Annotated in this window: 101 protein-coding genes, 4 tRNA genes, 1 other RNA gene, 2 pseudogenes and 1 riboswitch (2 of these 109 running past the window's edge); of the genes and pseudogenes, 55 read left to right on the plus strand and 53 right to left on the minus strand. The window is 38.4% G+C overall.

The window, feature by feature from the left end; translation table 11 throughout:
• Positions 1-452, minus strand: the beginning of a protein-coding gene (locus tag ACJVDH_RS10295) for a hypothetical protein (RefSeq protein WP_443947486.1). The gene continues 562 nt to the left of window position 1, outside the view; only the first 452 of its 1014 coding nucleotides appear in the window; the start codon lies at positions 450-452; its stop codon lies beyond the left edge, outside the window.
• Between the two features lie 211 nt (positions 453-663).
• A riboswitch (SAM riboswitch) is annotated at positions 664-774 on the plus strand.
• A 268-nt stretch (positions 775-1042) separates the two neighbouring features.
• Here ACJVDH_RS10295 and ACJVDH_RS10300 point away from each other — a divergent pair.
• The 6 genes from ACJVDH_RS10300 (at position 1043) to ACJVDH_RS10325 (ending at position 8654) form a co-directional block, all read left to right on the plus strand.
• Positions 1043-2347 (plus strand): O-acetylhomoserine aminocarboxypropyltransferase/cysteine synthase family protein, encoded by a 1305-nt coding sequence (locus ACJVDH_RS10300; protein ID WP_443947487.1) that lies wholly within the window; start codon positions 1043-1045, stop codon positions 2345-2347.
• A 58-nt stretch (positions 2348-2405) separates the two neighbouring features.
• Complete coding sequence (locus ACJVDH_RS10305; RefSeq protein ID WP_443947488.1) at positions 2406-3500, plus strand: homoserine O-acetyltransferase family protein; 1095 nt, start codon at positions 2406-2408, stop codon at positions 3498-3500.
• 80 nt (positions 3501-3580) lie between these two features.
• Positions 3581-4825, plus strand: a complete 1245-nt coding sequence (locus tag ACJVDH_RS10310) for a homoserine dehydrogenase (RefSeq protein WP_443947489.1) — start codon at positions 3581-3583, stop codon at positions 4823-4825.
• Positions 4826-5006: 181 nt separating this feature from the next.
• Positions 5007-6794, plus strand: coding sequence for a translation elongation factor 4 (lepA, locus tag ACJVDH_RS10315; protein ID WP_443947490.1), 1788 nt, complete (start codon positions 5007-5009; stop codon positions 6792-6794).
• Between the two features lie 9 nt (positions 6795-6803).
• Positions 6804-7730 carry an alpha-1,2-fucosyltransferase gene (locus ACJVDH_RS10320; protein WP_443947491.1) on the plus strand — a complete coding sequence of 309 codons (927 nt, stop codon included), beginning with the start codon at positions 6804-6806 and terminating at the stop codon, positions 7728-7730.
• 42 nt (positions 7731-7772) lie between these two features.
• On the plus strand, positions 7773-8654 hold the full coding sequence (locus tag ACJVDH_RS10325; RefSeq protein WP_443947492.1) for a bifunctional 5,10-methylenetetrahydrofolate dehydrogenase/5,10-methenyltetrahydrofolate cyclohydrolase: 882 nt from the start codon (positions 7773-7775) through the stop codon (positions 8652-8654).
• Between the two features lie 187 nt (positions 8655-8841).
• Here ACJVDH_RS10325 and ACJVDH_RS10330 read toward each other — a convergent pair whose 3' ends face one another.
• A complete protein-coding gene (locus ACJVDH_RS10330) occupies positions 8842-9195 on the minus strand; it encodes a Rieske (2Fe-2S) protein (RefSeq protein WP_443947493.1) in 354 nt (117 codons plus the stop codon).
• Positions 9196-9284: 89 nt separating this feature from the next.
• Between ACJVDH_RS10330 and ACJVDH_RS10335 the strand changes: the two genes are divergently transcribed.
• Positions 9285-9908 carry a 7-carboxy-7-deazaguanine synthase QueE gene (locus ACJVDH_RS10335; RefSeq protein ID WP_443947494.1) on the plus strand — a complete coding sequence of 208 codons (624 nt, stop codon included), beginning with the start codon at positions 9285-9287 and terminating at the stop codon, positions 9906-9908.
• Positions 9909-10054: 146 nt separating this feature from the next.
• On the plus strand, positions 10055-11833 hold the full coding sequence (locus ACJVDH_RS10340) for an OmpA family protein (RefSeq protein ID WP_443947495.1): 1779 nt from the start codon (positions 10055-10057) through the stop codon (positions 11831-11833).
• A 41-nt stretch (positions 11834-11874) separates the two neighbouring features.
• On the opposite strand, the gene cysM is transcribed toward ACJVDH_RS10340, so the two are convergent.
• From cysM to recQ, 5 genes are all read right to left on the minus strand, one after another.
• Positions 11875-12747: a cysteine synthase CysM gene (gene cysM / locus ACJVDH_RS10345; protein WP_443947496.1), complete on the minus strand. Its 873-nt coding sequence runs from the start codon at positions 12745-12747 to the stop codon at positions 11875-11877.
• Between the two features lies 1 nt (position 12748).
• Positions 12749-13564, minus strand: a complete 816-nt coding sequence (locus ACJVDH_RS10350; RefSeq protein WP_443947497.1) for a serine O-acetyltransferase — start codon at positions 13562-13564, stop codon at positions 12749-12751.
• A 241-nt stretch (positions 13565-13805) separates the two neighbouring features.
• Positions 13806-14435 (minus strand): carboxypeptidase-like regulatory domain-containing protein, encoded by a 630-nt coding sequence (locus ACJVDH_RS10355; protein WP_443947498.1) that lies wholly within the window; start codon positions 14433-14435, stop codon positions 13806-13808.
• 267 nt (positions 14436-14702) lie between these two features.
• Positions 14703-15515, minus strand: a complete 813-nt coding sequence (gene kdsA, locus ACJVDH_RS10360; RefSeq protein WP_443947499.1) for a 3-deoxy-8-phosphooctulonate synthase — start codon at positions 15513-15515, stop codon at positions 14703-14705.
• Between the two features lie 92 nt (positions 15516-15607).
• Entirely contained in the window at positions 15608-17797 is a 2190-nt protein-coding gene (recQ, locus tag ACJVDH_RS10365) for a DNA helicase RecQ (RefSeq protein ID WP_443947618.1), read from the minus strand.
• Positions 17798-17888: 91 nt separating this feature from the next.
• On the opposite strand from recQ, the gene ACJVDH_RS10370 reads away from it, so the two are divergent.
• Together ACJVDH_RS10370 and ACJVDH_RS10375 are read left to right on the plus strand one after the other, a co-directional pair.
• Entirely contained in the window at positions 17889-18857 is a 969-nt protein-coding gene (locus ACJVDH_RS10370; protein WP_443947500.1) for a KpsF/GutQ family sugar-phosphate isomerase, read from the plus strand.
• 14 nt (positions 18858-18871) lie between these two features.
• Positions 18872-19963, plus strand: a complete 1092-nt coding sequence (locus ACJVDH_RS10375) for a mannose-1-phosphate guanylyltransferase (protein WP_443947501.1) — start codon at positions 18872-18874, stop codon at positions 19961-19963.
• A gap of 89 nt (positions 19964-20052) precedes the next feature.
• On the opposite strand, the gene rlmB is transcribed toward ACJVDH_RS10375, so the two are convergent.
• Positions 20053-20820, minus strand: a complete 768-nt coding sequence (rlmB, locus tag ACJVDH_RS10380; RefSeq protein ID WP_443947502.1) for a 23S rRNA (guanosine(2251)-2'-O)-methyltransferase RlmB — start codon at positions 20818-20820, stop codon at positions 20053-20055.
• Positions 20821-21008: 188 nt separating this feature from the next.
• Here rlmB and dnaB point away from each other — a divergent pair, with 188 nt between their 5' ends.
• The gene (gene dnaB, locus ACJVDH_RS10385; protein ID WP_443947503.1) at positions 21009-22571 is read left to right on the plus strand and encodes a replicative DNA helicase; all 1563 of its coding nucleotides are present in this window, start codon (positions 21009-21011) and stop codon (positions 22569-22571) included.
• A gap of 81 nt (positions 22572-22652) precedes the next feature.
• On the opposite strand, the gene chrA is transcribed toward dnaB, so the two are convergent.
• Positions 22653-23882 carry a chromate efflux transporter gene (gene chrA / locus ACJVDH_RS10390; RefSeq protein ID WP_443947504.1) on the minus strand — a complete coding sequence of 410 codons (1230 nt, stop codon included), beginning with the start codon at positions 23880-23882 and terminating at the stop codon, positions 22653-22655.
• Positions 23883-23904: 22 nt separating this feature from the next.
• Positions 23905-24240 carry a tetratricopeptide repeat protein gene (locus tag ACJVDH_RS10395; protein ID WP_443947505.1) on the minus strand — a complete coding sequence of 112 codons (336 nt, stop codon included), beginning with the start codon at positions 24238-24240 and terminating at the stop codon, positions 23905-23907.
• 130 nt (positions 24241-24370) lie between these two features.
• Here ACJVDH_RS10395 and ACJVDH_RS10400 point away from each other — a divergent pair, with 130 nt between their 5' ends.
• The 5 genes from ACJVDH_RS10400 to ACJVDH_RS10420 all read left to right on the plus strand — a co-directional run bounded on the left by ACJVDH_RS10400 (position 24371) and on the right by ACJVDH_RS10420 (position 29561).
• Positions 24371-25108 carry an electron transfer flavoprotein subunit beta/FixA family protein gene (locus ACJVDH_RS10400; protein ID WP_443947506.1) on the plus strand — a complete coding sequence of 246 codons (738 nt, stop codon included), beginning with the start codon at positions 24371-24373 and terminating at the stop codon, positions 25106-25108.
• A 105-nt stretch (positions 25109-25213) separates the two neighbouring features.
• On the plus strand, positions 25214-26182 hold the full coding sequence (locus tag ACJVDH_RS10405) for an electron transfer flavoprotein subunit alpha/FixB family protein (RefSeq protein ID WP_443947507.1): 969 nt from the start codon (positions 25214-25216) through the stop codon (positions 26180-26182).
• 71 nt (positions 26183-26253) lie between these two features.
• Complete coding sequence (locus ACJVDH_RS10410; RefSeq protein ID WP_443947508.1) at positions 26254-26868, plus strand: bifunctional nuclease domain-containing protein; 615 nt, start codon at positions 26254-26256, stop codon at positions 26866-26868.
• A gap of 174 nt (positions 26869-27042) precedes the next feature.
• Positions 27043-28428 carry a nucleoside permease gene (locus ACJVDH_RS10415; protein WP_443947509.1) on the plus strand — a complete coding sequence of 462 codons (1386 nt, stop codon included), beginning with the start codon at positions 27043-27045 and terminating at the stop codon, positions 28426-28428.
• A gap of 20 nt (positions 28429-28448) precedes the next feature.
• Positions 28449-29561, plus strand: a complete 1113-nt coding sequence (locus ACJVDH_RS10420) for a DUF3667 domain-containing protein (protein WP_443947510.1) — start codon at positions 28449-28451, stop codon at positions 29559-29561.
• Positions 29562-29587: 26 nt separating this feature from the next.
• Here the strand turns inward: ACJVDH_RS10420 and ku are convergent, their stop codons facing one another.
• Complete coding sequence (gene ku, locus ACJVDH_RS10425; protein WP_443947511.1) at positions 29588-30358, minus strand: non-homologous end joining protein Ku; 771 nt, start codon at positions 30356-30358, stop codon at positions 29588-29590.
• A 131-nt stretch (positions 30359-30489) separates the two neighbouring features.
• Between ku and ACJVDH_RS10430 the strand changes: the two genes are divergently transcribed.
• Entirely contained in the window at positions 30490-32763 is a 2274-nt protein-coding gene (locus ACJVDH_RS10430) for a glycosyltransferase family 4 protein (RefSeq protein ID WP_443947512.1), read from the plus strand.
• 78 nt (positions 32764-32841) lie between these two features.
• On the opposite strand, the gene ACJVDH_RS10435 is transcribed toward ACJVDH_RS10430, so the two are convergent.
• Positions 32842-34317 carry a glycoside hydrolase family 130 protein gene (locus ACJVDH_RS10435; RefSeq protein WP_443947513.1) on the minus strand — a complete coding sequence of 492 codons (1476 nt, stop codon included), beginning with the start codon at positions 34315-34317 and terminating at the stop codon, positions 32842-32844.
• 232 nt (positions 34318-34549) lie between these two features.
• Between ACJVDH_RS10435 and ACJVDH_RS10440 the strand changes: the two genes are divergently transcribed.
• From ACJVDH_RS10440 to ACJVDH_RS10450, 3 genes and pseudogenes are all read left to right on the plus strand, one after another.
• On the plus strand, positions 34550-35896 hold the full coding sequence (locus ACJVDH_RS10440) for an alpha-L-fucosidase (RefSeq protein WP_443947514.1): 1347 nt from the start codon (positions 34550-34552) through the stop codon (positions 35894-35896).
• A gap of 44 nt (positions 35897-35940) precedes the next feature.
• Positions 35941-37035: a sensor histidine kinase gene (locus ACJVDH_RS10445; protein WP_443947515.1), complete on the plus strand. Its 1095-nt coding sequence runs from the start codon at positions 35941-35943 to the stop codon at positions 37033-37035.
• A 241-nt stretch (positions 37036-37276) separates the two neighbouring features.
• A pseudogene (locus ACJVDH_RS10450) lies at positions 37277-37993 on the plus strand (alpha/beta hydrolase fold domain-containing protein); the annotation flags it as partial.
• 710 nt (positions 37994-38703) lie between these two features.
• Here the strand turns inward: ACJVDH_RS10450 and ACJVDH_RS10455 are convergent.
• Positions 38704-39216, minus strand: coding sequence for a glutathione peroxidase (locus tag ACJVDH_RS10455; RefSeq protein WP_443947516.1), 513 nt, complete (start codon positions 39214-39216; stop codon positions 38704-38706).
• Positions 39217-39408: 192 nt separating this feature from the next.
• Here ACJVDH_RS10455 and topA point away from each other — a divergent pair, with 192 nt between their 5' ends.
• Both topA and ACJVDH_RS10465 read left to right on the plus strand, forming a co-directional pair.
• Entirely contained in the window at positions 39409-41970 is a 2562-nt protein-coding gene (gene topA, locus ACJVDH_RS10460; protein ID WP_443947517.1) for a type I DNA topoisomerase, read from the plus strand.
• Positions 41971-42035: 65 nt separating this feature from the next.
• A complete protein-coding gene (locus ACJVDH_RS10465; protein WP_443947518.1) occupies positions 42036-42440 on the plus strand; it encodes a hypothetical protein in 405 nt (134 codons plus the stop codon).
• Between the two features lie 140 nt (positions 42441-42580).
• On the opposite strand, the pseudogene ACJVDH_RS10470 reads toward ACJVDH_RS10465, so the two are convergent.
• Both ACJVDH_RS10470 and gltB read right to left on the minus strand, forming a co-directional pair.
• A pseudogene (locus ACJVDH_RS10470) lies at positions 42581-44047 on the minus strand (glutamate synthase subunit beta).
• Between the two features lie 3 nt (positions 44048-44050).
• On the minus strand, positions 44051-48550 hold the full coding sequence (gltB, locus tag ACJVDH_RS10475) for a glutamate synthase large subunit (RefSeq protein ID WP_443947519.1): 4500 nt from the start codon (positions 48548-48550) through the stop codon (positions 44051-44053).
• 351 nt (positions 48551-48901) lie between these two features.
• On the opposite strand from gltB, the gene ffs reads away from it, so the two are divergent.
• Positions 48902-49001, plus strand: an RNA gene (ffs, locus tag ACJVDH_RS10480) — signal recognition particle sRNA small type.
• A 92-nt stretch (positions 49002-49093) separates the two neighbouring features.
• Positions 49094-49753, plus strand: a complete 660-nt coding sequence (fsa, locus tag ACJVDH_RS10485) for a fructose-6-phosphate aldolase (RefSeq protein ID WP_443947520.1) — start codon at positions 49094-49096, stop codon at positions 49751-49753.
• A 206-nt stretch (positions 49754-49959) separates the two neighbouring features.
• Here fsa and ACJVDH_RS10490 read toward each other — a convergent pair whose 3' ends face one another.
• From ACJVDH_RS10490 to ACJVDH_RS10500, 3 genes are all read right to left on the minus strand, one after another.
• The gene (locus ACJVDH_RS10490; RefSeq protein ID WP_443947521.1) at positions 49960-50844 is read right to left on the minus strand and encodes a Ppx/GppA phosphatase family protein; all 885 of its coding nucleotides are present in this window, start codon (positions 50842-50844) and stop codon (positions 49960-49962) included.
• Between the two features lies 1 nt (position 50845).
• Positions 50846-52903: a polyphosphate kinase 1 gene (gene ppk1, locus ACJVDH_RS10495; protein WP_443947522.1), complete on the minus strand. Its 2058-nt coding sequence runs from the start codon at positions 52901-52903 to the stop codon at positions 50846-50848.
• Positions 52904-53001: 98 nt separating this feature from the next.
• Positions 53002-53727, minus strand: a complete 726-nt coding sequence (locus ACJVDH_RS10500; RefSeq protein WP_443947523.1) for a hypothetical protein — start codon at positions 53725-53727, stop codon at positions 53002-53004.
• A 75-nt stretch (positions 53728-53802) separates the two neighbouring features.
• Here ACJVDH_RS10500 and ACJVDH_RS10505 point away from each other — a divergent pair, with 75 nt between their 5' ends.
• The 4 genes from ACJVDH_RS10505 to ACJVDH_RS10520 all read left to right on the plus strand — a co-directional run bounded on the left by ACJVDH_RS10505 (position 53803) and on the right by ACJVDH_RS10520 (position 57168).
• Positions 53803-54294, plus strand: coding sequence for a YajQ family cyclic di-GMP-binding protein (locus ACJVDH_RS10505; protein ID WP_443947524.1), 492 nt, complete (start codon positions 53803-53805; stop codon positions 54292-54294).
• Between the two features lie 11 nt (positions 54295-54305).
• The gene (locus tag ACJVDH_RS10510; protein WP_443947525.1) at positions 54306-54755 is read left to right on the plus strand and encodes a GNAT family N-acetyltransferase; all 450 of its coding nucleotides are present in this window, start codon (positions 54306-54308) and stop codon (positions 54753-54755) included.
• Between the two features lie 55 nt (positions 54756-54810).
• Complete coding sequence (locus tag ACJVDH_RS10515) at positions 54811-55407, plus strand: DUF4142 domain-containing protein (protein ID WP_443947526.1); 597 nt, start codon at positions 54811-54813, stop codon at positions 55405-55407.
• A gap of 165 nt (positions 55408-55572) precedes the next feature.
• Positions 55573-57168: a S8 family peptidase gene (locus ACJVDH_RS10520; protein ID WP_443947527.1), complete on the plus strand. Its 1596-nt coding sequence runs from the start codon at positions 55573-55575 to the stop codon at positions 57166-57168.
• Positions 57169-57239: 71 nt separating this feature from the next.
• Here the strand turns inward: ACJVDH_RS10520 and ACJVDH_RS10525 are convergent, their stop codons facing one another.
• Positions 57240-58286, minus strand: a complete 1047-nt coding sequence (locus tag ACJVDH_RS10525; RefSeq protein WP_443947528.1) for an NAD(P)-dependent alcohol dehydrogenase — start codon at positions 58284-58286, stop codon at positions 57240-57242.
• A gap of 236 nt (positions 58287-58522) precedes the next feature.
• On the opposite strand from ACJVDH_RS10525, the gene ACJVDH_RS10530 reads away from it, so the two are divergent.
• The gene (locus ACJVDH_RS10530; protein WP_443947529.1) at positions 58523-59167 is read left to right on the plus strand and encodes a YceH family protein; all 645 of its coding nucleotides are present in this window, start codon (positions 58523-58525) and stop codon (positions 59165-59167) included.
• Here the strand turns inward: ACJVDH_RS10530 and fabF are convergent, their stop codons facing one another.
• From fabF to ACJVDH_RS10550, 4 genes are all read right to left on the minus strand, one after another.
• On the minus strand, positions 59168-60418 hold the full coding sequence (fabF, locus tag ACJVDH_RS10535) for a beta-ketoacyl-ACP synthase II (RefSeq protein ID WP_443947530.1): 1251 nt from the start codon (positions 60416-60418) through the stop codon (positions 59168-59170).
• A 142-nt stretch (positions 60419-60560) separates the two neighbouring features.
• The gene (locus ACJVDH_RS10540; protein WP_443947531.1) at positions 60561-61328 is read right to left on the minus strand and encodes an SDR family oxidoreductase; all 768 of its coding nucleotides are present in this window, start codon (positions 61326-61328) and stop codon (positions 60561-60563) included.
• A 7-nt stretch (positions 61329-61335) separates the two neighbouring features.
• On the minus strand, positions 61336-61821 hold the full coding sequence (locus ACJVDH_RS10545) for a PaaI family thioesterase (RefSeq protein ID WP_443947532.1): 486 nt from the start codon (positions 61819-61821) through the stop codon (positions 61336-61338).
• A 39-nt stretch (positions 61822-61860) separates the two neighbouring features.
• A complete protein-coding gene (locus ACJVDH_RS10550) occupies positions 61861-62451 on the minus strand; it encodes a TetR/AcrR family transcriptional regulator (RefSeq protein ID WP_443947533.1) in 591 nt (196 codons plus the stop codon).
• Between the two features lie 95 nt (positions 62452-62546).
• Between ACJVDH_RS10550 and ACJVDH_RS10555 the strand changes: the two genes are divergently transcribed.
• The 5 genes from ACJVDH_RS10555 to ACJVDH_RS10575 all read left to right on the plus strand — a co-directional run bounded on the left by ACJVDH_RS10555 (position 62547) and on the right by ACJVDH_RS10575 (position 69762).
• The gene (locus ACJVDH_RS10555) at positions 62547-63458 is read left to right on the plus strand and encodes a helix-turn-helix domain-containing protein (protein WP_443947534.1); all 912 of its coding nucleotides are present in this window, start codon (positions 62547-62549) and stop codon (positions 63456-63458) included.
• A gap of 82 nt (positions 63459-63540) precedes the next feature.
• A complete protein-coding gene (locus tag ACJVDH_RS10560; RefSeq protein WP_443947535.1) occupies positions 63541-64389 on the plus strand; it encodes an oxidoreductase in 849 nt (282 codons plus the stop codon).
• A gap of 29 nt (positions 64390-64418) precedes the next feature.
• Positions 64419-65261, plus strand: coding sequence for an SDR family NAD(P)-dependent oxidoreductase (locus tag ACJVDH_RS10565; protein ID WP_443947536.1), 843 nt, complete (start codon positions 64419-64421; stop codon positions 65259-65261).
• Positions 65262-65560: 299 nt separating this feature from the next.
• Complete coding sequence (gene purL, locus ACJVDH_RS10570; protein ID WP_443947537.1) at positions 65561-69253, plus strand: phosphoribosylformylglycinamidine synthase; 3693 nt, start codon at positions 65561-65563, stop codon at positions 69251-69253.
• Positions 69254-69366: 113 nt separating this feature from the next.
• Positions 69367-69762: a hypothetical protein gene (locus ACJVDH_RS10575; RefSeq protein WP_443947538.1), complete on the plus strand. Its 396-nt coding sequence runs from the start codon at positions 69367-69369 to the stop codon at positions 69760-69762.
• Between the two features lie 392 nt (positions 69763-70154).
• Here ACJVDH_RS10575 and ACJVDH_RS10580 read toward each other — a convergent pair whose 3' ends face one another.
• Positions 70155-71006 (minus strand): energy transducer TonB, encoded by an 852-nt coding sequence (locus ACJVDH_RS10580; RefSeq protein WP_443947539.1) that lies wholly within the window; start codon positions 71004-71006, stop codon positions 70155-70157.
• A gap of 203 nt (positions 71007-71209) precedes the next feature.
• On the opposite strand from ACJVDH_RS10580, the gene ACJVDH_RS10585 reads away from it, so the two are divergent.
• A complete protein-coding gene (locus tag ACJVDH_RS10585; RefSeq protein ID WP_443947540.1) occupies positions 71210-73384 on the plus strand; it encodes a glutamine synthetase III family protein in 2175 nt (724 codons plus the stop codon).
• Between the two features lie 307 nt (positions 73385-73691).
• Positions 73692-74873, plus strand: a complete 1182-nt coding sequence (locus ACJVDH_RS10590) for an AIR synthase related protein (protein ID WP_443947541.1) — start codon at positions 73692-73694, stop codon at positions 74871-74873.
• Positions 74874-74943: 70 nt separating this feature from the next.
• Here ACJVDH_RS10590 and ACJVDH_RS10595 read toward each other — a convergent pair whose 3' ends face one another.
• The gene (locus ACJVDH_RS10595) at positions 74944-76089 is read right to left on the minus strand and encodes a serine hydrolase domain-containing protein (protein ID WP_443947542.1); all 1146 of its coding nucleotides are present in this window, start codon (positions 76087-76089) and stop codon (positions 74944-74946) included.
• A 140-nt stretch (positions 76090-76229) separates the two neighbouring features.
• On the opposite strand from ACJVDH_RS10595, the gene ACJVDH_RS10600 reads away from it, so the two are divergent.
• Together ACJVDH_RS10600 and ACJVDH_RS10605 are read left to right on the plus strand one after the other, a co-directional pair.
• Positions 76230-76541: a DUF3817 domain-containing protein gene (locus tag ACJVDH_RS10600; RefSeq protein WP_443947543.1), complete on the plus strand. Its 312-nt coding sequence runs from the start codon at positions 76230-76232 to the stop codon at positions 76539-76541.
• Between the two features lie 90 nt (positions 76542-76631).
• Positions 76632-76711, plus strand: a tRNA-Leu gene (locus tag ACJVDH_RS10605).
• Between the two features lie 517 nt (positions 76712-77228).
• Here ACJVDH_RS10605 and ACJVDH_RS10610 read toward each other — a convergent pair.
• The gene (locus ACJVDH_RS10610) at positions 77229-77687 is read right to left on the minus strand and encodes a hypothetical protein (RefSeq protein ID WP_443947544.1); all 459 of its coding nucleotides are present in this window, start codon (positions 77685-77687) and stop codon (positions 77229-77231) included.
• 183 nt (positions 77688-77870) lie between these two features.
• Between ACJVDH_RS10610 and ACJVDH_RS10615 the strand changes: the two genes are divergently transcribed.
• Complete coding sequence (locus ACJVDH_RS10615; protein WP_443947545.1) at positions 77871-78323, plus strand: GNAT family N-acetyltransferase; 453 nt, start codon at positions 77871-77873, stop codon at positions 78321-78323.
• A gap of 84 nt (positions 78324-78407) precedes the next feature.
• Positions 78408-78761: a response regulator gene (locus ACJVDH_RS10620; RefSeq protein ID WP_443947546.1), complete on the plus strand. Its 354-nt coding sequence runs from the start codon at positions 78408-78410 to the stop codon at positions 78759-78761.
• A gap of 321 nt (positions 78762-79082) precedes the next feature.
• Here ACJVDH_RS10620 and ACJVDH_RS10625 read toward each other — a convergent pair whose 3' ends face one another.
• The 7 genes from ACJVDH_RS10625 to ACJVDH_RS10655 form a co-directional block, all read right to left on the minus strand.
• Positions 79083-79646: an RNA polymerase sigma factor gene (locus ACJVDH_RS10625; protein WP_443947547.1), complete on the minus strand. Its 564-nt coding sequence runs from the start codon at positions 79644-79646 to the stop codon at positions 79083-79085.
• 202 nt (positions 79647-79848) lie between these two features.
• Complete coding sequence (locus ACJVDH_RS10630) at positions 79849-80082, minus strand: hypothetical protein (RefSeq protein WP_443947548.1); 234 nt, start codon at positions 80080-80082, stop codon at positions 79849-79851.
• Positions 80083-80358: 276 nt separating this feature from the next.
• Positions 80359-80715, minus strand: coding sequence for a winged helix-turn-helix transcriptional regulator (locus ACJVDH_RS10635; protein ID WP_443947549.1), 357 nt, complete (start codon positions 80713-80715; stop codon positions 80359-80361).
• Positions 80716-80776: 61 nt separating this feature from the next.
• A complete protein-coding gene (locus ACJVDH_RS10640) occupies positions 80777-81883 on the minus strand; it encodes a PepSY-associated TM helix domain-containing protein (protein ID WP_443947550.1) in 1107 nt (368 codons plus the stop codon).
• 4 nt (positions 81884-81887) lie between these two features.
• Complete coding sequence (locus ACJVDH_RS10645) at positions 81888-84062, minus strand: TonB-dependent siderophore receptor (protein ID WP_443947551.1); 2175 nt, start codon at positions 84060-84062, stop codon at positions 81888-81890.
• Between the two features lie 51 nt (positions 84063-84113).
• Positions 84114-84527, minus strand: a complete 414-nt coding sequence (locus ACJVDH_RS10650) for a hypothetical protein (protein WP_443947552.1) — start codon at positions 84525-84527, stop codon at positions 84114-84116.
• Between the two features lie 125 nt (positions 84528-84652).
• Complete coding sequence (locus tag ACJVDH_RS10655; RefSeq protein WP_443947553.1) at positions 84653-85027, minus strand: hypothetical protein; 375 nt, start codon at positions 85025-85027, stop codon at positions 84653-84655.
• A 176-nt stretch (positions 85028-85203) separates the two neighbouring features.
• Here ACJVDH_RS10655 and ACJVDH_RS10660 point away from each other — a divergent pair, with 176 nt between their 5' ends.
• Complete coding sequence (locus ACJVDH_RS10660; protein ID WP_443947554.1) at positions 85204-85704, plus strand: 2'-5' RNA ligase family protein; 501 nt, start codon at positions 85204-85206, stop codon at positions 85702-85704.
• 2 nt (positions 85705-85706) lie between these two features.
• Here the strand turns inward: ACJVDH_RS10660 and ACJVDH_RS10665 are convergent, their stop codons facing one another.
• Positions 85707-85853, minus strand: a complete 147-nt coding sequence (locus ACJVDH_RS10665) for a DUF2256 domain-containing protein (protein ID WP_443947555.1) — start codon at positions 85851-85853, stop codon at positions 85707-85709.
• Between the two features lie 446 nt (positions 85854-86299).
• Between ACJVDH_RS10665 and ACJVDH_RS10670 the strand changes: the two genes are divergently transcribed.
• The 5 genes from ACJVDH_RS10670 (at position 86300) to ACJVDH_RS10690 (ending at position 90888) form a co-directional block, all read left to right on the plus strand.
• Positions 86300-87295, plus strand: a complete 996-nt coding sequence (locus ACJVDH_RS10670; RefSeq protein WP_443947556.1) for a hypothetical protein — start codon at positions 86300-86302, stop codon at positions 87293-87295.
• 166 nt (positions 87296-87461) lie between these two features.
• On the plus strand, positions 87462-88376 hold the full coding sequence (locus ACJVDH_RS10675; protein ID WP_443947557.1) for an EamA family transporter: 915 nt from the start codon (positions 87462-87464) through the stop codon (positions 88374-88376).
• 68 nt (positions 88377-88444) lie between these two features.
• Positions 88445-89881 carry an aminotransferase-like domain-containing protein gene (locus ACJVDH_RS10680; RefSeq protein ID WP_443947558.1) on the plus strand — a complete coding sequence of 479 codons (1437 nt, stop codon included), beginning with the start codon at positions 88445-88447 and terminating at the stop codon, positions 89879-89881.
• A 53-nt stretch (positions 89882-89934) separates the two neighbouring features.
• Complete coding sequence (locus ACJVDH_RS10685) at positions 89935-90411, plus strand: hypothetical protein (protein ID WP_443947559.1); 477 nt, start codon at positions 89935-89937, stop codon at positions 90409-90411.
• Between the two features lie 120 nt (positions 90412-90531).
• Positions 90532-90888 carry a hypothetical protein gene (locus ACJVDH_RS10690; RefSeq protein ID WP_443947560.1) on the plus strand — a complete coding sequence of 119 codons (357 nt, stop codon included), beginning with the start codon at positions 90532-90534 and terminating at the stop codon, positions 90886-90888.
• Positions 90889-90940: 52 nt separating this feature from the next.
• On the opposite strand, the gene ACJVDH_RS10695 is transcribed toward ACJVDH_RS10690, so the two are convergent.
• The 4 genes from ACJVDH_RS10695 to ACJVDH_RS10710 all read right to left on the minus strand — a co-directional run bounded on the left by ACJVDH_RS10695 (position 90941) and on the right by ACJVDH_RS10710 (position 94206).
• A complete protein-coding gene (locus ACJVDH_RS10695) occupies positions 90941-91195 on the minus strand; it encodes a hypothetical protein (RefSeq protein ID WP_443947561.1) in 255 nt (84 codons plus the stop codon).
• A 185-nt stretch (positions 91196-91380) separates the two neighbouring features.
• Positions 91381-91809 (minus strand): ribonuclease inhibitor, encoded by a 429-nt coding sequence (locus ACJVDH_RS10700; protein WP_443947562.1) that lies wholly within the window; start codon positions 91807-91809, stop codon positions 91381-91383.
• Between the two features lie 152 nt (positions 91810-91961).
• Positions 91962-92048: transfer RNA gene (locus ACJVDH_RS10705), tRNA-Ser, on the minus strand.
• A 79-nt stretch (positions 92049-92127) separates the two neighbouring features.
• Entirely contained in the window at positions 92128-94206 is a 2079-nt protein-coding gene (locus ACJVDH_RS10710; RefSeq protein WP_443947563.1) for an HD family phosphohydrolase, read from the minus strand.
• Positions 94207-94325: 119 nt separating this feature from the next.
• On the opposite strand from ACJVDH_RS10710, the gene ACJVDH_RS10715 reads away from it, so the two are divergent.
• Both ACJVDH_RS10715 and ACJVDH_RS10720 read left to right on the plus strand, forming a co-directional pair.
• Positions 94326-95183: an SPFH domain-containing protein gene (locus tag ACJVDH_RS10715; RefSeq protein WP_443947564.1), complete on the plus strand. Its 858-nt coding sequence runs from the start codon at positions 94326-94328 to the stop codon at positions 95181-95183.
• 91 nt (positions 95184-95274) lie between these two features.
• Complete coding sequence (locus ACJVDH_RS10720; protein WP_443947565.1) at positions 95275-95451, plus strand: Arc family DNA binding domain-containing protein; 177 nt, start codon at positions 95275-95277, stop codon at positions 95449-95451.
• A gap of 19 nt (positions 95452-95470) precedes the next feature.
• Here the strand turns inward: ACJVDH_RS10720 and ACJVDH_RS10725 are convergent, their stop codons facing one another.
• Positions 95471-96319 (minus strand): alpha/beta hydrolase, encoded by an 849-nt coding sequence (locus tag ACJVDH_RS10725; RefSeq protein ID WP_443947566.1) that lies wholly within the window; start codon positions 96317-96319, stop codon positions 95471-95473.
• Between the two features lie 93 nt (positions 96320-96412).
• Positions 96413-96877 (minus strand): Lrp/AsnC family transcriptional regulator, encoded by a 465-nt coding sequence (locus tag ACJVDH_RS10730; RefSeq protein WP_443947567.1) that lies wholly within the window; start codon positions 96875-96877, stop codon positions 96413-96415.
• Positions 96878-97046: 169 nt separating this feature from the next.
• On the opposite strand from ACJVDH_RS10730, the gene ACJVDH_RS10735 reads away from it, so the two are divergent.
• The 5 genes from ACJVDH_RS10735 (at position 97047) to ACJVDH_RS10755 (ending at position 101227) form a co-directional block, all read left to right on the plus strand.
• Positions 97047-98090, plus strand: a complete 1044-nt coding sequence (locus tag ACJVDH_RS10735) for a PLP-dependent cysteine synthase family protein (protein WP_443947619.1) — start codon at positions 97047-97049, stop codon at positions 98088-98090.
• 16 nt (positions 98091-98106) lie between these two features.
• A complete protein-coding gene (locus ACJVDH_RS10740; protein ID WP_443947568.1) occupies positions 98107-98553 on the plus strand; it encodes a protein-disulfide reductase DsbD domain-containing protein in 447 nt (148 codons plus the stop codon).
• Positions 98554-99003: 450 nt separating this feature from the next.
• Positions 99004-99077, plus strand: a tRNA-Pro gene (locus tag ACJVDH_RS10745).
• A 228-nt stretch (positions 99078-99305) separates the two neighbouring features.
• Positions 99306-100373 carry a DUF6588 family protein gene (locus ACJVDH_RS10750; RefSeq protein ID WP_443947569.1) on the plus strand — a complete coding sequence of 356 codons (1068 nt, stop codon included), beginning with the start codon at positions 99306-99308 and terminating at the stop codon, positions 100371-100373.
• 110 nt (positions 100374-100483) lie between these two features.
• The gene (locus tag ACJVDH_RS10755; RefSeq protein WP_443947570.1) at positions 100484-101227 is read left to right on the plus strand and encodes an SDR family oxidoreductase; all 744 of its coding nucleotides are present in this window, start codon (positions 100484-100486) and stop codon (positions 101225-101227) included.
• A gap of 69 nt (positions 101228-101296) precedes the next feature.
• Here the strand turns inward: ACJVDH_RS10755 and ACJVDH_RS10760 are convergent, their stop codons facing one another.
• From ACJVDH_RS10760 to kdpF, 7 genes are all read right to left on the minus strand, one after another.
• On the minus strand, positions 101297-103054 hold the full coding sequence (locus ACJVDH_RS10760; RefSeq protein WP_443947571.1) for an ATP-binding protein: 1758 nt from the start codon (positions 103052-103054) through the stop codon (positions 101297-101299).
• A gap of 26 nt (positions 103055-103080) precedes the next feature.
• A complete protein-coding gene (locus ACJVDH_RS10765; protein ID WP_443947572.1) occupies positions 103081-104211 on the minus strand; it encodes a sensor protein KdpD in 1131 nt (376 codons plus the stop codon).
• A 377-nt stretch (positions 104212-104588) separates the two neighbouring features.
• Entirely contained in the window at positions 104589-105659 is a 1071-nt protein-coding gene (locus ACJVDH_RS10770) for a porin (protein ID WP_443947573.1), read from the minus strand.
• Positions 105660-105800: 141 nt separating this feature from the next.
• Positions 105801-106361 carry a potassium-transporting ATPase subunit KdpC gene (kdpC, locus tag ACJVDH_RS10775; RefSeq protein WP_443947574.1) on the minus strand — a complete coding sequence of 187 codons (561 nt, stop codon included), beginning with the start codon at positions 106359-106361 and terminating at the stop codon, positions 105801-105803.
• An 18-nt stretch (positions 106362-106379) separates the two neighbouring features.
• Complete coding sequence (kdpB, locus tag ACJVDH_RS10780; RefSeq protein ID WP_443947575.1) at positions 106380-108407, minus strand: potassium-transporting ATPase subunit KdpB; 2028 nt, start codon at positions 108405-108407, stop codon at positions 106380-106382.
• 43 nt (positions 108408-108450) lie between these two features.
• Positions 108451-110169 carry a potassium-transporting ATPase subunit KdpA gene (kdpA, locus tag ACJVDH_RS10785; protein ID WP_443947576.1) on the minus strand — a complete coding sequence of 573 codons (1719 nt, stop codon included), beginning with the start codon at positions 110167-110169 and terminating at the stop codon, positions 108451-108453.
• Positions 110170-110204: 35 nt separating this feature from the next.
• Positions 110205-110282, minus strand: a complete 78-nt coding sequence (gene kdpF, locus ACJVDH_RS10790) for a K(+)-transporting ATPase subunit F (RefSeq protein WP_443947620.1) — start codon at positions 110280-110282, stop codon at positions 110205-110207.
• 406 nt (positions 110283-110688) lie between these two features.
• On the opposite strand from kdpF, the gene ACJVDH_RS10795 reads away from it, so the two are divergent.
• On the plus strand, positions 110689-111480 hold the full coding sequence (locus tag ACJVDH_RS10795; protein WP_443947577.1) for a murein L,D-transpeptidase catalytic domain family protein: 792 nt from the start codon (positions 110689-110691) through the stop codon (positions 111478-111480).
• Between the two features lie 8 nt (positions 111481-111488).
• On the opposite strand, the gene ACJVDH_RS10800 is transcribed toward ACJVDH_RS10795, so the two are convergent.
• Positions 111489-112787, minus strand: a complete 1299-nt coding sequence (locus ACJVDH_RS10800) for a L,D-transpeptidase family protein (RefSeq protein ID WP_443947578.1) — start codon at positions 112785-112787, stop codon at positions 111489-111491.
• Positions 112788-113181: 394 nt separating this feature from the next.
• Between ACJVDH_RS10800 and ACJVDH_RS10805 the strand changes: the two genes are divergently transcribed.
• On the plus strand, positions 113182-113763 hold the full coding sequence (locus tag ACJVDH_RS10805) for a hypothetical protein (RefSeq protein ID WP_443947579.1): 582 nt from the start codon (positions 113182-113184) through the stop codon (positions 113761-113763).
• A gap of 11 nt (positions 113764-113774) precedes the next feature.
• Here ACJVDH_RS10805 and ACJVDH_RS10810 read toward each other — a convergent pair whose 3' ends face one another.
• The 5 genes from ACJVDH_RS10810 to ACJVDH_RS10830 form a co-directional block, all read right to left on the minus strand.
• Positions 113775-114050, minus strand: a complete 276-nt coding sequence (locus ACJVDH_RS10810) for a hypothetical protein (protein ID WP_443947580.1) — start codon at positions 114048-114050, stop codon at positions 113775-113777.
• A 235-nt stretch (positions 114051-114285) separates the two neighbouring features.
• Positions 114286-114359 (minus strand) — tRNA-Pro (locus ACJVDH_RS10815).
• Between the two features lie 280 nt (positions 114360-114639).
• Entirely contained in the window at positions 114640-114828 is a 189-nt protein-coding gene (locus ACJVDH_RS10820) for a YdeI/OmpD-associated family protein (RefSeq protein ID WP_443947581.1), read from the minus strand.
• Positions 114829-114930: 102 nt separating this feature from the next.
• On the minus strand, positions 114931-115215 hold the full coding sequence (locus ACJVDH_RS10825; RefSeq protein WP_443947582.1) for a DUF1801 domain-containing protein: 285 nt from the start codon (positions 115213-115215) through the stop codon (positions 114931-114933).
• 48 nt (positions 115216-115263) lie between these two features.
• Positions 115264-115343, minus strand: the end of a protein-coding gene (locus tag ACJVDH_RS10830; RefSeq protein WP_443947583.1) for a lysoplasmalogenase. 598 nt of this gene lie beyond the right edge of the window; only the last 80 of its 678 coding nucleotides appear in the window; the start codon falls outside the window, past its right edge; it ends in the stop codon at positions 115264-115266.

A 115343-nucleotide genomic window follows, 5' to 3' on the forward strand; every position in this document is an offset into this window, starting at 1 on the left:
ATATGATGTTGCTCAACATCCTGGTGTTTTTCTGCACTCTTAATGATCGCCACAACAATATCTTCCTTTGATCCAAGTACCGGCGCATACATATAACCATCGCCTTTTGACGGGGCAAACGTTCCGGCTTTTAGACAATAACTTTTATTTTTCATTTCATACAATCCTTCACAAAGAATAAAACCGCCATCAGGATTTTTCGGAAGCTGATAAAGCGGCTGCACTTTCAAGGTGGATACAAAATCGGGCATCTTCTCGCCCACTCTGTTTACATCTTCAAAACTTGTACTGATTGCCGAAGGCTGTTTAAGAAATTTGTCTACGCCGAGTGCTTTTGCGCCCTGTGCAGTACCAACCTTTAATAATTTGTCTTTTAACCCGCCAAATTGTGCAAAGGCCGATTGCATAAAAATCAACAGAAAGACGGCGCTAAAAATAGATTTTGTTTTCATAGGAATGATTAGTATAAATTACACAAACATATATATTTAGTTCAGTAATAAACTAAATTCTGTTCCAGAATTTTCGACAGAATGAAATTATAACACTGAACAACAAATCATTACCTTATTTTCAAAATTTAATTTGGTCAATAAAAAATAAATTCAGACATTTGAAATATTATTTGGCGAAAGGCTAAATAAAAGTCAATCTAAACAGATTGATTTATAAAGAAGTGGCGAGAGACTGGCTCCGAGACCCACTGGCAACCCTCAGAAAGAGAAGGTGCCAATTCCTGACCAAATTACACGGTGTAATCTGGTGATATAAATTAAGACTGATGAATACATTAAATCTTCGATCGCAAAGCGAATCAATCCTTGAACAGAAATTTTTCTCTGAGACTTTATTGATGTGTTATAGCGCATCAATTACCCGCATGTGCTGTTGCATAGGGTAATTTGATAAATCTTCCTTTTTAGTTCTTCTTACAAAATTGGAAGGCTCTTTTGCAAAAGGGTACGCTTCATTGATTTGCACCCAAACGGTTTGGTTGCCTTCAAAACACAATATTCAATATTTTTTTTAAAACACGAAAATTATGTCTGCTTCATATAAATTTGAAACCTTACAATTGCACGCCGGTCAGGAAATTGATCCAACAACAGGCGCACGCGCAGTTCCTATATACCAAACCACATCATATGGATTTAACAATGCAGAACATGGCGCAAACCTTTTTGCGCTGAAAGAATTTGGGAATATATACACCCGAATTATGAATCCAACAAGTGATGTATTTGAAAAACGCATTGCTGCATTAGAGGGCGGAGTTGCTGCACTAGCAGTAGCTTCTGGCCAGGCTGCTCAGTTTATTGCATTAAATAACATATTGCAAGCAGGTGATCGTCTACTTTCTTCTTCTCACATTTACGGTGGAACTTACAACCAGTTTAAGGTTTCTTTTAAACGTTTAGGCATTTCAGTAGATTTTGCCAATCCGGATCAACCGGAAGAATTTGAGCAGAAAATAACCGATAACACAAAGGCCATTTACCTGGAAACGATCGGAAACCCGGCATTCAGCATTCCTGATTTTGAGAAAATTGCCGCCGTTGCTAAAAAATATAATCTTCCTTTAATTGTAGACAATACCTTCGGCGCTGCCGGATATCTGTTTCGCCCGTTAGAACATGGTGCAAACATCGTTGTAGAATCCGCAACAAAATGGATTGGCGGACATGGAACCACCATTGGCGGCGTAATTGTTGATGGCGGAAATTACAACTGGGGAAATGGAAAATTCCCACAGTTTTCTGAACCATCAGAAGGTTACCATGGATTGGTATTTAGCGAGGTTTTTGGTGAAAGTGGCCCTTTTGGCAATATCCAGTTTATCATCCGGGCACGCGTAGAAGGTTTGCGGGATTTAGGTCCTGCCCTTTCTCCATTCAATTCTTTTTTACTGCTTCAAGGGCTGGAAACTTTATCGCTTCGCGTACAAAGACATGTAGACAATACGCTTGAATTGGCCACATGGTTAGAAAATCATCCTTTAGTTAAACAAGTTGAGTATCCGGGATTGGCGAGCAGCAAATACAACAACCTGGCAAAAAAATATTTAAGCAATGGTTTTGGGGCGGTACTTTCTTTTGAACTTCAAGGCAAAAAAGTAGATGCTGCCAATCTGATCAATAATTTAAAACTGGTATCGCATCTGGCAAATGTTGGAGATGCCAAAACGCTGATCATTCAACCTTCGGCAACTACACATCAACAGTTAAGTGATGAAGAACAACTTGCTGCAGGTGTAAAACCAAATGCACTTCGGGTATCTGTTGGTATTGAGCACATCGACGATATTAAGGCCGATTTTGAACAAGCTTTCGCGGCTTTGCAATCCTAACCTTTGTTTAAAACACTCAACCTTTGCCCGAAAGGGGGCTAACAACAACGACAATAACATGCAACAAAATATAAATAACAATACAGAGAATACCAATGGGGAAACTTTAAGCTACAATTACCCAAAGGTTTTTAAACTGGAAAACGGCAAAAAATTAAGGAATCTTCAAATCGCTTATCAAACTTTTGGAAAGCTAAATACCAAGAAAGACAACGTAATTTGGGTTTGCCATGCTTTAACAGCAAATGCAGATGTGCTGGATTGGTGGGCAGGTTTGTTTGGCCAAAATTCACTATTCAATCCAAATGAGCATTTCATCATTTGCGCAAATGTATTGGGTTCACATTACGGCACAACAAATCCATTAAGTACAGATCCCGTAACTGGCAAACCGTATTATTTATCGTTTCCGCAATTTACCATCCGCGATTTTGTTTCTGCACATCAACTGTTGGCAGCACACCTGGGCATAGAACAAATTAAAGTTTTGATTGGCGGTTCTTTAGGTGGCCAACAATCTGTAGAATGGAGTATTATAGAACCAAACCGGATAGAAAACCTGATTTTAATTGCAACAAATGCGGTTCATTCGCCCTGGGGAATTGCTTTTAATGAAAGCCAGCGTTTGGCGATTACAACTGACAGAACTTTTTACGGAAACCAACCCAATGGTGGAAACAAAGGTTTGAAAGCAGCAAGGAGCATAGCCTTGCTCAGCTATAGAACTTATGAGGCTTACGGCCAAACTCAGGTAGAAAGTGTGAATGAAAAAACGGATAATTTCAGAGCTTCCTCTTACCAGAATTATCAGGGAGAAAAACTGACAAACCGTTTTAACGCATATAGTTATTATTATTTAACCAAAGCGATGGATAGCCACAACGTAGGCCGCAACCGAAAAAGTATTGCTGGCGCTTTACAAACCATTAAGGCGAACACTTTGGTTATTGGTATTGAAAATGATTTTCTTTTTCCGGTTTCAGAACAAAAATACCTTGCAGATCATATTCGCGATGCAGAATTTTCAATACTACATTCCAGCTATGGTCACGATGGTTTTTTAATTGAAACCAATGCATTAACCAATGTTATTGGCACTTTCCTTCGCGATAGCAACAACAAGAAAATTATTAAGCTTCAACATACAGCTTAAATTCCGGGCAATGGAAATTGCCGCAAACAACAAAAAAAAGGTAGCTGTAAAACGCTATCATAAAAGCATAAATTACAGTAATGAGCAAGAATTTAAAAATCGGTTTATTTGGTTTCGGAGTAGTTGGGCAAGGACTTTTAGACATTATACAAAGTCAGAACCTGAATCTTGAAATCATCAAAATCGCAATCAAAGACCCGAAGAAAAAAAGAACGTTAAATAGAGAACTGTTTACAACAGATCGAAATGAAATTTTACAAAATAGCGAAATCAATACCGTTGTAGAACTGATCAATGATGCCGATGCTGCATATGAAATTGTGACAACAGCGCTAAAAAATGGCAAAAACGTTGTGTCTGCCAATAAAAAAATGATTGCGACACATTTGAAAGAATTGGTAGAATTGCAACAACAACACGGCACATCTTTATTGTATGAAGGTGCGGTTTGTGGCAGTATTCCAATTATCAGAAACCTGGAAGAATATTATGATAACGAACTTTTCCATGCTTTAAGCGGTATATTTAATGGTTCATCTAATTATATACTTTCTAAAATTTTTAACGAAAACCAAAATTATGATGCGGCACTAAAAGAGGCGCAAGATTTAGGTTTCGCAGAAACCGACCCAATTTTGGACGTGGGCGGTTACGATCCGAAATATAAACTTGCCATTGCTACTGCCCATGCTTACGGATTATTTGTGAACCCGGATGCCATTTTAAATATCGGAATACAAAATCTATCTCAGCACGATATCCGTTACGCAAAAGAGAAAAATTTCAAAATCAAACTTGTTCCTACAGCCCGTAAGGTAGATACCAAACAAATTGTAACTTACGTATTGCCAAAGTTTGTAACAAAAGATGATTTCCTTTACAACGTAGAGAACGAATACAATGCCGTAACTGTACAAGCGGCATTTGCCGATAAACAGTTTTTTTTCGGAAAAGGCGCAGGCGGTCATCCAACTGGCGCAGCAGTACTTTCTGATATTGCCGCATTGCGATACGATTATCGATATGAATACAAAAAGTACCATCAGGAAAATGATGTAAAGCACACTGAAGATATTCTGTTGGAAGTTTACCTGCGTTATGCAGATGAAGATCTGGTAAAACTTTTAGACTTTGATCACATTAGTGAGCGATACGCTGCAAGTGAGTTTAAGTATGTTATCGGGACTTTAAAGCTCGAAAATCTAATTCAAAACCGAGATTTGCTACTCAATAAAGATGTATTTGTAGCTTATACCGGCCGCCAGATTTACAAAAAAGAAAGTACAGCCGAAGGCGTTTTTGCAGAAGCTGCCGCTGCCCTTTAGTTTTTAAAGGTTAAATTTTTATTTGTTTTGTTGTTAAGCATAAGGTTGGAGCGATTCCAGCCTTTTGTGTTTACACACTTTTATCCTAAAAATTTAAACGAAAATTGCCTCAGAAAACACTCGAAATGTACAAAAATTTCGCCCTGTTTTTTTACGCGAAAAAGCATATCTTTGCGCAAAGATGAAGCATATACGTAATTTTTGCATAATTGCACATATCGACCACGGGAAGAGCACCTTGGCGGATAGGCTATTGGAATACACTGCGACCATTTCGCAGCGTGAGGCGCAGGCTCAATTGCTCGATAACATGGATTTGGAACGCGAACGTGGCATTACCATTAAAAGTCACGCCATCCAAATGAATTATAAAGTTGGTGATCAAGAATATGTATTCAACTTAATTGATACCCCCGGACACGTAGATTTTTCTTACGAAGTTTCGCGTTCTATCGCTGCCTGTGAGGGCGCTTTACTAATTGTAGATGCTTCACAAGGTATTCAGGCGCAAACCATTTCCAATTTATACCTGGCTTTAGAGCACGATTTGGAAATCATCCCAATCTTAAACAAAATGGATTTGCCGGGTGCAATGCCAGAAGAAGTTAAAGATCAGATTATTGATTTAATTGGTTGCGATCGCGAAGATATTATCCCGGCTTCCGGTAAAACGGGAATGGGTATTCCAGAAATTCTTCAGGCAATAGTTGACCGCGTGCCGGCTCCGGAAGGAAACCCTGAAGGCGAGCTGCAGGCATTAATTTTCGATTCTGTATTCAACTCTTTCAGAGGTATTATTGCGTATTTCAAAGTAGTAAACGGCGAAATTAAAAAAGGCGATAAAGTTAAATTCATCAATACCGGCAAGCAATATCTGGCAGATGAAGTAGGGATTCTGAAATTGGACATGTCGCCAAGAAATGTGGTTAAAACAGGCGATGTTGGTTATATTATTTCCGGAATTAAAGAAGCCCGCGAAGTTAAAGTTGGTGATACAATCACCACAACTGACCGCCCTGCAAGTGGAGCGATTCAAGGTTTTGAAGAGGTAAAACCAATGGTTTTTGCCGGCATTTACCCTGTGGATACTGATGAATTTGAAGAGCTTCGCGAAGCCATGCATAAGTTGCAGTTAAATGATGCATCCATCGTTTTCGAACCAGAAAGTTCGGCAGCATTAGGCTTCGGTTTCCGTTGCGGTTTTCTTGGAATGCTCCATATGGAGATTATCCAGGAACGTTTGGAGCGCGAATTTGATATGACGGTAATTACAACCGTACCCAACGTATCGTATATTGCCCACACAACAAAAGGTGTAGAAATTACCGTAAATAATCCATCAGATTTACCAGATCCAAGTAAACTAGATTCGGTAGAAGAACCATTTATTAAAGCAAATATCATTACGAAGGCAGAATTTGTTGGCCCGGTAATGTCACTTTGTATTCAGAAACGTGGTATTATTATCAATCAGTCATACCTAACTTCTGATCGTGTTGAATTGGTTTTTGAAATGCCAATGGGCGAAATCGTATTCGATTTTTATGATAAACTGAAAACCATTTCTAAAGGCTATGCGTCTTTCGATTATCACCAGGTAGGTTACCGTAAATCAGATTTGGTTCGTTTAGATATGTTGATTAATGAAGAACCTGTTGATGCACTTTCTTCGTTGATTCACAGAAGCAATGCTTACGATTTTGGGAAGAAAATCTGCGAAAAACTGAAAGAACTTATCCCACGTCAGCAGTTCGAAATTAAAATACAAGCTTCAATTGGTGCAAAAGTTATTGCCCGCGAAACTTTAAGTGCTTTACGTAAAGATGTAACGGCCAAATGTTATGGTGGTGATATCTCCAGAAAACGTAAATTGTTGGAGAAACAGAAAAAAGGTAAAAAACGTATGCGCCAGGTTGGAAACGTAGAGATTCCGCAAACTGCTTTTATGGCCGTACTAAAATTAGACTAATATCGCTTAATGGTTATTATAAACAGCCAAAATGCACAGCTGGCAAATCGCTTATGGGGATTTGCCAGTTTCATTGCGAACAGCATAGAATATAATTACCCCTTAAAAAACCTAGGTTTTCATAAATACCGCCCGTATTTTCAGGCAACAAAAAGCGACGATTTCGGCGTATATCCAATCAGTGTTAAACGCAGTGGAATCGCTCAACTGGATTATTTATACAGTAATTTGTTTAAAAACTGGTCGTCTGTTACATTTCGAAAATTTGGCAAAACGCCAACACTTTTTAAATTTTACAGAACAACCTTTAACGAGGATAAAAGATCTATTCCTTTTAACCTGAATCGATCAGATTTTGTGCGAGATGCGCAATCCAAAACAGTTCTTGCAGAAGGCTGGATGTTTCGGGATCCGGAGAACATCAGAAAACACAGGAAACAGATTTGCCGTTTCTTTACACCTGTAGAACCTTATTTGTCGCAATCTGAACTGGCTGTTGCAAAGGCTAGAAAAAATGCAGATATATTGGTTGGTGTCCATATCCGCCGTGGCGATTATGCAACATTTGCTGATGGCAGATGGTTTTATACAGATGAACAATATGTTAGGATGATGCATGAAGTAGCAAATGCCTACCAGGCAATTGGAAAAACTTGCGCCTTCTTTTTATGTTCAAATGAAGCAATTGAAAAAGATAATTATCAAGGACTTATAATTGACAGTAGCGAAAGAAATTTTATCGTAGATTTATATGCTTTAGCAGGTTGCGACGCCATAATTGGTCCTCCAAGTACGTTTAGTCAGTGGGCTGCGTATTATGGTGACAAACCCCTGACGATGATTTTAAATGGAAACCAGAAATTGGGTATTCCAAAATACAACCCAAGTTTACTTGCCGATACTACTTTTCCGGAAGAGGAATTGTATCGGTTTTAAAATGGGATAGTTTAATATGTACACAATAACAATAAAATACGCATGCAACTTTTAGACGGAAAACACGTATCGGAGAAAGTAAAACTCCAGATTGCTGATGAAGCACAGAAGTTTTTGCAGGATACAGGCCGCAAACCGCACTTGGTTGCCATCTTGGTAGGCAATGATGGAGGTAGCGAGACTTATGTAGCCAGTAAAATGAAAAACTGTGAAAAAGTAGGATTCAAATCTTCACTTCACCGATATGACAACTCAGTTACTGAAGCAGAACTGCTCGCTAAAATTGAGGAAATTAACCAAGATGAGGATGTTGACGGCTTAATTGTTCAGCTACCGCTTCCAAAACATATTGATCCGGAAAAGGTAACCGAAAAAATTGACCATCGTAAAGATGTAGATGGTTTCCATCCAATTAATCTGGGCAGAATGATGCGCAATTTGCCATGTTTTATTCCGGCAACACCATACGGAATTATGTTGATGCTTGAAGAGTATAAGATTGACACTGCTGGCAAACATTGTGTGGTAATTGGCAGAAGTAATATTGTAGGTAGCCCAATGAGTATTTTGATGGCACGCAATGCAAATCCTGGCAATTGCACGGTTACTTTAACACACTCTCGCACTAAAGATCTTAAAGAGCAAGTATTGCAAGCAGATATTATTATCGCTGCAATTGGCAAAAAGAATTTTGTTACTGCAGATATGGTTAAACCAGGCGCAATTGTCATTGATGTGGGCATTAACCGCGAAACCTCTACAGAAACAAAATCCGGTTTCAAACTATTTGGGGATGTTGATTTTGAACATGTAGCGCCAGTATCATCATACATTACGCCTGTTCCCGGTGGTGTAGGATTGATGACAATTGTAGGTTTACTTAAAAATACGCTAGCATCGGCTAGAAAAGAAATCTACGGATAAATCTAGAACAGAGATTGATTAAACTAAATCAAATCGTTAAAATACCTAAAAGCGGTTCAAGTGATTGAATCGCTTTTTTCGTGAAAGAATAAATGCAATAGCCATTTATCGATGTAATCTCTTTCAATAATTGACGATTGAACCAATGTACAAGTGAGCAACAAATTATTTTTCTATCGCTTATACCTTAGCTCCACAATTTTGCCCACCAACTTTCTTCAAACCCGATATACAAACCGTCGTCACGTATTTCTGTTGCGTAAACGTTAATGTAATCCCCTTGACCTTCTGCGCCTCGCCCGGTTTTTAAATCGTATTCGTAACGATGTATCGGGCAAACCAACTGGCCATTTTTGCACCAACCACCACTAAAATGACCGCCAGCATGCGGGCACTGAGACTGTACAGCTACAATTTTGCCTTCATGATCGATAATACAAAGTTGTTTACCGCCAACTTCTGTAGTTTTAATATCACCATTGGCAGGGATTTGATTTTTATTAAGGGCTTTGATCCAACGCATGGCTACTAAATTAACCATTTAAATATCAGACTTATTTCATCTTTGAATAAATTTTCAAAAGTGGAACCCACAGACCATATTTTTTTAGGATATTTGCATCCTCAAAAATGAAGCAGGACATACCAGAAGACGGCACTTTACTTCCCTTGATGGAAGAATTTTACACGATACAAGGCGAAGGATTTAATACAGGCAAAGCAGCATATTTTATCCGTCTGGGCGGTTGCGATGTGGGTTGCCATTGGTGCGATGTTAAAGAAAGCTGGGATGCAGAAATGCATCCGCTAACACCGGCAGACGTGATTGTAAACAACGCAGATCAATTTCCGGGCAAAGCAGTTGTAATTACTGGTGGTGAACCGCTTATTTATAATCTGGATTACCTGACCAACAAACTTAAAGATCGCGGGATTTTAACTTTCATAGAAACCTCCGGTGCTTATCCCTTGTCAGGAAACTGGGACTGGATTTGCCTTTCTCCTAAAAAATTTAAAGCACCTCGCCCCGATATTACCCCTTTCGCAAATGAATTAAAGGTAATCGTTTTCAATAAAAGTGATTTTAAATGGGCAGAAGAATACGCAGCAATGGTGTCTCCTACCTGCAAATTGTATTTACAGCCAGAATGGTCTAAATCAAAAGAAATCACGCCAATGATTATAGAATATGTGATGGCAAATCCGAAATGGGAAATTTCGCTACAAACACATAAATTTTTAAATATTCCTTAAAAGCAATACATTAGCGTAAACCAATCGAAATCCCAATGCGGTTTAGCTTTTTAGTGTTGTATTGCTTCTTTTTATCCACGCTTTGCTATGGCCAAAATTCTCAAAATAGAAAAGCCCAAAGTTTATATGATAAAGCATCTGTTTTTGTGCAAAACAAAGATTACACAAGTGCAATTCCGCTGCTTGATAATGCTACACAACTAGATGCACAGTTTGCCAATGCAATTATATTAAGCGGCGACGTATATCGAATGCAGAAAAAATATGCAGAAGCCAGAACTAAATATGCTCAGGCATTAAAACTTCCGGGTTTAACCAATTCTTCACTTCTTTACTTCTTGGCAGAAACTGAATTTGCAACACAGGATTATGTAAATGCAAGAATGCATTTTGCAGATTTTGCTTTACAGGATAAAAATCCAGAGTTCTTAAAAAAAGCTAAAAAATATATTGCCAGTTGCGATTTTGCTTCATTTGCAATAAAACATCCCGTACAATTTGAGGCCAAAAATCTGGGTGAATCCATCAATACCAAATATTCTGAGTATTTCCCTGCATTAACAGCCGATAGTGAACAGCTCATTTTCACCAGACAGATTAATGAAAACGAAGATTTCTGGACCAGCAAGTTCCAAGACAATGGCTGGAAAACGGCTACTCCTCTATCCAATGCCATCAATACCAGCCTTTATAACGAAGGCGCACAAACCATTTCTCCTGATGGAAAATATCTGTTTTTTACGGGTTGTAACCGCCCGGACGGATTAGGCCGTTGCGATATTTATGTTTCGCATAAAGTTGGCGAAACCTGGGGAGAACCTTATAACGTCGGCGCACCAGTAAACTCAGAATACTGGGAATCACAGCCGGCGATCAGTCCGGATGGAAGAACGTTGTATTTTATAAGCAATAGGCCCGGCGGTTTTGGCGGATACGATATTTGGAAAAGCACCATTACTGATGATGGAAAATGGGGAGCGGCAAACAACCTCGGACCAGAAATCAATACCGCGAACGATGAAAACACACCATTTTTACATGTAGACGGTAAGACACTTTATTTTTCTTCTGACGGATGGCCGGGTTTTGGCGGAAAAGACATCTTCTTCAGCAAATTAGACACAAATGGTAAATGGCAAAAACCCACCAATATTGGTTACCCGATAAATACTTTTGAGGATGAGAATGGCTTAATTGTTAGTGCCGATGGAAATTTTGGCTTTTTCTCTTCCGATATGTCCGGAGGTTATGGCGGAAAAGATATTTATAGTTTTGGTATTCCAAACACAGCAAAGCCAGAAAAAATCAACTACGTAAAAGGAATTGTAAGGGATAAAGACAGTAAAAAAACTCTTGAAAGTAACATACAGGTAATTGATCTGAATACCAATCGAACGGTATTTGACGATTATACAGATCCCGAAACTGGCCAATTTTTAGCTGTAATGCCAGTCGGGAGCAATTATTTATTCAACGTAAATGCCGAAGGATATTTATTTTATTCTGAAAATTTCGAGCTTAAACAAGGGAATATCACTAAACCATACCAAATTGAAGTAGAAATTGAACGGATAAAAACTGGTGGAAATGTAACCTTAAAGAATATTTTCTTTGATACAAATAAATTTAATTTACTGCCTGCATCCATTCTGGAACTGGATATTCTGATTGATTTTTTAAGCCAAAACGCAACTGTCTCTATAGAAATTCAAGGCCACACAGATAATGTTGGCGACGCAAAACTGAATGAAAAATTATCGCTAAACCGTGCAACATCTGTTTACAATTATTTGGTTGCGAAAGGCATATCCGCTATGCGCCTTACCTTTAAAGGCTTTGGTGCTACAAAACCAATTGCAGACAATAAAACACAATCTGGCAGACAAACCAACCGCAGAACATCTTTCGTTATCACAAAAATCTAAATCTTTGCCTACCGATCAATTATTTTAACCGAATTTGGTTTTTAGCCGAACAAATTACTGCTAAGGTATCGGTCGCCGCGATCACAGGCAATAAAAACAATTGTTCCACGGTCAATTTCTTGTGCAAGTTTAATTGCCGCCGCACAGGCACCACCAGAACTCATTCCTGCAAAAATACCTTCACTTTTAGTTAATTTTCTGGCCATATCTACAGCTTCCTGCTCGTCTATATCCATAACACGATCTACGCGTTCTGCCTCAAAAATTTCGGGTAAATACGCTGCAGGCCAGCGTCTGATTCCAGGAATTGATGACCCTTCTGTTGGCTGGCAGCCAACAATCTGTATAGATTCGTTTTTTTCTTTTAAAAACCTTGAGCAACCCATTATCGTTCCCGTTGTTCCCATGGCACTAACAAAATGCGTAATCTCAGCGGCAGTATCTTTCCAGATTTCTGGTCCGGTTGTTTTGTAATGCGCCATGTAATTGTCTGGATTAGAAAACTGATTAAGTAAAAAATAACCAGAACGGTTGCCTTTTTCAACAGCGTAATCCCGGCAAACCTCAATACTTTCTAACAAAGTAACTTTTGCACCAAATGCTTCCATCGTGACTTTCCGTTCACGCGTAGAATTTTCTGGCATTACCAGTTCTATTTCCAGATCATAAAGGCTTGCAATCATAGCAAGTGCAATTCCGGTGTTTCCACTCGTTGCTTCAACCAGTTTTGTACCCGGTTTTATTTCTCCGCGTTCTAAAGCACTGCGAATCATATTTAATGATGCACGGTCTTTAACACTTCCTCCGGGATTATTGCCTTCCAATTTTGCAAAAATCCGGACATTAGGATTTGGATTGAGTTTTTTAAGTTCTGCCATTGGCGTATTGCCAATAAGATCTATAATTGCTGACATGTTATCCGTTTAGGTTTTCGTTAACGTTTCTAATGGTTATTGTTGGCGAATGGTATACTGTAGAAAAAGGTTGTACACTTTCCGTAATCCATACATTTCCCCCGATAATACTGTCGTGGCCGATTTGGGTCTCGCCGCCAAGTATAGTTGCTCCGGCATAAATCACTACACTATCTTCGACGGTCGGATGTCTTTTAATTCCAAGAAGCGTTTTCCTCACGCTTAGTGCGCCAAGCGTAACACCCTGATAAAGTTTCACGTACCTTCCAATTACAGATGTTTCGCCAATTACAATTCCGGTTCCGTGGTCGATATAGAAGTATTCGCCAATTATGGCACCTGGATGAATATCTATTCCAGTTCTGGAATGTGCATGCTCAGTCAAAATTCTCGGAATTAAAGGAATACCAAACTGATGCAACACATGAGCGATACGATAAAAACAAATGGCATAAAAACCCGGATACGTGCGGATAATTTCCAATTTAGAACTCGCCGCCGGATCGCCATCAAAAATTGCGGTAATATCTGTATTCAGTATTCTGTACAACTCTGGTAACTGATCAAAAAAACGATCGGCAAAAGAACAGCAATTGACCCGTTTATCACAGCTGGAACTTAACATTGCAGATAGCTCCTGATGCAATTCTTTAGCATGTGCAGTTAAATCGTTTGTTGTCAGAAATTCATTCTTTGAATTTTCCGGATAAAGTAAATGAATTACCTTTAACGCCCATTGCCAAATAATTTCATTTGGCGGCAATGCAGTATTTGTTTCCTGCTTTTCAAACAGGTATCTAAAAAAATTATCATCCATAGCTGATACGCTTATCAAACAGCCAATAAACCCGCTTTGCAACAAGTATAAGGCAGCGTGTAAAGGTATGTTTTTGTTTAAGAACCCAAAAAGGATGCATATTAAATGGCAAAAAAAATTGCTTAGATTATACAAAAAACGACATTAAGCAAAGTTCAAAATAAAAAAACTCTGCGGTAACATGCAGAGTTTTGATCAACAAGAGAACTAAAAATAATTTAGGTATATGCTTTTACAGAATTTATTTTAACTTAATATTGACTACTTCACCATCGCTTTTAACTTCAACAAATGTTTCTAGACGGTCTTCATGAGAAACTGAATATCCTTTCTGCTGGTAATAATCTGTTCTGCCGCCATAATTGTTGTAACCGCTTCCGGTGTATTCGTTATACGTACCGCTAGATGTCCACCCTAAAAAACCTTGTAAAAAATATTTTCCGGGTTTCATCTCGGGAAATGTAAACTTTCCATTACTATTTGTGATGGCTTCTAAACGATATTTAAAAGCCTGCGGTGTCATGTAGACAAATATTTTTTTTCGCTTATTTTCTTTATCGTCCCTCAGTTTATACCAGGCTTCAAAATATGGCGTAACCGGTAGCAATACAATTTTGATTTTATTGGCATAAATCCGAGATGCAAGGGGCGCTTTATAACCCAATTTTGTTTTGGGTTTGGTAAATGCGACACCAGAAATTGTGCCGGTGCCGCGCGCAAGCATTTTCTTTGCTCCGAGCGAATCAAAAGGTACTTCAGGAAATAAATTGGTTACTTTTTCTTTTTCTTCTGGTTCAACATACTGTGCTCGTACACTAGAAAAAGACAAGGCGAGAATTGCCGCGGTTAAAAAATAATAGGAGAATTTCATCGTTTTTATAGGTTTGATTTCAAATTAGACTGCCGCCAAAACGTACAAAAATGTAGAAAGGTTTCAGCTTATATCAGAAAATTGAAAAAATACCTGTTTACAGGTATACACCTGTTTTGAAATTCAAATTTCCATAAAAAATGTTAGTATACTGAAAGATAGTCAATTGATGATTCAACTTTTGCATTATAAAGCTGAAAGCATTTAAGACGGTCTTCTGTTTTAATCTACACAACGTGGTAAATTAAAACAGAAGACTTGGTTATTTTACAGAATGGCCTGGCGGATTCTGATCAACTTGGTTAATGTTTCTTCAAGTAAATCTAAATGAAGCATGTTCGCGCCATCAGACTTCGCATTTGCAGGATCTGGATGTGTTTCTATAAACAAACCATCTGCACCAACAGCAATTGCTGCTTTAGCAATGGTAGAAATCAATTCTGGTTTTCCACCGGTAACGCCGCTGCTTTGGTTGGGTTGTTGTAAAGAATGCGTACAATCCATCACTACAGGAACGCCGAAAGACTGCATTTCTGGCAAGCCGCGATAATCTACAATCAGATCCTGATAACCAAAAGTATTTCCGCGATCTGTTAACACAACTTTTTCATTGCCGGCTTCCTTAATTTTTTCTACCGCAAATTTCATAGAACCCGCAGAAAGGAATTGGCCTTTTTTTACATTAACAACTTTCCCAGTTTTTGCTGCCGCGATTAACAAATCGGTTTGACGGCATAAAAAAGCCGGTATTTGCAAAACGTCTACATATGCGGCTGCCATAGCAGCTTCTTCACTTTCGTGAATATCTGTAACGGTTGGCACGTTAAATTCTCGCCCAACTTTTTCTAAAATTTTTAAGGCTTTTTCATCACCTATACCGGTAAAAGAACTTCCTTTGCTCCTATTTGCTTTACGATAAGAACCTTTAAAAATGTATGGAATCTGCAATTTATCGGTTATTGAAACTATTTTTTCTGCAATACGCAAAGCGATATCTTCGCCTTCAATTGCACATGGACCAGCCATTAAAAAGAAATTTCCGGATTCTGTGTTCTGTAGTTTATCTAAGTAGTTTAACATAATTGAGATTTGAGACGTTAAATACGAAATTTGAGATGCGATCTATTTTCCGCACCAAATCTTATATTTCACGTCGTTTTTTTATTTCCGATTTAGTTTCCCAGTTCTGACATGAATTTAATTCGCATCAACTGAATTTCCTCGCGGGTATAATCACTTTCGCCAAGCTCATTTAATGCAGCGTCTATAGAATCTGTCTCCGCTGCACGGAAATAATCAAAAACTTCATCTTGCCTGTCGTCATCAATCACTTCATCGATAAAGTAATTCAGGTTTAGCTTTGTTCCGGAGTTTACGATAGATTCTACTTCTTTCAAAATCTCCTCATATGTAATTCCTTTAGAATCGGCAATATCTTCCAATCCAATCTGGCGATCGATATTCTGAATGATAGACACTTTCATCTGAGATTTATTGGCCTGCGTTTTAATAATCAGATCAATTGGTCTTTCGATATCGTTGTCTTCAACGTATTTTTTAATCAGTTCAAGAAAAGGTGAGCCAAATTTCATGGCTTTGCCAGAACCTACACCAGAAATCTGGCGCAATTCATCCATCGCGATTGGATAATGCGTACACATTTCTTCTAAAGAAGGATCTTGAAACACCACAAAAGGCGGAACATTTTTTTGCTTCGCGATTTTCTTCCGAAGATCTTTTAACAACTGTAACAAGTGCGTATCCAAAGCGCCTGTGCCTTGCTTTACCTCGTCGTCATCATCATCAACAGCAGATTCAATCGGCTCGTTTAGAATGAATTTTAAAGCGTATGGATTTTCAATAAAGTCTCTGCCTTGTTTGGTCAGCTTTAATAATCCGTAATTGTCTATGTCTTTGAATAAGAAATTGTTTAAAACGGCTTGTCTCATCATAGATTTCCAAAGCAGTTCTCCATCTTCCTTTCCAATACCAAATTCAATTACTTTACGGTGCTCATAAGCAATGGTTTGCGCAGTTTCCAATCCTAGAAAAACATTCAGCAAATGTGCATCGTCAAACTTTTCTTCTGTGCGTTCAATAAATTTCAGTAACGTGCCGAGCCTTTCTTCTGCATCAAATTGTTTTTTCGGCTTTTTACAATTGTCGCACATACAATTACAGCCGGTTTCATTGAAATTTTCGCCAAAATAATGAAGAATTTGTTTACGGCGACAAACACCAGATTCGGCGTAATCAATAACTTCTTTTAATATTTGTGTACCTATTTCGCGTTCAGAAACAGGTTTATCTTTCATGAATTTCGCCAGTTTATCCACGTCTTTTTGCGAATAAAAAGCGATGCAAATACCTTCTCCGCCATCGCGGCCTGCACGTCCGGTTTCCTGATAATAACCTTCCATACTTTTTGGCACATCGTGATGGATCACGAAACGAACATCTGGTTTATCAATTCCCATTCCGAAAGCAATCGTGGCAACGATTACTTCTGCATCTTCCATCAAAAACTTATCCTGCGTTTCTGCACGAACTTTGGCATCTAAACCTGCGTGATATGGAAGCGCGCTAATTCCGTTGAGATTTAGCGTTTCTGCAACTTCCTCAACTTTCTTGCGGCTTAAACAATAAATAATTCCGGATTTGCCCGGATTGGATTTAATAAACTTTATAACTTCCTTATTGATGTCTTTTTTAGGGCGGATTTCATAAAAAAGATTTGGCCTGTTAAATGACGATTTGAATAAGGTTGCATCGCTCATGCCCAGATTTTTCACAATATCTTGCTGAACTTTTGGGGTTGCCGTTGCGGTTAAAGCAATAATTGGAATGTTATTGCCGAGCCCGCCAATAACTTGGCGAATCTTCCGGTATTCCGGGCGGAAATCGTGCCCCCACTCCGAAATACAATGTGCTTCATCAACTGCAACAAAAGAAATTTTAATCAAGTTTAGAAACTCAATATTTTCCTGTTTCGCTAAAGATTCTGGTGCAACATAAAGAAGTTTGGTATGGCCATTTAGCAGATCTGTTTTAACCTGAGTGATTTCTGCCTTATTTAAAGATGAATTTAGAAAATGAGCAATGCTGTCATTTCCGCCAAATGCCCGTAGTTGATCTACCTGGTTTTTCATTAAAGCAATTAATGGCGATATCACAATGGCTGTGCCTTCACTCATTAAAGCTGGTAATTGATAGCATATAGACTTTCCTCCGCCCGTTGGCATAATCACAAACGTGTTATTGCCTTCTAAAATATTAGTGATGATCGACTCCTGATCACCCTTGAAATTATCAAACCCAAAAAAATTTTGAAGGTTATCAAATAACGATTTTTTCACGTCCATTTTGTGTAATAAAATATGCGATGCTATTTTTCTATCCAAAATAACATAATTTTACAAGAATTTCAATTATTCACAGACAATTATTTTCTCTTTGAAAAGTAAAAAATCAATAATCAATTCGGCAAAAAGCACCTTAGAACTAGAAGCGGCCGCCATTTTAAATGTTTCGAAAAATATTAATGATGATTTCGAAAAAGCAGTCAACTCGATCTTAAAATGCAGCGGACGGGTAATTGTTACCGGGATTGGAAAAAGCGCAATTATTGCACAAAAAATGGTGGCCACATTTAACTCTACGGGCACACCGGCTATCTTTATGCATGCGGCAGATGCCATACACGGCGATTTAGGCATGATACAGGTTAATGATGTTGTAATCTGCCTTTCTAAAAGCGGGAATACACCAGAAATAAAAATCCTTATTCCTTTACTTAAAGCAGCCGGAAATACCTTGATTGGGATGGTTGGCGAACTAAGTTCATATCTTGCCGAGCATGCAGATGTGATTTTAAACACCTCGGTAGAGAAAGAAGCTTGCCCCCACAACCTGGCCCCCACAACCAGTACAACCGCTCAACTGGCTATGGGAGATGCGCTTGCCATTTGTCTATTAGAATGCCGCGAATTTAATGAAGCGGATTTTGCCCGTTATCATCCTGGTGGCTCGCTGGGTAAAAAACTTTATCTTAAGGCCAGAGACCTCGCCTTGTCTAACGAAAAACCATCAATTTCTCCGCAGGCTTCTGTAAAAGATGTACTAATTGAAATTAGTAAAAACCGTTTGGGTGCTGTAGCTGTTGTAAATCCCGATAATGAAATTCTTGGCATAATAACAGACGGCGATATTCGTAGAATGCTGGAAAACAATTCAAACATTGATGCTTTAAAAGCAGAAGATATTATGGGCAAAACACCCAAAAGCATACAACGAGATGCTTTGGCTGTAGATGCTTTGGGCATTATCAAACAAAATAACATCACACAATTGTTAGTTTTGGAACAAAATACTTACTTTGGCATTATCCATTTGCACGACCTGTTAAATGAAGGTATCGTGTAATTTTAACCAATAAAATGAATAAAAACTATTATGCACTGATTATGGCTGGCGGCGTTGGAAGCCGTTTTTGGCCAGTGAGCAGAACCGAATATCCTAAACAGTTTATCGATTTTTTTGGCGTTGGAAAAACGCTGATTCAAAGTACTTACGAACGCTTTCTCACCATTTGTCCACCGGAAAATATTTTTATCGTTACCAACGAGATCTATTCCGATTTAATTAAAGAGCAACTGCCTCAAATGAGCGACAACCAGATTCTGGCTGAACCTTTGATGAGAAACACAGCGCCTTGTATTGCATACGGAAGTTTAAAAATTGCCGAACTAAATCCTGATGCAACCATCGTAGTTGCACCTTCTGATCATACCATTGCCGATCCGGCAGGTTTTGTAGATTCTATTCAGCAATCTTTAGAAGCGGCAGCTAAGAACGACTGCCTGATTACTTTAGGCATTAAACCCAATCGCCCGGATACAGGATATGGTTATATCCAGCATACGGATTACGTGTTGAATACCGATACGGATTTACATAAAGTTAAGACGTTTACTGAAAAACCAAATCTGGAGCTTGCAAAATCATTTCTTCAAAGTGGCGATTTCCTTTGGAACGCCGGTATTTTCATCTGGTCTGCAAAATCTATTCTTGCTGCTTTTGAGAAACATTTGCCAGATATGTATGACATCTTTAACGGCGGCAAATCTGAAATGAATAGCCCAGGCGAGAAAGCATTTATCAATAATGCTTATCTGCAATGCACCAACATCTCTATTGATTTTGGAATTATGGAAAAAGCCGACAACGTGTACGTGCTTCCTTCTGATTTTGGCTGGTCTGATCTTGGCACATGGGCATCCATTTATGAAATGGCAGAGAAAGATTATGTAGGCAATGCGGTCATCCCGTCAGAGCAGGTTATCATGTTCGACTCATCTAATTGTATGGTTAATGTACCAAAAGATAAGTTGGTCATTTTAAATGGATTACACGACTACATTGTAGTAGAAAACAACAACATGTTAATGGTTTGTCCACGTAATGAGGAACAGAAAGTTAAAGAGTTTGTAGCGGAAGTAAAATCCCGTTTCGGAAATAAATTTATCTAAAAAAAATGGAAACTGTATGCCGGTAATTGGTTTACAGTTTCCATTTTTGAATTCAAAAAATTGTTTAAAAGTTTCAGCAATTTCAGCTTTTAAACAGTTCTCTGCCGAACAGCTTCATATAAAATAACGCCTGCAGCAACCGATACGTTGAGCGATTCTATTTTGCCAGACATTGGAATTTTTGCCAGATGATCTGCAACACGCAACAATTCATTGGAAATACCTTCATCTTCAGATCCCATAACGATGGCAATTGGAACCGTATAATCCGGTACGTAAATTAAATCGTCGGTTTTTTCCGTACAAGCCACAATTTGCAAACCGCTTTCCTGTAAAAACAAACAGGTTTTATGCAGGTTAGAATGGCGACAAATTGGAATACTGAATAGTGCACCTGCAGAAGTTTTTATCGCATCCGCGTTAATTTGCGCAGCGTTTTTTAGCGGAACAACAATCGCATGCACACCCACGCAAGCAGCAGTTCTGGCAATTGCGCCCATATTGCGAACATCGGTTACACTATCCAACACTAAAATAAGCGGCACCTCTCCTTTTTCGAAAATAGCCGGAACAATATCTTCTATATTTTGATAAGTAATTGGCGAAATTACAGCAATTACGCCCTGATGATTCTTTTGCGACATCCGGTTCAATTTCTCAATTGGCACCGAATTCAAGGGAATTAATGTATCTTTAAGTAATGCTTTTAGCTCCAGAAAAAGCTCGCCGCCCAATCCTCTTTGCACATAAATGGTTTCAATGTCTCGGCCTGCTTTAATCGCTTCAATTACTGCGCGGATACCAAAAACAAATTCATTATTTTCTTTCGGGCGTTGCGGTCTTCTAAAATTATCCATATTAAAAATTTGTTACGCAAAAGTATTCAATTAAATGATTTACCCCTAATCAAATTATTGTGATCTGATTTTGCAGAACAAAACCCCTTTTAAGAGTAAAAATATTAAATGAATTATCTGTCAATTTGTTAACAAACAGCTAGTAACTTCTTAAATCATTCCGTAAAACTTTTGACTACTTTTGTAACATGAGTTTTGAAAATGAACAAGGAGGCAAAGGTAATCTAACAGCTCGGAAAGCACGTTTAAGCAACACAGTCAGTTCTTTAGGTAAAATTCCGCCACAGGCGTTGGATTTGGAAGAAGCTGTTTTAGGTGCGCTGATGCTGGAAAAAGATGCCCTATCTGCCGTTATCGATATTTTGAAGCCTGAGATTTTTTATCAGGAATCGCATCAAAAAATCTTTGAAGCTATTCACCTCTTGTTTCAAAAATCTAAACCTGTAGATATCCTGACTGTAACTTCAGAATTGCGCCAAATGGGCGCTTTAGAAATGGTTGGCGGCGCGTATTATGTAACCAATCTGACCAATCGTGTTGCTTCTGCGGCAAACATCGAATTTCATGCCCGTATCATTTCTCAGAAATACATTCAACGTGAATTGATTCGGATCTCGACTGATATTATCAGCAATGCCTACGAAGATACTACCGATATTTTTGATCTGTTAGACCATGCAGAAAAAGGTTTGTTTGATATTGCACAGAACAACTTGCGTCGGGATACGCAAAAAATGGACGACATCGTAAAACAGTCTTTAGCTACGCTAGAAGAATTGCGTACAAAAACGGACGGACTTACAGGTGTACCTACCGGATTTACCGGACTTGACCGCATTACGGGCGGATGGCAAAAACAAGATCTTGTAATTATTGCTGCCCGTCCGGCGATGGGAAAAACGGCTTTCGTACTTACCTGTGCGAGAAATGCAACCGTAGATTTTCAAAAACCTTGTGTTGTTTTCTCTTTGGAGATGTCTTCCGTACAACTTGTAAATCGTCTTATTGCCGGAGAAGCGGAAATTGAGCAGGAAAAAATCCGTAAAGGAAATCTTCAAGAATGGGAATGGCAACAATTGCACAGTAAAATCGGCCGATTAACGGAGGCGCCGCTTTTGATAGATGATACACCCGCACTGAATATTTTTGAATTTCGGGCGAAATGCAGAAGGTTGAAATCACAATACGACATACAGTTGGTTATTGTAGATTACCTTCAGCTGATGCATGGAAAAGGGGAAGGTAAAGGTGGCGGTAACCGCGAGCAAGAGATTGGTAGCATTTCCCGTGCTTTAAAGTCGGTTGCAAAAGAATTGGATGTTCCTGTTCTGGCACTTTCGCAATTAAGTCGTGCCGTTGAAAGTAGACCAGGTTTGCAGGGTAAACGCCCAATGCTTTCAGATTTGCGTGAATCTGGATCTATTGAGCAGGATGCCGATATGGTTCTTTTCTTGTATCGCCCAGAATATTATGGTATTACAGAAGATGAGCAAGGACGATCACAAGCCGGTATTGGCGAGGTCATTATTGCGAAACACCGTAACGGTGAAACCGGAATTGTACCTTTAAGATTTATCGGAAAGTTTGTGAAATTCGCCGATCTTGAAGAAGATTTTTCTGCTCCTGATTCCTTTTCAAATGATAGTCCGTCTTCTGGAATGTATCCATCTCAGGATTTTGAAAAACAAAGTAATGTGATTATTCGTCCATCAAAAATGGATGATTATTCAGATGACGATCCACCTTTTTAATTGATATACAGAATTTATGCAGGCAAATATCGTACAGATGTTTGCCTTTTTTGTTTTGTATATTTTTTGTGAAAAGGATACTCAGAAAAAATAACCCAACAACATACCTGCAAGTACAATTACAGGTGGACTCACTTTTGTGAAGTTAAGCAAGATAAATGTACAGAACATGATGACTAAAAAAAGCCAGTTTAAGCTCATTGGAATTAATAAAAGGATAAATGCGGCAATAATAAAACCTACGCTAACAGCATTAACACCAGATAAACTGTGTTTTATTCTGGAGATTTTTTTAAGATCATCCCAAAACGGAACGATGAATAAAACCAGAATTAATCCGGGTAAATTTATGCCGATTACGCCAACCAAGCCACCCAAAATCTGACCCCAAAAACCATAACCAAAATTGCGCATGCTTAAAGCGCCAAGATAACTGGTAAATGAAAATGTTGGCCCGGGTAAAGCTTGTTGCAATGCGAAGCCAGAGAGAAAGCCAGATGCGTGAAGATAATGTTTCATTTCAACAAACTCCGTGTACATTAACGGAACCAAAACCTGACCACCGCCGAAAACCAATATCCCGTTTCGGTAAAAATTTTCAAGCAAACGTATGGGAAGACTAAAAGGAGAAGTTCTATTGATGATTGCACCAATCGCAGCAAAAATAAGCAAGGCACCTAAAAAGTAAATCAGCTTTCTTGGATTGATATTCGAGAACAACCTCACTCTCAATTCCGTTTCCTCACGAGGCGTTTCAATTGCAGAAGAAATCATTCCCCCCACTAAAATTGCAAGTGGAAATACATAAGCATTTCTCAGTACAAAAGTTGCCACAACAGCGGCAATAGCCAGAAAAACGGCAACCTGGGTTTTCAAAACTTTTTTCCCCAATTTCCAGGCGCCGTAAGCAACAATGCCGAGGGCAATTGGCTGCATATACTCCAAAATATCGTTGAACTGTTGTTTCTGATCCAACATGGCGTAACTGATTGCAGCAAACGTCATGACTGATGCAGTTGGCAAAATCCAGATCAGAAAAGTAATTATGGCCAGTTTCAGCTTGCCAACCTTCCACGCTAAACCAACTAAAGTTTGTGTAGAAGCCGGCCCAGGCAGAACTTGTGCCAACGCATTTAACTCCAGCAATTCTTCTTCAGAAATAAACTTATTCGTATGTACAAAATATTTGAGCAACAAGGCCAAATGTGCCTGTGCACCTCCAAAAGAAGTGAATGTAAAAAACACAACATTTCGGAGAAAAAGCATTTGTCTTTTTCCAGAAATCGCTTTCTTTTCAATTTTGATAGCCATACGCCTTCAGATTGAGCTTGCTTTAATCGTCTTCGTAATCCAATCCAGAAGCGGTATTAAACGCGCCCTGTAATTCAGAAAAAGCATGCATATCGCGCTTACTTCTGGCAACAGTCATTCCTTTTTGATATACCTCAATAGCTTGGTCTTTTTGATCATTTTTTTCATACAATTTGCCCAAATGATAGTAAGTTCCAACGTAATCGGGGTGCTTTTCGGTTAACTGCAGGTAAAAAGAAAACGCTTTTTCGGGCTCATTGGAATTGTTATACTCTGTTGCTAAGGCATATAGTATAAAGGGATCATTAGGTTCGGCTTCTAAAAACTCTAATAACTTGATTAATCGGGTAGATGACATTTTTATTCCTTGCTTTTTTAATTAAATTTGCAGAAAGACCTTATATATTAAACATGTAATAGGAATCCAGAAAGAGCTTTTTCACACTTGCCGGCTCCTACTGGCTTCTCAATCACTTAAAACCATTTATATGAAAATATTAGTTTGTATCAGTAACGTGCCAGACACGACGACAAAAATAACTTTTACCAACGATAATACCGAATTCAATACTGCGGGTGTTCAATATATTGTAAATCCATACGATGAAATTGCGCTTTCAAGAGCAATTGAACTTAGCGAAGGTGGCAAGGGAACTGTTACGGTAATTAACGTAGGCGAAGCAGCAAATGATCCAACCATCCGTAAAGCTTTGGCTATTGGTGCCGATGATGCTGTACGTGTAAATGCCGCTCCGCGGGATGCTTACTTTGTTGCTAAGCAAATTGCAGAATATGCTAAAGACAAAGACTTCGATATCATTCTTGCTGGTCGTGAATCTATCGATTATAACGGAAACCAGGTTGCAGCAATGATTGGCGAATTTTTAGATATTCCATCAATTTCAATTATCAAAAAATTAGATTTTGACGGATCTACAGCAACTGTTGAACGTGAAATTGAAGGCGGAAAAGAAGTTGTTTCTGTTTCAGGAAAATTTGTAGCGAGCTGCGCTGAAGGTGTTGCCGAACCAAAAATTCCAAATATGCGTGGCATTATGAGCGCGCGGACTAAACCACTTAGCGTGGTAGATGCTGTTGCCATTGATGCTTTAAGCAAAGTTGTGAAATATGAAACACCTGCTCCGCGCAGTGCTGTTAAACTTGTTCCTGCAGATCAGGCAGAACAATTGATTGGTTTATTACACAGCGAAGCAAAAGTAATCTAATTGACATCCTAGAAAACAGGTCGATCCCCAAGCTAGGGCAAGTGATAATCAAATAATTTTTAACCGTTAAAAAATGAATCCTGAATAAGGGTTTACCATCAAGATATGTCAGTATTAGTTTATGTAGAACAAGCTGAGGGCAAATTTAAGAAATCCGTATTTGAAGCGGTTTCTTATGCCAAAGCCATTGCAGATCAACAGTCTACCAATTTAACCGCAATTTCTATTGGTGATGTTTCAGAAAGCGAACTTAAATCGCTTGGAACTTATGGTGCTTCTAAAGTATTAAATGTAAGCGCAGATCAGCTCAAAACTTTTGTTAACCAAGCATATGCAAGTGTAATTGCTGCAGCAGCAGAAAAAGAAGGTGCAAATGTTGTGGTTTTATCCAATTCGTTTTCGGGTAAGGGGTTGGCACCACGTATTGCTGTAAAACTTCAAGCAGGTTTGGCAGATGGCGCAGTAGAATTGCCAAGTACAGATGGTAAATTTGCTATCAAAAAAACTGCTTTTTCAGGTAAAGCATTTGCTGTCACCGAATTAACTTCAGAAAATAAAGTTATCGCTTTAAACCCTAATGCCTTTGGTGTCAAGGAAAATGCGACAGATGCAAGCATTGAAAACTTTGCTGCTGATGTAAAACAATCTGATCTTGGAACAGTTATTAAAGAAATTGTAAGAGCATCAGACAAAGTATCACTACCAGACGCAGAAGTTGTAGTTTCTGGCGGAAGAGGATTAAAAGGCCCGGAAAACTGGGGAATGGTAGAAGAACTGGCCGCTTTACTTGGTGCGGCAACCGCATGTTCTAAACCTGTATCTGATGCCGATTGGAGACCACATTCTGAACACGTTGGACAAACAGGAATTTCCATAAGCCCTAATTTGTACATTGCAATCGGAATTTCTGGCGCAATCCAACATCTTGCCGGCGTAAGTTCATCAAAAGTGATTGTCGTAATCAACAAAGATCCGGAAGCACCTTTCTTTAAAGTTGCAGATTATGGTATTGTTGGCGATGCGTTTGAAGTAGTACCAAAATTAATAGAAGCTTTAAAAGCACACAAAGGATAAATTTTGTCATCATGGGCTTGCCGAATCCATGTTTAATAGGTTTCGGCAAGTGCCACATGGCATTAATACATATGAAGAAAGTAAAGTTAGATATAGTTGGGTTATCATATAGCCAAACACAATCAGGCGCCTATGCTTTGGTGTTGGGCGAAGTAAACGGACGCAGGCGTTTGCCCATTATTATTGGCGCTTTTGAAGCTCAGGCTATTGCTATTGAAATTGAGAAAATGACGCCCAGTAGGCCGCTTACGCACGATCTTTTCAAATCACTTGCCGGCACCTTTAACATAAACATTCTGGAAGTAATCATTTACAACCTGGTTGATGGTGTATTTTACGCAAAGCTGATGTGTACCGATGGAAAAAACACGCATGAAATTGATGCAAGGACTTCTGATGCGATTGCATTAGCCGTGCGTTTTAATGCTATGATCTACACTTACGAATTTATTCTGGCTTCTGCCGGAATTGTAATTGAAGGGAACGATTTCCTTTTCCTGGAAAATATGGAAAGCATAACTAAAGAACCCGATGCAGACAGTATGGCGACTACAACACGCCAACAAGGTTTCGGCGATTTAACATTAGAAGAATTACAACAAAAATTGCAGGAAGCCATTGCTGAAGAAGCATATGAAAAAGCTGCAAGATTAAGAGATGAATTAAATAAAAGAAATGCTTCCTAGTTTTTTCATTAAAAATTGTTTCATGACTTCTCTAAGAAAGAAACTGAAGTATAAAATTTAATGACATTGAAAATGCCCGAATTATTTGAAATAATTTGGGCATTTTTTTTAATTATCTTTCAAATAGTCCTATCTTCATCGCTTACTTTCAAAAAACAAACTAAAGATATAGATATGAATGTTAAGTTTCGCTTAACTTTGATGAGTTTCATGCAATTCTTTGTATGGGGCGCCTGGCTGATCACAATTGCAAATTACTGGTTTGGAACAAAACAATGGGATGGAACACAATTTGGGGCAATTTTCGCAACAATGGGTTTTGCATCGCTTTTCATGCCAACCTTAACCGGCATAATTGCAGATAAATGGATAAATGCTGAAAAATTATACGGTATATTACATATTCTATATGCAGGCGTTTTGTTTTGCCTGCCAATGGTTGACAATCCAAGTACATTTTTTTGGGTGATGCTTGGCGCAATGTGTTTTTATATGCCAACCATTTCTCTGAGCAATTCAATCTCTTATACAACACTAAAATCTGGCAACTTAGATGTAGTCAAAGATTTCCCACCGATACGTGTATGGGGCACAATTGGCTTTATTGCTGCGATGTGGATTACCAATTTAACCGATAATAAAGCCAGTGCAAATCAATTTTACATTGCAGGTATTGCTGCATTATTGCTTGGTATATATGCATTTAGCTTGCCAAAATGCCCGCCTTCAAAACTAATTTCAGAAAAAAACTCATGGATGCAGACGCTGGGCTTAGAAGCATTCAAATTGTTTGCAGATTACAAAATGGCTTTGTTTTTCTTATTCTCTATGTGCTTGGGTGGCGCATTGCAACTTACCAATGCATATGGCGATGTATTTCTATCCGAGTTTAAGAACTTCCCACAATATGCAGATTCTTTCGTGGTACGGAGATCCACTATTATCATGTCTATCTCTCAAGTTTCAGAAACCTTATTTATCCTGGCCATTCCATTCTTCTTAAAACAATTCGGCATTAAAAAAGTAATGATTATTGCCATGTTGGCTTGGGTTTTCAGATTTGGTTTATTTGCCTACGGCGATCCGGTAAGTAATTTATGGATGATTGTATTGTCTTGCGTGGTATACGGAATGGCATTTGATTTTTTCAATATCTCAGGTTCACTTTTTGTGGAAACCTCTACTACAGCAAAAACACGTTCATCTGCACAAGGTATGTTTATGATGATGACAAATGGCTTTGGTGCTGTTTTCGGCAGTCTGGTTTCTGGTTGGATGATTGATAAGTATTTCACCAAATCGTTTATGGACGTACAATCTACAGCGAGCTTTGTAGGATCAACACCCGGCAATAACCACTTATTACAGTTTATTAAAAGTCAAGGAGTAAATGTGCTTCAAAATGGAACATTTGACAAAGCCATCCATATGAAAGACTGGCATCAAATCTGGCTTTCTTTTGCTATTTACGCACTAACAATAACGGTTTTGTTTGCACTCTTTTTTAAGCATAAACATACGCGCGCAGAAGCCGCAGCCATTGAAGCTATAAACCATTAAAATTTAGATACGCTCAAACCATGTCAGCAGGAAAATATCGGAAAGAACACAATTGTTTAAACTGCGGCGCTGAAGTAGAAAAACATTATTGCAGCGCATGCGGTCAGCCTAATTTAGAGCTGAAAGAAAGTTTATGGGCATTTTTAAGTCACAGCATTGCTCATTACTTCCATTTCGACAATAAGTTTTTCCAAACATTAAAACCTTTACTTACTAAACCCGGACTGGTTACACTGGATTATCTTGCTGGAAAACGCGCGCGATACATTAACCCGGTGAGCATGTACATTTTTGTATCTATTGTGTATTTTTTAGTAGCCTATTCGCCCGAACATAAATCAAGGGCAAGTGAGCATTCAAAGGTAAAAACTCATATAGAGCAAAAGGAAGCGCTGGATGAAGCAACTGCAGCTTTGGATAATGTTGGTATAAAAAATCAAAAAATTGTTAACCGAACTAAAAAGGAAATTATTGATGAGTTGGGTAAACAATCGTTCAGAGACTTAAGCTTTCCACAGCAAACCATTTTGCTTACAGATTTGAAAAAGCAAAATAAGGCTAATCAATCAGATTCCTTAACAGAAGTCATTCAAGATTACACACGCATTCATGACGACCGCAATGACAGCACATACGAAGCATATCTAAACAGGCAAAAAGGCTTGCCGCTTTTAAAAAAAGACAATTGGATTGAGCGAATCGTAAAAAAACGTTCAATAACAATTGGAGAAAAATCTGATGTTATTAACGAAACGCTGGAACACAACAGACCAAAGCAGTACTTTTTGCTCATGCCTTTGCTAGCGCTTTTCATTATGTGGAATTTCAGGAGAAACCATATCTATTATCTGGATCACCTGATCTTTACCATTCATGGAATGACTGCGTATTTTATCGTTCAGATTTTCACACAACCCATAATCAAATATCTTTTAGGAGACGTCGGATTTATAAAAACGTTAATTAATCTGGCCGTAATATTCTGGATATGTTGGTACATGTTTAATGCACTTAAAGTATTTTATCAGCGTAAAAAAGTGGTCGGAAAAATGATCACAATCTTTATTTTGTATTCGATTTCTCTCTTCCTAACAGAATGGTTGCTAATCAATATTATATACTACGCTGTGTAATTCTGGCGCAATTAGTTCAGACTGCTTTAAGCCTCTTTTTTTGAACCCAAACTTTGCATCAATTGATCATAAAGATCATCGCTTGAAGCTTTATGCGGTTTAATCTTTTTCACTGTTGCGCGTTTTCCTTTTGCCTTTGCTTTGATAATTTTCAGTAACTCATCAGAATAATCATCTTTAAAAGCACTAAGGTCAAATGAAGAACTGTATTGTTTAATTAATGCCAAACCTACGTCCATTTCTTTTTTAGTGATTTTAATGTCAGATGCATCATCAATTTCAGAAATATCGCGGATTTCCTGATCAAACCGAATTTTTGTAATCACAATAACATTCGTTTTGGGATGGATGACACATAGATTTTCAGTATTACGTAAAACAAAACGCGCTACTCCAGCTTTTCCCGATTTTTCTAAAGCCTTAAGCAACAGATTGTAGGCTTTTCTCCCCTGCTTTTCTGGTTCTGCATAGTAGGAAGTTTCGTAATACATGGGGTTAATATCCTTCAAATCTACAAAATTCTCCAGTTCGATAATTTTTGTTTTTTCTGGTGCAGCTTCTTCGAAATCATGTTTATCCAGAATTACATACCGATCTTTCAAAAAATAACCTTTAACTATCTTTTCATAAGGAACTTCTTTATGGGTATTGTCATTTACTCGAAGAAACCTGATTTTGGCGTGGTCACGTTCATCCAGCATATCCAGATCAAGCGAACTGTTCTGAACACCAGAATAAAGTTTAACCGGTATATTAACCAATCCAAATCCGATGGAACCTTTCCAAATTGATCGCATAATTTTTCCTTTTCATCTGGAAACACACTCCTGGTGTCGATTGTTTTGTCATAAAATACAAAAAACGCAAACAATCCCAAACATTTTAAATGTTTTTCTTGTTCAAACTGTATCAAAACCTTGAAAAACGTATGAAAATTGCTTATATATCTACTTATCCACCACGCGAATGTGGTTTAGCGACGTTCAATCAAAACCTTGTAAATGCCCTGTCCATCAATGAGCGATACGAATCGGCTCAAAGTTTTGTGGTTGCCATGAACGAATCTGACGATCTGGATGAGCACAAATATCCGGAAGAAGTTAAGTTTGTTGTTCGTCAGCAAAATCAACAAGATTATATTGATGCAGCAAAATTTATCAATAACAGCGATGTTGACGCCTGTATTATAGAACATGAATTTGGCATTTACGGCGGCAATAGTGGCGTATTTCTTTTGTCTTTAATAAACAATCTAAATAAACCTTTCTTAACGATTTTGCATACTGTTCTAAAAGAACCAAGTTTTATGCAACAAACCATCATCCGCGAACTGGCTTCAAAATCGGCAAAAATTGTGGTGATGAGCAAAAAAGCGGTAATGTTCTTAACCAGTATTTATCAGATCGCACCAAAAAAAATACAACGGATTGAACATGGCGTTCCGGATTTGGAACCACTTAAAAATAATCCATTATTAGAAAGCGATCTGTTTAAAAACCGAAAAGTACTCTTTACTTTTGGTTTAATTAGCAGAAACAAAGGTTTGGAAACGGTTATTAAAGCGCTTCCAAGTATTGTGGCTAAACACCCTGACGTATTGTATGTAATTCTGGGAAATACGCATCCTGGCGTTGTAAAACACAATGGCGAAGAATATCGCGACAGTTTAAAAGCGCTTGCTCAAGAGCTCGGCGTAGAAAAAAACATTGCTTTTGTTAACAAATTTGTTTCAGAAGAAGAATTGCACCAATATTTAACGGCGTGCCATATCTACATCACACCGTATCTTAACGAAGCACAAATAACCAGCGGAACTTTATCTTATGCAATTGGTGCTGGCGCAGCAGTTGTTTCTACTCCATATTGGCACGCAGAAGAGTTGTTGAGCGACAACCGCGGTAAACTTTTTGATTTTAAAGACGATAAAAATCTTGCTTTAATTGTGAATGAATTGCTTGGCGATGCCGAGAAGCATGGACAATTGAAACAAAAGGCCTATAATTATGGGTTGAAATTAAGATGGCCAGCAATTGGAAATGTATATCTACAGGTTTTGGAAGATGCGGTAACTTTGGGTGCACAACCTTCGCGCAACATTCCGCCAATTATTGATTTGGATAGCATGCCGGCACTCAATCTTTCACATATTTCTTTACTGACAGATGATACCGGAATTATTCAACACGCCAGATTTGGTATTCCAAACCTAAAAGAAGGATATTGTATTGATGACAATGCACGCGCATTAATTATGGCGCTACTCTCCCATCAACACGATAAAAATTCTACTGCTTTAAAGTTAATGCCAAGATATTTGAGTTTCATCCAATATATGCAACTCGAAGATGGAAACTTCAGAAACTTCTTAAGCTTCAATAGAAATTATCTGGATGAGGTAGGTTCAGAAGATTCTTTCGGTAGAACAATTTGGGCGTTAGGTTATTTAATTGCATCTGGGCCAAACAATTCATACCGTGAGTTTGGTCGGGAGCTATTTGGCCATTCTGTAAAACACTTTTCCGAATTAAAATACCTTCGCGGAATTGCCAATACCTGCATTGGAATTTCATATTATCTTACGGCACATGCCGGGGATGAGTTGTTAACTCAGGAAATGAACAGGTTAACTGCACAACTTAAAACTGCTTACCGCGAAAATAAAGATGGCGACTGGCATTGGTTTGAAGATATTTTAACATACGATAATGCTATCCTTCCATTGGCTTTGTTATGCCATTACCAGATTTCCGGCGATACTGAATCGTATGAAATTGCAATGGAAAGCATCAATTTCTTAAACAGTTTTTCTTTTGAAAACGGTTATCTTAACCCTGTAGGAAACGCTGGATGGATGAAAAAAGATGGAAAAAACCCGGTTTATGACCAGCAGGCAATTGAAACAATGGCTATGGTTTTATTATATTCTAAAGCTTTTGAGATCACCCGCGATAATGACAACTTAACGAAAATGCAAATCAGCTACGAGTGGTTTTTAGGCCGAAACAGCCTGCATATTCCATTATATGATTATGAAACCCACGGTTGTGCAGACGGACTTCAATTCAATAGCGTGAACAGAAATCAAGGTGCAGAAAGTACGTTGGCTTATTACATATCTCATTTAAGTGTGTTGAAAGCTGCAGAGATTGAATTTCAGTCGTTGTCTTCCCCCTTAATCGAGAGTGAAAAAGTAAACAAATAGAATATAAATCATTTTATGATACCAACAAAAAATCCCGATCAAAATCGGGATTTTTTGTTTTCAAACTATTTAAGTTTTTTACATTGCTGATCCATTTTCAAGCAACCTGTTTAACAATAATTCTAAATTTACAGTAGCGAAAGATGAACTATAGTCAGACAATCCGTAAGGAATAATTAATTCGCCATTGCTAATAATAGAGCCGCAAGAATATACAACGTTTGGTACATAACCTTCGCGTTCATCACCCGTCGGGATAATTAATGGTTCTTTTAAATGTCCTATTTCTTTACTTGGATCCTCCAAATCTAAAAGAACAACGCCAATGCAATATCTGCGCATTGGCCCAACGCCATGTGTCATCACCAACCAACCTTTTTCAGTTTCTATAGGTGAACCACAATTTCCAATCTGCACAAGTTCCCAATCATATTTAGGTTGTTTAAGTAAAATTGGATTTTCCCAGATATTCACCTTATCAGAAAACATCAGATAATTGTTCCAACCATCAATACGGCTCATCATTACATATTTCCCGTTTATTTTCCTTGGAAATAAAGCCAGGTTTTTGTTCTGTGCACCATCACCATAAAGGGGGATTACTTTAAACTCATAAAAGTCTTCAGTCTGCACCAGTTTCGGAATAATCAGTGATCCATCGAAAGCCGTATAAGTTGCGTAATACACCACTTTTCCATTTTCTTTGATAAATTTTACAAAGCGTGCATCTTCAATACCTTTTCTTTCAAACTCCGAAATCGGGAAAATCACGCGATCCGATATGTCAGTATCTTTAGAAAAACTGATGGTGTGGTAAGTATCAGAAAGCCAAAGCACTTTATCATATTCGATTAATCGCTGAGCATTATCTTTATGCAAGGTTTTAGAATCTTTAATAATATTGCTCAAACTGGTGTACTCAAACCTTTCGTCCAGTTTTTCTTCAATTTCCTGCAATACCGATGGATCTATAAGCGCATATGCTGCTTTTTTAAGGAAAAGCTTTTTGATATAAATTGCATTTTTAACAACTTCCGCTTCGTCTACATAATTTCCTACAGGCAAAACCTGAATATTATTTTTAGAATCGATGAGCGCACGTCTGAAAACGATTGACGAAATATGGCCTTCACCAACTGCTCTGAAACTAATGATTACGCGCTTTTCGCCATCAACCAAATCCGTTTGATCGGGATCATCAACAATACTTGGATTGAAAAAAGCAGCGGATTCAATAGAATATTCGTGTGTAAAATACGCGCCAATCAACAGTTTAGTGTAGGGTTCTATATCTTCAAAATCTACATTTAAAGTTGTAAACTGTTTTCTGAGTTTTTTGCAATGCCGATTTAAAATTTTTGTGATGTTTCTGTGTCTTTTTGAATACTCCTGAAGTATTGGAGAAACTAAAGCAAAAACCTTTTCCTCCGGAAACTCCAGAACTTTTTTAATTACGGCCAGTGCTCTTTCTTCTCCGTTAAAGAAAAAACGGGCAATAACGCGTTTTGTATCGGGAAAAACCTTTACCGATTTTCTTTCAATATATAGTCTCATGCTGTTTATGTACTGCGCTTAGGCAAATTGTTGAATATTTGATACCATTAGTAACTAAAATAGCTATAAAATGTTTGTTGCGCAAAACTGTAAATGCAAACATTAAAGAAGCTTTCAATCGAAAAATGATATTTATTTTGGCAATGGAAGTTAATTAAATGCAAATACCTCTTAGCATTAAACCAAGATTATTAAAGATTTTTAATCTGCCAACCCCAAGAAATAATCATATATGAAAAAATTACTCTTAAATCTGGTTTTAGTTGCATTAACAACGCTAAATGTTATCGCGCAGCAAAAAATTGGAAATGAAACGCTAGTTCAGAAAGAACAAAGAATGAAATGGTGGACAGATGATCGTTTTGGAATGTTCATACATTGGGGATTGTACGCAATGCCTGCTAGGCATGAATGGATCAAAAAACGGGAGAACATTTCTGATGAAAAATATAATCAATATTTCAACTACTTTAATCCAGATTTATTTGACCCGATAACCTGGGCCAAGCAAGCAAAAGCCGCCGGAATGAAATATGCTGTACTCACGGCAAAACACCATGAGGGCTTTGCATTGTTCAACAGCCGTTACACGGATTATAAGGCTACAAATACCCCAGCAAAACGAGATTTGGTTAAAGAATTCTTAGAAGCTTTCAGAGCTCAGGGAATTAAAGTTGGATTATATTATTCATTAATAGACTGGCATCATCCCGATTATACGATCGATAAAAACCATCCTCTACGCCCATCTGCAGACACAGATTCCGCCTATGCAGCAGTAAACAAAAACCGGGATATGTCCAAATACCGAAAATACCTGTTTAACCAGGTTACCGAGTTATTGTCCAATTACGGAAAAATCGATATGCTTTGGCTGGATTATTCTTTTCCAGGAAAATATGGCAAAGGTAAAGACGATTGGGGATCCGTTGAATTGCTGAAACAAATCCGTAAGCTTCAACCAAATGTGATCATCAACAACAGATTAAATTTGGAAATGTATGAGGACGGGGCAGATTTTATGACACCAGAACAGGTAAATACTAAAGCATTAGAAGCTTATAAAGGAAAAGTATGGGAAACCTGCCAAACCTTCTCCGGCTCGTGGGGATATTATCGTGATGAAAATACTTGGAAAAGTGATAGAACCTTATTGGATCTCTTAATCACTTCTGTTGCAAATGGAGGGAATCTATTACTGAATGTCGGACCGACAGCCAGAGGTGAATTTGATTATCGTGCTGTAAATGCACTAAACAATATGGGAAAATGGATGCATGTAAATAGCAAATCTATCTACGGCTGCACTTTTGCACCAGAAAAATTTAAGGTAAACGAAAATACCAAATTAACCTACAATCCGGAAACAAAACGTCTTTATGTACATCTTTATAGTTATCCTGCTGAAACTTTGACACTTCAGGATTATAAAGACAAGGTTGCATACGCACAGTTCTTACACGATAATTCAGAGATACAGTTTAAAGCCAATGATGCTGCTTCGAATGATCTTGTGCTGATTCTTCCTAAACAAAAACCCGATATAGAAATTCCAGTTATAGAATTGATTTTAAAATAAAATAGACTTAGATTTACCCAATGACCCTTGAAAAAAATATATTATTGGATAAATATAATGCTAGTGATACGGACGTTTTTACTTCAGAAGATACATTTAATAATATTGCAGAGTTAGCCAAAGATATTAGCGGCGCGGAATGTGTCTATGTAGTACTTGAAGGAAAGCTTAAGTCAGTAATTCCGGCATCAAAAACGCAAGTCAATTTCATAATAGACAGAGTTAACCAACAAAATACCCACCTACAAATTAATGAAACAGGAGATTCATTTCAGATACAATATAATTTAGATGCCATCCAGATTCCAATTATCAACTCAGAGCGAAAATCTCTTGGTTTATTGGGAATTTTGATGCAGAATCCGGTTGAACTTAGCGATCGACAGGTCTTTATGTTGAATAACCTTGCGAAGCTGATTAGTGAAAAACAAGAAGTTCGAAACCGTACCCGCAGATTATTCCAGATTACCGACGACCGTTTGCACGTTTTAATACACGATCTAAAAAATTCCATGACAACCATTTCGCTGCAAGCAGAACTCATGGAAAAACTAGCCGCCGGGCAAGATAAATTACAGATGATTGCCGGGAAAATGAACTTGCAATCTAAAAATATTACCGAGGCTTTTAATCAGATTTTAAGTGCTGCAAAAAGAGAAGACCACAATTATAAACCCAACAAAACCAAATTTCAGTTAGAGGAAGTTTTGCTTACTTCCATCAGAAGTGTACAACATATTATAGAAGAAAAAAAACAAAATATAGTATTCGCAACTGGTGATAACCCAGAAATTTTCGCAGATTTTGAAAAGCTTAGCGAAATTTTTAAGTCGATTTTAAAAAATGCCAGCAAATTTTCGAACGGCGGAAGCAAAATTACTGTAAACTCAGAGACCGAAAACCAGAAAGTTACAATAAGTATTAGGGATGAAGGTTTGGGTTTACCAGAAGAGGATATTGATAAACTATTTTTCAAATTTGCCCAGCTTAGCTCGTTTCCAACGGATAACGAAAACACAGAAAAATTGGGTTTACCATTGGCAAAATTGCTGGTTGATATGCACCGCGGCAAAATCTGGGCAGAAAGCACCGGAAAAAACCAAGGCACAACATTCTATGTAGAACTTCCTCTAAAATGAAAATCATCTTCGTAGCTTTAATATGTCTGAGTACTTGTACATTTGGGCAAAGCATTGTACCGGACACGTCTTTTTCCATTTATTCTACTTACCAGAAGGAAAGAAAAAGACGCCCTTACATCCGTATTGCAGAGGCAAAAACTACAGGCGATTTTAAAATTAAGAAGAACATTGTTTTTGCCTCAACTCCTACAGGAGATTTATTTCTGGATATTGTTTACCCTAAAAAAAAAGCAACAAACCATTTCCTGCAGTATTGTTTGTGTTTGGTGGTGGATGGCGTTCAGGGAATAGAGCGCAAAATATTCCTCTGGCACAAAAACTTGCTGAAGCCGGATATGTTTGCGTAACCGCAGATTATCGTTTATCTACACATGCATTGTATCCCGCGGCTGTTTATGATCTTAAAAATACGGTTCGCTGGATGAAAGACAACGCGATAAAATTTCGCATTGATACGACGAAAATTGCGATTACAGGTTTTTCTGCCGGCGGACAATTGGCCGCCTTAGTGGGAACAACCAATAGTGATCCTAAATTTGACCAACAAAAAATCAATGAGAAAACGAGTACTGTACAAGCGGTTATTGATGTAGATGGTGTCTTGGCTTTCGATCACCCGGAATCGTCTGAGGTGAGTACTGATCCAAATAAAAAATCTGTGGCAGCCATTTGGCTTGGTGCCAATTTAAACGATAATCCCGGTTTATGGCACGACGCATCTGCTTTGCAACATGCCGGAAAAAATAGTGTACCTTTTCTCTTTATCAATAGTTCTACACCAAGATTTCATGCCGGCCGAACAGAGTTTATTGAAAAAGTAAAACCCTTCGGCATTTACACAGAAGTTCATGAAATTGCAGATACCCCACACCCTTTTTGGCTTTTTCATCCTTGGTTCAATGAAGTGGCAGATACTATGATCCATTTTCTCAATCAACAATTCAAATCTGGATAATTTTAAAATCGTTATTTGTTATCAAATGATTGCGCTGCATTTCCATGCGCCAAATTGCCAAACAGACAAGTCAAAAAATTACTTTCTCTGTGTATCTTATTCTAATCCGGGATAAAAAACAATATAGATACAATTTACGATCAATTTTCGTCTTAAAGAAGTATCGCCGCGTTAAAATTGAATTTATTTTAAATTTCTGGCCATAAAATGAAACCATTTTTAAGAATCAGGGTTCTATATAGACTTCATAAATAGTTTGTTTGGTTTATTTGGGGCTTATGGATATAAGCCCCTTTCTCGTTTCCATACTCTTGATACAACGGCCTTCGTTTTTTATGTAAACTCATTGTACGCTTACAGTTATTCGCTTGCTATCGCTGAGTTTATTTTTACGCTGATCTTCCTTCCAGTAATAATTCGGATCCACATCAACAAACAATATTGGCAGCGGATTCTCAAGCTGACTATTTGGTCTCAGCCTTGCACCTATTCACATTGTAGAAATTCCAATTAGTTGTGTAACGGTAAATCCGGCAAGAAGTATCGGGCCGACACTATTGGTTGGCGGCGAAGCTATAAGCCAACTTGGTTGTTTATTCTGCCACCAATAGCGGGCACTATTGTAATTACTTTACTGTATATTTTTTTGTAAGAGCGCAGCTAATACTAAAAAGCTGGGATGAAAATTATTCATCCCAGCTTTTTAAATATTATAGATTTTTGGTAATGACCTCATCCATTGGTTTAGTTTTAGAGCGAAAACGGTGAACCAATTCTCCTTTTTCATTAATCAAAAACTTTTCAAAGTTCCATTTAATATCGCCCTGCTCCTCCGTGTTGGTTTGGGTGGTTAGATACTTAAATAATGGACTAATGTCAGCCCCTTTCACGCTGCTTTTTTCAGCCAGTAAAAAAGATACATTATACTTTCCTGTACAAAATTCTTTAATTTCTGTGTTGGTCGAAAATTCTTGTCCGCCAAAATTTCCCGCTGGGAAACCAATTAGAACAACATCTTTACCATACGTTTTATGAAGTTTTTCCAAATCTTCATATTGTGGTGTAAAACCACATTTCGATGCAGTGTTTACAATAAGGATCTTCTTGCCTTTAAATTTTGATAATTTAATTTCTTTTCCATCAATGGTTTTAAAACTAAAATCATAAACGTTTTTAGGCGGAGATACCAATAAATTAAGTAAGATTAAAATCGTGCTGATCATGTTATTATGTATTTATGTACGAATATAGTTAGAAAATGATTTGATAAGCGTAAGCCAACAGTAATAAAGCATATAAAAAACATTCCGCATAAGATTAGAAATAAATTAAAATCTGCTAAAAAACGAACTTATTTCTTATCAGGTTTTGATTTATGGGGTATTTATAGCTTTATTTGCAGAAAAACGTAATTCATGGCAAAAAATCTATTAATCGTCGAATCTCCCGCAAAGGCAAAAACCATAGAAGGCTATCTTGGCAAAGATTTTCTTGTAAAATCTAGCTATGGCCATATAAGGGATTTGGTTAAAGGAGATATGGGGATAGACATTAATAATGATTTTGCTCAAACTTATGAAGTTCCGGCTGATAAAAAGAACGTTGTTTCAGAACTGAAGAAGCTTGCTAAAGATGCCGAAATGGTTTGGCTAGCATCCGATGAAGACCGCGAGGGAGAAGCCATTTCGTGGCACCTATTTGAAACTTTAGGACTTAAACACGATAAAACCAAAAGAATCGTTTTTCATGAAATTACAAAACCGGCAATATTAAAAGCAATCGAAAACCCTAGAGGTATAGATTACAATTTAGTTAATGCGCAACAAGCACGTCGTGTTTTAGACCGTTTGGTAGGTTTTGAACTTTCGCCAGTTTTATGGAAAAAAGTAAAACCTTCATTATCTGCCGGCCGCGTACAATCTGTTGCTGTACGTCTTATTGTAGAACGTGAGCGCGAAATCAATAACTTTAACGCAGCTGCAGCATTTAAAATCACTGCACAATTTTTAACTGGTAAGGGAAAAGAAATGGTTAAGGCCGAACTTCCTCAGCGTTTTGAAAGTGAGGCAGATGCCGAAAAATTTCTTAGTGATTGTGTAAGTGCGAAATTTAACATTACGAGTTTAGAAACCCGTCCGGCAAAAAGAAATCCTGCTGCCCCGTTTACAACTTCTACTTTACAACAGGAAGCATCACGAAAACTTGGTTTTTCTGTTGCCAGAACCATGCAGGTTGCGCAAAGGCTTTATGAAGCCGGGAAGATTACCTATATGAGAACAGATTCTGTTAATCTTTCTGATACTGCATTAGCAGCAGCTTCTGCCGAAATTAAGTCTGCTTACGGCGAGAAATACTACCAGGCAAGAAAATATAAAACAAAATCCGCAGGTGCGCAAGAAGCTCACGAGGCTATTCGCCCAACTTATTTTGATCGCCATACTGTTGATGGTGATATTTCAGAAAAACGTCTTTACGATTTGATTTGGAAAAGGGCGATTGCATCTCAAATGAGTGAAGCGCTTTTTGAAAAAACCACCGCACAAATTAGTGCATCTACACGTAAAGAACATTTAGTAGCCGAAGGTGAAGTTTTAAAATTTGATGGTTTTTTAAAGGTATATCTAGAGTCTACGGATGATGAAGAAGGCGATGAGAAAGAAGGCGGCGCAATTTTGCCACCTTTAGCAAACGGACAGGAATTGTTTTTAAGAGAAATGCAAGCCACTGAACGTTACTCTCGTCCACCAGCCCGATATACTGAAGCCAGTTTGGTTAAAAAATTAGAGGAATTGGGTATTGGAAGGCCATCCACTTATGCGCCTACAATTTCTACAGTACAAAACAGAGGTTACGTAGTTAAGGAAGACAGAGACGGTAAACAACGTAAGTTTACGTCTATTGTATTGACGGCGGGTAATGTAACCAAAGAAATAAAAACAGAAACTACAGGTGCCGAGAAATCAAAATTATTCCCAACTGACATTGGCGAAGTTGTAAACGATTTCCTGGTTGCACACTTTAAAGGCATTGTAGACTTTAATTTCACAGCGAAAGTTGAAAAGGAATTTGATGAAATTGCTCAGGGTTTGCAAGAATGGACAAAAATGCTCCACTCTTTTTATAACCCTTTTCATAGCGAAGTCGAAACCACTTTAGAGACAGCAGAACGCGCAACTGGCGAGCGTTTATTAGGTCTCGATCCGGCAACAGGTAAAAATGTGTATACTAAAGTTGGTAAATTTGGACCTTTGGTACAAATTGGTGAAGCAGACGATGAAGAAAAACCCCAATATGCCAGTTTGATGAAAAGCCAATCTGTGGCCACAATTACACTAGAAGATGCATTGGAGCTTTTTAAACTGCCTTTCCAACTTGAAGATTATCATGGCAAAGAAGTTATGGTAGGCGTTGGCAGATTTGGCCCTTATGTTAAATGGGGAGAAAGTTTCATTTCTTTACCTAAAAACGAAGATCCTTTATCTGTTGGAAATGAACGCGCAATCGAAATCATCAACCAAAAGATGGATGCTGATGCGCCTATCGCACAATACCAAGGCTTGGGCGTAACAAAAGGAAAAGGCAGGTTTGGTCCGTTCATCAAATGGAATGATCTTTTTATTAATATTCCAGCTAAAGGGTATGACTACGATAATCTTTCTCAGGAAGATATTGAGACATTAATTGGAAAGAAAGTAGAAAAAGAAGCCAACCGTTACATAAAAGTCTGGGAAGCTGAAAAAATTTCGATCGAAAATGGCAGATGGGGACCATTTATCCGTTTTGGAAAACTCATGTTAAAACTCAGAAACAATGAGGCAACCAAACAAAAATATACTGCAGAAGAACTTGTTGATGTAGATTTGGAAGTGATAAAGAAAATGATTGTTGAGCAAGTTCCAAATGCTTTTGAAACCAAGAAAAAAACGCCTGCAAAGAAAAAAGCTCCGGCAAAAAAAGCAGTAGCAAAAAAGAAATAATTTATTAGAATCATATCAGATAGAAGGCTTTTAAACCTTCTATTCTGTTTTAACATCAGATTATAGTGAAAGCGGATTTACCAGAAAACACAGTAGAAGACATTGCAATGGCCGTTGTGCTGATGAGCGAAACACCAGAAGTAAAAAACTGGACGGTATACATCGTAAACCTTAAAGACCAACCGCTCACCAATGTTTTAATCAGCTCGAAAGGTTATGGAGAGAAAGATGGCAAACAAGTTAAAACATCAGTATTGCGCCATTTTATCGGTGACATGCAAGCCGATAGTTTTGCTGGCGTAGAAGCAATTGATCCAGAAGTATTTGGTTTAACTAACGAGTATTGGCTCAGCTATTATATTGACGGAACTATATTTGATAAAAAATTTATTTTTCTACCAGAAAGTATTGTAGATTCTAACCTGATACGTATTCCCTTGGTAAATAAGCCTGGCGTCATGATCAGATAAAATCGTGGGAGAGCTTTGCCTTTTTTCATCACATTAATCGGCTACCAAAATCCGATTTCCCTCCTACTCTGTAAAACCCCTAAAAACAAAAAAGGCTGCAACTTGGAAGTTACAGCCTGATTTATTATTAAGATTAACTACTAAGCGTACGCTACAGCATCTCTTGATGCAAGTTTGGTTGTGCCCATCAGGTATTCATCCACCTTACGTGCAGCTTCTCTGCCTTCAGAAATTGCCCAAACAACCAGCGATTGTCCACGTCTTACATCTCCTGCTGCAAAGATTTTAGCAATATTGGTTTGATAAGTATGCTCAGATGCTTTAACATTACCTCGGTTGTCCAATTCAACACCTAATTTTTCGATTAAACCTTCTTTTTGAGGATGTAAAAAGCCCATTGCCAGCAGAACAAGTTCGCAAGGAAGTTCGCGTTCAGAACCTACAACTTCTTTAAAGCCACCCGGACGACCGTTCGCGTCTATCTCCCACTCAACATCTACAACTTTTAAAGCTTTTAAATTGCCATTTTCATCGGCAATAAATTCCTTAGTACTTACAGACCAAGCGCGTTGTGCGCCTTCTTCATGTGACGATGTATTTTTCAACAACATTGGATAAGTTGGCCAAGGCATATGAGCATTACGCATCTGAGGTGGCATTGGCATAATCTCAAACTGAGTAACTGATTTTGCACCATGACGGTTAGATGTTCCAATACAATCAGAGCCCGTATCTCCACCACCAATTACAATAACATTTTTGCCTGTTGCAAGAATATCTTCACTTTCAAAACTGCGGTTAGAAACCCGCTTATTTTGTTGTTTCAGAAAATCCATTGCAAAATGCACACCTTTGGTCGCGCGTCCCTGAATCGGTAAATCACGTGGAATTGTAGAACCACCAGCCAAAACAATCGCCTAGTAATCACGCAACAACGTACTTATTTCTACATTTTCGCCAACATTTGAATTGCATTTGAAAATGATCCCTTCTTCCTTCATCAAATCAATTCGGCGATCAACAATATTCTTCTGCAATTTAAAATCAGGAATACCATAACGTAACAATCCACCAGGAGCATCGTCTCTTTCAAAAACCGTCACTTCGTGGCCAGCCTTATTTAATTGTGCGGCAGCAGCCATTCCTGCCGGGCCAGAACCAACTACAGCAACTTTTTTACCAGAACGGATTAATGGCGCTTTAGCTTTAATGAAACCTTTATCAAAAGCGATTTCGATAATATGTTTTTCTATTTCTTCAATAGAAACCGGCGGCCGGTTAATACCTAGAACACATGCAGACTCGCAAGGTGCCGGACAAATTCTTCCCGTAAATTCTGGAAAGTTATTGGTGCTGAGCAATATATTTGCAGCGAGCTCCCATTTTGCTTGATATACCGCATCATTAAATTCGGGAATTACATTTCCCAACGGGCAACCCGACTGGCAAAATGGAACACCGCAATCCATGCAACGCGCCGCTTGATTATTTAATTCTACCGGAGGCAATTCATTTACAAATTCTCCGTAATGTTTAACTCGTGTTACAGCCTGTTCTTTTGTGGGCGCAACTCTATCGTATTCCTGAAATCCTGTTACTTTTCCCATGGCTTAATGTGTTTTTACTTGTGATGTACGTTTGTTCAAAACTGCTTTGTATTCTTTCGGGAATACTTTAACAAAATGTGCTGACTGAGATTTCCAATCGCTTAATATAAATTCAGCAACCTTACTGTCTGTCAATCTAATATGAGATTTCAACAACGCTAAAATGCGTTCTTCATCTTCAGCGAGAAGTGGATCTAAATCCACCATTTCTTTATTACATTTGCGTGGGAAAGTTCCGTTAACATCGTAAATCCAGGCAATTCCACCACTCATTCCGGCCGCGAAATTACTTCCGGTATCGCCTAAAATAAGGACTTCTCCACCAGTCATATATTCACATCCGTGATCGCCAACACCTTCAACAACTGCTGTCGCACCAGAATTACGTACAGCAAAACGCTCACCTGCTTTACCTCGTGCATATAGCTCGCCAGAAGTTGCGCCATATAAGGCCACGTTACCAATTATAATGTTTTGTTCAGGTACGTAACTGATATTTGAAAATGGATAAATTGCTAAACGTGCTCCGGATAATCCTTTTCCAACGTAGTCATTTGCTTCTCCTTCTAATGACAATGTAACACCGCGGGTGTTAAATGCACCAAAACTTTGTCCTGCAGAGCCCGTGAATTTAAAATTAATGGTGTCAGGAGATAAGCCAGCCCCCAAATGCACTTTAGAAATCTCGTTGGATAACATGGTACCTATAGCACGATCGGTGTTTTTAACCTTAAAGCCAGCGAATACAGGCTCGTTATTGGTAATAGCAGGTTTTGCTGCCGCGATGAGTTGATGATCCAGCACATGGTCTAATCCATGGTCTTGAGATTCTGTATTAAATTGAGGCAATCCATTATCTTCTGCTTTATACAAAATGGCGGATAAATCTACATATTTCAATTTCCAGTCTGCATCTGCAACTTCTCTAACTTTAAGCGCATCAGCCTGCCCGATCATTTCATGAATAGTTCTGAACCCCAATTCTGCCATAATTTCGCGAAGCTCTTCAGCAAGGAAATAAAACAGATTAACCACATGATCTGCTTCTCCGGAAAATAGTTTTCTTAACTCTGGATCTTGCGTGGCTACGCCAACAGGGCAAGTATTCAAATGGCATTTGCGCATCATAATACAGCCGGAAGTAACCAACGCAGCAGTTGCTACGCCCCATTCTTCAGCGCCTAACAATGCAGCAATGGCAATATCCCGACCGGTTTTCAATTGTCCATCTGTCTGAAGAACAATCCGGTTACGTAGTCTGTTCTTAACTAAAGTTTGATGTGCTTCTGCAAGCCCAAGTTCCCAAGGCAAACCTGCATGTTGAATGGATGTTAGCGGCGATGCTCCCGTTCCGCCATCGAAACCGGAAACCAGAATCACATCGGCATGCGCTTTTGCAACACCAGCAGCAATTGTACCTACGCCAGCTTTAGAAACCAATTTAACGTTTATGCGTGCCTGGCGGTTTGCATTTTTAAGGTCGTAAATCAGTTGTGCTAAATCTTCGATAGAATAAATATCGTGATGCGGTGGAGGCGATATTAAACCAACACCCGGTGTAGAGTGACGAACTTTTGCAATCCAATCATCCACTTTGTGACCTGGTAGCTGCCCACCTTCACCTGGCTTTGCACCTTGAGCCATCTTAATCTGCAATTCATCTGCATTCGTTAAGTAGTAACTGGTTACACCAAAACGCGCAGAGGCAACCTGTTTGATGGCCGAACGCATACTATCGCCATTTGGCAATTTACTATAACGCATTTCATCCTCTCCGCCTTCTCCGGTGTTGCTTTTGCCACCAATGCGGTTCATTGCGATAGCTAAAGTAGAATGCGCTTCGTGAGAAATCGATCCGAAAGACATTGCACCTGTAGCGAAGCGTTTTAGAATTGCTTCAGTAGATTCTACTTCTTGCAATGGCACAGACGGACGGTCATACTTAAAATCAAACAAACCGCGAATGGTATACGCTTGTTGTGTTTGCTCATTTACCAGTTTGGAATATTGTTTGAAAATACTGTAATCGTTTTTACGGGTTGCATTTTGAAGCAAATGGATAGTTTGCGGGTTAAACAAATGCTGTTCTCCACGTCTACGGTATTTGTATGTTCCGCCGGCTGGAAGAATGTTATCTATCTGAGTTGCCGGACCAAAACTTCTGTGGTGTTTAATTAACGTTTCGCGGGCAATTTCATCCAATCCCAATCCGCCGATGCGTGAAACTGCTCCAGTAAAATAAGTATTAACTACGTTTTTATTGATCCCTAAAATTTCGAAAATCTGTGCACCTTGATAAGATTGCAAAGTAGAAATTCCCATTTTGGAGAAGATTTTCAACAAACCTGCATTTACAGCATAAATATAATTCTTAGTCAGTTTTTCAATTGCTAAACCAGATTCTTCTTTAAACGATTCGATCGTTTCTAAAGCCAAGTAGGGATTTATTGCGGTTACGCCAAAACCCAATAAAGTAGCAAAATGGTGCACTTCCCAAACGTCGCCTGCTTCTGCCACAATACCCACTGCACCACGATAACCTTTACGGATTAAATGGTGATGAACAGCAGAAACGGCAAGCAATGAAGGAATCGCTGCGTGTTCAGAATCAATTGCCCGATCAGACAATACAATTACCTGGAACCCGTCTTCTACCGCGTCCACTGCATAGCGGCACAAGCGGTCTAAAGCTTTGGCCATAGCGCCTGGTCTACCGTCTGCACGGAAATACGTTTGGAGCGTTTTCGCCTGAAAAACCCCGGTATCTATACTTCTCAATTTCTCCAATTCCTGATTGGTCAGAATTGGGTGTTTGATGGCTACACAATGGGCTTGTTTTGGATTTTCCTCCAAAAGGTTTCCATTGCTTCCCATAAAGCTGGCCAAACTCATAACCACTTTCTCCCGAATCGGGTCAATTGGAGGATTGGTTACCTGAGCAAACAATTGCTTAAAATAAGATGATAAATGCTGTGGTTGTTTAGATAAAATGGCTAATGGCGTATCTGTACCCATAGAGCCAATTGGTTCTTTACCTTCAACCGCCATCGGCTTTAACAACAGATCTACATCTTCTCTGCTATAACCGAAAACTTGCTGATATTTAAAAACAGACTCTGTAGAAAGTCCGGTAAACTTAACCCGCGGATCTGGCAATTCTTCCAAACGAATCTGGTATTGATTAATCCAGTCTGCATAGGGGCTTTTGGTACAAATCTCGCCTTTAATTTCCTGATCGCTTATAATACGGCCTTGCTCCATATCCACAACAAACATTTTGCCTGGAGTCAATCTGCCTTTTTCAATTACGGTACTTTGATCAATGGCTAATGCGCCGGCTTCAGAACCCATAATTACACGATCATCAGAAGTAATGGCGTATCTAGACGGACGCAATCCGTTTCTATCTAAGGTTGCACCGATAATTTTTCCATCGGTAAAAGCAATCGCTGCTGGGCCGTCCCAAGGTTCCATTAGTGTTGCATGAAACTCATAGAAGGCTTTTTTAACCGGATCCATATCTTCATTACCATCCCAGGCTTCTGGTACAAGCATCATTAACACGTGCGGAAGTGATCTACCTGCATGTAGCAAAAGTTCGATCACATTATCCAGACAACCAGAATCAGAATTGGTTTCGTCAATTATCGGAAGCAAAATATCCAATTCTTCTTTAGAAAAGTAAGAAGAAGCAAAAGATTTAACGCCCGCTCTGAACCAGTTTAAATTACCCTGAAGGGTATTGATCTCGCCATTGTGTGCGATGAAGCGGAAAGGCTGAGCCAATCGCCATGATGGAAATGTATTTGTTGCAAAACGTGAGTGAACCAATCCTAAAGCAGACACCACACGTTTATCACTTAAATCTTTAAAATAGGTGCGAACTTGTAAAGAAGTAAGTTGACCTTTATATATAATAGTTTGTGCAGAAAGAGAAACGACATAAAAATCTTTTCCGCCGTGCACTGTATTGGTGATGAGCTTAATTAAATAATTTTTGAAGATGTACAGTTTACGCTCAAAATCTGCGCCTGGTGCAACTGCATAAGGACGTGCAATAAACACCTGTTCAATTTCTGGTTCTACAGACAAAGCCATGTTACCAATATCTGTGGTATCTACATCAACCTTTCTGAAACCTAAAATATCCAGGCCGAGTTTTTCTGCAGCCCTGTAAATCAATTCACGGCATTCTTCTCTCGAACGAATATCCTTTGGCATAAACAACATACCCGCACCATAATTATTGGTTTCTGGCAAGCTGAACCCAGCCTTTAAACATTCATCATAAAAAAATTCGTGCGGTAGCTGAATCATAATCCCTGCGCCATCACCGGTGTTTGGTTCTGCGCCACAGGCACCACGGTGATCCAGGTTTTCTAAAATTGTTAATGCATCGGAGATGATCTGGTGTGATTTTCGCCCTTTCACATGCGCCACAAACCCGATGCCGCAGGCATCATGTTCGAACTGCGCATCGTACAATCCACTGTTTGGTTCCATTTTTTGCTCGTTAGTTTTTGGTGTATAGGAAACACTAAGGTAATAAAAAAACACAATAAAATTATAGAGTTGATATAATTTTTAGAATTTTCTTACCCAATAGCTAATTAAAACGAATTAAATTATCAATTTAATAATATTTAACCATTTTGAATGTCATAATCACAACTCAGCAAATCACCATTCAAACTGGATAAATATGGGGTGAAACAGGGGGAATATTGCTTCATTTGAAATGCAATATACACAAAAGGAAAAATTATTCGATTAGCTATCAGAGCTATAGCATGTATGGCATAAAAATAACTTGTTTCGATTTTGAGGTATAGCTTCTTTTTGTACCTTTGTGCCGGGCAAGTCTTTTACGACCAGCTCCCTTTGAATCCCCCCAGGGCGGGAACGCAGCAAGGGTAGAAGGTTGTAGCGGTGCGATAAGAGGTGCTTGCCCTTTTTTTACTCCCCAAATCCCCTGAAGGGGGAAAGTAAATTCTTCAGGGTTTATCTGAATACAGAACCTAATAATCATTTTAAGAATTTATAAGCATGAAATTTTTTATTGACACAGCCAACCTTGATCAAATCAAAGAGGCGCAAGATCTTGGTATCCTTGATGGTGTAACTACCAATCCTAGTTTGATGGCCAAAGAAGGCATCACTGGCGACGAAAATGTAATTAATCATTATAAAGCAATTTGTGATATTGTAGATGATAATGTAAGTGCAGAGGTAATCTCTACTACTTATGATGAGATCATCAAAGAAGGTGAAGCTTTAGCTGCATTAAACCCAAAAATTGTGGTTAAAGTGCCGATGATTAAAGATGGTGTAAAAGCCATTAAATATTTTTCGTCTAAAGGCATTAAAACCAACTGTACATTAATTTTCTCTGCCGGACAAGCATTATTGGCTGCAAAAGCGGGAGCAACTTATGTATCTCCTTTTTTAGGCCGTTTGGATGATATTTCTAGCGATGGTTTGGTATTAATTGAAGACATCAGAACAATTTTTGACAATTACGGGTATGAAACGCAAATTCTTGCGGCATCTATTCGCGGTCCATTACACATTGTAAACTGTGCAAAATTAGGTGCAGATGTGATCACTGCTCCTTTAGCAGCAATTGTTGGATTATTAAAACACCCGTTAACAGACAGCGGTCTGGCTCAGTTCTTAGCAGACCATGCTAAAGCGGCAGGTAAATAATACTACTCTTCATAAAAGAAAACGCTTGTAATTTACATTACAAGCGTTTTTTATGCATGGAAACCCATCCTAGGAATGCCGTTTTAGGAAACAGGCCACTCTCCTATCCCTAACAATAGATTTACATATTGAACGTTATATAAAACGTTTAAAACGGAAAAGGCAAGTAAAACATACTCGCCTTTAATTATTGTGTAATAATTCGTTTAGCCTTCTAACTTCTCTTCAATTAATAAATTGATAATTCCATCGGCCATGCCCACTTTTGGAACATAAATCTGTTTAATTCCCGTCCATTTCATTAGCGTTAGGTAAATTTCACTTGCCGGAATGATTACATCTGCCCGATCCGGATTTAACCCAAGTATATTGATTCGTTCTTTGAGAGAATAGCCAGTCAATTTATTATAAAGTGCATTCAGTTTTTGCAAAGACATAGGCGCATTATCTTTCTCTTCGCTCATTCTAAACAGCTTATTTATATTTCCACCTGTACCAATTGCAGCCAGATTTTTATATACTTTGGTATGTTCTTTAACCCAATCTTTCATTTCATCCCAGGTCTCTTCTTTATCCTGGTTATCCAGCATACGAATGGTACCGATATTGAAAGAGCGAGACGCTTCTGGAACTCCTTTCACAAACACGGAAAGTTCTGTGCTACCGCCACCAACGTCTATATATAAATAGGTTTTATTTTCATCAAGATTGGCTTCTACATGATTTGCATAAATAATATTTGCTTCGCGCTGACCTTCGATAATTTCCAAATCAATATCCGTTTCTGCTTTAATCATTTTAACAATATCGGCGCCATTACTGGCTTCACGCATGGCCGAAGTTGCACAGGCCAGATATTCTGACACATGATAAACATCCATTAGATTTTTAAATGCCAACATGGTTTTAACCAGATCTGAAGATTTTCGTGCGGATATATTTTTATCTAAAAACGCATCGTCTCCTAAACGAAGCGGAACCCGTACAAGCGTATTTTTTTTAAAGCTATATTTTCCATCCTGTTTACTGATGTCTGCAATAAGCAATCTTACTGCATTAGAGCCAACATCTATAGCTGCGTATCTTAACATTTTACTGGTGCTTTGTTTTTAAATAATTATAGGTATCAATTTGGGCACGTATCTTCTTGCTCAATCTGTTTTTATGGTATTTATTGCTGTTTGTGGCATTAATTTGCCTTGCTTTAGTATTGTCTTGAAGCTGAAGATCAATAATATCCTGAATTTCTTGCTTAACATCCGGATCTAAAACCGGAAAACCAACTTCTACACGATGTTCAAAATTTCGGCTCATTAAATCGGCAGAAGATAAATACATATCATTTTTGCCGTTATTGCCGAAAATGTACACACGGGCGTGCTCCAGAAATTTATCGATAATGCTGATAGCAGTTATGTTTTCACTGTACCCTTTTACGCCGGGAACAAGGCAACATATACCTCGGATAATCAATTGAATCTTTACACCAGCATTGCTGGCATCATAAAGTTTAGAAATAATTCCTTCATCTGCCAAACTGTTTACCTTTAATAATATATAGGCCAGTTTGCCTTGTTTCGCATTGCGGATTTCACGATTAATAAAATTGATCAGTTTGGAGCGGCTCTCTAAAGGAGAAACGATAAGATGTTTAAATCCTCTGGTTACGGTGCGTTTACTTAAAGCATCAAAAAGTTTTACCAAATCATTAGTAATTTCCTTTTTAGCCGTAAAAATACTATGGTCGCAATATAGACCAGCGGTCTTCTCGTTAAAATTTCCCGTTGCCAGATTGGCGTAATACACCGGTTTCTCTTTCTCAATTCTTTTTATCAAGCAAATTTTAGAATGTACCTTGTAATCGGTAAGTCCGTAGTTTACTTTAACTCCTTCTTCCATTAATCGGCTTGTCCAGAAAATATTCGCTTGCTCATCAAAGCGAGCTTTCAATTCTAAAAGGACTGAAACTGATTTTCCATTTTTGGCTGCGTTAATTAAAGCATTAATAACCTTAGAATTTTCCGCTAAACGATACAGCGTAATCTGAATTTCGGTAACTTTTGGATCGATTGCCGCCTCGCGAAGGAAAAGAATAATATAATCGTAAGATTGATAAGGCAAATTCACCAGGTAATCTTTTTGCGCAATTTTTGCAAACACACTTTCGGTTCTATGCAAACCATGTACTTTAAGTGGCACATTTGGCGTATATTCCAACTCTTTTTTGCCTACGTTAGGAAAGGCGATAAAATCTCCGAATTTGTGGTAACGATTGCCCGGAATTAGACTTTCTGCTTCGAGTTTAAGCTTATTAACCAAAACGGTTAACATATTTAAAGGCATTGCAGAATCATAAAGTAAACGCATTGGTTTGCCTTTTTTCCGTTTCTCCAAACTGCTTTTCAAATCTTCTATAAACTTGTCATTTATGTTCTTATCAATATCCAGTTCAGCATCACGCGTAAGCTGAATAGAATAAGCCTCAAGTTGGTCATAATTGAAAATGTAAAAGATATCATCTAAACTGTAGCGAATAATATCTTCAGCGAGGATGATAAATTTTAAATCGTTGGTTTCTGGAAGCACTAAAAACCGAGGCAGATTTGGCGGAATTTCAATCAGCGCAAATTTCTCTCGCAGTTTACTGTCCTTTTTAGAAAGTTTAACAAAAAAATATAAGAACCGATCTTTAAGTTCTGGAAATGGTTTATCCATATCCAGCATAATCGGCACAAGGTTAGACAAAATCTTATCGCGAAAATGATTTTTGACGAAAGCTCCTCTGCTTACATTGAGTTGCGTATCATTTAGAATAAAAATCCGGTTTTGGGCCAATTCATTAATCAGCGTTGCCTGGAAAAGCTGATCGAATTTACGTTCCTGCTTAACTACGATATTTTTGATTTCATTCAGAATTTTTTTTGGATTAAAACCTAGTAATGCCTTTGCTTTATCGTTCAAATTCGCCAGCCTGGTCATAGTGGCCACCCTTACGCGATAAAATTCTTCAAGATTAGATGAAAATATAGATAAGAATTTGATTCGTTCTATCAGAGGGACGGTTTCATCGGCTGCTTCCTGCAATACTCTTTCGTTAAAATATAGCCAACTGATTTCGCGATTAAAAAATGGAATTTTCTTTATGTTCATCTAGAAAAATAAAAATCCCTGTTTTGCAGGGATGCTCAAAACTGCAAATTAATTTGTTAAGTGGATGTTAATTCATCAACCTGTTCATGTTAACAAATTTATTTTTTAACCGGAGTTATGACTGGTATTTTTTCTTCAACTGCATCTGTTGCCTGTTTTACAGCAGTTTTAGTAGCAGTTGCAGCTTTTGTAACTGCTGCTTTTGCCTGCGCAACCTTCGGAGCTGCTTTTTGAACAACGGGTTTTACGGTTACTTTTGTAGCTGCTGCCGCTTTATCTGCTGCCTGCACAGCCGTAGTTTTCGCCTGAGCGGTTTTAGCAGCTACTTTTTTAACGGTTGTTTTTGCTGCCCCTGCGCTACGCGATAAAATCTGTTCTGCTTTTTGTTCGCTTTCTATTGCTGCAACCTTCACACTTTGCACAACAGGCTTAGCTTTTGAAACTGCCTTTTTTACTACCTGAGCGGCTTTTCCGGTAACTTTATCTTTTGCTTTATCGACTTTCTTAGCAGATTCCTGCACCACTTTCTTTGCATCTTTTGTAACTTTATCTGTCTCTTTTTTTGTTTTTCCTTTAGCAGATTTAGTTGCACTAACCAATTGATCTATTTTATGGCCAACATCGGCTTTGATTACTGTAAATTTTTTGGTCAATTTTTTCGCCACACGTTTACTTGCTTTACCAACCTCATCACCAATTTCAGAAGCATCATGTCCTAAACTTTTAACAACTTCAAGAAATTTATCGCTTAAAGATTGTTCCAATTGTTTCTTTACATCTTTTTTAGTTACTGCTTTTTGAGACTTATCTTTAGTGGTTTTCATATTATTTTTCGTTTTTTTGTGAGGTGATAGAATTTCTATTAAATCTACTTATTTTTTTATATTAAAGCCAATACCATGCCTTCTTTTGATATCGTTAGCAAAGTTGATGCACAGACCTTAGATAATGCCATTAACAATGCAAAAAAGGAAATTTTGAACCGTTATGATTTTAACGGATCTAAAAGTACTGTTGATCTGGATAAGAAAACAAACCTAATTACCATCGTTACGGAAGATGATATGCGTTTGAAAGCCATAGGTGATTCTATAATTTCCAGGATGATGAAACAAAATTTGGATCCAAAAAGTTTGGATTTCGGAAAAGAATTTCAGGCTTCTGGTAATATGATACGCAAAGAAATTTCTATAAAAGAAGGTTTAGACAAAGAAGCAGCGAAGAAAATTGTAGCCAAAATTAAAGCCAGCGGCTTAAAAGTTCAACCTTCTATTATGGATGATCAGGTACGTGTAACCGCGAAGAAAATTGATGATTTACAAGCGGTAATCAGTCTTTGTCGCGGAGAAGATTTTGGCCAACCGCTACAGTTTATCAATATGAGAAACTAAACCTAAAAACTGTGGAAATACGCGAAAACGATTTTATCTTTTCGGATAAAAAAGAACTGCTGCAAGTTAATGCTATTCACCATTATCTAAGTACAGAATCTTATTGGGCAAAAAATATTCCTTTAGAAATTGTAGAGCGTTCTATTGAGCATTCGCTGTGTTTTGGTGTGTATAAAAATGGTGTACAGGTTGGTTTTGCACGGTGGATTACAGACAAAGCAACATTTGGCTGGTTATGTGATGTATATGTTGAAATGCCTTACAGAGGTTTGGGGCTATCAAAAAAACTAATGTCATTTATGATTTTCCATCCCGATTTGCAGGGGCTGCGCAGATATCAATTGGCTACACTGGATGCACATAAACTTTATGAACAATTTGGTTTTAAAGCGCTGGCAAATCCCGAAAGACAAATGGGAATTTCTGTGCCAGAAATATACAGCAATCCGAATCAGCCTTAAACAAAACCTTTTCTTATAATACTTGTTTTTCAATCACATCAAAACACAGATTGACATGAAAAACATTTTTTTATTTAACGCAATACTTCTTTTTGCACTCGCTTTTCAATCTTGCCAAACTGCCGATAAAAAATCTGCAACAACAAAAGACAGTGTATCTGGAGATACAACTATGGTAAATGGAATGCATGAAACGGGGTCAGAAAGCACAGAAAGTAAACTTGATGCACAAGGATCAGATTTTCTGAAAACTGCTGCAACAGGCGGACTTATGGAAATTGAAGCAGCAAAAATTGCACAGGCAAATTCAAAAAACACCCAGGTTAAAGGTTTTGCAACATTGATGTTGGCAGACCATACCAAAGCAAATATGGAATTGAAAGCCCTGGCGATAAAAAAGAAAATAATTGTGCCAGATAGTTTGCCAGAGATGGAGCGCAGCCATTTAAACGAAATGAAAAAAATGAGCGGTGCCGATTTTGATAAACATTATATGAATATGATGCTTACAGATCACGATAAAACCGTTAAATTGTTTACACAAGGTTCAGAAAACAGAGATGTTGAACTGAAAAATTTTGCTTTAAACACTTTAAAAGTGATTAAAGAACATGATTCTTTAGCGAAGCAAATTGTGGCAAAACAAAAATAATTGTTAGCAATTAGCGTTTAAAATCCCGCGCATTATGTAGCGGGATTTTTTTATTTAACAATCTTTAACATCAATGTATAATTATCGTCATTAAGGCTATTTACTATAACGTTTCTCAAAATAAAACTTAAATTCACGATTAAATTTTCAATATAATACACAAGAATGAACAACAATCATTTTCTAAAATCGGCAGTTGCACTGGCAGTTTTTGCTATCGCACCTTTCTTTGCCGATGCACAAAAAGCCAACTGGCAGAATATGGATCTGAAAACAGACACTGTATTCGGAATTGACACAGATAAAGCATATAAAGAACTTTTAAAAGGAAAAAAGTCTACACCTGTTATTGTTGCAGTTAATGATGGTGGTGTAGATTATCAGCATGAAGACCTGAAAGGAATAATTTGGGTAAATAAAAAAGAGATTGCTGGAAATGGTAAAGATGACGACAAAAACGGCTATATAGACGATATTCATGGATGGAATTTTATTGGCGGACCAAAAGAATCCATCAATTACGAAACCCTGGAGCTTACACGTTTGGTAAGACGTGACCAACAACGTTTTGCGGGTACAACAGATGCCAATGTTGCAGAAAAAGACCTTGCAGATTTTGCTGCTTTTAAAGCCGCACGTGCAGATATGGAAAAACAACTTGCAGAAGCCAGAAGTGGTTTAGCGAATTACCGCGGACTTAAAACTGCGCTTGATGAAACTGTAAAGAAAATTGGAAAGGAAAAACCGACTGCAGAAGATTTTGCAAATTTTAAACCTACAAATCAAGCAGAAACCAGTATCCAGAATATCATGGCAAATGTTTTAAAAGACATGAGTTTTGACGATTTTTATAATGGAGAACTTCAGGAAGGACTGGATTATTTTGGTCGCCAGGCAGATTACAATCTGAACATCGATTATGATCCGCGCGGTATAGTTGGTGATGATCCAAATAATTCTGAAGAAAAATTTTATGGCAATAACGACATCACTGGGCCAGATGCATTGCATGGTACACACGTTGCCGGAATTATTGCTGCAGACCGCACAAATACAATCGGGATTAATGGTGTAGCCGATAATGTGCTGATTATGGGTGTTCGCTGTACACCAAATGGCGATGAACGCGATAAAGACGTGGCAAACGGTATTCGTTATGCGGTAGATAATGGTGCGAAAGTCATCAATATGAGTTTTGGAAAAGCATATAGCTGGGACAAAAAAATAGTGAACGAAGCAATGAAATACGCAGCTTCTAAAGATGTTTTAATTGTACAGGCTGCTGGTAACGAAAACAAAAATATTGATGTAGAAAATAATTTTCCAAATCACAAAGATTTGGATGAAAAAACAATTGCATCTTGGATTACTGTTGGTGCTTCTGGCCCGAATGATGACGCTACTTTAAAAGCAAGTTTTTCAAATTACGGCAAAACCCAAGTAGATGTTTTTGCACCGGGCGTGCAGATTTATTCTACAGTACCTGGTTCAAAATATAAAAAATTAGATGGCACAAGTATGGCTTCGCCGGTTGTTGCAGGTTTGGCAGGGTTAATCCGTTCATATTACCCTAAACTAACAGCAGCACAGGTTAAAGAAATAATTGTTAAATCTGTGGTTAAAGTGAACCACAACATTGAATATGCTAAAGGCGAAGAGCCAGACGCAGAAAAAATATCAGTTCCATTTTCTGATTTATGCATCAGCGGCGGAATTGTAAATGCTTATAACGCATTAAAATTAGCAGCCACTTATAAATAAGTAAAATACTACTTAAACGAAAACGGCGAACCTTTTAGGCTCGCCGTTTTCGTTTTTATGAAATGTACACTCTAAATTGTTGCCATATCAATTACGAAACGATATTTAACGTCGCTGGATAAAACGCGTTCGTAAGCTTCGTTAACATAGTTGATATTAATCAGTTCAATTTCTGAAACAATGCCATGCTGAGCACAGAAATCCAACATTTCTTGTGTTTCTTCTATTCCGCCGATACTCGAAGCAGTAAGCACTCTGTTTCCGCCCATCAAAGCAGAACCCGGAAATTTTAATGGTTCTGGTGGTATACCCACACAAATATGCACGCCGTTAACATTTAATAATTTCAGGTACATTTCATAATCGTGAGGAGCAGAAACAGAATCGATTGTAAAATCGAAATATTTCGCATATTGCTTTAACTGCTCCGGATCTTTTGTCACCACAAAATTGTGTGCACCTAATTTACGTGCATCTTCTTCTTTAGATGGAGAAGTGCTCAAAACAGTAACTTCAGCACCAAAGGCAACAGCAAATTTCACTGCCATATGGCCTAAACCGCCCAAACCTAAAACTGCTACCTTATGTCCTTTAGAAATATTCCAACGTTTAATTGGAGAATATGTAGTTACCCCTGCACAAAGCAAAGGTGCTACACCTGCTAAAGGCAATTTATCAGAAACATGCACTACAAATTCTTCTGTGCATACAATTTTGTTAGAATAACCGCCGTAAGTAGGCGTCATTTTATCGCGTTCTAAACTATTATATGTCCATACTGTTTCGCCCTTTTCACAGAATTGTTCCTGTCCGCCTTTGCAGGTTGGACATTCTTTGCAGCTGTCTACCATACAACCAATTCCGGCCAAATCGCCAACTTTAAATTTGGTTACTTCAGCACCGACTTCTGTAATTCGGCCAACAATTTCATGTCCGGGAACAATAGGATACCTTGCTGGTCCCCATTCGCTCCGCACCTGATGTATATCTGAATGGCAAATGCCACTAAACAAAATATCAATAAGCACATCCTTAGGGCCAACATTCCGTCGATCAAAATTCCAGGGAGCCAAACGATCGGTTTGGCTATGTGCTGCATATCCTTTTGCTGCTATCATAATTAAATTTATTTTTTTTCAAAGCTAGAAGAATCGTAGAGAATCTTAGTCATAATCAATTCATTTGACGGGAATTTAAGGAATGTTGCCATCCAGTTTACGTGAAAAGCATTCATTATCAAAATCCTAACAAGAAGACTAATCAGCTGGCACAGTTTCAATTTTCATAGATTACTTAATGGCACATTATTCAATTTATCTTTTAAAATCTGCTGCATATTTATATTTTTATCCCCATGGAAGAAGTTAAAACACTGCCCGAATTGAGTGCAGAAGAACAAAGGGTTTTGGGTTCACTAATAGAAAAAAGCCGAACCACGCCCGATTATTACCCAATGACATTGAATAGTTTAACGGCTGCCTGCAACCAAAAAAGCTCTAGAAATCCGGTGGTAAACTACGATGAAGAGACGGTAACGCTCACCTTAAATTCACTGAAAATTAAGGGTTTAATTTCCACGGCCACGGGCGGTTCAAGCCGGGCAACAAAATATAAACACAACTTAGGTATTGTATATCCGCTGGTTCCTTCAGAACTTTCCATTTTATGTTTGCTACTGCTCCGCGGACCTTTAACGCCGGGCGAAATCAACAGCAATTCTGGCCGGTTATATGAATTTGAAAATATAGAAGAAGTTTTATCACAACTGCAAAAACTGTCAGAAGAAGAACCTGCATTTGTGAAGCAACTGAGTAGGAAATCCGGGCAGAAAGAAGCCCGTTTTGTGCATCAACTTGGCGAATATCAGGAAATTGAAGAATCAGAATTGAAAAATGTAGCGGTTCCCCAAATCTCTGTAGAATTAGAGAACCGCGTACTTAAACTTGAACAGGAAGTAGAAGAGTTAAAAGAACTGATCAACCTGCTGATGGATAAATAATTAATCCTGATATTTTTTAAAAATTGTGCTGGCAACATGGCCACCAAAACCGAAAGTATTGTTCAATACATAATCTAATGACTTATGTACTGGTTTTCCCAATACAATATCCAAACCTTGTGGAACTTGGTCGTCAAGGTTTTGGGTATTGATTGTTGGCGGAACCACACCATCGCGGATGGCGAGAATACTGATTACACTTTCTATTGCACCGGCAGCACCAAGTAAATGGCCGGTCATAGATTTTGTTGCGCCAACCAAAACCGGAACGCCTTCAAATACAGTGGCAATTGCTTTAAGCTCGCTCAAATCACCCAAACCTGTAGAAGTTGCATGCGCATTTACATACTGGATTTTATCTGCGGTAATGCCCGCATCTTTCAACGCTTTTTTCATACCCAACTGCGCGCCAATACCGTCTGGTGGCGTACCGGTTAAATGATAAGCATCTGCTGCCATACCGCCGCCAACAATTTCTGCATAGATATGTGCGCCTCTTTTTAATGCGTGTTCTAAATCTTCCAGAACAAGTGCACCTGCACCCTCTCCCATTACAAATCCATCGCGGTCTTTATCAAACGGACGAGATGCGCCCTGCGGTTTTTCGTTGTTTTTGGAAAGTGCTTGTGCGGCATTGAACCCACCAACAGAAGCTTCTGTAATTGCAGCTTCAGAGCCACCTGCAATCATAATATCGGCTTTGCCAATTCTGATGGTATCAAATGCACTGATAATCGCCGTGTTAGACGATGCGCAGGCAGATACTGTACAATAATTTGGCCCGCGTAATTTATGGCGAATAGAAATAGCGCCTGCAGCAATATCAACAATCATTTTCGGGATAAAAAACGGACTAAACCTTGGTGTTTTGTCGCCTTTATGAAACTCATCAAGTTGTTGTTCAAATGTACTGATACCGCCGTTTCCGGTGGCCCAGATTACGCCAACTTCTGCCAATTGATCGTCGCTCATAGAAGTAAAATCCAAACCAGCATCCTGTATGGCCTGATCGCTTGATGCTAAAGCGTACTGCGTGAAGACATCGTACTTCTTAATTTCTTTTTTCTCTAAAAAAGATTCCGGATTAAAGTCTTTAACTTCTGCAGCAAAATGCGTTTTGAATTTACTGCTATCAAATTTCGTAATTGGTCCTACTCCACTTTGGCCGTCGATAATATTTTTCCAAAACTGCTCAACTGTGTTTCCGAGAGGCGTTAAAACGCCCAAACCTGTTACAACTACTCTTCTCATTCTTTTATATATAATTGTGCAATAAAAAACACCAGTTCAAAAAATTAACGTCAGTTTACGACTACTTCGTTTTTTGAACTGATGTTTGAGCGGCAAAGATGGCTATAATAAGCGCAAATGCCAATCGTTTTTTCAAGGGATTTTATTCACCGCTTGGTGTATTAGATAATCTTTGTGCATTCATCGCCTGAAGTGCACTTTCTGGCGAGGCCAAATACAGTGCGTAAATTTTTGCTGTATCGCCTACATGAATTTCGTATTCATCATTCGTTAAAGCGTGTAATAAAGCTTCAGCAACGGCGGCAGGTTTTATTCCGTTAGCGCCGCCAATTGCTTTAGAGAATTCCGTATCAACCAATGGCGGCATCAATTCAAATACTTTAACAGAAGTATCGGAAAGCGTTAGTCTTAATGAAGTGGTGTAAGAATGTAATGCGGCTTTACTTGCTGCGTAGGTTGGCAGATAGATTCCTGGCGCAAAAGCCACAACCGAAGAAACATTTACAATAGCCGCCTCCTGCTGATTTTTAAGTAAAGGAAGTAGTTTCTGGTTCAGACGAATGATAGATAAATAATTCGTCATCATCTCATCTTCTGCATTTTTATATGCATCAATAGTTTCATCAGCTAAATTGTAAACCGCTGCATGCCCGGCGTTGTTGATCACCAAATTGAGCTTTGGAAAATCAGTTTTAATGCGGTGAACAAGCGCATTCACCTCTGCAGCATTGCTTACATCAGACTGAATGGCCGTAACATTGTGCAGTTGCGACACCGCCGAATCTAAGCGGTTCTGATTTCTTCCGGTAATAATAACGTGGTTATTTAGAGCTGAAAATTGTTTGGCAATTTCTAGTCCGATGCCGGCACTTCCGCCAACAATGAGAATGGTATTTTGTGAAGTTTTCATATCTGTTTTACAATTTAATAATTAGGCAAGTACTTGTTCCGTGTGCATAAACGGCTCCATTTTGATCAATTAATTGAGCTTCTACTAAAGCGGTGCGCCCGCCGAGGTTAATCACTTTCGATACAGTTTTTACGTTTCCGGCATTTACCGTTAGGGCTTTGAGAAAATTCACCTTCAACTCTAACGTGGTATAAATTTTACCTGCAGGCAAAAGCGAGTGTAGTGAACAACCCATTGCCGAATCCAGAATGGCAGAAATAACACCGCCGTGCACCGTGCCGATTGGATTGTAATGAAATTCTTGTGGAACAAATTCAAACACCACATTTCCTTCTTGCATGTCGGTTACAGAAAAATCGAGCGTATACATTAAAGGTGGCAAAGGAAATTGACCTGTGCCCATTGCTCTCAAATAATCAATTCCATTCATTTTAATGGCGTCTTTTGCGCCATTTGCAGGATCTTTCCAAGTAATAGTTCGCTCTCTTTTCATAATTAAAATACCGATCGGTATATTTTTAGATAAAATTTTTTAGCTTAGGTTTTCGATATAATTTTTTAAAGAATCCATAATCAGATCCCAATTCGCTCTACTGTTTGTAAGTCTGGCAATCATCACTGCGCCTTCGATCATTGCAATTATGGTTAAAGCTACTTGTTCTGGTAACAGCGCATTACGTATTTCGCCGTTGTGCTGTCCTTCGATAACCAATCTGGAAATCGCTTGTTTCCAACTGTTAACTGCATATATTGCTTTCTCGCGAAGCGTGGGGTGTGTATCGTCTGCATCTACGGCAGTATTTAATACCGGACAGCCGCCACTCAGTTTAGAATCTTGTAAATAATCTGTATACATATTCATATACACCATTAATTTGTCTGTAATAGACTTCTGCTTAGCCATTGCTGCACTAATCCGCATTACCATTTGCTGGTGGTTATAATCAAATGCAGCCAGTGCAACTTCATCTTTGTTTGCAAAATTGCCGTAAATGCTTCCTTTAGTCAAACCTGTTGCTGCAGTAAGGTCATTCATTGATGTACCTGCGTAACCTTTTTTATTAAAAATTGCGGCCGTTTGTTCAATAATGTAATTCCTTGTTCTTTCTGCTTTATTCATCATTTTATTTTGACTGCACAAATATATACCAATCGGTATAAAACATAAGTCATTGTAAAGTATTTTTTACTACGTTTGAATTTCGTAACTTCGCTTCTATGAGCAAAACGGAAACGATTGAAGATTTTTACCAAAATAAATTTAATTTTCTCCCAGAAAACCTGCAGAAAGAAGTTGGGCATTTTAACGTCTTCAGAACAGAAAACTGTTTGGCAGAAGGGCGCACGCCAATCAGTTATAACCGCAGAGATTATTACAAAGTTGCCTTAATCCGCGGACATAATCTTTATCATTATGCAGATAAAAGTGTAGAAATTAATGGAACAGCTTTAATGTTTTTTAACCCGCTGGTACCTTATACCTGGGAATTACTTAGTGGTAAAAAAGAAGATGTTACCGGTTTCTTTTGCATTTTTACAGAAGCTTTTTTTGCCGAAAAAATACGTGGAAAATTAGCTGATTTGCCAATGTTTTCGCCAATGGGCAAACCAGCATACATATTAGACGCAGAACAGGATGAACGCGTAAGCGCTATTTTTCTGCGCATGCTGGATGAAATCAATACAGACTATATGTATAAATACGATTTGTTGCGAAATTATGTAACCGAGATTACCCACTTTGCACTGAAAACCGAACCATCTGAAGCGTTATATAAACATACAGATGCAAAAACGAGGATTACTTCAGTTTTTGCAGAGCTTTTGGAACGTCAGTTCCCAATAGAAAATACCACGCAACGTTTTAATCTTCGCTCTGCGAAAGATTACGCCGATCAGCTTTCGGTACACGTAAATCACCTGAACCGGGCAATTAAGGAAACCACCGGAAAAACAACAACACATTACATTTCTGAACGTTTGCTGAGTGAGGCAATGGCATTATTGAAGCATACAGACTGGAATATTTCTGAAATTGGTTACTGCCTTGGCTTTGATGAACCGGCTCACTTCAATAATTTTTTCAAGAAAATGACCAGTCAAACGCCTACTTCTTATAGAATTGTTTGAATTTCGTAATCATCGGTTTGATTAACGTAGCCGCCCAAATGATTTCCCACCGTAATTTTGTCTTAACAAAAAAGAAAAAATTATGGGCGACAAAAAAGTTTGGTTGGTAACAGGTGCTTCAAAAGGTTTAGGTTTAAGCTTAGTAAACCAACTGTTAAATGCCGGGCAAAAAGTGGCAGCAACATCCCGGTCAATTAACGATTTAATAGATGCTGTAAATACAAACTCCAGCAATTTTCTTCCTCTTGCCGTAAACCTGACGGATGAAGGAAGTGTACAACAAGCAGTTGCTGATGCTGTACAAAAGTTTGGGCGTATAGATGTTGCAATTAACAACGCGGGCTACGGAATCGGTGGAAGCATTGAGGAACTGAGCGACAGTGAAACCAGAGAAAGCTTCGACGTTAACGTTTTCGGAACAATCAATATTATCCGCCAGGTTATGCCTTTCATGCGCAAACAAAAGTCTGGTAATATCATCAATATCTCTTCTATTGCTGGTATTGCCGGCGCAACAGGTTGGGCAGTTTATGCAGCGGCAAAATCTGCGGTAATTGCTTTATCAGAAGTACTTGCTGAAGATGTTAAAGCATTTGGCATAAAAGTTACCGTTGTTGCACCCGGCGCATTTAGAACCAGTTTTCTTACACCAGAATCTTTAGTAATGGCGGCAAAGCCAATTACAGAATATGAAGATGTACGCGCGGTGCACGAGCGTTATCTAAAAATGGATGGCGCGCAAATTGGAGATCCAGACAAAGCTGCTGCTGCGATGATTGCATTGGTGGCAATGCCACATCCACCTTTGCATTTATTGTTGGGTAACGATGCTTTAGACCGTGCAAATACAAAAATCAACGCGTTAAGCAAAGAGTTTAATGACTGGAAAGCAATTTCCGTTTCCACAAATTTCGAACAAGATCTTGTTTAAATAAGGACAACTAAAATTTCACATCAAATATGAAAACACAAAAAGTATGGTTTGTAACAGGCGCATCTAAAGGCCTGGGATTAACACTCGTAAAAAAATTATTGGCAAATGGCAGTCAAGTTGCAGCAACATCGCGCACGCTTTCTGATTTAGAAAAAGCTGTTGGCGAGCATGAAAATTTTCTTCCGCTTAGCATGAATTTAATTGATGAGCAAAGTGTAGAACTTGCTATTGGACAAGCTATTGCAAAATTTGGGCAGATTAATGTTGTGGTAAATAACGCTGGTTATGGAATGCTTGGTGCTTTAGAAGAACTGAGCGATGCCGAATCTCGTCAGAATTTCGATGTAAATGTTTTCGGATCGTTAAATGTAATCCGTAAAGTGATGCCGCAACTGCGCAAACAGCAATATGGTCATATTTTCAATATCTCATCTATAGGAGGTTTCAGCGGCAATTTTCCGGGTTTTGGCATTTACTGCGCAACAAAATTCGCAGTGGCCGGGTTTACAGAATCCTTAGCTGCAGAAGTAAAATCATTCGGCATTAAAGCTACAGTTGTAGAACCTGGTTATTTTAGAACAGATTTTCTGTCGTCAGGATCATTAGCGGTGCCAAACCAACCGATAGATGCTTATAAAGAAGTGCGCGATTCTCAAAATGCGCATCAGGTCGAAATCAATCACCAACAACCTGGCGATCCGGAAAAAGGAATTGATGTAATTATCGCGGCAGCTGAAAGCGAAAATCCGCCTTTGCATTTGTTCTTAGGTCCGGATGCCTATCAACTTGCGCAAGCAAAAATTACCGATGTGCAGCAGGATATGGAAAATTGGAAAGCACTGGCTACCGCGACAAATTTTGACGCCTAAAAGAGATTTGGTTCACGAAGGAATAGCTTTGACAACTTCTCGGCAATTGTGTAATTTAAGTTGTCAAAGCTGAACCAAATCAGCATTCTTCATTTCTCCAGCTTCTTAAAAATCTGTATCGATAAAGTAAAAAAAAGGCAAATATTGATAAGCTGAGATTTTATTTGAAACCCAATTCACTATCCAAAATACACATAAAGATATCTCGTCAGGAACTGACCATTATATTGCATTTAGCGGCTAAAAACAATGTATTCTTTCATTAAAAAAACCTAAATTTGCAGCTTCAAAAAAAAAGCATGATTCATTTCTTCCTTAGTCAATCACAAGCGGTGTTTGTTCTTCAAACTGATAATTCGCTTTCCGAAACGGACATTACTAAACTTGAATGGTTATTTGGCGGCGCCAAACTTTCTACAAATCAATCGCTTAGCGGTTTTTTTGTTGGTCCGCGGGCGGCGATGATTACACCCTGGAGTACAAATGCGGTAGAAATTACGCAAAATATGGACATGCAAGGCGTTATTCGCATTGAAGAATTTAAGCAGGTTACTGAAGATTTTTCGGATTACGACCCAATGCTTTCACAGAAATATGATCACTTAGACCAAGCGGTTTACACTATTGATATACAGCCAGAATCCATTCTTGACATTACGGATATTGCGGCATTTAATAAACAAGAAGGTTTATCACTGAGCGATGAAGAAGTAAATTATCTTGAATCTCTTGCAACACGATTAGAAAGACCATTAACCGATTCTGAAGTTTTCGGCTTTTCTCAAGTCAATTCTGAGCATTGCAGACATAAGATTTTCAATGGAAAATTTGTAATTGACGGCGAAGAAAAACCAAGTTCTTTATTTAAACTTATCCGCAAAACATCAGAAGAGAACCCCAACGATATTGTTTCGGCATACAAAGATAACGTGGCTTTTATTAAAGGGCCAACGGTACAACAATTTGCACCAAAACGCGCAGATATTCCTGATTTTTATGCAACAAGTGATTTTGAATCGGTTATTTCCGTTAAGGCAGAAACACACAATTTTCCAACTACGGTAGAACCGTTTAACGGTGCTGCAACTGGTTCTGGAGGGGAAATCAGAGATAGACTTGCCGGCGGACAAGGTTCTTTACCGCTTGCCGGAACTGCGGTTTACATGACTGCACTTTCTCGTTTAGCAACAGATCGCCCTTGGGAAAAGGGAATGCAAGAAAGAGAATGGTTGTACCAAACGCCGATGGACATTCTGATTAAAGCGTCTAACGGTGCAACAGATTTCGGAAATAAGTTTGGCCAGCCATTGATTACAGGCTCTGTATTGACGTTTGAACATGATGAGCAATCTGATCAACTTGATGCGGCTCCAAGAAAATTAGGATTTGATAAAGTAATTATGCTTGCTGGTGGCGTAGGTTATGGTAAGGCAAGTCAGGCACAAAAACAAAAGCCACAAGAAGGCGATAACATTGTTATTTTAGGTGGCGAAAATTATAGAATTGGAATGGGCGGTGCAGCAGTATCTTCTGCAGATACCGGAGCATTCGGAACGGGAATTGAATTAAACGCCATTCAACGTTCAAACCCAGAAATGCAAAAAAGAGCGGCAAATGCTGTTCGTGGTATGGTAGAAAGCGATCACAATCCAATTGTTTCTATTCACGATCACGGCGCTGGAGGCCATTTAAACTGTTTATCAGAGTTGGTTGAAGAAACTGGCGGTTTAATCAATTTGGATAAACTTCCGGTAGGCGATCCTACCCTTTCTGCAAAAGAAATTATCGGCAACGAATCTCAGGAGCGTATGGGTTTGGTTATCGGTAATGAACATATCGAAACCCTTCAAAAAATTGCAGATCGTGAGCGTTCTCCGATGTATACAGTTGGTAAAGTTACCGGCGATCATCGTTTTACATTCAAATCAGAGAAAACCGGTGTAAAACCAATGGATTTGGAATTGAAAGATATGTTTGGCAGCTCGCCAAAAATTGTAATGGAAGATAAAACCATCGACCGCAAATATGCAGATTTGGTTTACGATCCGTCAAATATGGAGCAATTCCGCAATTTATTAAATCAGGTTTTACAATTAGAAGCCGTAGCTTCTAAAGATTGGTTAACCAACAAAGTAGACCGCTGCGTTGGCGGGCGCGTTGCAAAACAACAAACTGTTGGTCCGTTGCAATTGCCTTTAAATAACTGCGGTGTTATGGCGCTTGATTTTCAGGGCAAAGAAGGAATTGCTACTTCAGTTGGCCACGCGCCTTTATCTGCGCTGATAGATCCTGCCGCTGGTAGCCGAAATGCTATTGCAGAATCCCTTTCAAATCTTATCTGGGCACCTCTAAAAGATGGTTTAACCAGTGTTTCTTTATCTGCAAACTGGATGTGGGCATGTAAAAACGAAGGTGAAGATGCCAGATTATATAACGCAGTAAAAGCGTGTTCTGATTTTGCGATTGATTTGGGCATCAACATTCCTACCGGAAAAGATTCCCTTTCCATGAAACAGAAATACCAAAATGGCGATGTTATTGCGCCTGGAACGGTAATTATTTCTGCTGCTGGAAATTGCAGTGACATTACTCAAGTAGTAGAACCGGTATTGAAAAAAGATGGCGGGTCAATTTATTACATCAATTTATCTAATGACAGCTATAAATTGGGTGGATCTTCTTTTGCACAGATTCTAAATAAAATTGGTTCTGAAACTCCAGATATTAAAGATGCTGCAAAACTGAAAATTGCATTTAATACTTTACAGCAACTAATTAAAGAAGATAAAATACAAGCCGGACATGATATTGGCAGTGGTGGTTTAATTACTACATTGCTTGAAATGTGTTTCGCAGACCGCAATCTAAGCGCAACAATAGATCTTTCTTCACTAAACGAAACAGATCTTTTCAAAGTCTTATTTGCTGAAAATATCGGGATTGTGTTTCAGGCGGATGCCAGCGCAGAAGAATTACTTGAGGCAAATGGCGTAACATTCTATAAAATTGGATCGGTAAATGAAGGAAATGAATTAAGTATTTCCAATAATGGCCATACAGAACTTTTCGATATTGAGCAGCTTAGAGATACCTGGTTTAAAACCTCATATCTTCTTGATGAGAAACAAACTGGTGCAGGTTTAGCAAAAGAACGTTATGCAAATTACAAAAACCAACCTTTGCAATACAATTTCCCGGCACAGTTTGACGGGAAAAAACCAGTAATTGACGCGTCAAAACCAAGACCAAAAGCAGCCATTATCCGCGAGAAAGGCAGTAATTCTGAACGCGAGCTTGCAAATGCCATGTATCTTGCCGGTTTTGATGTAAAAGATGTACACATGACGGATTTAATTACCGGTCGTGAAACGCTTGAAGACATTCAATTCATTGGTGCAGTTGGTGGATTTTCCAATTCGGATGTTTTGGGTTCTGCAAAAGGTTGGGCCGGCGCATTTATGTACAATGAAAAAGCACGCGTAGCACTTGAGAATTTCTTTGCCCGCCCGGATACTTTATCGGTTGGTATTTGTAATGGTTGCCAGTTGTTTATTGAGCTTGGCTTAATCAACAAAAATCACGACGAAAAACCAAAAATGCTCCACAATAAAAGCGGCAAACACGAAAGTATTTTCACTTCATTAACATTACAAGAAAACAATTCAATCATGCTGTCAACATTGGCTGGCAGCACGTTAGGTGTTTGGGTTTCGCATGGCGAAGGTCAGTTTGCGTTGCCATACGCTGAAGATCAATACCAGATTGTGGCTAAATATGCGTATGAAAGTTATCCGGCAAATCCAAACGGATCTGACTATAATACTGCCATGATGTGTGATGAAACCGGCCGACACTTGGTAATGATGCCACATATTGAGCGATCTTTATTTCAATGGCATTGGGCAAATTATCCAAATGGCCGAAAAGACGAAGTTTCTCCATGGATTGAAGCTTTTGTTAATGCCAGAAAATGGGTTGAAAACACAAAATAATCCGTAGAATTAGGGAAAAAGCACTTTCAGTGTTTGTTTAAAACGAATAAAACCTATCCTCATAGTTGTAAACCAGCTTTGAGGATTTTTTTTTGCTGTTTATTTTCTTGAAAATGAGTCAATTAGAAACTCTAAACTACGCGCTCAATGAAATTAGAACTTTAAAAAAACTTCACCAAACCTGGTTGTTGAGCAGATCTGCGGCTTTAGTAGAAACACCAGACATAAATTTTGATGACATTACAAACGCCATTTTCAGCAGCGGTCCTTTCTATTATTATATTGTAGATTTTTTTGATATGTCTTTGTCTAATGTTAGTCCGAAGATTTTTGACATTCATGGCTTAAATCCCGAAACAGTAACATTTGAAAATATTTTACAGACCAATCATCCTGATGATGTTTCATTTGTGGTAGAAGCAGAGTCTATGATAACCAATTTCTTTTATGAACGCCTCACCGCCGAAAAATTATTGAGCTATAAAATGAGTTATAGCTTTAGAAGCTGACTTAAAGATGCAAGTTATGCCTTACTAAACCACCAAGCTTTATTGCTATCGATTGATGAACACGCAAAGACAGGAAAATCTTTAAATATTCATACGCGGATTGATCACATGAGTAACTTAAATACCTATAAAGTTTCATTAATTGGGTTAAATGGCGAACTTTCACTGTTTTTAATATTTTGAATCTACAACTCAAACTGAAGGGAGACCGATTGAATTGCAATCGTCCGTTGACAACAGAAACACATGTATTTAAAACTTATATTAAAGTATTTTTATACTACTACCTTAATTTTAACACATTACACTAGTTCAGATATTGCTGAACTAGTGTATAATTTTTAAAGAGAGCGTGCAAAAATGTAAATATGGGCGCGTTATTTAGTTGAAGTCTACATCATAGTAAAAGTAATTGGCATGTTGTAGCGTACACGTACAGTGTTTCCTTTGTTTTTTCCAGGCTTCCAAAGTGGTGACTTGCGAATCACTTTTGCAGCTTCTTCATCACAACCAAATCCAATTCCGCGCAAAACTTTAACATCTGTAATGGAGCCATCACGCTCTACCACAAAACTGATAAATACTTTGCCTTGTACGCCTTCATCTTGTGCCTGTGAGGGATAACGTAAATTTCGTTGAATATATTTTGCCCAGGCTTTCATACCGCCGCTAAATTCTGGATATTCATCAACACCTTCAATGCCTATAATTTCGCCTCCGCTGCCTGTTTCAGAACCTGTATTCACAGTACCGTTGCCATCACCGTTGTTTGTATCTGTGTTGATGACCAAATCAGGTTGTATTACACCGTCTTGTGTTTTATCACTCACAACGGCGTCTTTTAACTGATCCATTGTGGGCGGTTCAGGAAGATTTGCCTTATCAACCACCACAATATTTGACGGATTGGCAACCGTTTTCACTTTTACCGGTTCGGCTTTCTTAGGTTCAGGTTTTTCTTGCGGAATCTCTTTTTTCATATCGTAAATATGATCAAGCGATACCGGAATCAATTTTGTTGGCCCGGCAGCATCTGTATTTAACAATGATGAAGGAAATAATTTACTGTAAATTAGTGGAGATGCACAAGCCAGCATAAAAGCAGCACTGGAAATTAAAAGTGCACGTGTCATAATCGTCGATGATTTTGACCTCAATTCATAAGCACCATAGTTTTTGTTGCGGTCTGCAAATACAAGATCAAGCCACTCGGTCTTGTATACGTTAATTGAAGAATTGAACATAGTTTCTGAGTTTATTGCATGATGCAGTCAAAAGAACAATTCCATAAAAGGAAAATAAAAAAGCAGTTCAATTGCAAATTGTGCAATTTGAAACACCTAAAACAATTTTGTTTTACGTTTTTGATAAAACTAATGTAATAAGGCATTTTGTTTTATAAAAATTCATAAATAATACTATTTTTGACAAAAAATATAAGAATTTAATGAAAAGCTTAAGAACCATCGCATTAAAAGAGGCTCAAAACAGAATTTCACCAGAAGTTAAATCACCATCTGCGAAAATTTCTGACTTTTATGGCTCGAATGTATTTGATAAGAGAAAAATGAGAGATTTCTTATCTAAAGACGTATATGAAAAATTAATTTCATCGATCAACCAAGGTGAATTAATTAATTCTGATGATGCCAACCAAATTGCTACAGCTATGAAAGCTTGGGCAATGAGCGCTGGCGCTACGCACTATACGCACTGGTTCCAACCTTTAACCGGAACAACCGCAGAAAAACACGATTCTTTTTTTGAGCCTAGCGGCGATGGTGCAATTGAGAAATTTGCTGGAAGTGCACTAGTTCAACAAGAACCTGATGCTTCAAGCTTTCCGAATGGTGGTATTCGCAACACGTTCGAAGCGCGTGGTTATACAGCCTGGGATCCTTCATCTCCGGCTTTCATAATGGAAAGTAAAGCAGGTAAAACACTTTGCATTCCTACTGTATTCGTATCTTATACCGGAGAAGCCTTGGATTATAAAGCGCCTTTGTTAAAAGCATTGGCTGCACTTGATAAAGCCGCAGTTGATGTTTGCCAATATTTTGATAAAAGCATTACTAAAGTAAATGCTTCTTTAGGTATTGAGCAAGAATATTTTTTAGTAGATGAGTCGTTGTTCAATGCACGTCCGGATTTATTATTAACAGGCCGTACATTATTCGGACACATGTCTGCAAAAGGCCAGCAATTAGAAGATCATTATTTCGGTTCTATTCCTGAGCGTGTATTCACTTTCATGGTAGATTTTGAAAATGAGGCCCTAAAATTAGGTATTCCATTAAAAACCCGTCATAATGAGGTTGCACCTTCCCAATTTGAGTGCGCGCCAATTTATGAAGAAATCAATCTTGCAATTGACCACAATCAATTGTTAATGGATATTATGGAGAAAGTTGCTCGTCGTCACCATTTCCGCGTTTTATTGCATGAAAAACCTTATGCAGGTATTAACGGCTCTGGTAAACACAACAACTGGTCTATCATTACAGATACGGGTAAAAACTTATTGGCTCCAGGAAAAACGCCTAAAAACAACCTGATGTTCTTAGCGTTTTTTGTAAACACAATCAAAGCAGTAAGCGAACATGCAGATTTATTGCGTGCAAGTATTGCTTCAGTAAGTAACGATCACCGTTTAGGTGCTAACGAAGCGCCACCAGCAATCATTTCAATCTTCTTAGGTTCTCAATTGAATGATGTTTTGGATGAGATTGAACATTCACGTATCAGCAAAAAAATCAAAGAAGACAATGCTTTGTGGTTAGGTATCCCTAAAATCCCACAAATCTTGTTAGACAATACCGATCGTAACCGTACTTCTCCATTTGCCTTTACAGGTAATAAATTTGAGTTAAGAGCGGTGGGTTCTTCTGCAAACTCTTCTGCACCAATGACCGTATTAAATGCAATCGTTGCAGAGCAGTTGACAAAATTCAAAGTTGAAGTAGATAAATTGATCAAAAAAGGCGACAAAAAAGATATCGCTCTTTTAACAGTAATCAAGAAATACATCAAAGAATCTAAATCCATCCGTTTTGAAGGAAATGGTTACAGCCAGGAGTGGGAAGATGAAGCTGCAGCACGTGGTTTATCCAACATCAAAACTACACCTAAAGCACTAGATGCATATTTAAGCGAAAAATCTTCAGCTTTATTTGAATCTACAGGTATCTATAGCTCACGTGAAATTCATGCCCGTCATGAAATCATGTTAGAGAATTTCTACAAAAAACTTCAGATTGAGGCACGTGTAATGGGCGAAGTTGCAAACACTGCAATTATCCCTGCTGCAATTGCATATCAAAACAAATTGATCGATAATGCTAAAGGCTTAAAAGATCTTGGTTTAGATGCAAAAGTTCCTTTGGAAATTGTAAGCAAATTATCTGAGCATTTATCAACTTTCAAAACGAATATCGATGCGATGTTGGAAGAACGTAAAGTAACCAACAAAATTGACGATACACGTGAGAAAGCTGTGGCTTACGATGAGAAAGTTAAAACCTATTTCGATACCATTCGCTACCATGCAGATAAATTGGAGCAAATTGTTGACGATAGCGTTTGGCCATTGCCAAAATTCAGAGAATTGTTATTCTTGAAATAAGCGGAAAGCAAACAGCTTAAAGCAAAAGAAAAAAGGCGTGAAGTGAGAACTTTACGCCTTTTTTGTTGGGTAAGTTTATGCGCATCGTCATTGCGAGGCACGAAGCAATCTATAAAAATAACCTTGCAAAGTGAGATTGCTTCGTGGGCAATCGCAAAGATATCGAGATTATATTGATTGATCATTTGTGAAATGGTAACTAGCAACTGAGTGGTCAAAACTGTTAACTGGTCTCTTTTAGCCATGCTAAAAACCTTTTATCTTTTACCTTCCACCTTTTACCTCTATTCCTTATCTTTGCGCCAACATGAGTGATAACCGATACAATCAACGTGGCGTTTCTGCCTCAAAAGAAGATGTGCATAATGCCATCAAAAATATCGACAAAGGAATTTTTCCTAAAGCATTTTGTAAAATCATTCCTGATGTATTAGGTGGTGATGCAGATTACTGTAATATTATGCATGCCGATGGTGCAGGAACAAAGTCGTCTTTAGCTTATGTGTATTGGAAAGAAACCGGAGATGCGTCTGTTTGGAAAGGTATTGCACAAGATGCTATTATTATGAATATTGATGATTTGATTTGCGTTGGCGCAACAGATCACATTTTGCTTTCATCAACTATTGGCCGCAATAAAAACCTGATCTCTGGAGAAGTCATCGCGGATATCATCAACGGAACAGAAGAAATCTTGGCAGATTTACGCGAACAAGGGATTTCTATTTATTCCACCGGAGGAGAAACGGCTGATGTTGGCGATTTAGTGCGTACAATTATAGTGGATTCTACCGTTACCTGCCGATTAAAACGCAGTGACATTATTAGCAACGATAACATTAAACCTGGCAACGTAGTTGTAGGTTTGGCATCTTACGGTCAGGCCAGTTACGAAAGCGAATACAATGGCGGCATGGGTTCAAACGGATTGACATCTGCCCGTCACGATGTTTTCGATAAAACTGTTGCTAATGCTTATCCCGAAAGCTTTGATCCAGCTGTACCCTTTGATCTTGTATTTTCTGGTGCCACTAAACTAACAGACGAAATAGAGGTTGAAGGTTTCGGGAAAATTACTGCAGGCAAACTTGTTCTTTCTCCTACCCGTACATATGCACCGGTAATCAAGAAAATTTTAGAACAACACCGTGCCCAAATTGATGGAATTGTACATTGCAGCGGCGGCGCACAAACTAAAGTGCTTCACTTTGTGAATGATGATGTACATGTTATTAAAGATAATTTATTCCCGGTTCCACCTTTATTCAAGTTAATTCAAGAACAATCTGGCACAGACTGGAAAGAAATGTATAAAGTATTTAACATGGGGCATAGAATGGAATTGTATGTTCCTGAAGAGATTGCACAGTCTATAATAGACATTGCAAATGGCTTCAACATCGATGCTCAAATTATTGGAAGAGTAGAAAAAAGTGCTCGAAAACAAGTAACGATAGAAAGCGAAAACGGCACTTTCGTTTACAATTAAAAGAATCAACCTTACTAAATAAAACGCTGTCTTTTTTCTAAAATGACGGCGTTTATTGTTTCGAACCGGGTTATTTCTCTACTATAAACCTTTTATAAAGTGCATTTACTGCCTCGCGACTAAAATCGCAATAGCCGCCAGTGTAAGTTGGATTACATCCATTCGTGATTACCACAAAACCGTACTTTTCTTTCGGGTTAAAAAACATTGTACTGTACAAACCATAGGCAGAGCCATTATGTCCTTTTAGATTTACTCCCGCAATCAAATCATCTACACTTCGCAAAGCCAAACCATAACCTTCATCGTCGGTAATTTTGGTTTGCATCAGCTTTGCATGTTTTTTCGAAATAATTCTTTTGCCGTCAACTTCACCATAATTCATATGCATAATCATATATCTGGCTAAATCTGTCGCTGAAATTTTCATGCCTCCTGTGGGCGAAAAAACCGGTGTACTATATCCTAAAACATAATTTTTAAGTTCCTCACGCCGAGGCGCATAGGCTGCCTTTGCTTCAGCAAAACTCCTATCTGCTGCATTATATTCGTATAGTTTAACGAACTTCGTACTGTCCAAAGAATCTACACAATATCCTGCATACAAATCTAAAGGGCTAAGAATGTGTTTTTTTACATATTGATCAAACCGTTCGCCTGAAAATTTTTCTATTACTGCGCCAATCAAATTAAAATTCAGATTGCAGTACTCGTATTTTGTACCGGGCTGATAGTTATTGTAACACTTTGCCCAATCTGAATTTCTGTCTGGATTAACCGCATCAAGGTTAAAATAACCCTGACTATCGTTCAAACTGGACGTATGTGACAATAACATTTTCAAGGTAATTACTTGATTGGGAAAATTCGGGTTCCGGATTTTAAATCCAACCAGTTTACTAAAATCATCATTAAGCGACAACTTCCCTGCCTCTACCAACTGCATGATTGATGTTGCAGAAAAAGACTTGGAAATTGAGGCAATTCTAAAGATATCGCTATTCATTAAAGATATTTTTTTATCGAGATCTTTGTAACCGTACGATTTTTGGTATACCACTTTTCCTTCTCTTACAACTGCAATTGCCGCGCCCACCGCGCTATATTTTTGCATAATTTCTGTCAGGTCTCGATCTACCGAAGCATTTTGACCAAAACTTTCAAAACTTAAAGCGATCAACAACGTGAGTAAAATAGATTTTATTTTCTTTGGCATAGGATGTAAATTGATAGAGCAACAATATAAATAACTGAATTGAAAGATCAAACCCTTTGTTCTATACGCAGATTGTAAAAATAACAGAGATGTTTTAGCTGAAGAAAAGCTTTGTCTATTTTCGGCAAAAACAATCCATTATGAAGAGTACATTATCTCTATTTAGAAAAGTAGCCGTTGCCGAAGGTATTTCGTATATTTTTCTATTGTTTATTGCCATGCCGATTAAATACATCTTCCACATTAAAGAATTTGTTAAATATGGTGGTTGGGCGCATGGAATTTTGTTTATTGCTTACATTGCATTTTTAGTGATGGCCTGGCAAGAGCAAAAATGGAAATTTGGTAAAGCAATTTTAATTTTTCTAGCTTCCTTACTCCCATTCGCTCCTTTTGTGGTAGATCGTAAATTGAAAGATGAACGTCCTGCCGATGTAAATACCGGAGTATAAATAACTTAATACAGCATCGAAAATAATCTACAATTAGTTTTTGGATATTAAAATAAGTTGTCTACATTTGCAGCCCGTCCAAATAGGAATGCCCAGATGGCGGAATTGGTAGACGCGCTGGTCTCAAACACCTGTGGGAAACCGTGCCGGTTCGACTCCGGCTCTGGGTACACAAAAAACCTTCGAGAAATCGGAGGTTTTTTTGTTTTAAACCACTTATCTTTCATAGTAAAACATATTCTTAATCCCGACCCGATATCGTTTTATTAAAAATTTACTTTGCTGGGCCCCTTCCTACCCGTAAAAACACTTATTTTGATTAAATTGTCTACCTAACCATACAAGGAGATTAAAATTTGATTAGATTTACATCAACTATCCTTATTATGAGTCACAAAACAATCTCCCAACCGCCAGTTCTGCTGTGCCCGAAATGCCCGAAGTGCAAAAACCCGGAAACGAGTCGTACGCCACGAGGTGTTTTATTTAAAACTTTTATGCCCTGGATTCCTGTTAAAAGGTATCGATGTTACCGTTGTTACAACCGATTTTATATAATGAGTTGATTGAATTGTTGGGCGTGAAATAATGTACAGATATTACATGTCACAACAAAGATTTTAAAAGCTTTGTTGTGATCATTATTTTTTGAACGTACAACTCCTATCTCCGCGTATTTTACTTAATTTAAAGTTTTAGATAACATTCTGTAATTACCCGATCAATACCACGTTCTGGTACTTTCTCTGTTCCGGTTTGGATAAGCGTATCTCCTGCAAAGCGGATTCTAAAATCAAATGATTTGCCTTCCCAGTTTTTATCGGTATAAAAATCAAGATATTCTTTATACGCATTGCCATTTAATACGTAGCGCCCGCCGCCGGCATCAAATCCATTCACAGAGTCTTTGACTTTAGATAAGTTGTGGCGAAGAAAAGAAAAGTGACTTTCATTAATGATCTTAATCATTTCCTGATTTTTAGTAAAATCCGTCACCGTTGTTTTTCCACGTTCCGTTGTTGTGGCAGAGATCAGTTTCCAGGTGCCTTGTAAATGTGTCGAAATTTTTTCCTTATCCGGTGTTGGTGCAGTACACGCAAAAAATGCTGTTGCACAGCTTAAAAAAAGCAGTTGTTTCTTTCTCATAATTATTTCTCGGTTAGAATGATTTACCAATCTTAATCAAAAAAACACAAAGTCCAATGTAGAATTTATTTGATCAATGGCAGATCTGGCGGAAAATCGTTTCAATATATTTATCTTTCAAAACTCCCATCAGATCTGTACCTTCAAGGTCATTTAATTAAAATATTGTTTTAATATACCCAGATGAATCAGCACAGCATACTTAAATCATTTTCTGAATTGAGCAATCAGGAACTTTACCAGATTTTAAATCTCAGAAACGAAGTTTTTATAATTGAGCAAAACTGCATTTATCCCGATACCGATTTTAAAGATCAGCATTGCCACCACCTGATGTTTTTTAAGGAGTTAAAATTAGTGGCTTACGCCCGACTTGTTCCGGCAGGAATTTCATTCGATGAGGTTTCTATCGGTCGTGTAATTACACATTCCAGCGCTCGAGGAACCGGATTGGGCAAAATATTAATGCGCAAAGCGATGGACGAATGCAGATTAATTTATGGTAATGTACCCATTCGTATTGGCGCGCAGTGTTATGCAAAAGCATTTTACAACACTTTGGGCTTTGAAGAATCGGGCGAAGAGTATCTGGAAGATGGTATTCCGCATATTGAAATGCTTGCCGCGGCGCATTAAATGACGATTGCTTTGCATTTTGCGTACTAACACGCGATAAGGTAAGAAACTAGGATCGGCAGTACGCAATCCTTAGATTTGAATATGAAGAATATTATGATTCTCGAAGACGATCTCGATATCAGGGATGTAATGGGTATTGTTTTGTTTGATTATTACCAGCTTTTAATGGTTAAGGATTTAGAAAACTGGAAACAATATCTGCACGAAAACAAGCCCGATTTAATCTTGCTAGACATTAAACTCGGCGTGGCGAATGGAATTGATATTGCACGGTGGATTAAGGAAAATCCCGATACCGCTCATATTAAAATTGTATTGACAACTGCATCAGTGTACACAAGCAATATTGATGGATTCTCGGATGGATTTCTTGAAAAACCATTCGAAATTGATTCGCTTCTCCGTGTGGTTGAAGAAACCTTGAAGGGATTTTAAAAATTCAGCAAAGAACGAAAAGTAAAGTAAACAACACACAGATTATACAGAGCCAATACTCTGTTTAACAATCAGGTAAAACATCGCAATAAGACTAAAGTATAAGTACCTGATTTGTATAAAATCGGAGAAAAGTTATCCTTTTTACTGAAAACCGTAAACTTAGCGCGACAAAATTGGCTAAATTGCTATGCTTCACAATTGGGACGTGAAGTGTTTAGTTCTTTAATCAGCATTGGCTAGCCGGAACGACTAACCGGTGCTGATTGTTTAATATTTGCTCAATTAAACGAATCAAACCACTTGGTCCTTGTATCTTCTTCAGGCAAAATACAGCCGCAATTTTATAATTGCTCCGCGAATACGACTTTTAACTGTACCTAACGGAATGCCCATGTACTCGGCAACTTCGGGATGGGTAAATCCTTTATAATACATTAGATCGAGCAGTTGGCGTTCATGCGAAGTTAAGCTGATCAACAACCTGTTTAATCCTATTGTATCCGTATTGATTTGCGTTCCTCCGCGCTCGTCAATTTTCAGGATACAGACTTCCAATTCATCACAAAGCAATCGGCCGCGAGAAGAGGTTTTACGAAGTTCATCAATTGCAGCGTGTCGCGCAGTGTTCAACATCCAGGTAAATAATCGGCCTTTGGCAGCATCATAGCCAGAAATGTATTTACGAATCTTTAAAAATACATCTTGTAAAATATCTTCGGCAGTTTCATGTTGATTGACAATCTTTAAAATTACACCAAATAAAGCTTCAGAATATTTCTTATATAAATAATTAAATGCCTGAATTTCGCCTGCTTTCAAGGCAACAATCAGTTTGTCTTCAGTTATCTCCAGAAAAAGTGTTGGTTTTTCAGAACCTGACACAATTGATTGTTTTATAGCGCCTATCATAACTCGTTCAACATAAATTATTTTAAAAAGTTCTTCAATTCGAAGAAATAAAAAAAGATTTCGAACAGCCTTTAAAAACTGCAAATCAGGCAATTAAAAAAGAAAAAATATCTTCCACAACAAAAAAGGAGCATCTTTTTCAAAATGCTCCTTTCCAATTTCAAAACCCGTTGGATTATGAACTTAGGCTATCAAAGATGCTAGTTAAACTACCACCAATGTTATTACCTAATGAGAACGAGGTGCTGCTGGACTCATCTCCATCTTGTGTAGAATTAGAGAATGATAACAGATTGCCAATATTTAGCGCTCCGCCCAAACCACCAGAATTAGAGGAATCATTGTTTCCAAAGATACCGCCACCGTTAATTTCTTTCATTTCGTTTAAATTCAATTCTTGCATTTTCATAATATCAAGTTTTTTATTTTGCCTACTCTGTTATAGATTTTCAGCGTATTCTGTTTCCGGTTTTACCCGTCGTTTGATAATATAAACGCAAAGTGCGGTCTAAAAGATTTACTAAAACGTTGTATTGCAACAACAAAAACGAATAGGTTAAAGCTGTTTGTTGTACGTAAAATGAAACTTTTTATTTCAGAATTGGTTCTCGCGCGGAAGCGCAATTGCCTTGACAACACGTGTAATGTAATCCGCTATTTTGGTTTAGTTTACACGTTTTGCTCCTCAGCCCTCAATAATTTTCTTACGATGTTCAAGTCCCCACTTCGTTAAATTGTCGATAATGGTTTGCAACGTCTTACCATGTTCGGTAAGCGTATATCTAACGGTAATGGGTTGTGTATCCATAACTGTTCTATTAATTAACTTATTAATTTCCAGCTCTTTTAGTTCTTTACTTAACATTTTATTTGAGATACCAACTACATCATTCAAAATATCAGAAAAGCGCCTTTTGTTGTAAAAACATATGGAAGAAATGATGGCAATTTTCCACTTTCCGTTTAGCACATCCATTGAATCTTGAACGGCCATCATTTCTTTTTTATGTTCTGCAGTAAAATCTTTTATATGACATTCCATTTTTGCCTTTTGTTACGTAAAGAAACAAAGTTACTGAAATGCCGAGAATGCAAATCATTATTTATTTCTTTTGGAATGATTGTTTTTTAAACCACAACACTGCGCCACTAATAGACAAAAAGCCCGGTAAAATGCCAAGCACAACGTAAAACCATTTTAGTAACACACCACCAAATGCCCCAATGTGTAATTGATACATCCAGGCATCAAACCGCACAGCAAAAGGCTGTTTTTCTATCACCGAAACTTTGATTAACTTTCCGGAATCCGGATCGAAAGCAAAAGAACTTGCTTTGCCTCTGTACAAAAATTCTCCGCTTTGAGGCATATGCCCTTTAACCAAAACTGGTTGATGCGGAGTGGTTGGAATATTTACTGCTATCGGCTCAAAACCGTTCACCAGCTTTTTCGATCTGCTGACCAACGTATCTATGTTTACGGCGACTAAAATATTTTTAACCGATTTTTTCAATTTCCACATGGATGGATCAAAATGAGACCTATTCATCCAAAATCCGCTAAAAAATAAAATTGCAATAAACAAGGTTGCCCAAACCCCAACGATGCGGTGTAGTCCGGACATTGCCAAACGACCAGATTTCATATTGACTTTTACCTTAAAGCACAAGGCAGACCAAAGGTGTTTTCGGTAAATAACCAATCCGCTGATTAGTGAAAGCAACATCACCAGTCCGATACAAGCTGTAAAAAGTTTGCCCGGCATCCCCAGTTGCAAACTGTAATGCAAAGAATACATCCACCGGAAAAATGAAGGTTGCAGTTCACCATAACTTCCCTCACGCAATATTTTTCCGGAATATGGATCAACACAAATGTAATAGAGGTAATTTTCCGTAACGCTACCCACATTTTTGTAGGCCATAAACTCGTAACTGTCTCTCGCGTTGGCTGGAAAATCATGCATTACAATTTTAGTCAGGTTTTGATGGTTTAGCACCAGATTTCGGTAAATCCCATCTATACCCAACATTTTGCCTTTCGGTTCAATATTGTGTAATTCGGCGTTGAAATAGCGATCCAAATCTGTTCTAAACATCAATAATGACCCAGAAAAACCATAGAACAGGAAGAATAGCCCGGCCAAAAGACCGAGCCATCCATGAAGATTGAATAACCATTTGGTTACCCGATTTTTTCTTCTGCCCATTTATTTAAAAATTATAACCCAGCGTAATTCTGAACTCTCTCGGCGCAAAAGGTACGTAAGCATATAAGCCTACCGGATTTGCAGAAACAGGTGTAACCCAAGCACTACCGTAGTTTGCCCGATTGAGGATATTATTTACAATTGCATTTACAGAAAATTTACGGTTAGACCAACCTAAACCCGCATCGATTCTGAAAACCGGTACGATATCAAGATTTTTTTCTACTGAATACCGACCAGAACGCCCGGTTTGCAATTGATAGCCACCAGAAACAGAAACACCTTCTATTGCACGAAAAGGCAATTTATAGTTTAACCAGGTATTTTGAATGTGTTTGGTTAAATACGGTGAAGGAAGGCCGACTAAAGCTGGATTGGAATCTTTAGAGATTTCTGCATCGGTATAAGCATAATTAATTACCGCATTAAGGCCTTTAACAATTTCGCCTTTTAAATCAAACTCAATACCTTTTGCTCTGGTTTGCCCAATCTGTGATTGAAGATTTGTAGAAGGATTGGTTACGATAATATTATCGCGCGTTAAGCGATACATAGAAATAGTGGTATTCCATTTTCCATTTGCCCAGTCTTTTTTAAAGCCAAATTCAAAATTTTGCCCTTTTAATGGTTGGAATACGGTTCCTGCTACACTTATCCCGCTCTGCGGCGTAAATGTATTGTCGAAAACAGCGTATACAGCAAAATCTTGTCTTAGCGAATAACTCAGTCCTACGCGTGGTGTAAGCACCCAATCTTTAACCTCACTTGTGGTTGGTATTGACACCGCACTTCTAGAACCTGTTACCCGTGCAGACAGCGTAAGTCTAAGCCGATCATTAAGCACATGTATTTCATCCTGAAGATAAGCCGCATAATATTCTACCGATTGCTTATTGGTTGCAATATCTTCTAAACGACCGTCCTTTCTATTCGAATCGAAACTAATACCGTAAACCGGATTGTTTACATCTAAATAATAAAGCGTTTGATTGGCTGTTTTATCGTTATAACCAGAATACGCCAGAAGGTTTTTACGATTTGCATCTAAACCTACCAAAATTTTATGTTTAAGCGATCCGGTATTAACTTCTCCATTCAAGAAGGTTTGAATGGCAAAAACGTTGGTATTAAACCGCTCGTACGTAACCCGTCTGGGCAATAAATTTGGTGCAGCAGCATTGTAAGAAGAAACAAAAAAGTAATTCCCATCTAAACTGCTTCTGGCAAATAAGCCTTTGGCCGTAAAGCTCCAGCGATCTGATAGCTGATTTTCATACGTTAGAAACGCATTTCGTTCAGAAGCTTTTACCGGATCTTTCCCAGGATCAGCAATACTGAAATCCCTTGGCAAAGTAGAGAAACCGTTGGGTGTAAATACTGTTAACAGGTATTGCAAAAATTCTTGCTTCTGATAAATAAATTCTGCCGTAATAGACGATTGTTTATTGATGTTGTAACGCAATACCGGATCGATAACGAATTTGTCATTAAAAGCAAATTTCTGAAACGATTTCGCCTTCTGCCCCACAACATTAACCCGATACGCCCATTTTTTATTTTTATCCAGCGTGCCGTCAAAATCGCCGCTCAGGCGAAAAAGATCCCAACTTCCGGCAGTAAAGCTCAGGTTGTTGTTAAAAGTACCAGTTGGCGCTTTGGTTACAATGTTGAACGAACCTGCAGGATCGCCAACAGCATTCATAAACCCTGCCGGACCTTTAATAAATTCCATTCTGTCAATAATTGCGGCGTCTTCAGGCATTGGACCATAATAAATCATGGAAATATCCATTCCATTTCTCAGTGTATTCACACCTGCTCCGCGCATAAAAATAAATGGCCCGTAAAAATCCGCGGTATTGTTTCTAATGGCACCGCTTACATTTCTAGTAATACTTTCGTTAACGTTAACAGACTGTTGATCAAGTATAATACTACGATCTACCTCTTGTATATTCTGAGGTAAATTAAGCAAGGGCGTACGGAGTTTTAACGAGGCAGAAGATTGTTTTAAATTGTATCTGCGGTAGTACCGGCTGGTAATTTCAACGGCTCGTAAATCTTTAGCAGTACTATCTTTTTTTATTTTAGTAGTATCTGAAGTATTGCTGTTTGTGTTCTGCGCAGATAAGCCAGAAGAACAAAGCAGTAGCCCAACAGCTAGCATAATTTTTTTCATAAAATTCTCCGGAAAAATATTTTCCAGTATGTTGTATCGATATTCCCGAAGTTATAGTTTTAGACTATCCAGCAGATGATCGGATTGAACCATTACCTTACGGAAAAGACTATCCAAAGCTTTAACTTTTTGCAGTTCGCCCGTAAAATACGTTGCTGGTGCGCCTTTGATATGGCTTACATCAGGTTCAAAATTATTCATCCAATGTTCCATCTGGTGATTGGCCTGATCTATTTCGGCAATCGTACTTTTGACGCTATTTTGAGCTTTATCACCTAAATTTCCGGTACCAAGTAAAGAATCCAGCAATGTACGCTGGCGGAAAGTAACATCTCCATCGGCCATTACTTTGTCGTGTACGGTTACAACCTCGCTGCGGATTTCTTTATAATCCGGTTCAGTTGCACAAGATGAAATACAGGCCGCAAATAACAGTCCGCAGGCGTATAAAAAAAGCTTCCGCATAACTTGCAACAGGGAATATCATGGGTTAAAAAATAAATATATTATGAGATCAAGTTGCCCGGAATGATAAATTCTAGAGCAACATATCTGATCCTGAACAGATTAACATCTGAGCAGCTTATTTTTTAAACGCTTAACTTGGGTGGTTGGAAAATAGATAAAGATCGGCCAACGGGATTTTGGACCGCAATAGATGGATAGTTTCGCTGAGTAACAGCTGGAGTCAATGAAAAACGAAGCACAGCAACAGGCATAGCCAACTGATAAGCATTGCGCAAATTATCCCGCTCCTGTTTTTTCTCTTTTTCTTCGGCCTGTTTGAGTTTTTTCAACAAATAACATTTTCCGTTGCAATGCATCCAGGGTCTGCTTTTGTTTTCACAAAAACGTTGTGCAATTTCTTTTTGGTTTGCTTCAAAACCCACATACGTAAATGCCACAGAAAAATGTGAAGCAAATAGTGCAAAGAGCAGGAAAACTATAACCAGACGTTTAAACATACCGCCGCAAATATAGGAAACGACAAGGCCATTCACCAAACCAACTTTAATTTAAAGTTTTCGATTTATTTCTATCAAAAGTATTTTATACGGAATTATCAAATGAGCGGATACCAGAAACCATATAGTACGTTTCCGGTTTATATTATAAATTTAACGTAATCCAAAATTCATTTATGTTGACGGACAATGTCAGAACGCTCATATTGACACTCAGAATTGAAGAAAATGCGCAGCAATATTTTAACAATTTGCGAAAACTGCATTTTCCACCGGAAAGAAATTTTTTGAATGCACATTTGACGTTATTTCACAAACTACCGGATACGCTGCAAACTGACCGAATTTTGTCTGAATTTGATTTTGTACCTTTCACTATTGAAATTGGTGGACTTATGAACTTGGGTAACGGTGTTGCATTTAAGGTAAATAGTACAGAACTGATGCAGTTACATACAAACTTACGTTCTAAATTTGCAGGCGAACTGAGTTTACAAGACCAACAGGGATTTAGACCACATATTACCATTCAAAATAAGGCAAATCCGGAAATCGCCAGAATTTTAATTCAAGATTTAGAAAAACAATTTATACCTTTTAATGCAAAGGTGCTTGGTTTCGATCTTTGGTACTATCTGGACGGACCGTGGGCTCACAAAGAATATTTCCCATTTTAAGTTTAATTATTAGTCTTTGCAGCACTGCATTTTTTACTGCAGTACAGTACAGATGCCCAGTCTTTTTCCCATTTTTTCCTCCAGCTAAATGGGCGTTTGCAAACCGGACAAATCTTTTCTGGTAGGTTTTCTTTTTTGATATTCTTCATCCGGGATCAGTAAGCAAAAATAGAACCAGGGGAAATAAATCTAAACTTAAGTTATTTAACGGAACCAATTCAACCCTATAGGGGTAAAATATAACATCGAAATTCTCCTTTATTGAAGCAAACAATTTTAAACGTTGTACGTTTTACGCATACGCTTTAACATAAATTAATGAGCGTAAGTAACGTCTAATTAATCGCTCCATGACTATAAGAACCATCATCGCAGTTCTTGCGGTATTTATCGTCTTATCCGGTGTAACATTCTGGATTTTCAACTCCGTCTATCAAGCCAAAAATGAGTCAAAAAACCGCACAAAATTGGGTTTCCCAGCTTTTGACAGAACCGAGGCATAGACCGCTGGCAAACCTTTTCCGATACTTTCTATGGCATTAAATGATTAATGCTGTTTTTAACGCAATTACTCCCTTACCTATCAAACCGAATCATGTCTGAATATTTTATACAATTGTTGGTAATGGCTGGTGTTGCCGGTGGCGCACTGGCATTTTTCTATACAATGTTGTTAAAACTGCATGGTTTTGAACACGTACAATATAAATATGTGGCGCTAATCCTAATAGCCATTATTATTCTTTTGGGCATAATCAGTTTTGAAACCGCCGGAATTGGCTGTTTTGTGATTGGAATAGGCGTATTTGTTCTGGCAATTGCACATTTACTGCGTAGCACCGCCGAAGTACTTAAAGAACAGTCGGGAAGTTTTACAAAAAAAAACCAAAAAACCCAAAACGGAAGACAAGAAACGCATAAAGCCGATTTCAGCAACTACGTTGGCGTAATCTTTCACTTTGTGGTAATCATATTAATTTCATTTTCGATATTCACCTATTCAGATCACGCCCTTTTAGATAAAGAAAAAACAGACAGACTTATTGCCGATGCATTTTTCCAGTTTATTAGCACCATTATGCTTATGCTTTTAGGCGTGTTTAATCCATTTGTTGCGCCTTCAAAAAAAATAATGGGTTTAACAGAGCGGGTAGATCCTGTTAAATTTCCTAAAATTTATCAGCTACTATCTAAGAAAGTTTTTTGGGTAGTCGCAAAAATTATTTGTTGCATCGCAATAGTTGGTTATTTCGTATCGAAAGGATATTTTAACCTGGTTGCCTGGAACAGCGAATCGCCTTTAATGAATGTGTATTTGCTTCTAATTGGTTTTTTTATTCTTGCGAACCTGGTTCAAATGGTTCGCCAACCGGAATATTTTTTTCATCGCAACCTGTTTAGAATTACGCTGCTGTTCCGCTCTGCATTTTTAAGTATTTTCTTAAGTGCCATACTGGTTGTGGCAACTATGGTTATTTCAATTGCTTTAAATGTGGATATGAATAAACTTAAAGTAAGCTCAGAAACGATACTTTTTCTGGGTTTTAATATTGTGATGTGTTACAACGAATTCAGGTTAGCCAGAAGCTAAGACATACTATTCACTATATTAACTGTTTGAATAAGTGTGAATTTTAAATTCTGTACACCGAAAATCTAAATAATTTCATCTGTGTCCTAATTTATTTATATTTCTGTATCTTTTGGCTGTGTTGCTTTAGCATTAGCTTTGGCAAACAATACTAAAAGCCAAACACTTGAAAACAAAACACATTATCCTTTCATTCTTAACAGTAATTATCTGGGGATTAAATTTCATTGCCATTCATTCCGGATTAAAAACTTTTCCGCCTTTTTTATTGTGTGCCGTTCGCTTCGGGTTGGCGGCAATTCCATTGGTATTTTTTCTGCCCAAACCAAAGGGTCGCTTTAGCTTAATTTTAGGTTATGGCGTTTTCACATTTGCATTGCAATTTGGCTTAATGTTTACCGGCATTTACGTTGGTTTATCGCCGGGTTTAGCCTCATTGGTTGTGCAGGTTCAGATATTTTTTTCTATGGGTTTAGCGGCATTATTTTTTCGCGATGTACCAACCAAATGGAAATTGCTTGGCGCATTAATTTCTTTTGCAGGCTTGGGTATTGTGCTTGCCAATGTAGACGGAAGCAGTACAATAATCGGTTTTATACTTATTGTTTTGTCTGCTCTGGCTTGGTCTGTAGGCAATATGTTTTCTAAAAAAGTTGCTGCAAAATCGCCGCTTGCACTGGTAGTTTGGGGCAACCTTGTGGCCTTTCCTTTGATGCTGCTCGCTTCTGTGAGTTTTGAAGGAACTGCAGCCCTATCGCGCGCTTTCCTTAATATTAATCTTGAAACCTGTCTCGCCATTTTTTATACTGTTTATTTGTCTACTTTGGTTGGTTATGGAATTTGGGGTTTCCTCTTAAACTCTTATCCAACAGCATCTGTAGTGCCATTTACTTTATTAATTCCGGTTGTTGGCCTTTTAAGTTCTGCAGTTTTACTTGGCGAGAGTTTGCCCGTTTGGAAGATCATCGCCTGCCTGTTCATTATGTTGGGACTGACCTTCAGTTTGCTTGAAAAACAAATTAGGCAGCTTTTTAATGTTAAATCAAAAACGATTTCCAAAAGCGAGATAGAACGCGCTTAATTGTACTGTTATGCGGCCTAATCATAGTTTTTCTCGCTTTGCGTATCTTATTTCAACACAATCTGCTCATGAATAGAGATTTGTTATATATCCGCATTGCGAGAACAATTGAAGATCAAATTGGCGCACAAACACTCAGAATTGGAGATAAACTGCCGTCGATACGATCGATTCAAAAAATCTATAATGTAAGTATAAATACAGCTCGGCAAGCTTTCTCAGAGTTGGAAAGCCGTTCTTTAATTGAATCGAGACCAAAATCGGGTTACTATGTTAGCAACACATCGCAACGAAAAATGGCACTTCCATCTGCAAGTCAGCCTTCAGTTTCTGTAAACGGAACAAATCCCGATGATCTTTTTAAAAAAGTTTTTATGGCTTTGGCCGATAAATCGGTAACACAGCTTGCACTGGGCATTCCGGATGCGGGAATGTTACCCATTGCAAAACTGAACAAAAGCATGGTTAAAGTGCTCAGCACATTTGAAGGAAGCGGAACAGCAATGGAACCTGCACAAGGCAGCATTAATTTACGACGCAACATAGCCAAATGGAGTTATGTACTGGAAGGAAAAATTACGGAAGCCGATCTTGTAACTACGGCCGGCACAACCAGCGCAATTTACCATTGTCTTACTGCCGTTACTAAACCAGGCGATACGATTGCTACGGAAAGTCCGGTGTATTTTGGCATTCTGCAACTGGCAAAATCAATCGGTCTAAACGTTATCGAACTGCCCACACATCCGGTAACAGGCATAGATTTGCACGCTTTGCAAAATGTGATTCATAAAATTCAGGCTTGTTGTTTTACCACAAATTTTAACAATCCTTTGGGCAGTTTAATGCCCGATGAAAATAAAAAGGAGCTTGTTGCGCTTTTAACTGCACACAATATTCCGATGATTGAAGATGATCTTTTCGGAAACTTATTTTTTGGATCTTCAAGGCCAAAACCTTGTAAAGTTTTTGATCAAGCCGGAATTGTTATGTGGTGTGGAGGTGTTTCTAAAACACTGGCGCCAGGTTATCGTGTTGGTTGGATTGCACCAGGAAAGTTCAAAGATCAGATTATCTGGCAAAAACTTGTTCAAAATGTGGCTATACCATCTTTACAACAAGAAGCCATTGCCGATTTTCTTGAACATGGCCGTTACGATCATTATCTACGCAAATTGCGCCAAACCTTATATACCAATTGTCTTAAATTTCAACGTGCAATAGAACAATACTTTCCTAAAAACACTAAAATATCGCAACCGCAAGGCGGATTGTTTTTGTGGCTGGAACTGAATGGAAAAATAGATACAGCAAAGGTTTTAGATGTCGCTTTAAAACACAAAATCAGCTTCGCCCCTGGCAGAATGTTTACCCAACACAATCAATTTCACAATTGTATGCGGCTAAATTTTGCTTTAGTGTGGACAGAAAAGCTAGAGCAGAATTTAAAAAAACTTGGGGAAATTATTTGCCAGCTGGATGCTGAAATTGACACCGTAATGTGAGGAATATAGCTGCCTAACTCATAAAAATTGAGTGAGATTTTTATTTTTGCGGCATGAACAAAAACATCACCATACAAAACACGCTTAAACTTTTCGTCGCAACATTGGTTGCTTTATTTGTATTTGACTCTGCTGCATTGGCACAAAACAATGAAATGGATCTTGGTTTGCGCATTGGAATGGGCAGATCGAACATCAAAACCGGCATTTCTGGTAGATATTTTCTAGACAAAGATGTAGCTGTAGAAGGTATTCTGAGTTTAAGTGGATCTGGCGGAGTCGCTTTATTTGGCCAGAAATATTTCCCTATTGATAACGGTCTTCGCTTTTTTGCGGGTGGCGGTGCTTATCTAGGATTTAGCAGCAGAAATTTACTGGGCATTAGCGGAATGGCCGGAATTGAATATCAGTTTGAAGAATATCCTCTTTCTGTAAGTTTTGACTGGAAACCAGAGCTGAACCTAATTGATCATGCCAGATTTAATGGCGTACCTGTTGCACTTACAGCACGGTACCGCATAAACTGGTAACCACTTTTTAGCAATCAAAATGGCTGGAAGCACCTGTCATTTTGATTGCGTTCTACTAAAATTAAAATTGCTTAAACCAAAGCAAGCAAAATGATGTTCATTTTGAAAACAGAATAAAATATGCTTAACCTACAATCCTTATTTAATCAATACAATGAAATTCTTGGCAAAATCAGCACAACAAAACACAAACTTGAACAAGAAACCCCGACCGATCTCTCCGTTCTTGATTTTGTAGATGCCGAAACTGCCGATCGCTTTTTGGTTGAGCAGGAAGTTCATCAGAATATGGAAAATGAATTGGAACAGCTCAATATTGAATGTGCAGAAATTGAAGAAGAGCTGTCTACCAAACTTTGCTCAATTGGCACAAAGGTATTGGTTGATGATCTGCGTGACTACAAAAAAGTTTTTATCTATTGCGAAGAGGGTACCATTATTTGCGAGGAATGCAGCAATCAGCCAGACACCATTTAAGATTTAGTGGTGTGCTAAAACTCAAAAGCAAGTCGCTGCTTCAGCGAACCAATCAAATTTTCAGATTTCGCTCTTTTAGAACGCCTTCAAGCGCTTCATTTTTAGCCTTTGAACCGTTTGCTAGCTTGTAGACAAAAAACAAAGGAATCAAGGTTAAAAGTCCCCACGTGTTTTTAAAAACGCTAAACGCAATAACGCCGACTAAAAAACCCACCAGTACGGCATTTATAATAACCGCAGATTTCATTTTTTTAGCTTCTTGAAGCAATTCTTCGTCGCTTAGGTTGCGTAAATCTAACTCTTCCATTTTCTATTTTTGATGCTATAAACTTTGATAACAGCTTGTATTCATTCTATTGAATCCCGATACAAAAGCGTTTTATATCGCCAGAAAATGATCAGGAATTGGAGCTGTTAACGGCAACTAAACTAATATTTCTGCTTGTATTTCGCAAATTATTTAGAATGATGCATCTGGCGACCGGAAAATTTCTAACTGTTTTTCGCCACAAGGCGGATATTTGGATGAGAGGCAATAATTTCAATAATAATATCAAAATAGGTTTTGCCGGTGCCCTGCTCCAGTTTTTCTAATTGTTCCTGATGAAATTTCTTGTTAAACGGCGATTCTGGCTTCAATTTATTCAGGTAATAATTCCGTGTAGCTTCAAAACCCAGGCATTCGCGGCTATGATCTATATTTTCCCAAACCAGATCTACTTCTTGTGCACCGCGCAACAAGCCAAAATTGCCATAAAGTAAATCATCAAAAGCATCTAAACTTTCGCCAATCTGCCAGTCTTCTTCTTTCATAAATACTGTATTTATTTCTGTATAGAATGAAGAAATATCTGAAATATTGAAACCTTCCAATGTAATTTCTGGTCGGATAGTGACAGGAGTTTGAGTAGAAAAGGACATGATGTTTTTTTGAGTAAGCGTAAATTCTGATACAATATAATCTGCATGTACATTTTATACAAAACCAGATGCCGATTAAGGAAAAATTTCGGGCAAAAAACCGTTTTAAACAAAAAAACCTGCTGATGTAGCAGGTTTTTTTAGCTTTTTCGCGGTGAGGGCGGGATTCGAACCCGCGGTACCGTTACCAGTACGACAGTTTAGCAAACTGTTCCTTTCGGCCTCTCAGGCACCTCACCGTTTTCCGTGTTTTTCGTAGTATCTACGTCGTTTTCGGTGTGCAAATATAGCAACAAAAGCTATTCTTCAAAAAAAAAATTAAGAAAGATTTTGATAATCTATACGCACATGGTAGATGCTCATCAACATCGTCTTGAAAATCAATTTGATAGTCTCAATATCTTTTAATGTTAAATCGCAATCGTCTAACTGATTTTGTTCCAATTTATAGTTAATTATCCGTTCAACCAGGTCATTTATGTTCTGCGCGTCGGGATTTTTCAGACTTCTAGACGCCGCTTCTACCGAATCTGCCAACATCAAAACGCCGGTTTCTTTACTAAAAGGAATCGGCCCCGGATAACGGAAAATATTCTCATCAACAAATTTCTCTGGCGAATTTTTAAGAAAGGACTGATAAAAGTAATCAACGCGGGTATTGCCGTGGTGTGTGCGAATAAAATCGATGATTGCTTCGGGCATTTGATGCTTTCTAAGCGTTTCAATTCCTTTGTGCACATGTTGGATAATAATTTGCGCACTTTGCTCATACGGAAGCTTATCATGCGGACTGACAGCTGTATTTTGGTTCTCGATAAAATATTGCGGATTATCCATTTTACCAATATCGTGATACAGCGCTCCTGCCCTTACCAGAACAGAGTTTCCACCGATTTTAAAAATTGCTGCCTCTGCTAAGTTTGCTACCTGCAAAGAATGCTGAAAAGTTCCCGGCGCTTTGAAAGCCAATTCGCGCAGCAATTTATTATTGGTATTGGTTAATTCAATCAATGCTACATCCGAAGTGATACCGAAAATCCGTTCAAAAAGATAAATTAACGGATATGCAAGCAAAGAAAGCAATACGCTAAAAATGAAAGGTACAAAACTGATCCATTCTATCTCGCTAAATGTACCTTCGCGCAGCAGCGCAATGCCAACAAATGATACCAGGTAGGCCAGCAAAATATACATTGCGGAAAGTAAAAACCGCTCGCGTTTTACAAAATTCTTAATGCTGAAAATGGCCACCATACCTGCGGTTACCTGATAAAACACAAATTCAAAACTATTGGGCACAAAAAAACCGGCAATCAGAATTACCAGCATATGCAGGTAAAGCGCCAAACGGGTATCGAACAGAATCCGTATAATAATAGGCACAATACAAAAGGGCATATAGTACAGGTTTGGAATTTCCATTTTTATGGCCCAGGTAAGTGCCAGTAACATCCCGGTTGTTACCAAAAGCAATAGTGAAAGTTGCCTGTCGTCTGCAAAAATATCTTTACGAAACAGAAACAGGAACGACATTAAAATGGTCAGGATAAAACTCACCAAAACTACCTGGCCCAGATAAATAAGTGTACGGTTGCCTATCGTTTTGGTTTGTGCATCGTAAGCAGATTTATACGATTCTAGTTTTTGATAAATATCTTCGTCAATAACATCGTTTTTTGCTACAATTAATTCTCCTTTTTGCACCATACCTTTTGTGGTAGATAGATTATTGACCGTATTGGTTTGAATAACCTGCGTAAGCCGCTCATCAAAAGTAATATTGGCTGTAATGTGGTCTTCGGCCAGATTGGTTACTACATCTGTGATAACCTGGTTTGTAGATTTAAAATTTGATTTAAAATACTCAAGTGCAGTTTCGGCAGTAAATACATCTTGCGTATTGCGTTGTTTGGAAACGTTATTTTCCATTAGAGAGAAATCGTAATTTTTCCCGTTGGTTTGATGTTTACTGTTAATACTGATGATACCGCGTTTATAAATGGCATCCAGCAAACGATAGGAACTGCTTTTGAAAGCATCGCGCTCTTTATCGTTTAATTCGGTAGATTTCCATTTAATATCAAATTCATTGGTAAAAGCCTCTAATGCGCTGCTGGCCACATCGCGATTGAGCTGATAAACCGGCAAAACATCTTTGAGGGCATTTTTTTTATCGATATTAACCTGTGGATTTGTTTTCAATATCGCGAAACTGAAAGGAGCTACTACATCTTTATTCATCCACACCTTGTTTTTCTCGAACTCATATCGGAAACGCGGCTGTTTGGGCAAGAAAAGGGTGATTACAAATACCGTCACCACCATCATTAAATATTTGAAGTTAGACGAATACTTGCGGTATAGGATTTTGTGTGAGTTTTTTTTGATTTTGGCCAAAACGGTAAAATTATGTTGAAGTCAAAAATAGCATTTTTATCTAAATTAAAATTTGTTGCTTTTTGTTTGCTTATCAGCAGAAAAATCTTTTAATTTATGATATCAAATTAATATCAATCATGTATCAGGAAAAAATCATCAATCCGCCGTCTGGCTATTTAACCTTTGCGCTGTTTCTGGCGTTAATCGGTGTATCTATTTTTTGTTTTATAACCGAAAGTTACATTTGGGGCTGCTGTCTGCTGGCCTTTAATTTCTTTTTGGTTTTACCAGGTCTTATAATCAACAATCCAAATGAAAGTAAAGTTCTTACCTTATTTGGTAAATATGTAGGCACAGTAAAAACCGACGGGTTTTTCTGGGTAAATCCGCTAACGACAAAGAAAAAAGTTTCTTTAAGGGCAAACAACTTAAATGGCCAGCAACTTAAGGTGAACGACAAATTGGGAAACCCGATTGAAATTGCTGCAGTTGTAGTTTGGAAAGTAAATGAAACGGCGAAAGCGGCCTTTTCTGTAGAAAATTACATGCAATATGTTTCTATACAGAGTGAGGCGGCAGTAAGGCATTTAGCCAATATTTTTCCGTACGATAATTTCGAAGATGAAGAAGCAACCATTACGTTAAAAGATGGTGCCGATAAAGTAAGCAGCATTTTGGAAACCGAACTTAATGAAAGGTTATCTCGTGCCGGAATTGAGGTAATTGAAGCACGGATATCGCATTTGGCGTATGCACCAGAAATTGCCAGCGCCATGCTGCAAAGACAACAAGCAACGGCCGTAATTGCTGCACGTAAGCAAATTGTAGAAGGCGCTGTAGGTATGGTAGAAATGGCACTTGCCAAATTGTCTGAAAAAGGGATTGTAGAACTGGATGAAGAGCGCAAAGCGGCAATGGTGAGCAACCTTTTAGTTGTACTTTGCGGCGAACGCAATGTTGCGCCAATTGTAAATACCGGATCGCTCTACAATTGATGTTCGGTTATTTTTTACCGAACGTTTTAAAAAACTCTTAAAAAGACCAATCCCAAAAGGTTAAATCTGACAATTAAAAGCAATAGACAGGATGGCGGATAAAGATAAAAAGGCTTTTGCGCTAAGGATTAGCCCAGCATTGCTGAAAGATATTGAGGCTTGGGCAATGGATGAATTTAGAAGCACAAACGGGCAGATCGAATTTCTGCTTAGTCAGGCTGTAAAGGCAAGAAGGCGAAGTAAAGGAAAACCAAATCAGGAGGAATGATGCAAATCATTCCTCTTTTTTATGCTTTAGGCCGGTTAAAAAAATTATTGAAAAATAGCATTTGATATTGGATAGCATTTCCCCAATATTCAAAATTATGAACGCCCGGACGGGTAATGTAATCGTGATTGATGTTGCGCTCCAGAAGCTTCTCATGTAATTTCTGATTTACGTTATAGAAAAAATCTCCAGTGCCGCAATCAATTATAATTGCAAGATTATTTGGTGTTAGCAAATGCAACTGGTTAATTACCGTATTGTTGTCCCAACGTTCGGGAAACTGTGCATAACTACCGAGGCGCTTGGCAATATCCCAATTTAAAGGAAAAGAACGAATATCTACGCCCCCACTCATACTGCCACATGCACCAAAAATATCCTGATGCCGAAAACCAAGATACAAACCGCCGTGGCCACCCATACTTAAACCGGTTATGGCACGGCCGCTTTTGTTTTTAATGGTTTGATAATGTGCATCGATGTAAGTGACCAATTCTTTTGAAACATAGGTTTCATATTGATACGACGGATCAACCGGACTATCAAAATACCAACTGGTTACGCCACCATCTGGCAACACAATAATTATTCCGTACGCATCTGCAAGCCTGCTTACCACATTTTTATCAGGTGTTTTGGTAACCCAATCAGAATAATTGCCGCCGGCACCATGCAGAAGATATAAAACGGGCAATTTTTTGCCTGCGCCGTATTCCGCTGGCCTAATCACAACAGCTTTAATATCTTTATGCATTACATCGCTATGTGTAATTATGGTATCTACTTTGGCAGCACGAACTGACAGCCCCAAAAACAGAAAAATCAAAATAGCAAATGCGGATATTTTCAAGCAGGGTTTGATCAACATAAAAAGATTTTTGAATGATAAATATATGATTTCGCTCAACTTAAACGAACAAAACAAAGCCGAAAAATGTATTAGTGAGGAAGTTTAAAAATATTAAAGCGGATAAGCGGTTTCGCTTTTCGGCTCAGAGAGCACAAAAAAACTTTGCACAGTGGTGATATTGGGCAATGTTGCCAGTTTATTCCTTAAAAAAAGATGATACGCATCCATATCGCTTGTGGCAATTCGCAATAAAAAATCATTGGCTCCTGTCATTTGTAAACACTCCATCACTTCCGGAAATTTAGCAACTTCCTGTTCAAATTCGTTTAACGTTTTTGCGGTATGGTCATTCAGCAACACTTGCGAAAATGCAATAAGGTTACGATTTATTTTTTTACGGTCTAAAATCGCAACAATTTTTTTGATATATCCTTGCTCTTTAAGTTTCCGTATGCGTTCATGTATCGCCGCAATAGATTTATTCAACTTAGCAGATAGTTCCTTATTCGTGAGCGATGCATCTTCCTGCAACATCTTTAAAATCTGTAAGTCTGTGGGGTCTAGTAGGTTTTGCATGTATGAAAGATTTTTGCTTTGAAGAATAGAATTATTCCCGTTTCCGTAAATTTTCTCGTTATAATTTAAATATCAATAAAATTTCTCGATTATTTAGTTATGATTGATTTATTCTAACAGTATAATCAATTTTGTGAGAGAATTTTATCAAAAAAGACAACCACATCCGATGGAACTTACTACAGATGTTAAATTAGAGTGTTCAATGCAAGGCAAATTTGCACACCTGGAATTATTAGTTGGCAATACACCAATGCTCGAATTGAATTACAACATTCACGGCAAATCTGGCAAAATATATGCAAAGTGCGAACATTACAATTTAACCGGAAGCATAAAAGACCGCATGGCTTTGTTTACGCTTAAACAGGCGTACGCAGAAGGTGCAATAAAACCCGGTGATTTAATTGTTGAAGCAACCAGTGGAAATACCGGAATTGCTTTTGCAGCGATTGGACGCGCACTGGGGCATCCGGTAAAAATTATTATGCCGAACTGGTTAAGTAAAGAGCGGATTGATATTATTACAAGTTTGGGCGCAGAAGTGCAGTTGGTAAGCAAAGAAGAAGGTGGCTTTTTAGGCAGCATTCGTATGGCGGAAGAAATGGCTGTACGAAATCCTGATGTTTTTTTACCAAAACAATTTGAGAACGATGCCAATCCATCGGCACATGAACATTCTACCGGATTGGAAATCTGGAATCAACTGCAAAATAAACAATTAGTCCCTGATGCATTTGTAGCCGGCGTTGGAACTGGCGGAACGATTATGGGCGTTGGAAAATTCTTGAAACAGAAAAATCCTGGCGTTAAAATACATCCGCTTGAACCTGCAGAATCACCTACATTAAGTACCGGCTACAAAGTTGGAAGTCACCGCATTCAGGGCATTTCAGACGAATTTATTCCTGAAATCGTAAAACTGAATGTGTTGGACGAAATTGTGAAAGTAAATGATGGCGATGCGATTTTAATGGCACAAAAACTGGCAAAACAACTTGGTTTAGCAGTTGGCATTTCATCTGGCGCTAATGTAATTGGTGCCATAAAATTACAACAACAACTGGGGAAGAATGCGGTGGTGGTAACTGTATTATCAGATAGCAATAAGAAATACCTCAGTACAGATTTGATGAAAGAAGAACCCATAAAACCAGAATACATTAGTCAGGAGGTGACATTCCTGGACTTTAATGCAATTAGCCGACTATAAAACCAGAAAATCAAACATGAGAAAATTACTTTTTATCTTTGCGGCCATGCTGTTTAATATAGCTGCACACGCCCAAATTGAGAAACCCGTAACCTGGAGTTATGGCGCGAAAAAAATCAATACAACAGAAGCTATAGTTTATTTAAAAGCAAACATAGAAGATGGCTGGCACATTTATTCGCAAGATGTTAAAGACGGCGGCCCCGTTAAAACCTCATTTACTTTTGCCCGAAACCCAGCGTATGTACCGCTTGGCAAAACGATAGAACCGAAACCCATTACCAAATTCGAGAAAACATTTAAAATGGATGTAAGTTATTTTGAAAAGACAGTGGTATTCCAACAAAAAGTTAAAATTAAACCCGGCAGTGTCGTGGTAAAAGGGACTGTAGAATTTATGGTTTGTAATGATAAACAATGTTTACCGCCAGAGGAAGTTTCGTTCAGTATTCCAATTAAATAAAATATAATTAATGGCTTAATTAAATATAACAGCCAAAATAAGAAAACCTGTAGTAGTAGAAGACCTGCAGAAGTTATGTTAGTTAACTATAGAGCATTACCGGATGGAATGCTCTATTTTTTTTTATGCCTCAAAGCAATATTACATACTCAACAAAAATATAATCACGCAAGCGTAGAAAAACCAACAACTGATAAAAAAATGAATTTTATTTCGTCACAGGTGAATTTGCTATTAAACTGGTTACCAGAGGCAAAAATTGAACTCGATGGTCTGGTTTCTAATTTCAGTCTAAAATCACTGACAAATGCGTTTAATTATTTTCAGAAAAAATTTGCACTCATAATATTTTTCCTATATTTGCACCACGATAAACAAAACGGCATATTAAAAAGGAGTTTTTAATGTTTTGTTGAAAGCTCGAAAGAGATAAAGATCGATACCAATGTTCGGGATGTAGCGTAGCCCGGTATCGCGCCACATTTGGGATGTGGAGGTCGTAGGTTCGAATCCTGCCATCCCGACACAAAACACCAAAAAAGCCTTTAGTTTTAAATCTAAAGGCTTTTTTGTTTGATTTCATTTTCAACTCAGATGCCTTCGGAAAAACTAATCTTTTTTTTTCCAACTCAATTACCTGTACAGAACGCAGTTAGAGGCTAGTCCAAGTTTTACGGAATCACCTGCAAACATTTCCTTCAACTTCGTCGTTTCAATTACAATCAATCGCCCTTAGCCGAGTCATAAAGAAAATGAAGAAACACCTGTTTTTTGCTCTTTTATTAACCATTTTTATATCCCGAAATGCAAACGCGCAATACAATTTTGAACAACTCATCCGCTCCGGACCAGCAGATGCGCAAAAACTAGTTGAAGCTTACGCAAATCCACTTTTATACGGCTTAGGTTTGGGTATGAACAGCGGCTGGACCAACACAGCGCAAACTATTGGCCCTTTACATTTTGACTTGCGTATCATGGCTACCGGTTCTTTAGTTCCTCCATCTAAACAAACTTTTGACGTAACCAGTATCGGTTTGTCATGCAATTTACGCCCTTCCGATCCGGCGCTAATCCGTTCCCCAACTTTTACTGGCGATAATAAAAATAACGGTCCCTGGATGGATTTGTACGACGCCAACAACAATAAACTCATTTCATTTGAATTACCAAGTGCGGTTATCCGCGATCTTGTACCCACGCCCCAGGTTCAGCTCACCGTTGGTTTACCTGCAAATACAGAAGTGATGATCAGAGCAGCGCCAAAAATCCGCCTGGGAAAACATTATGGCTCCATCTCCCTATTCGGACTCGGCATCAAACACAATCTGATCAAAGATTTTTTTCCAGGTGCGAAAACGAAAACACCCTTCGATCTTTCCATTCTTGGCGGATACAATACACTAAACTATAGCATGCCCTTAAGTTTGCAGCCATTAGAGGGAATGGTGCCTGAAAATGATGCACAGGTTGCAGATTTTAGTACCCAACAGATTTATGCCAGATTTCATAATATTTTATTCCAGGCAACAATATCCAAACAATTCTCCGTCTTCACACCTTTTGCTTCCCTCGGTTACAGCATTTCTATGGCGAGACTGGGTCTTGAAGGCAACTATCCGATTGTTAACAGCATAAGAGACAACCAAATTGCATACATCACCTATACTGATCCCTTTCAAATTGAAAAAACATACCTTAAAACCTTCCGCGGAGATATCGGCTTTCAGATCAAACTTCCCGTGATACGGATATATGGATCATATGGCTTTTCAGGTGGATATGGGATGTTGAGCGGTGGCATCGGTTTGGGCTTTTAAACTGCAATGAAGCTATGTTACCTCAAGGTTACTGTTACTTTTAGTTACAAAAGTACCTAAATAAACAAAGCAAGCTTACCTTTACATCCATTATATAAAACAGTTTAAAAATGGATTTTAAAAATAAAAACGTAGTAATTACCGGTGGAACAACCGGAATTGGATTTGCCACCGCCAAAGCATTTATTGATGCAGGTGCAAAAGTTTGGATTACCGGAAGAAATGAAACCAACTTAAAAAAGGCGGCGGATGAAATCAATAGCGAAAACCTCATTACTGTGGTATCTGACACGTCAACTATACAAGGCATAGAAATGCTGAAAACCGCCTTTGCACAAAGCGAAAATTCACTTGATGTATTGTTTTTAAACGCCGGAATTGCAGTTTTTAGTCCGATTGAGCATGCAACTGAAGCAGATTTCGATGCGCAATTCAATACCAATGTTAAAGGTCACTTCTTTACGCTACAGAAAATGCTTCCGCATCTGGTTGATGGCGCATCTGTTGTATTCACTTCATCTACGGTTGCAACAGCCAAAAATCTCGGTTCTGGTGTATATGCAGCAACCAAAGGCGCCTTAAATAAGATTGCTCAGGTTGCCGCCAATGAATTGGCAGGAAGAAAAATCAGGGTAAATATTGTGAGTCCTGGTCCGGTACAAACACCAGGTTTGGAGCTTGCAGTTCCTGAAGAAGCCAAGGCACACCTCGCAGCAGCAACTTCGCTTCAGCGTTTGGGTACGCCTGACGAAATTGCAAAAACAGTTTTATTTTTAGCTTCTGATGATGCCAGTTTCATTAACGGCGCAGAGCTGCTGGTAGATGGTGGTTATATTAATTATGCACTTAAATAGATCTTACAAAATTCAAAATGCTAGGTTCTGATTGAACCTGCATTTTGAATTAAATGTATTCCATGATGATCAATATGTAGAAACTTTTGGCAGTGCAAATGAAAACACACTGCCTTCGCCTAAGGCACTTTCTACCCAAATCCTACCCTTTTCTGCTTCAATAAAATCCTTAGAAATGGCAAGCCCCAAACCAGATCCGGATTTGTTTTGTCCATCCGTCGGTACCTGAAAATATCGGTCAAATAAGCGTTTCTGATATTGCTCTTCTATCCCCTTTCCAAAATCGCGTACAGAAAAAACGATATCATCTTTTACCAATTCTACGGCCAGATATATCTTAGACTTTTCTGCACTGTAACGCAATGCATTAGATAAAAAATTCACGAGAACCCAGGCGGTTTTTTGAATATCGGCATAAACGCTAGGCAATTCTTCATTGCACAGTACTTCTAAACTAATTTGCTTCTGCTCGGCCTGAAACCTTACGGCATTTAGCGCATAGCTAACAATTTCTAAAGGTTTCGTAACTGTGAAGCTGAGTTTAAGATTTCCTGTTTCTGCTTGAGAAAGATCTAGAAGCTCGCCAGTAATTTTCAGCAGCCGTTCAGAATCTTCCTGTATGTGCTGTATAAGTTCTTGCTGCTCTGTATTGATCTGCCCAATGCGTTCATCCTTTAATAGCTTTAAACTCATTTTTATAGATGAAAGTGGCGTTTTAAGTTCATGCGAAACCGTAGCGATAAAGTTGGTTTTGGCCTCATCCAATTCTTTAAACTGTGTAATATTGCGCAACATATATACACTGCCAGCAGAGCGTGTAGAGGCAACAAGTGTATTTTCTTCTTTATTTTGCAGGTTTGGAATGATAATTTCCCGGTAATCAAGCTGAAAATAAGATTCCCGGTTGTCTGCATAAATCTTAATCACAGCCTTATCTTTTCCTGGCGATAAAATCCGGTCTAGAAGTTCATTTTTCTTTTGAAGATCAGAAACATTCCGTCCAATATTTTGATTGGCATCGAGGTTTAATAGTTTCGAGGCTATCGTATTTAAAAATAGAATTTCTCCCCTTTCATTAACACCGATAATACCGTCTTGCATCTGTGTTATAATGGCTTCAATACGTAATTTTTCACTTTTTAATATAGATAAGTTACTATTTTCCCACTCATTAAGTTTGGTGGCCATTGTGTTAAATGCTGCTGCCAGTTCTGAAAATTCATCATCATTATCAAAATGCAAGCGCTGATTATAATTTCTGTTGGAAATCTGCCGAATGGCCGAGCTAAAGGCAGCAAGCGGATTAGCAACAAAACCTGGAAAATTAACGATAAACGTGAAAAGAATAAGAAAGCAGAAGGTTGCTGAAATTGCAATGTAAATATTTGCGCGTGCAGCAACCGCATTTGCCTGTTCATTTTTTCGAAAAATTGCTTTTAAGTTTACGGCTTCAACATTATGAAGTGCTGCATAAAGCTGCCTCAAATTCAATTGCCTTTCTGTATCTTCTCTACTTTTTAACAATGAATAAAATTTTGATCTAATCAATTCTGCTGCTTTTTTTTCTCCAGACTCTGTGATATTTTGCATTTCCTGAGCGATCGCAGACTCAAATCTGGATTGATTTTCTTTGGATAAAGGCAAAGTTTGCTGATCCAAAATATAACGCATCGCGGATACATATTTGAGGCTTTCATAATTATCTTTCAGAATAACTTTTGACTTATCTGCAAGTTCATTAAGAATCATAAGCGAAATCAAGCCAAAAGTCAGTACAATTACAAAGAGAAAGCCGAAGCCAAGTCGAAGTTTTGTTTTTATTTTCATTGCGGTCATGTCATTATCAAAACTACTCAAGAAAGAATTACCAGATCAATATCCTTGCGTGCAAGATTTTTCAGTAATCCATTCAGTACAGCGGTTCGTAAAATTAGCTGAAAAAGATTAAGATGTGGTTTTCCGATACAAATGGTTGTAATTTCTTTTTCCACAGATAAATCTATTATGGATTGGGTAACGTTGTTGTTTCTGATTTTAATTAATTCAGCGCCAAGTTCTGTAGCCAGTTTGAAATGGTTAATCAAGTGGCGTTGTTTGTCTAACTTTATTCGTGCGGTAGTTTCGTTATCGGTTTGAATATATAGCACAATCCAAGGTGAGTGGTAATAAGATGCCAGCCGTGCTGTTTTTCTGATAACTACACCTGCGGTTTCTGCATTTGAAGAAATACAGGCCAGAAAACGTTCGGTACGCAATTTCACAGATTTTGGTATTTGCATCTGTATTTTTCTTTCTACCTGATGGGCAACTTCCTTTAAAGCCAGCTCGCGCAAACGGAGAATTTTATCATTCTGAAAGAAGTTTGTCAAAGCACGTTCAATTTTACTTTCATCGTAAATTTTTCCAGCTTTTAACCTGGCAACTAGTTCATCTGCAGTGAGGTCAATATTTACGATTTCGTCTGCAACATCTAAGATTTTATCCGGAATGCGTTCCTTAACAGATATTCCGGTGATGCTCTCAACTTCTTCATTGATACTTTCCAAATGCTGTATATTTACGGCAGAAATTACACTGATTCCTGCATCAAGTAAATCCAGAACATCTTGCCAGCGCTTGGCATTTTTACTGCCTTCTATGTTGCTATGCGCAAGTTCATCTACAATAACAATTTCTGGGTGGCGGTTTAAAATTGCGCTGAGATCCATCTCTTCGAGCAGTTTCCCCTTGTAGTAAATTTTTCGTCTTTCTACCATAGGTAAACCTGCAAGCAATGCATGAGTTTCTGCTCTATTATGGGTTTCGATATAACCTAAACACACATCAATCCCACTTTTTAATAAAGTATGCGCTTCTTGTAGCATTTTATATGTTTTCCCAATACCAGCAATCATCCCAACGTAGATTTTCAATTTCCCACGTCTGGATTTTTGTACCAGATCCAGAAAATGTTTTACTGATTCTGTTTTCTCTTGCACTCCCATATTTGCTAAACCGAAAAAATTAAACCATAAAATATAATGCAACCAATGCGTATAAATATAACAGATTGACGAAATCTAAATGAACGACTACCCACTTGGAGGTTTTTCTTCCGTGAGTGGTTCAGTCGTTTATTCTTCGGCATTGCCGCTGATTTCAAAAACACCCCAAAGGCGATCAAAATAAAACAAAACAATAATTCCATTTGATAAAGAATTTAATTTTTTGGGTTTTGATTAACGCACTGCTTTAACATACTCTTAAGTATTTTTCCTCCCCCTTTCCCCCTCAAGACGGGGAGACAAAACGCAGAAAAACAATCTGCACAACAACGTTAATATCACTAATATTCACAAGGTTAGGCCTTAACCTGACTGAATCAAAATGATACCGCAATACTTGCGGTTAAACTGGTGTTGCTGCTAACCAAAGAGCCTTGTCGAATAAAAGTCTGATCTTTGCTGTTGAAGGTTTTACCTTCCAGGCGAATAACCGCGTTTGTAACCGGCGAATAATCTATGTTCAATGAATATCCTGAAGTTTTAAAACCGTTAACCGTGTTCGTTGCCACAAATATTGCGTCTTTATCCTCGTAATATTCAAATCTGCCGGCAAGTGCCCACTGCTCTGCAAACTTATATTGAACAATAGCGACGGGCGATAAAACTTTCGAAGTTTCATTACGTTCCTTTTGTTTTTGCTGACTTCCGTAATCAAATCCCAGTGTTAGTCCCAGACGTTTGTTTAGTTGAAAAACCCCGTAAATATTGTGGTAAATTCGCCTAACGCGCACAGAATCTGCCCCTTCCACGCCGATGTAATTACTGTAATTAAGTGTGAACGAAGCAGTTGGTTTATACGTAAGCTGTAAACCTCCTGCCGGTGCATTGTTGCCGTTTTGCCTAGTAATGCGTTGCCATCCATTGAGGTAAAGCGCGGTTGCAGTTAACTTCCCATCATTAGTACTGTAACTCAACTTGGCACCAGACTCATAATACGGTGTATTTTCTGACGATATATTTCTGGTAAGCACCCAGCAATCTTTAGAAACGGCACTTTCAAAACCAATGTGCGACGAAAATATACCGGCGTCTATCCACAAATTTGCTGTTTTTGACAGTTTAACGCCAATATTGGCTTCGAGTACATTTTTTAAAACACCGGGCTCTGCAGCAAGATTTGCATTGGTGTATGTTCCGGCCATAAATGCCAGATTTCCTCTAATGTTGCCATTCTCATAAGCGGCTTTTATAAAACCAAGATTTAGATTTACTTCGTTCGTGCGGTTGTGCGAGTAAATGAAAGATGGGCGATTATGGTCTGCAGGTTGGTTGAAATCATATGTGTAATAGGTTTCGAGATAACCTGAAATTTTAAGTTTTGGCATTTCCTGTGCAGATGCGAAGAAGGATAGCGCAAGCAATACGATAAGTAACTGAATCTTTTTCATTTGATATTTTTGAGTACAGCCGACAAAGCAGCTGTTTGATTTCTCCATTAGTAATTGTTGAATAAACCGTTCCTGCCCCTTTGCGTGTTGCTGGCAAACGCTGATGCAAAGGGGCGGTTCTGGTTTGTAGGATATTAAGAACTAAAGCCTATCTAAAGCCAGATTAAGCTGAAGCACATTTACAGTAGTTGGGCCAAATAATCCAAGAAATGGTTTTAATGTATTTAAAGAAACAAGTGCTTTAACTTTTGCAGCCGGAATATTTCTGGCCTTTGCCACTCTTGCGATTTGAATTGCGGCACCCTGTTCTGAAATATCGGGATCTAAACCACTGCCAGATGCGGTAACCATATCTGCAGGAATATCCGATTTTTTGATTCCGGGATTATATTTCATTAAGGTATCTATTCTGGATTGCACCTCTTGTAAATATGCAGTATTTGATGGCCCTTTATTAGAACCTGCAGAACCCGCCGCGTTATAATCCACTGCCGATGGCCTTCCCCAAAAATATCCACCTTGGGTAAAACGCTGTCCTAAACGTGCGTAACCAACCTTTTTTCCATTTCTTTCGAGCGCTTCTCCGCCGCCATTTCCTTTTGCAAGTTTTGACGCAAGCGCGATACCAATTGGATAAATTACAGAAAGCAAAACCAACAGTACCAGCGTTAAACGGAGCGATTGAACGATATATTTTTTCATAACTTTTTTCTTTAGAGCCTATACAAAAAGGCCGACCAATAAATCAATAATTTTAATCCCGATGAAGGGCGCAACAACGCCACCAATACCATAAATAAATAGGTTACGCCGCAGTAGCGCTGTGGCACCAATTGGTTTATACGCCACACCTTTTAATGCGAGCGGAATTAGAATGGGAATAATAATGGCGTTAAAAATAACCGCAGATAGAATGGCAGATTCTGGTGTGTGCAAACCCATAATATTTAAGTGTTGCAATGCGGGAATCGAAGCGATAAACAAAGCCGGAACAATAGCAAAGTATTTGGCTACGTCATTTGCGATAGAAAATGTGGTAAGCGTGCCACGGGTAATGAGCAGTTGTTTACCAATCTCAACAATTTCAATTAATTTTGTTGGGTCATTGTCTAGATCGACCATATTGCCGGCTTCTTTAGCCGCCTGCGTTCCACTGTTCATCGCCACACCAACATCTGCCTGTGCAAGTGCAGGCGCATCATTCGTTCCATCGCCCATCATCGCAACCAGTTTTCCAATGGCCTGTTCTTCCTTAATGTAATTCATCTTATCCTCCGGTTTCGCTTCGGCAATAAAATCATCCACACCGGCTTTTTCAGCAATATATTTTGCGGTTAAAGGATTATCGCCGGTAACCATAACCGTTTTTACGCCCATTTTACGGAGACGTTCAAAACGCTCACTAATGCCGGGTTTAATAATATCCTGCAATTCAATAACGCCAAGTACCTTCTCATTTTCGCAAACTACAAGAGGTGTACCGCCATTAGAAGCGATGTTTTTTACATGTTCTTTTACATCTTTAGGGAAGATATTGCCTGCATCTTCTACGATTTTCCGGATCGAATCAAAGGCTCCTTTCCTAATGCGTTGCCCATTTGCAGTATCCATTCCGCTAGATCTGGTTTCCGCCGTAAAACGGATAAAGACTGCACCGTCCGGAATGCCATTAGAATGGTAGCCTTGTGCAGCTGCAAGTTCTACAATTGATTTTCCTTCAGGCGTTTCATCAGCAAGTGAACTTAATATACAGGCTTCAGTAAAATTGGAGAGATCAATTCCGGTGCTGGCGAAAAAATTAGTTGCCTTACGGTTTCCAATGGTGATGGTTCCGGTTTTATCCAGCAACAATACATCTATATCTCCGGCAGTTTCCACGGCTTTTCCGGATTTGGTGATCACATTTGCACGCAATGCCCGATCCATTCCGGCAATTCCGATTGCAGATAGAAGTCCGCCTATAGTTGTTGGAATTAAACAAACGAATAAAGAAATTAATGCAGCTATTGTGATTGGTGTATTTGCGTAATCTGCAAAGGGTTTTAAAGTTACGCATACGATAATAAAAACGAGGGTAAAACTGGCCAAAAGTATGGTAAGAGCGATTTCATTTGGTGTTTTTTGTCTGGATGCACCTTCTACCAGGGCAATCATTTTATCCAGAAAACTTTCGCCGGGCGCAGTACTTACCTGCACTTTTATTTCATCAGAAAGTACTTTTGTGCCGCCGGTAACGGAAGATTTATCGCCGCCGGATTCGCGGATTACAGGCGCAGACTCTCCGGTAATAGCAGATTCATCAATTGTTGCGATTCCTTCAATAATTTCTCCATCTGTGGGAATGATATCGCCCGCAACGCAGATAAATACATCACCTTTGCGAAGCTGATTGGAAGAAATTGTTTCTACACTTCCATCTGGTCGAAGCACTTTTGCCGGCGTTTCTTCGCGGGTTTTCCGCAAACTATCCGCCTGAGCTTTACCTCTGGCCTCGGCAATAGCTTCAGCGAAATTTGCAAACAAAAGCGTTAACAAGAGAATTAAAAAGATGAAAAAATTATACCAGGCACTGCCTTGTCCCGTGTTACTTACAGAATATATGGTTACGTAAGCCATAATTAATGTTCCGATTTCAACAGTAAACATTACCGGATTGCGCACCATTACCCTTGGGTCTAATTTTACGAAGGATTGCTTTAATGCAGTCTGCACTAAGGCAGCTTCAAACAATTTTGTATTGGGTTTCATTTTTGATTTTTGAAAATTCTAGATAAACAGATCTCGATGCTTGTTACTTTACCAGCGTGAAATATTCTGCCAGCGGACCTAGTGCCAGCGCCGGGAAGTAGGAAAGCGCATTCAGCACGAGGATTACAGCAAGTGTCATCAACGCAAAAGTTTTGGTATCGGTTTTCAGCGTCCCCGCAGATTCGGGAATAAATTTTTTAGCGCCAAGTAATCCGGCAATGGCTATGGGAGCGATAATTGGCAGAAATCTACCCAGAAAAATAATAACTCCGGTAAGTACATTCCAGAATACATTATTATCACCGAGACCTTCAAAACCCGATCCGTTATTGGCGTTAGATGAAGTAACCTCGTATAGCATCTCTGAGAAACCGTGAAAACCAGAATTGTTAAGCCAGTTTTCGGGTTTCACCGCCCAATCTGCAGCGCCATAATTGTTAAAAACATAACTGGAAATGGCGGTTCCTGCCAAAATGAGAAAAGGACTAAGTAGCGTAACAATTGCGGCAATTTTTATTTCTCTGGCTTCAACTTTATGGCCCAAAAATTCTGGCGTTCTGCCAACCATAAGACCAGATATAAATACCGCAACCATTAGGTAAACAAAATAATTTAGTAAACCAACGCCGCAACCCCCGTAAAATGAGTTGATCATCATGGCCAATAGTTGCCACAGCCCAGTAAGCGGCATCGTAGAATCGTGCATTCCATTTACAGAACCCGTAGAAATTACTGTTGTTAGTGTACTCCAATAGGCAGTTGCGGCTGGTCCAAAGCGAACTTCCTTCCCTTCCATTGCGCCCGTATTCTGCGAAATTCCCATTTTTGCCAATGCCGGATTGCCGCCAAGCTCTGATGAAAGCGTTGGCAACATCAAGATCAACACACCAATCGTCATGACGCCAAATATTGTCCAGGCCAGCTTTTTTCGGCCGATAAAATAACCGAATGCAATAACCATAGCCAGTGGAATAATGGTTTGCGCAATCATTTCGACCATGTTGGTCAAATAATTTGGATTCTCGAATGGATGCGCAGAATTTGCTCCAAAATAACCGCCACCATTTGTACCTAAATGTTTTATTGCAATCATTTGTGCCGCAGGCCCGCGAGAAACCTGCACGGTATCTCCTTCCAGCGAGATAAACTGATCTTTGCCCTGGTAACTTGCCGGCGTGCCGTTAAAGCTTAAAATTAATGCAACAAGTATAGAAATTGGCAGAAGTAAACGCGTAATTGCCCTGACGAAAAAGAACCAGAAGTTACCCAATTGCTGAGTGGTTTTATCCCGAAAGGCTTTAAAAAACACTACTGCTGCTGCAATTCCGGTAGCTGCACTTACAAATTGAAGGAACATAAGTACAAATTGCAGTGAGAAATACGTGATTCCGCTTTCACCAGAATAATGCTGCAGATTACAATTGGCAACAAAACTAATTATCGTGTTAAAAGCCAAATCTGGTGTCATTCCAGGATTTCCATCGGGATTGAAAGGCAAATGGTTTTGAAATATGAGCACAAAAAAGCCATAAACCAACCACAGTAAATTAATGGTCATCAGGGCTTTCATGTGTTGTTTCCAGTTCATCTGTTCCTTAGATTGAATACCAGAAAGTTTATAGATTAAATTTTCAAAGGGTTTTAAAAAATCTGTCCAGACTTTTTCTCCTGCAAATACTTTTGCCAGATATTTACCCAAAGGGATAGCAATAAGCAACGTAAGCAAGAATGTGGCAATGATGCCGGTTAATTCAGTGTTCATTTTTTAACGTGTTAAATAATTTTAAAGCGTTTGAATTAAAATTTTTCGGGTTTCAGAAGCACGTAAATCATATAGATAAATACGGCAACGGCGATAATGAATAATGCAGTCATAGGGTTTAGATTTTTTCGAACCAATCAATAGATTTATACGATGCCCAGGCGAGCAGAATTAAAAGAAGAAATAATAATATGGTCATGATGTTTATTTTTTCAGGCTATAGTCAAGCGATATACCAGAAAAAACAAAAACAACACAACAAGCTAAAAATCAATAAATTAAATAAAATACACGTACACTTACGCTTTTTAACACATCAATAACCCTTTCATTTTGGAAGGGTATTTTTCATTTTGGAAGGATTTGGTTTAGTGAAAATTGATGAGTATTCGGAGAATAACACAATCGTATGAAGAGTGTTTATTACCTGAAAATTTTGATTTTTAGTTTAAAAATGGCTATCTTGATAGTAACCAAAAGAAAAGCCTATAGATAAAGACCGACTTAAACAAATTGCTCATGAAATTAAAAAAGAAATATATCCTGAGTTTTATCGGTCTATTTTTTGTATTAGCAACGTGCCTACTTTCGGCATATAAAAAACCTTCCGAAGGTGGGGAACAGATCGTTACAAAGCCCTATTCATTCTACAATCCATATTACCGATATGCAGAAAATATATATCAGGAAGCGCACTTAAAGAATTATGGTTTATCGTTCGAAGTATTTGAAAAAGGTCTGAGAGGTTATTTGAATGTACAAGCAACAGATGCACGTGCAGACAAGGCACTCCTTGCCATTGCCGATTTTGACCAGAATAGCACCGCGAAACGCCTGTACCTGATAGACCTGAAAAACGATTCCTTATTATTAAACTCATGGGTGGCACATGGAAAAGCCAGCGGAGATGATGTGGCCTCTAAATTTTCCAATTTAGAAGATTCTTATTCCAGTAGTATGGGTTTCTTTATTACGGGCGAAGAATATGCTGGTGCACACGGCCGATCCCTAAAATTAGATGGTTTAGACAGTGGCTTTAACGATCAGGCAAGAAACCGTGCAATCGTAATACATGGTGCACCTTATGTAAGCGAATCGTCTATCCGCGCGTTGGGCAGACTTGGCCGAAGCCAGGGCTGCCCAGCGGTTGCAAGCGAATTGTCTGATCAAGTGATTTCTACACTTGGCGCCGGAAGCATATTATTTATCAATCGATCTGCGCCAAACTATATCTCAACACACTTAACAGAAGCATCAGCAGAATTGGCATATATTTTTAATGCTGGCGCGATGGTAAGTCATAGCGATTAGCCCTGATGTTAAACTTTATTTAAGTAAGTAAAAAGAACGGCATCGAGACCATACACATCTTTAACGAATTGGATCTTTTCGTCTTCACCAAGCCAGGCAGTCATATAATCCAGATAAACAGGAGTTTTATTCGGCAAAACAATATCTTCTGCTTTTGGATTTTTACTGGCCATTCCGGTTTTAATACGGTTAAACTTTTCTCCATCGCCAAATAATATATGTGCCAATTCTTGAGGTTGTTCTACCCGCACGCAACCATGACTAACTGCGCGGTTTGTTTTAGAAAAAGCAGCTTTAGCAGGTGTATCATGTAAATAAACGCTACTCTGGTTGTCAAATAGAAATTTGATTTTCCCTAGAGAATTGTCATCACCCGGACGTTGCTTAAATGAATACCCTCCAGCGCCATCAGACCAGTTTATTGTTTCCGGATTATCAACCAGCTTCCCATCATGGTAAACATCAATATTATTATTGCTTAAATAATACCGATCTGCTGCAGCATATTTTGTGATTTCTTTGTTGGCAATACTTTGCGGTATGTTCCAAACCGGATTAACTTGTACACTGTGAATTAAACTTTTAAGCTGAGGCGTTTCTCTATTAAAAGGCCGATCTTTATTCAAATCATTTTCATCGTATTCTGTAAGTTCTGTTTGTTTAGACAGATCTCTGCCTTCGCCAACACAAACTTTCATTTGTAATGCAACGCGATTTTTTTCGATTACCTGAAGAAAAAAACCTGGGATATTTACCCATACATATTTGTCATCCTCAGGACGATTAGACCACCTCAATCGTTCCAGATTTACCATTAATGTACGTGCACGCTCGCCATCTTTACCTTGTGCACCTTTCAATTCCGCATTTAGTGCCGCTTGCAAAGCGAGATAAGATTTAGCTTTTGGCTGCACACTATCTAAAAAATTCTTCAGATCTGTAGTCTCAAAAACCTTTCTAAAACTAATAGAATCCGGGCGTTTTACCGGAGTGTAGTATTGTGCAAAAATTCTGCGCGGACTAACCAAGCCAAATTGCATTGCATTACTATAATCGGTTAAAGAAGATGCTGCAGAAATTTCGAGTTCGATAAGTGCCTGGTACGCATCATCTACATTCTTTATCTTTTCCCTGGAAGTAACGGTTTCCAATTTAGCCTTTAATGCATCAATATGAAAAATCTTCGGATCGATACCATGACTAGAAGCACCAGAAAGTGTTTGAATCGACCCTGCCAATGCATCATCAGCCAAAAATTTGTCGCAAAGCAGAGGTTCAAAATTATGACTGGCGTAAAATTCTTGCATAAATTTCGGATTTCTTAAGCCCGATGTTGATTTAAGCACTTGCTGAAAGCGTTTTGAAAACTCTTGCGCATCCAGATTTTTGTAAATTTTATTTCCTGTTGCAGAAGAAATAGATTTGCCAAATTCAGCCCCTTTGGGGCCGCAGGATTGAAGGCAAAAAAGAAGTATCGAACATAAAAAAAAGTAAACGCAATGGCGTAATAGATCTGATTTGTGTGTATGCATAGCTAAAAAAGCAGTTTTTTGTCTGTTTTGTTTTTTGAAATTTTAGATTTTCTAAACTTCTAGGGAGAATTGAACACAAAAAATTTTCAAACAAAGACATTTTAAATGAGTTTTTATACCTATCTGCTCAAATATGATCTTCCATTGAGTGGAAGCAGAAACAAATTTTATGCAGAGATTGACTTCAACGGAAACGATTCGCCGCCAAAATTTATCAGATTGGACACGGACTTGCCACCGCGGACAAAAAATTCATAAAACGGAGGAAGATTATTTCAACCACTTATTACGTGTTGCGTGCGAAGCTGCGCCTTATGCTCCTTTAGCCTACGAAATCGGAATTTGTCATGATCTGCTTGAAGATACCGAAACGACTTCCGCACAACTTCTAACCAAGCTTGGTGAACTGAATTATGAGATAGACGCTGCAAATCAGATTGCTGAAGCTGTTGTAGCGCTTACCGACGTTTTTACGAAAGACACTTTCCCGTTTTTAAATAAGAAGCAAAGAAAGAAACGAGAAGCAGAAAGACTGGAAACGATTTCGCCCGTGGCACAAACTGTCAAATACGCTGATCTTACAGATAACATCAATTGGATGCTGGTTTATGACCGCAAACACCTCAAAAATTACCTACAGAAAAAACATACGTTGGTTACCAGATTGAATAGCGGTAATGCATTGCTCAGAAACAAATTGCTAAGCAAGATGGAAATGATTTTAGATGAGTTGCATCTTCAAAAAAGTTAACCCAATGAAATTTAATTCAATATGCTTACGATATCTAAAATATCTGTAACCAGGATTGTAATTTCCTGTTGAAGTTTTTCGCGTTGCGGATGATCTCGATGAACGCCAACTTCAAAGCTCAATGCACCATTTTCTTCAACAAGTAAAATCTTAACCTGTCCATCTTCGCTTAGTAATTCTGCAAATTGATTGTTATATCCGCTTTGCGCGACATACCCGTATTTTTTACTTAAAACCGCACGCGTTTGCGTAATGATGGAGACTCCTTGTTGGGCAAGTGTTTGCATATGTTATAAATTATTGTGGCGCAAACCTAAATACTTGACCGGGAAGATACAAGCGAATTGCACAAATAATCATAATGGTGTTTAATTTGGCACCAGAACAAACAGGTAACATTAAAATTATTTTTATCAGAAAAAGGCAAAAACAATATTCAAAATTCTCTGCTTGATGGATTTTCGGGGGGGATAAAAAACAAAAAGCCTTAAATCAATAGATTTAAGGCTTTTGCAATTTGTGTCGGGATGGCAGGATTCGAACCTACGACCTCCACATCCCAAATGTGGCGCGATACCGGGCTACGCTACATCCCGAACTTTGGTATCTTCTTTTTTCAATCCCGGAAGTGAATAACTACCTCCGAATTGGGAATGCAAATATAGAAAAACTACTTCGATTGTCAAGGTAAAACGGCAAAAAAACAGCCTCACAGAGCTATATTGCTTATTTTCAGCAAAATAATTTTCATTCTGTTTTTTGCGCGATTAAAAATAATAACACTATTAAATGGTGACGGGACATTTTCCTAATGCCTTAATTCAGAACTTCTATCATTAAAAAACGATAATTGATTGAATCTCTTCAACCTATTCATTAATCTTTTAACCCTCTACCTTCTAAAATCGCCGAAATACATTTCTCTATCCGGGATTCGCGGGTTTTAGATCGCTTTGGTGCAGAAAAGTACAGCAAATAAGCACGTTGTCTTCCGGGAGTTAAAGCATCGAACGCAGTTTTTAAAACATCATCTTCAGCAAGACAGCTCGCAAATTCTACAGGCATATCAAACTCTGGTGTTTTTTTAAGAGGAGGTTTTAATCCGGATTTTTCTATCTCAATTGCTTCTAAGATATACGCTTTGATGGTTATTGTTGCATTTACAATTTAATCTGGACGGACAAACCTCATCTGCCTGGCCACTTGCACATTCTCTGTTTGCTGAATTAGCAAGCCCGCTTCATTTTTCAACAAAACACCTTTAAAAAACAAAAACGCACAATATTCCTTAAAAATATGTATCAAAATAATATTTGCGCCATCATAAGTATAGCACGGGCAGCCCCATTTTAATTCTTCTGTTAAACCACAATCCAGCGCAAGCGCTCGCATCAGATTAATTTCCTGATGCCAAGGTTCTTGTTCGAAATAAAAGCCGGTTTTTGAGTTCATATCATTTTTTCAGATCTGCAGGTCTGCTTAATGAAAATCATAATTTTACTAAATCTCTGTAGCGGTTACCACGAGTTTACGTTCTATAGTTCCGGCTACGATAAGATATTGAGCGGTGATGTAAGTGG

It is taken from the genome of Pedobacter terrestris (assembly GCF_052343045.1).
Lineage (GTDB): Bacteria > Bacteroidota > Bacteroidia > Sphingobacteriales > Sphingobacteriaceae > Pedobacter.

Bases quoted from the DNA above. Each gene is read 5' to 3' on its own strand.
- ACJVDH_RS10300 (WP_443947487.1), top strand. From the start codon at position 1,043: ATGTCTGCTTCATATAAATTTGAAACCTTACAATTGCACGCCGGTCAG.
- ACJVDH_RS10305 (WP_443947488.1), top strand. From the start codon at position 2,406: ATGCAACAAAATATAAATAACAATACAGAGAATACCAATGGGGAAACT.
- ACJVDH_RS10310 (WP_443947489.1), top strand. From the start codon at position 3,581: ATGAGCAAGAATTTAAAAATCGGTTTATTTGGTTTCGGAGTAGTTGGG.
- lepA (WP_443947490.1), top strand. From the start codon at position 5,007: ATGAAGCATATACGTAATTTTTGCATAATTGCACATATCGACCACGGG.
- ACJVDH_RS10320 (WP_443947491.1), top strand. From the start codon at position 6,804: ATGGTTATTATAAACAGCCAAAATGCACAGCTGGCAAATCGCTTATGG.
- ACJVDH_RS10325 (WP_443947492.1), top strand. From the start codon at position 7,773: ATGCAACTTTTAGACGGAAAACACGTATCGGAGAAAGTAAAACTCCAG.
- ACJVDH_RS10330 (WP_443947493.1), bottom strand. From the start codon at position 9,195: ATGGTTAATTTAGTAGCCATGCGTTGGATCAAAGCCCTTAATAAAAAT.
- ACJVDH_RS10335 (WP_443947494.1), top strand. From the start codon at position 9,285: ATGAAGCAGGACATACCAGAAGACGGCACTTTACTTCCCTTGATGGAA.
- cysM (WP_443947496.1), bottom strand. From the start codon at position 12,747: ATGTCAGCAATTATAGATCTTATTGGCAATACGCCAATGGCAGAACTT.
- ACJVDH_RS10350 (WP_443947497.1), bottom strand. From the start codon at position 13,564: ATGGATGATAATTTTTTTAGATACCTGTTTGAAAAGCAGGAAACAAAT.
- ACJVDH_RS10355 (WP_443947498.1), bottom strand. From the start codon at position 14,435: ATGAAATTCTCCTATTATTTTTTAACCGCGGCAATTCTCGCCTTGTCT.
- kdsA (WP_443947499.1), bottom strand. From the start codon at position 15,515: ATGTTAAACTACTTAGATAAACTACAGAACACAGAATCCGGAAATTTC.
- recQ (WP_443947618.1), bottom strand. From the start codon at position 17,797: ATGGACGTGAAAAAATCGTTATTTGATAACCTTCAAAATTTTTTTGGG.
- ACJVDH_RS10375 (WP_443947501.1), top strand. From the start codon at position 18,872: ATGAATAAAAACTATTATGCACTGATTATGGCTGGCGGCGTTGGAAGC.
- rlmB (WP_443947502.1), bottom strand. From the start codon at position 20,820: ATGGATAATTTTAGAAGACCGCAACGCCCGAAAGAAAATAATGAATTT.
- dnaB (WP_443947503.1), top strand. From the start codon at position 21,009: ATGAGTTTTGAAAATGAACAAGGAGGCAAAGGTAATCTAACAGCTCGG.
- chrA (WP_443947504.1), bottom strand. From the start codon at position 23,882: ATGGCTATCAAAATTGAAAAGAAAGCGATTTCTGGAAAAAGACAAATG.
- ACJVDH_RS10395 (WP_443947505.1), bottom strand. From the start codon at position 24,240: ATGTCATCTACCCGATTAATCAAGTTATTAGAGTTTTTAGAAGCCGAA.
- ACJVDH_RS10400 (WP_443947506.1), top strand. From the start codon at position 24,371: ATGAAAATATTAGTTTGTATCAGTAACGTGCCAGACACGACGACAAAA.
- ACJVDH_RS10405 (WP_443947507.1), top strand. From the start codon at position 25,214: ATGTCAGTATTAGTTTATGTAGAACAAGCTGAGGGCAAATTTAAGAAA.
- ACJVDH_RS10410 (WP_443947508.1), top strand. From the start codon at position 26,254: ATGAAGAAAGTAAAGTTAGATATAGTTGGGTTATCATATAGCCAAACA.
- ACJVDH_RS10415 (WP_443947509.1), top strand. From the start codon at position 27,043: ATGAATGTTAAGTTTCGCTTAACTTTGATGAGTTTCATGCAATTCTTT.
- ACJVDH_RS10420 (WP_443947510.1), top strand. From the start codon at position 28,449: ATGTCAGCAGGAAAATATCGGAAAGAACACAATTGTTTAAACTGCGGC.
- ku (WP_443947511.1), bottom strand. From the start codon at position 30,358: ATGCGATCAATTTGGAAAGGTTCCATCGGATTTGGATTGGTTAATATA.
- ACJVDH_RS10430 (WP_443947512.1), top strand. From the start codon at position 30,490: ATGAAAATTGCTTATATATCTACTTATCCACCACGCGAATGTGGTTTA.
- ACJVDH_RS10435 (WP_443947513.1), bottom strand. From the start codon at position 34,317: ATGAGACTATATATTGAAAGAAAATCGGTAAAGGTTTTTCCCGATACA.
- ACJVDH_RS10440 (WP_443947514.1), top strand. From the start codon at position 34,550: ATGAAAAAATTACTCTTAAATCTGGTTTTAGTTGCATTAACAACGCTA.
- ACJVDH_RS10455 (WP_443947516.1), bottom strand. From the start codon at position 39,216: ATGATCAGCACGATTTTAATCTTACTTAATTTATTGGTATCTCCGCCT.
- topA (WP_443947517.1), top strand. From the start codon at position 39,409: ATGGCAAAAAATCTATTAATCGTCGAATCTCCCGCAAAGGCAAAAACC.
- gltB (WP_443947519.1), bottom strand. From the start codon at position 48,550: ATGGAACCAAACAGTGGATTGTACGATGCGCAGTTCGAACATGATGCC.
- fsa (WP_443947520.1), top strand. From the start codon at position 49,094: ATGAAATTTTTTATTGACACAGCCAACCTTGATCAAATCAAAGAGGCG.
- ACJVDH_RS10490 (WP_443947521.1), bottom strand. From the start codon at position 50,844: ATGTTAAGATACGCAGCTATAGATGTTGGCTCTAATGCAGTAAGATTG.
- ppk1 (WP_443947522.1), bottom strand. From the start codon at position 52,903: ATGAACATAAAGAAAATTCCATTTTTTAATCGCGAAATCAGTTGGCTA.
- ACJVDH_RS10500 (WP_443947523.1), bottom strand. From the start codon at position 53,727: ATGAAAACCACTAAAGATAAGTCTCAAAAAGCAGTAACTAAAAAAGAT.
- ACJVDH_RS10505 (WP_443947524.1), top strand. From the start codon at position 53,803: ATGCCTTCTTTTGATATCGTTAGCAAAGTTGATGCACAGACCTTAGAT.
- ACJVDH_RS10515 (WP_443947526.1), top strand. From the start codon at position 54,811: ATGAAAAACATTTTTTTATTTAACGCAATACTTCTTTTTGCACTCGCT.
- ACJVDH_RS10520 (WP_443947527.1), top strand. From the start codon at position 55,573: ATGAACAACAATCATTTTCTAAAATCGGCAGTTGCACTGGCAGTTTTT.
- ACJVDH_RS10525 (WP_443947528.1), bottom strand. From the start codon at position 58,286: ATGATAGCAGCAAAAGGATATGCAGCACATAGCCAAACCGATCGTTTG.
- ACJVDH_RS10530 (WP_443947529.1), top strand. From the start codon at position 58,523: ATGGAAGAAGTTAAAACACTGCCCGAATTGAGTGCAGAAGAACAAAGG.
- fabF (WP_443947530.1), bottom strand. From the start codon at position 60,418: ATGAGAAGAGTAGTTGTAACAGGTTTGGGCGTTTTAACGCCTCTCGGA.
- ACJVDH_RS10540 (WP_443947531.1), bottom strand. From the start codon at position 61,328: ATGAAAACTTCACAAAATACCATTCTCATTGTTGGCGGAAGTGCCGGC.
- ACJVDH_RS10545 (WP_443947532.1), bottom strand. From the start codon at position 61,821: ATGAAAAGAGAGCGAACTATTACTTGGAAAGATCCTGCAAATGGCGCA.
- ACJVDH_RS10550 (WP_443947533.1), bottom strand. From the start codon at position 62,451: ATGATGAATAAAGCAGAAAGAACAAGGAATTACATTATTGAACAAACG.
- ACJVDH_RS10555 (WP_443947534.1), top strand. From the start codon at position 62,547: ATGAGCAAAACGGAAACGATTGAAGATTTTTACCAAAATAAATTTAAT.
- ACJVDH_RS10560 (WP_443947535.1), top strand. From the start codon at position 63,541: ATGGGCGACAAAAAAGTTTGGTTGGTAACAGGTGCTTCAAAAGGTTTA.
- ACJVDH_RS10565 (WP_443947536.1), top strand. From the start codon at position 64,419: ATGAAAACACAAAAAGTATGGTTTGTAACAGGCGCATCTAAAGGCCTG.
- purL (WP_443947537.1), top strand. From the start codon at position 65,561: ATGATTCATTTCTTCCTTAGTCAATCACAAGCGGTGTTTGTTCTTCAA.
- ACJVDH_RS10575 (WP_443947538.1), top strand. From the start codon at position 69,367: ATGAGTCAATTAGAAACTCTAAACTACGCGCTCAATGAAATTAGAACT.
- ACJVDH_RS10580 (WP_443947539.1), bottom strand. From the start codon at position 71,006: ATGTTCAATTCTTCAATTAACGTATACAAGACCGAGTGGCTTGATCTT.
- ACJVDH_RS10585 (WP_443947540.1), top strand. From the start codon at position 71,210: ATGAAAAGCTTAAGAACCATCGCATTAAAAGAGGCTCAAAACAGAATT.
- ACJVDH_RS10590 (WP_443947541.1), top strand. From the start codon at position 73,692: ATGAGTGATAACCGATACAATCAACGTGGCGTTTCTGCCTCAAAAGAA.
- ACJVDH_RS10595 (WP_443947542.1), bottom strand. From the start codon at position 76,089: ATGCCAAAGAAAATAAAATCTATTTTACTCACGTTGTTGATCGCTTTA.
- ACJVDH_RS10600 (WP_443947543.1), top strand. From the start codon at position 76,230: ATGAAGAGTACATTATCTCTATTTAGAAAAGTAGCCGTTGCCGAAGGT.
- ACJVDH_RS10610 (WP_443947544.1), bottom strand. From the start codon at position 77,687: ATGAGAAAGAAACAACTGCTTTTTTTAAGCTGTGCAACAGCATTTTTT.
- ACJVDH_RS10615 (WP_443947545.1), top strand. From the start codon at position 77,871: ATGAATCAGCACAGCATACTTAAATCATTTTCTGAATTGAGCAATCAG.
- ACJVDH_RS10620 (WP_443947546.1), top strand. From the start codon at position 78,408: ATGAAGAATATTATGATTCTCGAAGACGATCTCGATATCAGGGATGTA.
- ACJVDH_RS10630 (WP_443947548.1), bottom strand. From the start codon at position 80,082: ATGAAAATGCAAGAATTGAATTTAAACGAAATGAAAGAAATTAACGGT.
- ACJVDH_RS10635 (WP_443947549.1), bottom strand. From the start codon at position 80,715: ATGGAATGTCATATAAAAGATTTTACTGCAGAACATAAAAAAGAAATG.
- ACJVDH_RS10640 (WP_443947550.1), bottom strand. From the start codon at position 81,883: ATGGGCAGAAGAAAAAATCGGGTAACCAAATGGTTATTCAATCTTCAT.
- ACJVDH_RS10645 (WP_443947551.1), bottom strand. From the start codon at position 84,062: ATGAAAAAAATTATGCTAGCTGTTGGGCTACTGCTTTGTTCTTCTGGC.
- ACJVDH_RS10650 (WP_443947552.1), bottom strand. From the start codon at position 84,527: ATGCGGAAGCTTTTTTTATACGCCTGCGGACTGTTATTTGCGGCCTGT.
- ACJVDH_RS10655 (WP_443947553.1), bottom strand. From the start codon at position 85,027: ATGTTTAAACGTCTGGTTATAGTTTTCCTGCTCTTTGCACTATTTGCT.
- ACJVDH_RS10660 (WP_443947554.1), top strand. From the start codon at position 85,204: ATGTTGACGGACAATGTCAGAACGCTCATATTGACACTCAGAATTGAA.
- ACJVDH_RS10665 (WP_443947555.1), bottom strand. From the start codon at position 85,853: ATGAAGAATATCAAAAAAGAAAACCTACCAGAAAAGATTTGTCCGGTT.
- ACJVDH_RS10670 (WP_443947556.1), top strand. From the start codon at position 86,300: ATGTCTGAATATTTTATACAATTGTTGGTAATGGCTGGTGTTGCCGGT.
- ACJVDH_RS10680 (WP_443947558.1), top strand. From the start codon at position 88,445: ATGAATAGAGATTTGTTATATATCCGCATTGCGAGAACAATTGAAGAT.
- ACJVDH_RS10685 (WP_443947559.1), top strand. From the start codon at position 89,935: ATGAACAAAAACATCACCATACAAAACACGCTTAAACTTTTCGTCGCA.
- ACJVDH_RS10690 (WP_443947560.1), top strand. From the start codon at position 90,532: ATGCTTAACCTACAATCCTTATTTAATCAATACAATGAAATTCTTGGC.
- ACJVDH_RS10695 (WP_443947561.1), bottom strand. From the start codon at position 91,195: ATGGAAGAGTTAGATTTACGCAACCTAAGCGACGAAGAATTGCTTCAA.
- ACJVDH_RS10700 (WP_443947562.1), bottom strand. From the start codon at position 91,809: ATGTCCTTTTCTACTCAAACTCCTGTCACTATCCGACCAGAAATTACA.
- ACJVDH_RS10715 (WP_443947564.1), top strand. From the start codon at position 94,326: ATGTATCAGGAAAAAATCATCAATCCGCCGTCTGGCTATTTAACCTTT.
- ACJVDH_RS10720 (WP_443947565.1), top strand. From the start codon at position 95,275: ATGGCGGATAAAGATAAAAAGGCTTTTGCGCTAAGGATTAGCCCAGCA.
- ACJVDH_RS10725 (WP_443947566.1), bottom strand. From the start codon at position 96,319: ATGTTGATCAAACCCTGCTTGAAAATATCCGCATTTGCTATTTTGATT.
- ACJVDH_RS10730 (WP_443947567.1), bottom strand. From the start codon at position 96,877: ATGCAAAACCTACTAGACCCCACAGACTTACAGATTTTAAAGATGTTG.
- ACJVDH_RS10735 (WP_443947619.1), top strand. From the start codon at position 97,047: ATGGAACTTACTACAGATGTTAAATTAGAGTGTTCAATGCAAGGCAAA.
- ACJVDH_RS10740 (WP_443947568.1), top strand. From the start codon at position 98,107: ATGAGAAAATTACTTTTTATCTTTGCGGCCATGCTGTTTAATATAGCT.
- ACJVDH_RS10750 (WP_443947569.1), top strand. From the start codon at position 99,306: ATGAAGAAACACCTGTTTTTTGCTCTTTTATTAACCATTTTTATATCC.
- ACJVDH_RS10755 (WP_443947570.1), top strand. From the start codon at position 100,484: ATGGATTTTAAAAATAAAAACGTAGTAATTACCGGTGGAACAACCGGA.
- ACJVDH_RS10760 (WP_443947571.1), bottom strand. From the start codon at position 103,054: ATGAAAATAAAAACAAAACTTCGACTTGGCTTCGGCTTTCTCTTTGTA.
- ACJVDH_RS10765 (WP_443947572.1), bottom strand. From the start codon at position 104,211: ATGGGAGTGCAAGAGAAAACAGAATCAGTAAAACATTTTCTGGATCTG.
- ACJVDH_RS10770 (WP_443947573.1), bottom strand. From the start codon at position 105,659: ATGAAAAAGATTCAGTTACTTATCGTATTGCTTGCGCTATCCTTCTTC.
- kdpC (WP_443947574.1), bottom strand. From the start codon at position 106,361: ATGAAAAAATATATCGTTCAATCGCTCCGTTTAACGCTGGTACTGTTG.
- kdpB (WP_443947575.1), bottom strand. From the start codon at position 108,407: ATGAAACCCAATACAAAATTGTTTGAAGCTGCCTTAGTGCAGACTGCA.
- kdpA (WP_443947576.1), bottom strand. From the start codon at position 110,169: ATGAACACTGAATTAACCGGCATCATTGCCACATTCTTGCTTACGTTG.
- kdpF (WP_443947620.1), bottom strand. From the start codon at position 110,282: ATGACTGCATTATTCATTATCGCCGTTGCCGTATTTATCTATATGATT.
- ACJVDH_RS10795 (WP_443947577.1), top strand. From the start codon at position 110,689: ATGAAATTAAAAAAGAAATATATCCTGAGTTTTATCGGTCTATTTTTT.
- ACJVDH_RS10800 (WP_443947578.1), bottom strand. From the start codon at position 112,787: ATGCAAGAATTTTACGCCAGTCATAATTTTGAACCTCTGCTTTGCGAC.
- ACJVDH_RS10805 (WP_443947579.1), top strand. From the start codon at position 113,182: ATGCAGAGATTGACTTCAACGGAAACGATTCGCCGCCAAAATTTATCA.
- ACJVDH_RS10810 (WP_443947580.1), bottom strand. From the start codon at position 114,050: ATGCAAACACTTGCCCAACAAGGAGTCTCCATCATTACGCAAACGCGT.
- ACJVDH_RS10820 (WP_443947581.1), bottom strand. From the start codon at position 114,828: ATGCCTGTAGAATTTGCGAGCTGTCTTGCTGAAGATGATGTTTTAAAA.
- ACJVDH_RS10825 (WP_443947582.1), bottom strand. From the start codon at position 115,215: ATGAACTCAAAAACCGGCTTTTATTTCGAACAAGAACCTTGGCATCAG.